At 52.2% G+C, this 115343-nt stretch carries 90 protein-coding genes and 1 tRNA gene (2 of these 91 cut by a window edge); 40 read left to right on the forward strand and 51 right to left on the reverse strand.

What is annotated here, in order from left to right:
- From FW415_RS14660 to FW415_RS14685, 6 genes are all read left to right on the forward strand, one after another.
- A protein-coding gene (locus FW415_RS14660; protein ID WP_148386327.1) for an FAD-dependent oxidoreductase crosses the window boundary here: on the forward strand, positions 1–178 show its 3' portion. Its footprint begins 1808 nt before the window's first position; the window shows 178 of its 1986 coding nt (coding positions 1809–1986); the start codon falls outside the window, past its left edge; its stop codon occupies positions 176–178.
- A 348-nt stretch (positions 179–526) separates the two neighbouring features.
- Positions 527–916, forward strand: a complete 390-nt coding sequence (gene rnk, locus FW415_RS14665) for a nucleoside diphosphate kinase regulator (protein WP_148386329.1) — start codon at positions 527–529, stop codon at positions 914–916.
- A gap of 136 nt (positions 917–1052) precedes the next feature.
- A complete protein-coding gene (locus FW415_RS14670; RefSeq protein WP_148386332.1) occupies positions 1053–1913 on the forward strand; it encodes a helix-turn-helix transcriptional regulator in 861 nt (286 codons plus the stop codon).
- Positions 1914–2043: 130 nt separating this feature from the next.
- A complete protein-coding gene (locus tag FW415_RS14675) occupies positions 2044–2349 on the forward strand; it encodes a DUF983 domain-containing protein (RefSeq protein ID WP_371417063.1) in 306 nt (101 codons plus the stop codon).
- Between the two features lie 50 nt (positions 2350–2399).
- Positions 2400–2834, forward strand: coding sequence for an SRPBCC domain-containing protein (locus tag FW415_RS14680; RefSeq protein WP_168208828.1), 435 nt, complete (start codon positions 2400–2402; stop codon positions 2832–2834).
- A gap of 56 nt (positions 2835–2890) precedes the next feature.
- Positions 2891–3991 carry a Gfo/Idh/MocA family protein gene (locus FW415_RS14685; protein ID WP_148386339.1) on the forward strand — a complete coding sequence of 367 codons (1101 nt, stop codon included), beginning with the start codon at positions 2891–2893 and terminating at the stop codon, positions 3989–3991.
- Positions 3992–3993: 2 nt separating this feature from the next.
- Here the strand turns inward: FW415_RS14685 and FW415_RS14690 are convergent, their stop codons facing one another.
- Complete coding sequence (locus FW415_RS14690; protein ID WP_246858748.1) at positions 3994–5082, reverse strand: metallophosphoesterase; 1089 nt, start codon at positions 5080–5082, stop codon at positions 3994–3996.
- A gap of 4 nt (positions 5083–5086) precedes the next feature.
- Entirely contained in the window at positions 5087–5479 is a 393-nt protein-coding gene (locus FW415_RS14695; protein WP_148386342.1) for an energy transducer TonB, read from the reverse strand.
- Between the two features lie 94 nt (positions 5480–5573).
- Here FW415_RS14695 and FW415_RS14700 point away from each other — a divergent pair, with 94 nt between their 5' ends.
- Complete coding sequence (locus FW415_RS14700; RefSeq protein ID WP_148386345.1) at positions 5574–6392, forward strand: N-acetylmuramoyl-L-alanine amidase; 819 nt, start codon at positions 5574–5576, stop codon at positions 6390–6392.
- A 104-nt stretch (positions 6393–6496) separates the two neighbouring features.
- On the opposite strand, the gene FW415_RS14705 is transcribed toward FW415_RS14700, so the two are convergent.
- Positions 6497–8080 carry a RagB/SusD family nutrient uptake outer membrane protein gene (locus FW415_RS14705; RefSeq protein WP_168208829.1) on the reverse strand — a complete coding sequence of 528 codons (1584 nt, stop codon included), beginning with the start codon at positions 8078–8080 and terminating at the stop codon, positions 6497–6499.
- A gap of 17 nt (positions 8081–8097) precedes the next feature.
- On the reverse strand, positions 8098–11142 hold the full coding sequence (locus FW415_RS14710; RefSeq protein ID WP_148386349.1) for a TonB-dependent receptor: 3045 nt from the start codon (positions 11140–11142) through the stop codon (positions 8098–8100).
- A 607-nt stretch (positions 11143–11749) separates the two neighbouring features.
- Between FW415_RS14710 and FW415_RS14715 the strand changes: the two genes are divergently transcribed.
- Entirely contained in the window at positions 11750–12520 is a 771-nt protein-coding gene (locus FW415_RS14715; protein WP_371416985.1) for a DeoR/GlpR family DNA-binding transcription regulator, read from the forward strand.
- A gap of 17 nt (positions 12521–12537) precedes the next feature.
- On the opposite strand, the gene FW415_RS14720 is transcribed toward FW415_RS14715, so the two are convergent.
- From FW415_RS14720 to FW415_RS14745, 6 genes are all read right to left on the reverse strand, one after another.
- Entirely contained in the window at positions 12538–12882 is a 345-nt protein-coding gene (locus tag FW415_RS14720) for a helix-turn-helix transcriptional regulator (protein WP_148386352.1), read from the reverse strand.
- 7 nt (positions 12883–12889) lie between these two features.
- Positions 12890–13435, reverse strand: coding sequence for a hypothetical protein (locus tag FW415_RS14725; protein ID WP_148386355.1), 546 nt, complete (start codon positions 13433–13435; stop codon positions 12890–12892).
- A gap of 144 nt (positions 13436–13579) precedes the next feature.
- Positions 13580–14626, reverse strand: a complete 1047-nt coding sequence (locus FW415_RS14730) for an exo-alpha-sialidase (protein ID WP_148386358.1) — start codon at positions 14624–14626, stop codon at positions 13580–13582.
- A 98-nt stretch (positions 14627–14724) separates the two neighbouring features.
- Positions 14725–16281, reverse strand: a complete 1557-nt coding sequence (locus FW415_RS14735) for a flotillin family protein (RefSeq protein ID WP_148386361.1) — start codon at positions 16279–16281, stop codon at positions 14725–14727.
- 4 nt (positions 16282–16285) lie between these two features.
- Positions 16286–16882, reverse strand: coding sequence for a hypothetical protein (locus tag FW415_RS14740; protein WP_148386363.1), 597 nt, complete (start codon positions 16880–16882; stop codon positions 16286–16288).
- A 135-nt stretch (positions 16883–17017) separates the two neighbouring features.
- Positions 17018–17539, reverse strand: a complete 522-nt coding sequence (locus FW415_RS14745; RefSeq protein ID WP_148386365.1) for a hypothetical protein — start codon at positions 17537–17539, stop codon at positions 17018–17020.
- Between the two features lie 175 nt (positions 17540–17714).
- Between FW415_RS14745 and FW415_RS14750 the strand changes: the two genes are divergently transcribed.
- Positions 17715–19016, forward strand: coding sequence for an O-acetylhomoserine aminocarboxypropyltransferase/cysteine synthase family protein (locus FW415_RS14750; protein ID WP_148386368.1), 1302 nt, complete (start codon positions 17715–17717; stop codon positions 19014–19016).
- Between the two features lie 146 nt (positions 19017–19162).
- On the opposite strand, the gene FW415_RS14755 is transcribed toward FW415_RS14750, so the two are convergent.
- Entirely contained in the window at positions 19163–20836 is a 1674-nt protein-coding gene (locus FW415_RS14755) for an amidohydrolase family protein (protein ID WP_148386370.1), read from the reverse strand.
- 319 nt (positions 20837–21155) lie between these two features.
- On the opposite strand from FW415_RS14755, the gene FW415_RS14760 reads away from it, so the two are divergent.
- The 3 genes from FW415_RS14760 to FW415_RS14770 all read left to right on the forward strand — a co-directional run bounded on the left by FW415_RS14760 (position 21156) and on the right by FW415_RS14770 (position 22299).
- Positions 21156–21590 (forward strand): nuclear transport factor 2 family protein, encoded by a 435-nt coding sequence (locus tag FW415_RS14760; protein WP_148386372.1) that lies wholly within the window; start codon positions 21156–21158, stop codon positions 21588–21590.
- A 99-nt stretch (positions 21591–21689) separates the two neighbouring features.
- Positions 21690–21896, forward strand: a complete 207-nt coding sequence (locus FW415_RS14765) for a hypothetical protein (RefSeq protein WP_148386375.1) — start codon at positions 21690–21692, stop codon at positions 21894–21896.
- 1 nt (position 21897) lies between these two features.
- A complete protein-coding gene (locus FW415_RS14770) occupies positions 21898–22299 on the forward strand; it encodes a hypothetical protein (RefSeq protein WP_148386378.1) in 402 nt (133 codons plus the stop codon).
- Positions 22300–22459: 160 nt separating this feature from the next.
- Here the strand turns inward: FW415_RS14770 and FW415_RS14775 are convergent, their stop codons facing one another.
- From FW415_RS14775 to FW415_RS14795, 5 genes are all read right to left on the reverse strand, one after another.
- Positions 22460–24640, reverse strand: coding sequence for an ATP-binding protein (locus FW415_RS14775; RefSeq protein ID WP_168208830.1), 2181 nt, complete (start codon positions 24638–24640; stop codon positions 22460–22462).
- Positions 24641–24813: 173 nt separating this feature from the next.
- Positions 24814–25335, reverse strand: a complete 522-nt coding sequence (locus FW415_RS14780; RefSeq protein ID WP_148386384.1) for a ferritin — start codon at positions 25333–25335, stop codon at positions 24814–24816.
- A gap of 33 nt (positions 25336–25368) precedes the next feature.
- Positions 25369–26196 (reverse strand): glutamate racemase, encoded by an 828-nt coding sequence (gene murI, locus FW415_RS14785; RefSeq protein ID WP_148386386.1) that lies wholly within the window; start codon positions 26194–26196, stop codon positions 25369–25371.
- Between the two features lie 41 nt (positions 26197–26237).
- On the reverse strand, positions 26238–29159 hold the full coding sequence (locus tag FW415_RS14790) for an FAD-binding and (Fe-S)-binding domain-containing protein (protein WP_148386389.1): 2922 nt from the start codon (positions 29157–29159) through the stop codon (positions 26238–26240).
- 29 nt (positions 29160–29188) lie between these two features.
- The gene (locus FW415_RS14795; protein ID WP_148386391.1) at positions 29189–30094 is read right to left on the reverse strand and encodes a DUF72 domain-containing protein; all 906 of its coding nucleotides are present in this window, start codon (positions 30092–30094) and stop codon (positions 29189–29191) included.
- Positions 30095–30277: 183 nt separating this feature from the next.
- On the opposite strand from FW415_RS14795, the gene FW415_RS14800 reads away from it, so the two are divergent.
- From FW415_RS14800 to FW415_RS14810, 3 genes are read left to right on the forward strand one after another with little or no spacing between them, the layout of a single operon-like run.
- Positions 30278–31693, forward strand: a complete 1416-nt coding sequence (locus FW415_RS14800; protein ID WP_148386394.1) for a glycogen synthase — start codon at positions 30278–30280, stop codon at positions 31691–31693.
- A gap of 10 nt (positions 31694–31703) precedes the next feature.
- Positions 31704–32981, forward strand: a complete 1278-nt coding sequence (locus FW415_RS14805; RefSeq protein WP_148386396.1) for a glucose-1-phosphate adenylyltransferase — start codon at positions 31704–31706, stop codon at positions 32979–32981.
- Positions 32982–33036: 55 nt separating this feature from the next.
- The gene (locus FW415_RS14810; RefSeq protein ID WP_148386398.1) at positions 33037–34500 is read left to right on the forward strand and encodes a glycoside hydrolase family 130 protein; all 1464 of its coding nucleotides are present in this window, start codon (positions 33037–33039) and stop codon (positions 34498–34500) included.
- 24 nt (positions 34501–34524) lie between these two features.
- On the opposite strand, the gene FW415_RS14815 is transcribed toward FW415_RS14810, so the two are convergent.
- The gene (locus FW415_RS14815; RefSeq protein ID WP_148386401.1) at positions 34525–35538 is read right to left on the reverse strand and encodes a glycosyltransferase family 4 protein; all 1014 of its coding nucleotides are present in this window, start codon (positions 35536–35538) and stop codon (positions 34525–34527) included.
- A 195-nt stretch (positions 35539–35733) separates the two neighbouring features.
- Complete coding sequence (locus FW415_RS14820) at positions 35734–38016, reverse strand: glycosyltransferase family 4 protein (RefSeq protein ID WP_148386404.1); 2283 nt, start codon at positions 38014–38016, stop codon at positions 35734–35736.
- Between the two features lie 243 nt (positions 38017–38259).
- Here FW415_RS14820 and bshC point away from each other — a divergent pair, with 243 nt between their 5' ends.
- A complete protein-coding gene (gene bshC / locus FW415_RS14825) occupies positions 38260–39873 on the forward strand; it encodes a bacillithiol biosynthesis cysteine-adding enzyme BshC (RefSeq protein ID WP_168208831.1) in 1614 nt (537 codons plus the stop codon).
- Between the two features lie 39 nt (positions 39874–39912).
- Here bshC and FW415_RS14830 read toward each other — a convergent pair whose 3' ends face one another.
- Positions 39913–42147 carry an FUSC family membrane protein gene (locus tag FW415_RS14830; protein WP_148386409.1) on the reverse strand — a complete coding sequence of 745 codons (2235 nt, stop codon included), beginning with the start codon at positions 42145–42147 and terminating at the stop codon, positions 39913–39915.
- 325 nt (positions 42148–42472) lie between these two features.
- Here FW415_RS14830 and smc point away from each other — a divergent pair, with 325 nt between their 5' ends.
- The 4 genes from smc (at position 42473) to FW415_RS14850 (ending at position 51979) form a co-directional block, all read left to right on the forward strand.
- A complete protein-coding gene (gene smc, locus FW415_RS14835; RefSeq protein ID WP_148386411.1) occupies positions 42473–46006 on the forward strand; it encodes a chromosome segregation protein SMC in 3534 nt (1177 codons plus the stop codon).
- A gap of 112 nt (positions 46007–46118) precedes the next feature.
- The gene (locus tag FW415_RS14840) at positions 46119–47582 is read left to right on the forward strand and encodes an MFS transporter (RefSeq protein ID WP_148386413.1); all 1464 of its coding nucleotides are present in this window, start codon (positions 46119–46121) and stop codon (positions 47580–47582) included.
- Positions 47583–47876: 294 nt separating this feature from the next.
- The gene (locus tag FW415_RS14845) at positions 47877–50150 is read left to right on the forward strand and encodes a c-type cytochrome (RefSeq protein WP_246858749.1); all 2274 of its coding nucleotides are present in this window, start codon (positions 47877–47879) and stop codon (positions 50148–50150) included.
- Positions 50151–50263: 113 nt separating this feature from the next.
- Positions 50264–51979, forward strand: a complete 1716-nt coding sequence (locus FW415_RS14850) for a hybrid sensor histidine kinase/response regulator (RefSeq protein WP_148386417.1) — start codon at positions 50264–50266, stop codon at positions 51977–51979.
- A 26-nt stretch (positions 51980–52005) separates the two neighbouring features.
- Here the strand turns inward: FW415_RS14850 and FW415_RS14855 are convergent, their stop codons facing one another.
- The 13 genes from FW415_RS14855 to FW415_RS25410 all read right to left on the reverse strand — a co-directional run bounded on the left by FW415_RS14855 (position 52006) and on the right by FW415_RS25410 (position 71545).
- Entirely contained in the window at positions 52006–52980 is a 975-nt protein-coding gene (locus tag FW415_RS14855) for a hypothetical protein (RefSeq protein WP_148386420.1), read from the reverse strand.
- 186 nt (positions 52981–53166) lie between these two features.
- The gene (locus FW415_RS14860; protein ID WP_168208832.1) at positions 53167–54009 is read right to left on the reverse strand and encodes an endonuclease/exonuclease/phosphatase family protein; all 843 of its coding nucleotides are present in this window, start codon (positions 54007–54009) and stop codon (positions 53167–53169) included.
- Positions 54010–54074: 65 nt separating this feature from the next.
- Positions 54075–55808, reverse strand: coding sequence for a RagB/SusD family nutrient uptake outer membrane protein (locus tag FW415_RS14865; RefSeq protein ID WP_148386425.1), 1734 nt, complete (start codon positions 55806–55808; stop codon positions 54075–54077).
- A gap of 7 nt (positions 55809–55815) precedes the next feature.
- Positions 55816–59184, reverse strand: a complete 3369-nt coding sequence (locus FW415_RS14870; RefSeq protein WP_210420697.1) for a TonB-dependent receptor — start codon at positions 59182–59184, stop codon at positions 55816–55818.
- A 262-nt stretch (positions 59185–59446) separates the two neighbouring features.
- Positions 59447–60595: a FecR domain-containing protein gene (locus FW415_RS14875; RefSeq protein ID WP_148386427.1), complete on the reverse strand. Its 1149-nt coding sequence runs from the start codon at positions 60593–60595 to the stop codon at positions 59447–59449.
- A gap of 277 nt (positions 60596–60872) precedes the next feature.
- On the reverse strand, positions 60873–61454 hold the full coding sequence (locus FW415_RS14880) for an RNA polymerase sigma-70 factor (protein ID WP_148386429.1): 582 nt from the start codon (positions 61452–61454) through the stop codon (positions 60873–60875).
- Between the two features lie 205 nt (positions 61455–61659).
- Positions 61660–62181 (reverse strand): DUF192 domain-containing protein, encoded by a 522-nt coding sequence (locus tag FW415_RS14885; RefSeq protein ID WP_148386432.1) that lies wholly within the window; start codon positions 62179–62181, stop codon positions 61660–61662.
- Positions 62182–62243: 62 nt separating this feature from the next.
- Positions 62244–63425 carry an aminofutalosine synthase MqnE gene (gene mqnE / locus FW415_RS14890; RefSeq protein ID WP_148386435.1) on the reverse strand — a complete coding sequence of 394 codons (1182 nt, stop codon included), beginning with the start codon at positions 63423–63425 and terminating at the stop codon, positions 62244–62246.
- Positions 63422–65548 carry a M43 family zinc metalloprotease gene (locus FW415_RS14895; RefSeq protein WP_148386437.1) on the reverse strand — a complete coding sequence of 709 codons (2127 nt, stop codon included), beginning with the start codon at positions 65546–65548 and terminating at the stop codon, positions 63422–63424. Before FW415_RS14895 ends, mqnE begins: the two co-directional genes overlap by 4 nt.
- A 102-nt stretch (positions 65549–65650) precedes the next feature.
- Positions 65651–67285 carry a NupC/NupG family nucleoside CNT transporter gene (locus FW415_RS14900; protein ID WP_148386440.1) on the reverse strand — a complete coding sequence of 545 codons (1635 nt, stop codon included), beginning with the start codon at positions 67283–67285 and terminating at the stop codon, positions 65651–65653.
- Between the two features lie 169 nt (positions 67286–67454).
- The gene (gene trxA, locus FW415_RS14905; protein WP_148386442.1) at positions 67455–67772 is read right to left on the reverse strand and encodes a thioredoxin; all 318 of its coding nucleotides are present in this window, start codon (positions 67770–67772) and stop codon (positions 67455–67457) included.
- A 135-nt stretch (positions 67773–67907) separates the two neighbouring features.
- The gene (locus FW415_RS25405; RefSeq protein ID WP_246858750.1) at positions 67908–69452 is read right to left on the reverse strand and encodes an OB-fold nucleic acid binding domain-containing protein; all 1545 of its coding nucleotides are present in this window, start codon (positions 69450–69452) and stop codon (positions 67908–67910) included.
- Positions 69449–71545, reverse strand: coding sequence for a DNA polymerase III subunit alpha (locus tag FW415_RS25410; protein WP_246858751.1), 2097 nt, complete (start codon positions 71543–71545; stop codon positions 69449–69451). The genes FW415_RS25405 and FW415_RS25410 overlap by 4 nt, the downstream gene beginning before the upstream one ends.
- Before the next feature lie 99 nt (positions 71546–71644).
- On the opposite strand from FW415_RS25410, the gene FW415_RS14915 reads away from it, so the two are divergent.
- On the forward strand, positions 71645–72310 hold the full coding sequence (locus FW415_RS14915; RefSeq protein WP_148386445.1) for a C40 family peptidase: 666 nt from the start codon (positions 71645–71647) through the stop codon (positions 72308–72310).
- Between the two features lie 187 nt (positions 72311–72497).
- On the forward strand, positions 72498–73229 hold the full coding sequence (locus FW415_RS14920; RefSeq protein ID WP_148386447.1) for a TylF/MycF/NovP-related O-methyltransferase: 732 nt from the start codon (positions 72498–72500) through the stop codon (positions 73227–73229).
- A gap of 139 nt (positions 73230–73368) precedes the next feature.
- Here FW415_RS14920 and FW415_RS14925 read toward each other — a convergent pair whose 3' ends face one another.
- Positions 73369–74859 carry a polysaccharide biosynthesis C-terminal domain-containing protein gene (locus FW415_RS14925; RefSeq protein ID WP_148386450.1) on the reverse strand — a complete coding sequence of 497 codons (1491 nt, stop codon included), beginning with the start codon at positions 74857–74859 and terminating at the stop codon, positions 73369–73371.
- Positions 74860–75044: 185 nt separating this feature from the next.
- On the opposite strand from FW415_RS14925, the gene FW415_RS14930 reads away from it, so the two are divergent.
- The 4 genes from FW415_RS14930 to FW415_RS14945 are packed head-to-tail and all read left to right on the forward strand — an operon-like array spanning position 75045 to position 78818.
- Positions 75045–75899 carry an alpha-1,2-fucosyltransferase gene (locus FW415_RS14930; RefSeq protein ID WP_148386452.1) on the forward strand — a complete coding sequence of 285 codons (855 nt, stop codon included), beginning with the start codon at positions 75045–75047 and terminating at the stop codon, positions 75897–75899.
- Positions 75900–75911: 12 nt separating this feature from the next.
- A complete protein-coding gene (locus tag FW415_RS14935) occupies positions 75912–76736 on the forward strand; it encodes a glycosyltransferase (protein WP_148386454.1) in 825 nt (274 codons plus the stop codon).
- Entirely contained in the window at positions 76737–77903 is a 1167-nt protein-coding gene (locus tag FW415_RS14940; RefSeq protein WP_148386457.1) for a glycosyltransferase, read from the forward strand.
- Between the two features lie 3 nt (positions 77904–77906).
- Complete coding sequence (locus FW415_RS14945; RefSeq protein ID WP_148386460.1) at positions 77907–78818, forward strand: glycosyltransferase family 2 protein; 912 nt, start codon at positions 77907–77909, stop codon at positions 78816–78818.
- 46 nt (positions 78819–78864) lie between these two features.
- Here the strand turns inward: FW415_RS14945 and FW415_RS14950 are convergent, their stop codons facing one another.
- Genes FW415_RS14950 through FW415_RS14960 form a run of 3 tightly spaced genes read right to left on the reverse strand, consistent with a single transcriptional unit; the run spans position 78865 to position 82655 of the window.
- Positions 78865–79560, reverse strand: a complete 696-nt coding sequence (locus FW415_RS14950) for a bifunctional 2-polyprenyl-6-hydroxyphenol methylase/3-demethylubiquinol 3-O-methyltransferase UbiG (protein ID WP_210420698.1) — start codon at positions 79558–79560, stop codon at positions 78865–78867.
- Positions 79561–79570: 10 nt separating this feature from the next.
- Complete coding sequence (locus FW415_RS14955; protein WP_148386465.1) at positions 79571–80323, reverse strand: DUF268 domain-containing protein; 753 nt, start codon at positions 80321–80323, stop codon at positions 79571–79573.
- Between the two features lies 1 nt (position 80324).
- The gene (locus tag FW415_RS14960) at positions 80325–82655 is read right to left on the reverse strand and encodes a YfhO family protein (RefSeq protein WP_168208833.1); all 2331 of its coding nucleotides are present in this window, start codon (positions 82653–82655) and stop codon (positions 80325–80327) included.
- A gap of 201 nt (positions 82656–82856) precedes the next feature.
- Between FW415_RS14960 and FW415_RS14965 the strand changes: the two genes are divergently transcribed.
- From FW415_RS14965 to FW415_RS14975, 3 genes are all read left to right on the forward strand, one after another.
- Entirely contained in the window at positions 82857–83138 is a 282-nt protein-coding gene (locus FW415_RS14965; RefSeq protein WP_148386469.1) for a hypothetical protein, read from the forward strand.
- Positions 83135–83932, forward strand: a complete 798-nt coding sequence (locus tag FW415_RS14970; RefSeq protein ID WP_148386472.1) for a queuosine precursor transporter — start codon at positions 83135–83137, stop codon at positions 83930–83932. Before FW415_RS14965 ends, FW415_RS14970 begins: the two co-directional genes overlap by 4 nt.
- A 62-nt stretch (positions 83933–83994) precedes the next feature.
- Complete coding sequence (locus FW415_RS14975; protein WP_148386474.1) at positions 83995–84444, forward strand: NUDIX domain-containing protein; 450 nt, start codon at positions 83995–83997, stop codon at positions 84442–84444.
- Here the strand turns inward: FW415_RS14975 and FW415_RS14980 are convergent.
- From FW415_RS14980 to FW415_RS14990, 3 genes are all read right to left on the reverse strand, one after another.
- Positions 84441–85379, reverse strand: coding sequence for a magnesium transporter CorA family protein (locus tag FW415_RS14980; protein ID WP_148386476.1), 939 nt, complete (start codon positions 85377–85379; stop codon positions 84441–84443). The genes FW415_RS14975 and FW415_RS14980 overlap by 4 nt on opposite strands.
- A 57-nt stretch (positions 85380–85436) precedes the next feature.
- Entirely contained in the window at positions 85437–86216 is a 780-nt protein-coding gene (gene dapF, locus FW415_RS14985) for a diaminopimelate epimerase (RefSeq protein WP_148386478.1), read from the reverse strand.
- Between the two features lie 243 nt (positions 86217–86459).
- A complete protein-coding gene (locus FW415_RS14990; protein WP_148386480.1) occupies positions 86460–87341 on the reverse strand; it encodes a nucleoside phosphorylase in 882 nt (293 codons plus the stop codon).
- Positions 87342–87435: 94 nt separating this feature from the next.
- Here FW415_RS14990 and FW415_RS14995 point away from each other — a divergent pair.
- A tRNA-Cys gene (locus FW415_RS14995) sits at positions 87436–87506 on the forward strand.
- A gap of 14 nt (positions 87507–87520) precedes the next feature.
- On the opposite strand, the gene FW415_RS15000 is transcribed toward FW415_RS14995, so the two are convergent.
- Positions 87521–87724, reverse strand: a complete 204-nt coding sequence (locus FW415_RS15000; RefSeq protein WP_148386483.1) for a hypothetical protein — start codon at positions 87722–87724, stop codon at positions 87521–87523.
- 97 nt (positions 87725–87821) lie between these two features.
- Between FW415_RS15000 and FW415_RS15005 the strand changes: the two genes are divergently transcribed.
- The 6 genes from FW415_RS15005 (at position 87822) to FW415_RS15025 (ending at position 96263) form a co-directional block, all read left to right on the forward strand.
- Complete coding sequence (locus tag FW415_RS15005) at positions 87822–88382, forward strand: RNA polymerase sigma factor (RefSeq protein ID WP_148386485.1); 561 nt, start codon at positions 87822–87824, stop codon at positions 88380–88382.
- Between the two features lie 184 nt (positions 88383–88566).
- A complete protein-coding gene (locus FW415_RS15010; RefSeq protein WP_148386487.1) occupies positions 88567–89640 on the forward strand; it encodes a FecR family protein in 1074 nt (357 codons plus the stop codon).
- Positions 89641–89821: 181 nt separating this feature from the next.
- A complete protein-coding gene (locus FW415_RS15015) occupies positions 89822–92980 on the forward strand; it encodes a SusC/RagA family TonB-linked outer membrane protein (RefSeq protein ID WP_210420699.1) in 3159 nt (1052 codons plus the stop codon).
- A 44-nt stretch (positions 92981–93024) separates the two neighbouring features.
- Positions 93025–94707 carry a RagB/SusD family nutrient uptake outer membrane protein gene (locus tag FW415_RS15020; protein ID WP_148386490.1) on the forward strand — a complete coding sequence of 561 codons (1683 nt, stop codon included), beginning with the start codon at positions 93025–93027 and terminating at the stop codon, positions 94705–94707.
- Between the two features lie 149 nt (positions 94708–94856).
- Positions 94857–94985, forward strand: a complete 129-nt coding sequence (locus FW415_RS25540) for a hypothetical protein (RefSeq protein ID WP_256378866.1) — start codon at positions 94857–94859, stop codon at positions 94983–94985.
- Positions 94986–95111: 126 nt separating this feature from the next.
- On the forward strand, positions 95112–96263 hold the full coding sequence (locus FW415_RS15025) for a hypothetical protein (protein ID WP_148386493.1): 1152 nt from the start codon (positions 95112–95114) through the stop codon (positions 96261–96263).
- A 130-nt stretch (positions 96264–96393) separates the two neighbouring features.
- Here the strand turns inward: FW415_RS15025 and FW415_RS15030 are convergent, their stop codons facing one another.
- Genes FW415_RS15030 through FW415_RS15045 form a run of 4 tightly spaced genes read right to left on the reverse strand, consistent with a single transcriptional unit; the run spans position 96394 to position 101098 of the window.
- The gene (locus tag FW415_RS15030) at positions 96394–97131 is read right to left on the reverse strand and encodes a DUF1080 domain-containing protein (RefSeq protein WP_148386495.1); all 738 of its coding nucleotides are present in this window, start codon (positions 97129–97131) and stop codon (positions 96394–96396) included.
- An 8-nt stretch (positions 97132–97139) separates the two neighbouring features.
- Positions 97140–98423 (reverse strand): Gfo/Idh/MocA family protein, encoded by a 1284-nt coding sequence (locus FW415_RS15035; RefSeq protein ID WP_148386497.1) that lies wholly within the window; start codon positions 98421–98423, stop codon positions 97140–97142.
- Between the two features lie 60 nt (positions 98424–98483).
- Positions 98484–99986 (reverse strand): sigma 54-interacting transcriptional regulator, encoded by a 1503-nt coding sequence (locus FW415_RS15040; protein ID WP_246858752.1) that lies wholly within the window; start codon positions 99984–99986, stop codon positions 98484–98486.
- A 17-nt stretch (positions 99987–100003) separates the two neighbouring features.
- Positions 100004–101098 carry a VWA domain-containing protein gene (locus tag FW415_RS15045; RefSeq protein WP_148386501.1) on the reverse strand — a complete coding sequence of 365 codons (1095 nt, stop codon included), beginning with the start codon at positions 101096–101098 and terminating at the stop codon, positions 100004–100006.
- A 227-nt stretch (positions 101099–101325) separates the two neighbouring features.
- Between FW415_RS15045 and FW415_RS15050 the strand changes: the two genes are divergently transcribed.
- The 4 genes from FW415_RS15050 to FW415_RS15065 all read left to right on the forward strand — a co-directional run bounded on the left by FW415_RS15050 (position 101326) and on the right by FW415_RS15065 (position 103870).
- Entirely contained in the window at positions 101326–102168 is an 843-nt protein-coding gene (locus tag FW415_RS15050) for a sugar phosphate isomerase/epimerase (RefSeq protein WP_148386504.1), read from the forward strand.
- 16 nt (positions 102169–102184) lie between these two features.
- Positions 102185–102898, forward strand: coding sequence for a porin family protein (locus FW415_RS15055; protein WP_148386506.1), 714 nt, complete (start codon positions 102185–102187; stop codon positions 102896–102898).
- A 304-nt stretch (positions 102899–103202) separates the two neighbouring features.
- Positions 103203–103481 (forward strand): type II toxin-antitoxin system RelE/ParE family toxin, encoded by a 279-nt coding sequence (locus FW415_RS15060; RefSeq protein ID WP_148386508.1) that lies wholly within the window; start codon positions 103203–103205, stop codon positions 103479–103481.
- Between the two features lie 11 nt (positions 103482–103492).
- A complete protein-coding gene (locus FW415_RS15065) occupies positions 103493–103870 on the forward strand; it encodes a HigA family addiction module antitoxin (protein WP_210420700.1) in 378 nt (125 codons plus the stop codon).
- Between the two features lie 104 nt (positions 103871–103974).
- Here the strand turns inward: FW415_RS15065 and FW415_RS15070 are convergent, their stop codons facing one another.
- The 7 genes from FW415_RS15070 to FW415_RS15100 form a co-directional block, all read right to left on the reverse strand.
- Positions 103975–107112, reverse strand: coding sequence for a DUF2723 domain-containing protein (locus tag FW415_RS15070; protein WP_246858753.1), 3138 nt, complete (start codon positions 107110–107112; stop codon positions 103975–103977).
- A gap of 169 nt (positions 107113–107281) precedes the next feature.
- Entirely contained in the window at positions 107282–107575 is a 294-nt protein-coding gene (locus FW415_RS15075) for a putative quinol monooxygenase (RefSeq protein ID WP_148386513.1), read from the reverse strand.
- Positions 107575–108399, reverse strand: coding sequence for an S-adenosyl-l-methionine hydroxide adenosyltransferase family protein (locus tag FW415_RS15080; protein WP_148386515.1), 825 nt, complete (start codon positions 108397–108399; stop codon positions 107575–107577). Before FW415_RS15080 ends, FW415_RS15075 begins: the two co-directional genes overlap by 1 nt.
- Positions 108400–108485: 86 nt before the next feature.
- On the reverse strand, positions 108486–109298 hold the full coding sequence (locus FW415_RS15085; RefSeq protein WP_148386518.1) for an SDR family oxidoreductase: 813 nt from the start codon (positions 109296–109298) through the stop codon (positions 108486–108488).
- Positions 109299–109404: 106 nt separating this feature from the next.
- Positions 109405–110598 carry an efflux RND transporter periplasmic adaptor subunit gene (locus FW415_RS15090; protein ID WP_210420701.1) on the reverse strand — a complete coding sequence of 398 codons (1194 nt, stop codon included), beginning with the start codon at positions 110596–110598 and terminating at the stop codon, positions 109405–109407.
- Positions 110599–110647: 49 nt separating this feature from the next.
- The gene (locus FW415_RS15095) at positions 110648–115000 is read right to left on the reverse strand and encodes a CusA/CzcA family heavy metal efflux RND transporter (RefSeq protein ID WP_148386520.1); all 4353 of its coding nucleotides are present in this window, start codon (positions 114998–115000) and stop codon (positions 110648–110650) included.
- Positions 115001–115088: 88 nt separating this feature from the next.
- Positions 115089–115343, reverse strand: partial view of a DUF6660 family protein gene (locus FW415_RS15100; RefSeq protein WP_148386522.1) — the 3' portion only. 51 nt of this gene lie beyond the right edge of the window; only the last 255 of its 306 coding nucleotides appear in the window; its start codon lies beyond the right edge, outside the window; its stop codon occupies positions 115089–115091.

A 115343-nucleotide genomic window follows, 5' to 3' on the forward strand; every position in this document is an offset into this window, starting at 1 on the left:
GGTGCCGGTGAAGGCCGAAGATGTAAAGGTGGTGGGCCAGACCTCCGGGGAATGGGTGAAACTCGGCACTTTCAAGCTTAAAAAAGGCACTGGCTCCTATGTGGAGATCTCCGCCGGAGAAACCGGCGAAGGCCTCGTGGTGGCCGATGCGCTGCTCTGGGTGCCTGAAAAAAGATAAAGCAGCAGTTTTAACGATATTTTCTTATGTTTGCAGTATGTCAGGCATTGTACATACTGCAAACATTTTTACTTTCCGGCGCGTCCTGCCGGATGGTTTGCATTTCTATGCCTGTATCAAACAGCATTTCCGCGTTTTCTGCAACAAGCTGTACTATTTTTCAAACTTTAAGGACTTCAATACTTCCACCCTGGCCTGCTAGTTAACTCCCGCGGCACAGGGTTACATCTTGTATTTATATTATTTGCTATTACCCGGACCAGAAAAGGGGCCGGTGTATGGCATCTTTTCGTTTTATAACTTTTAATAGCAAAAGACAATCAACATTCATTCATAAATCAAAAAACTATGAAAAAAGCAGAACAAACACTTGTACTCAGACATGATGATCATGAAACACTGACATCCTACCTGAGCACCCAGGAACTGTCCGGCAATCATAGCATCGAGGCGCTGCAAACGGAATTGAAGAAAGCGAAGCTCGTCAGCAAGGAGGAATTTCCGGAGGATGCTATCCGCCTGAACTCAAAAGTAAAGATCAAGGACGCTAATAACGGCAAGGAAATGGAAGTGGTGCTGGTGATGCCCGATGATGCCGATATCAAACAACGGAAAATATCCGTAACAGCCCCTGTAGGCATCGCCCTCATCGGCTTCCGCAAAGGTCAGAAAGTAGGCTGGCAGGTACCCGCCGGCATGAAAACTTTCACCATTCTGGACGTGGTGAACCAGGAATAATTTGTTGCAAAATCCTGGTATGGCCGCATGCGATACCAGGATTTGAACAATTTTTACCGCCCAACGGTAAAAAGTACCATAAACCCCATAAACTGCCATTTGCCGCTTCTCCGTCCCGCCGTACCTTTGTACCGTCATGAAAACGGTGATCCCGGTATATAACATCTGCAGCATCAGTAAAGGGCATCATCAGCAGGATCTGCTGGTGGAGCGGCTGGACCATTACCTGGAAAAGAACTATCAAAAGGTACATACCCAGCACGGACACGATTTTTATCACCTGGTGCTGTTCACCCGGGGCAGCGGTTCCCATATTATCGATTTTACTTCTTTTACCGTACAACCTTACCAGCTCTATTTCATGGCGCCGGGTCAGGTGCACAGCTGGCATTTCAAGCCCGGCGTGGACGGGTACATCGTTCATTTCTCCGCGGCGTTTTTTCACGCGTTCCTGCTTGATCACGATTATCTCGATCGTTTCCCGTTCTTCAGTGGGGAAAGCAGAGACCAGATCATCGATATACCCCCGGACAGCAGAAAGCAGATCACGGAAATATTCGAGTATATGCTGGCGGATGTGATCCGGCATGATATGGTGAGAACGCTGTTGTTGCAGTTATTCCTGCTGACGGAAAAGATTGCCGCGCCGCGGGCATTGCAGCAGGTGCCGCAGCAGAAGCAACTCGTGCTGCGGAACTTCCGGCAACTGATCAATAAGCATTTCCGTTCCATCAAATTACCAAAGCAATACGCGGAGCTGTTGTACATCACGCCAAACCATCTGAATGCGCTCTGCCAGGAGCTGCTCGGCAGAACCGCCGGGGAACTGATCCGGCAGCGGATATTGCTGGAGGCAAAACGGATGCTCACCAATGCCGATATGACCGTCACCCAGATCGCGTATGACCTCAATTTCCAGGACAACTCCTACTTTAACCGCTTCTTCAAAAAATACCAGGGCGTCACCCCGGATGATTTCAGAAAGAGCTTAAAATGATCAATATATGTGCGCTGCTCAACAACAACATAAGCCCAGCCTGCTCTTGAGCATATTGGGTAACAGATGCCCCCGCTGCCGCAGAGGCAGGCTGTTCGAGGAATCAAACCCCTACCGCCTTCGCCGCTTTATGCGGATGAATAAGCATTGCCCCGTTTGCGGGCAGGCCACAGAACCGGAAACAGGCTTTTACTTCGGCACAGGCTATGTCAGCTACGCCCTTTCCATTGCCCTCAGTGTGGCCACATTTGTAGCATGGTGGGTGCTGATCGGTTTTTCGCTGGATGATAACCGCCTGTTCTGGTGGCTGGGACTGAACGGCGTATTGCTTGTGCTGATGCAGCCGTTGCTGATGCGCATCTCGCGGACGATCTGGCTGGCCTTTTTTGTGTATTACGATCCGGAATGGCCGCAGCTCACCGCACCGCAGCAATAGGACCGGCTTTTTGGTACAATTACTGTGATATGTGCAGAAAACGACAGGCTATGCGACAATTGTTCATCGAAAAGGCGATTATTATAGACGCCCATGTGTCAGATGTCTGGAAAGTGCTGACCGACCCACAGTTGAGCAAACAATGGATACAGGAATGGTGGCCGGAGGTGGAAGCGCTGGAGTCGGACTGGCGGCCCGGAAGCCCCGTTGTGTGGAAATTAAAGGACGGTCAGACCGGAGCGGATGGGAAAGTGGCCATTGCGGACCCTTACACCTTGCTCAGCTTCACCTTCCGGATCAATGAGCCGGATACTTCGAAGCAGGAGACCATCACCTACAAACTGGAGGAGCGGGACGGCCATACCTACCTGCTCGTACGCGTGGGTGATTACGGTGATACCGATGAGCATGAGCAGTGCTACCCCGGTGCCGTGGAAAGCTGGGATATTTCCCTGCCGAAGATCAAGGCGCTTTCCGAAAAATGAGTATTGGAGGTATGCCATTTTAACCGTATTTTATCCATCCATAAAAACCCTTTCCCATGTTCCATTCCCGTAGAAAATTCCTTCAGTATTCTGCCTATATGGGCGCAGGAGCGCTGGCAATGCCGCTGGCCGGGCTGGCCGTTCCCTCACAGCAAAAGAAACTTGGTGTTGCCTTGGTAGGGCTGGGCAGTTATTCCACTCACCAGCTGGCGCCGGCATTACAACAAACAAACCACATCGAACTGCGCGGCATCGTTACCGGCACACCATCAAAGATCCCCGTATGGCTGGAGAAATACCGGATACCGGAGCAGAATGTGTACAACTACGATAATTTCGACAAGATCGCGGACAATAAAGATATTGACATCGTGTACATCGTGCTGCCAAATTCCATGCATGCGGAGTTTACCATCCGCGGTGCAAAGGCCGGCAAACATGTGATCTGCGAAAAGCCTATGTCCGTCAGCGTAAAAGAGGGGCAGGAGATGATCGATGCCTGCAAAAAAGCCAATAAGCAGCTGGCCATAGGTTACCGTTTGCATTACGATCCCTTTCACCTGGAATTTATACGGCACAGTCGCGATCAGGTGTTCGGTAAGGTGCTGGCGGTGGAGGCGAGTGATGGCTTCCGCGCGGGAGACCCCAATCAGTGGCGGTTGAAGAAGGCTTTGTCCGGCGGCGGGCCATTGATGGATGTGGGGATATACGCTATCCAGGGCGCGAGGTACACCATAGGAGAGGAGCCCATCGCGGTAACGGCACAGGAGTTCCCCAAAACGATGCCGGAGAAATTCAGGGATGTGGAAGAATCGCTTGCATGGCAGCTTTATTTCCCCGGCGGCGCTATTGCCAATTCATATTCCACTTACACCACCAATGTGAACCGCCTGTTTGCCGGCGCAGAGAAAGGATGGTTCGAGATCAATAATGCTTTCGGCTACAGCGGCCAAAAGATGCGCACCAATAAAGGCCCGCTGGATATCGCGCCCATCAACCAGCAGGCTGCGCATATGGACGGTGTGGCCTTGTCCATCCTGGAGAATAAACCCGCCAACAACGTATCCGGAGAGGAAGGGCTGCGGGACATGATCGTGATCGAAGGGATCTATGAGGCGATCGCCAGCGGAAAGAAAGTGGACCTGAAAATAGGGTAGCGTCAAGCAGGCAACTGCTCGAATACATAATACAAGGGCGATTCTTCCAGCACCCGGCGCTGGCCTTCTTCCCATTTTATCAGGCGGATAAATCCCTCCGATATTTCTATTCCGGTGATATCCCCGTCATCGAAGCAACAGCAGCCGGTGTTGAAATAGGTAGGTTGGGCCATGGTTTTCACGAATTGTTTTCCGGCGTATTCGGCCTCCCGTTTGGCCAGGTCGTTCTTTAAACGGATGGCGAGTGCGGTGTCTCCTGCCTGCTGCGCCCGTTCCAGTTGCTTCGTCAACCTGTCAATATGGTCCAGCGAAGCGAAAACCGGTTTATGCGTATGCCCGGAGATCAGAAAAGTGTTTTTGTATTGAAGGGTCCATTCATACATCACCACATTATGGCGGTCTACCAGGTCGAATGAATCGGAAACAGTGTTCATGCGGATGTCCAATAAACGCTGTATGGGCGTCCAGATAGCCGCCACGAACCATTTTGAGAAAGCATTGCCGTCGCTCCGCTGATCCCCCTGATGGCCGTGGGTCAGCAGGATGGAGTATGTCTCCCCGTCATAGGGGAATTGCAGGATCAACCCTTCATGAACTTTCAGTTTTGCGCCGAAGAGCGGCTTCAGGAACTGCATCCGCGGCACGGCGTAGTTCCATTCCAGGTCGTGATTCCCGAAAATGCGGTAGTACTTGTCCTGTTGCAGGAACTTCGCTTCCTCAAGCAGGGACAGCCTGTTCTTTTCAATGACGACGCCGGGAGTATTTTCCCATAATTCTTCGCAGTCGCCTAGGTTAACGAGCGTATAATCCTGTGCATAATACCAGTCCAGCGCGCACATGTAGTTGTCCGCCGCCGGCATAAAATCATCTGCCGCATCTCTGGCGCCCTTGTGCTGGTCAGAAAAAATGATGAAGCGTGCTTTTTCCGGTTGAACAGAAAGGAGGAAGCCTTTCTCCTGTTTGCCTTTCAGGATGTCTTCCCGTAGCTGGGAGAGCGAACTGAACACCAGCCGGCTGTCGGGTTTCGAAGATATCCTGTCTGCCAGCCAGATCACGGGTTTGCGGAATATTTTCTGCAGGAGTTTTTTCAAAAGATCAATCTTGCGTGTAACAAATATGTATGGGAAGAAAATATTGAACGGCCACCGGCTCCCCTTTGTGCCTTCCCGGTTTCCATTTTGGCATAGCTTTCATCGCGCGGATGACTTCTTTTTCCAGTGAATTGGGTTGGCGGTCACCCGCGGGTTTTATATCGCAAATGCTTCCTTTTTTATCGATCACAAATTGTATGCGCACTGATCCCCGGATATCCTCATCTTTCGCCGGACGGTAACGTGTATAGCGCGTGATATAACGAAGCAGCGAATCCTGGCCTCCGGGATATTCCGGCATTTCATCCACAATCGTGTACACCTGCTCCTTTGCAGACTGAGCGAGACATTCATACAGGAAAAATGAAGCAAACAGGAACAGGATGATCTTTTTCATATACCGGTTAAAGATAAAATATATCTTTTACTTTGAAGATAGTCAAAGTGCGGCCAACGGCCGGAACTTTACGGATTTAGTCGTAGTTTTAGATATGAACAGACTTTTGATACTGGCACTGGTAATCATCTGCTGCGGATGTTCACCGCAGCCCTACAAAGCCACCAACAAGATCTACCGGAAACAGGCAAAGCAGTGGGCTGCCGTATTGCGTCAGGAGCCTGCCGCCGTGGCGATAGATTCTGTGGCAAACGCCCCCTGGTGGGCAGGTACCATTAATTTCAATCTGCGCAAGCCCAACTTCGTCATCATTCATCATACCGCTCAAAACTCCTGTGAGCAGACGCTTCGCACTTTTACGCTGGAGCGCACACAGGTCAGCGCGCATTATGTGATCTGCAGGAATGGCACTGTCCATCATATGCTTAACGACTATTTGCGTGCATGGCATGGCGGAGTGGCCCGCTGGGGCACAATGACCGATATCAATTCGGCTTCTATTGGCATTGAGCTGGACAATAACGGGTTTGAGCCTTTCGAGCCGGCACAGGTACGCAGCCTGATGATACTGCTCGATACCCTGCAGCATCGGTACAACATCCCCGCTTCCAACTTCATCGGTCATGGGGACATAGCGCCCCGCCGCAAGAATGACCCAAGTGTGCTGTTCCCCTGGGACCAGCTGGCAGAAAAGGGCTTCGGCCTCTGGTACGGGGATACCTCGCTGGTACAGGTGCCGGAAAACTTTTCCACCCTGCAGGCGCTCCGTACCGTGGGATATGATCTGACAGACACCACTGCCGCTATCCTGGCGTTCAAAAGACACTTCATCCCCTCGGATTCCACCGGCATGCCCGGTGTACTGGACGAAAAGGGAAAAAAGATACTCATCAGCGTACTGGAGAAGAACTGATAAAGTCAATTTTTAATTCTATATCGACATTACTGCATACAAATAAAACGCGGGAAGAGAACTCCCCGCGTTGTTTTTTTAATTCCACTTATGAATGAATGTAATCAGTAAAAATCGTTCTGTTCCAATGCCGGGTTGAGGTCTCTTTCGCCCAGCGGTATGGGCCACCAGTAATCCCTGGCGGCATTGAATTTTCTTGTTTCAAGACGGTCGCCATTGTATTTGAACACATCGCCGTTCAATTCCGTTTCAGCTGTTTTCCAACGGCGGATGTCGTTGTAATACTGCCCTTCGCCGGCCAGCTCGATGCGCCTTTCATGGCGGATGATACTGCGCAGCTGCTCCTGTGTTTTATTGCGGGCGATCCTGGGCATGCCCACGCGTCCTCGGAGTGTATCCAGGGCATCATAAACATCGGCGTTCGGTCCGCCGAACTCGTTTTGCGCTTCCGCGAACATCAGCAGTACATCGGCATACCGGAGTACGATGAAGTTAGTTTCAGACTGCCCGTTCACGAGCGAAGCCTTGTCCGCCGGCGGCGCTTCGCGGTCGTAAATGCTGAATTTCTTCATGCCGAAACCGGTGATGGCAAAACGGGTATTGGTCACCACTTCACCCATGTACATATCACCGGGGAAGGTCATGGTGCCATACAGGCGGGGGTCGCGGTTGAGGTAAGGGTTCGCGGGATCGTAGCGCGGAGATTGTGCTGCGGGCAGGCCATCATCCATCAGGTAGGCCTCTGCCAGCCCAAGTAAAGGCTGGTTGGTACCATACTGGCGGCAGATCAGGTCAAAGGAGCTGCCCTGGTTCGGGAACACGTACTGCACATCAAAGATCACTTCCTTGTTGTTCTCATTGGCCGGCATGAACAGCTGGCGGTAGTCTTCAAACAAGCCGTAGCCGGTCTGCCCGGAGAGGTCCATGAGATTTTTGGCAGCATCCGCGGCGTCTTTCCATTTCTGCGTATTGTTGGTACCGGCAAAAAGCGGGCTGGCCTCATACAGCAGCAATTTTGTCCTGAGTGCCATGGCTGCGCCGCGGGTAGCGCGGCCTTTGTCGCCGGCTGCGGTGTATTTGTAGGGCAGCTTGAGTTCCGCACTGTCCAGGTCCCGGAAGATCTGTGCCACCACATCTGCACGCGGCGCACGCGGGATATCGCTTTGCGTTTCCTTGTTGGGTGGGTCCAGTATCACGGGCACACCGCCATAATAGTTTTGCAGCAGAAAGTAATAGAGGGAGCGCAGGAAATAAGCTTCTCCTTTCATCCTGTCTTTTTCCGCGGCCGGGAGGCTGGTCACCTCATCCACTTTGGCGAGGAAGGTGTTGCAACGGCCTATGCCGCCGTAACAATCAGCCCAGCGGGCAGAGATCACTCCACCGCTGGCTGATTGCTGCAGACCGCTGGCAATGGCGTTGTAGCTCATGCTGTTGCTGTAATTGTAGGCATTGGGGGAAGCTGTTTCTTCCCATAACGCCGTTGCATTGTTGGAGCCTTTTCCGCCATAAATGCCGGTGTTGCGCAATATAGAGTAGCATCCGGTAAGGCCGGCCCGGGCCGCCTCCGGAGTGGTCCAGTACGTGCTTTCCACGTACCGGTCGGTAGGAGCAGTGTTCAGTAAATCCGTATTACAGCCCGTTGCCATAAAAAGGCAGGCAACACCTGCTGTGAATAATATCTTTTGCATATGCATGTTTTGTCGCATTATAAAGTAACGTTAATACCTCCGCTGAAAGTTTTCAGCATGGGATAGGTGTACATCTCATTCCTGTTGAGCAGGGATTCCGGGTCAAAGTCCTTATACTTCGAAAAGGTTACCAGGTTCTCTGCATTCACGTATACAGATACCCTGTTGATCTTTACTTTGCTGAGCCAGGCCTGCGGCAGCGCATAGGCCAGCTGTATGTTCTTCAGGCGGAGATACGATCCGTCGCGCAGCCAGAAAGTGGAGCGTTGTGTAAAGTTCCAGGTGGCGGCGGTGGTCAGCAGGGGAAGGCGTGCATTCGGGTTTTCAGGCGTCCAGCTGTCCGTTGCCCATTCCTTGGTGGCATTGGCGCCGTTGTTGAAAGGGTAGGCGAGGTTTGCCGTAGGATATACTTTAACACCGGATACGCCCTGGAATGCGCTGGAGAGGGAAATGCCCCTGTAGTCCACGTTCAGGCCGAAAGCAAAAGTATATTTCGGCATGATGGAAGAGGCGCTCACTACAACACGGTCGTCACCATTGATAAGGCCATCTTCCTTCACATCCTTGTACCTGATGTATCCTGGCCTGGTATCGTTACTTTGAACAGGTCCTTTAGCCACATCATCGGGTGTCTGGAAATACCCGTCCGCCTCAAGAATGTAGTAGGAACTGATGGGATAGCCTTTTTGTGTAATGGTGCCGGTACCGTAAATGATCTCGCCTTTCAGATCCACCACTTCGTTCTTGTTGTAAGCGATGTTGCCGAAAACGGAATAGTTCAGATCGCGGAAGCTGTTCTTGTACTGCAGCGTGATCTCGTAACCGGTATTGTCAACCGTACCTACGTTCTGTTTCGGACCGGCAAGATTTCCCACCTGTGAGGGTAGTGCCACTTCCCGGAGAATGCCATCCGTTCTTTTTTTATACACATCAACGGTAAGGGCTACACGATTTTTCAGCAGGTTCACATCCACACCACCGTTGTAGGTGGTGGTGGTTTCCCAGGAAATGCTCGGGTCTGCATAAGCCGTGGCGGCAGCGCCGGAAGAGAGCGTTCCGCCGAAGCTGTAGTCCTGCCCCAGGTTCACGGCCTGTTCGTAGCTGTAGAGGGCAACAGCCTGGTTGCCCAGCTGACCCGCGGAAACACGCAGTTTCAACTGATCGATGAAGCTGGCATTGAAGAAAGATTCCCTGTCAATGCGCCAGCCTGCGGACACAGCGGGGAAATAGCCCCAACGGTTGCCTGCGGCAAAACGGCTTGAGCCGTCCGCCCGGAAAGTAGCTTCCAGGAGGTATTTGCCGTCAAATTCGTAGTTCACGCGCCCGAAGTATGACATGATCACATCACGGGTACTGTTGCCGCCCGTGGCATTCCAGATCGTTCCCGCATCCAGTGCCGGGAGGGATGCATCCAGGTAACCGGTCATGCTGGCATTGAACTGGTCGGTATCGAAATTATCATAGCTGGAGCCGACCATTGCGGAAAGGTTGTGCTTTCCGAAGGCTTTGTTCCAGTCCAGCGTATTGTAGAAATGTATGTTGATGTCGTTCTCGTCTGTTTTGGCGAATCTTGGTGCCGTAGCGGGACTGTTCCAGTTGGTGGCTGCGCCCGTCTTGGGATTGAAGGTCTGCAGCCTCGGGTAGTTCTGACTGAGCAGTCCATCGTATTTATCCACTCCGAATTTGATATTGTAGGTAATATCAAAAGGGAGCTTGTATTCGGAGAACACCGTTGCCAGAAAACGCTGCACCACTTTTTTGCTGATGGCGCCGTAGGCGATCATGCGCGGATGTTCCCAGTTGTTCCGCCCTGGCGTGCGCAGCCAGGAATTGCCATATCGGCCGTCAGCCAGGGTATCGGTCATAATGGGCAGCGTACGGGAAAGGTATTGCCAGAAGCTGGTATAAGAAGGAGTGGTGTAGTTCCGGTAGTAGCCATCCAGGGTAATGCCCGCTTTCAGTTTTTTGGTGACATTCATGGAGGCGTTCAGGCCCAGGGAATAGTTCTTGGCGTGGTTGCCGGGGCCGAACATGATGCCGTCCCTGTCAAGATAACCGAGTGAGAGCCGGTACTGGTACTCCTCGGTGCTGCCGGAAATGCTAAGGTCGTGTTTCTGGATGGTGCCGTTCTTGAGGGCGATATTGTACCAGTTGTTGGCGGGGTACACGATCGGGTCTGTTTTCATTCCCTGTTCGTATTCAGCGATCTCGGCATCAGAGTAGTCCACCGCTTTATTTTCATTGATAAGCGCCTGGTTCTTCAGCCGCATGTACTGGATCGGGTCTTCGATAACGTCCGGCAGGTAGGTGGCTTTTTGAATACCGCGGTAGAAGCTGTAGTTCACGCGGGCCTTGCCCCGTCCTTTTTTGGTGGTCACCAGGATAACGCCATTGGCGCCACGGGAACCGTAGATGGCGGCCGCCGCGTCTTTCAGCACGGAAATGGACTCGATATCGTTCGGGTTCAGCTCGTCCATGGAATATTCAATACCGTCTACCAGTACCAGCGGATTGTTGTTGCTGAGCGTGCCTACACCGCGGATACGGATCGTGGAACGGTCAACGCCGGGCTGGCTGTTGCTCAGGTTCACGAAAAGACCGGGGGTACCGTGTAATGCATTCGAAACGTTGGTGATCGGCTGCCCCTCTTTTTCCGTCATGTCTACCATGGCAATGGCGCCGGTAAGGGTCGCCTTTTTCTGCGTGCCGTAACCCACCACAACGGTTTCATTCAGCTTCTGTACATCTTCCTGGAGTTTTACTTCTATCAGCCCGGCTTTGGCCACTTTTACCTCCTGGGGCAGATAGCCGATAAACGTGAATTTCAGGATAGCGCCTGCGGGTGCGCTGATGCTGAAAGCACCGTTCACATCTGTGGCAACGCCTTTGGACGTGCCCTGTACCTGAATGCTGACACCCATTAACGGCGTGTTGTCAGCAGCCGATATCACCTTGCCGGTGACTGCCAGGTCCTGCGCCTGGAGAGAGAGCGTGGAAAAACAAAGGATCCCGAAGCAGGCCGATATGCATCGAAAGCGCAGGAATCGTTGAAGTAGCTTCATAAATATGTAGATTTAGCGTTGATGAAAGTCTGATAGTGTGGAGAGTGTGGTGTGGTGCCTTCTTTTTATACAATCAATAATGCCGGTTCCTGACAACCGGGTCCCTTACCTGCATAAGCGCGAATTTTTCGATAGTTTCCTGTTAGTAGATAATGAAAGCAGTTAAAAGCAGCTGAACGGGCCGATGTTGCCAGTCGTATAATCATTGCCATACTGATCTTAATGATTTGCCGGACCGGCCTGGTCCGTGATTTTTCAAACGTGGCTGTTGATTTTGGATTTTAAGTTGTTTCGTTTCGTGACAAAACTAGTAAAAATAAAACAAAAACAAACAATCCGTAACTAAATAATTTAATGATCCGTAATGCCGGAGGACGGACTTCCTGTTTTTACGGATTCCTCCTGAAAGCAGCTAGTTCACTGAATCTGACATCTTTATTAATGTTAACTAATTAATAATTCTATTTTTGTCCAGTCCCGGTTACCTGTTTTTACCAAAAACCTCCGTAATTTAAGGGTTCAGAAGAAATTGCAGTGTTTCGTAATGAGATGATTTCCAATATGCATGACAAGGTTCCACCGTTAATCTGAATAAATAATATTCTCTATGTCAATGATCAATATCGCAGAGCGGCACAAGTTTATTTTAAGCCGTTTGTATGAAAAGGGGTATGTAAATGTGGTAGAATTATGTAAAGAATTGGATGTTTCAGGTGTAACAATCCGAAAGGATCTGAAGTTATTGGAAGACAAGTCCCTCTTGTACCGTTCTCATGGAGGGGCTACCGTGCAGAATCCCTATACGAATGACAAACCGGTAAATGAAAAGGAAAAGATCCGGCGGGAAGAGAAGAATAACATCGGCAAGATGGCGGCTTCGCTGATCGTCCCGGGCGACGCCATCATTATTGCTTCCGGTACCACGGTATTGGCGCTGGCGAAACATATACAGCCGCGGGGTCCATTGATGATCATTACTTCTGCCCTGAATGTGGCGCTTGAGCTGAACCGGTATCATGAAATAGAAGTGATGCAGCTCGGTGGTCTGATCCGGAATAACTCTTCTTCTGTCACCGGGCCTTATGCGGAAAAGATACTGGGAGATTTCTCTTGCAGCAAGTTATTCCTTGGTGTGGATGGTATAGATGCGGAATTCGGGTTGACGACAACAAATATTATGGAGGCTCATCTCAATCAGCAGATGATCGCCGCTGCACAAAAAACGATCGTGCTGGCGGATTCATCCAAGTTCGGAAAGCGTGGCTTCGGAAAGATCTGCCGGTTGGAAGAAGTGGATCAGATCATTACGGACAAAGGTATTTCAGAACATATGGTGAAGCTGCTGGAGGATATGGGCATTGAAGTGGTGATCGTATAACGCCCCGCGGGAGCAGCTTATTTTTTTGCCGAATTGGGTGTTTTTGCTGTCGGCGACTGTCCCACCGGAATATCAACCCGGATGAGCGTAATACCCAGCGCGTTCTCCAGTTTGTCTACGGTTTCGAAGGTCAGGTTTTCTTTTCCCCCCACGATCTTGCTGATCTGTTGCTGAGAAACGCCCATCTGCGCGGCAAGTGCGGATTGGTTCATTTTTCTTTCCTGTAATACGCTCAGTACGCGAAGCGCTACGGCGCGGGAGTTTCTCTTCCAGCCTTGTGCCGCGATCCTTTCCGCTGCTTCCTGCTTCCATTCGGAAGGCCTGTTGCTGGTCAGGCGATTGATTTTTTCCTGTAAATTCATGATCAGTTCAGTTTAAAGCATCCGGGATATCCAGGTTGTTTTCTTTCAGCCATGTTCTTGCCCGTTCCAGTTTTGCCAGCTCTTCCATCAAATGCGGCCGCTCCTGCATGGTAGCCGTAAGCTTGATGGCGCCACCCGTAATGATAAATAAATCAGGCGCGAGGCGAATAGCGTAAATTCTGATCTTCGGGCGCCTGTACATATTTGATATTACACAAGCTTTGGATTGCTGCAAAGGGTACAGCACATACTCATGGTTGCGAAGCGGCTTGAATATTTGCTGCAATTCCGTTGTTGCACAAAATTCATATAACTGGCTTTCCATCTGTTCGGCTTCATCCATGATCTCCTGCACACATTCCTCAAGGGAATGGGGCCATTTGAAAGATGATTGCAGATCGTCGAAATGGGCGATGCAAAATTCCCTTACGTATTGCAGGTCGTCCCATAGCCGGAACATACGGGTGAATTCATCGGGACTGCTTTTTGCATACCGCATTGCATACAACCCGCCCTCTCCATTTCTCCCCTCAAAAATACGTACAATTTCCATAACTACAACTTTTAAGTTTATTTTTCTTAAAAAAAACACCTTCCCCTTTCCGGGCGCCGGGTATTATGAAATTTTGGGTGGGTGAAAGGGGTAACCTGTTGCGCGGGGGTAGATCGCGCTTGTCAGGCAATATAGTATTTTTTTTCAGTTCTCCTTCTTCGCAATATGTAATATTACGTGACGGATATTTTTTCGTTCCGCCGTGTACGTTATATGCACAAGGCCCTTCTCTGCCTGTATGATGGCGGGATAGCTGTACTCGCCATCCGGTTGGTTCTCCAGTGAAAAAATATGCTGCCAGTTCCGGCCGTCTTCCGATGCTGCCACGTATAACCTGCTTCTTCCTTCCCACCATTCACGCCCCTGGTACAGGGGATTGTACACGATAAGCTGCAGCCCGTTCTTCAGCGTCACAGCGTCAGTACCGGAATTGGGATTAGGAAGATTTGTGGGGCTTAAAGGCCCCCAGCTGGCGCCATTGTCGGCTGACCACGATTGTACCACATAGTTCTGGCGGCTTCTGCATAACAGTTGCAGGGAGTCATGCCCATACCGGAGAATACTGGGCTGTATCACTCCGAAAGTATCATTATCGATCGCAATGCGCGACCAGTTGCGCCCGTCGCGGTCAGATCTTTCAAGATGGATATGCCATGCTTTTTCATCCGCGCTTTCCGTACTGGAAGGGTAGAGGATATCGCCGTTCTCCAGTTGCATGGGCTTGTTCTTGATCGGCCCGAGCATTCCATCGGGTAGCCTTTCCGGCGCACTCCAGCGCTTGCCGTTGTTGGTGGAGGTCATCATCATGCCCCACCAGTCACGGGGAGATTTTCCCACTTTGTAAAAGAGCAAGAGTTTGCCGGCGCGGGTCCTGAATAATACGGGATTCCAGCAGGGATAACGCAGCGTATCATTGACAATGCCGTTGGCCACTTCAACGGGACTGCCCCATTTCCCATTCTCATATACCGCAGTCCATATACCTACATCGCTGCTGCCCTCATGTTTACCGGCAAACCAGGCGGCCATCAGCTTGTCGCCTTTAAGCGGTGTGATGGTGGAAGCATGGCAGCTTTCAAACGGCGGATTGTCCAGTATGAACACCCGTTTGTACAACTGCGCGGAGATCGCCTGCGCACCGGCATTTGAGCACTGGCAGAGCAACAGGAAGGAGAGCAGGCAACGGAACATCACATTATCTTTTTATTGTGTTGCAATATAGTAAAATGACAATGAAAACGGCTGCTGTATCCGCAGACACAGCAGCCGTCCGTATAAAACAAGTATGGCTATACTTCCGTTGTTTCCGCAGGAAGCACCGTATCATTGGATTGCTGTTTGCCCAGGAAACCGGGCAGGTCCATTCCGGCCATGTTGAACATATCCTGCAACGGCGGCACAGATTTATAGAGGCCTGAAATGAAGTTGGCCGTGGAGGACTGACCGTTCTGTCCATTGCTGCCATCCCATACCGTCACCTTGTCGATCTTGATGTTCTTGATCGCTTCGGTTTGCATTTTCACCAGTTCCGGCAGTTTATCCGCTATCAGCAACAGCACGGCATCCTTGGAATTGTTGCCGGCTGCCTGCACAATGCGGTCAAGGCCTTCGGCCTGCTTGGTGAGTATCTCGTACATACCTTTCGCCTCTGCTTCCATACGGGCAAAGATCGCATCCGCCTCGCCTTTTGCTTTCTCACGGATCTTTTCTGCCTCCGCCTGTGCTTCGATGATGGCTCTTTGTTTCTGTATCTCGGCGCTTACCACAACGTTCGCGTTCTGGGATGCTCTTTCCCTTTCCGCACGCGCGTCTTCCGCTTTTCTTTCTGCAACATAGGCTTCTTCCAGCGCCTTGGCGGACTGTATCTTTTCCGCTGCTATGGCGCGTTTTTCGGCTTCAGCTTCCCTTTCCCTTCTTTCCGCTTCCGATTGTGCGATCTTGATACGGGCGAGGTTTTCTCCTTCCACCGCTATCGCGTTCGCTTCGGATTCCTTGATACGGGTATCCCTTTCCGCTTCCGCTTTACCGATCGCTTCGTCCCTGTTGGCGGCGGCGATCAGAATGGATTTGTCCTTATTCGCTTCCGCGATCTGCGTATCACGGTCCCGCTGCGTTTCCGCAATGCTCACGTCCCTGTTCTTGAGCGTGGTCTGGATCGTGATATCTTTTTCCCTGTCTGCTTCGGCCTTGCCGATCTCTCCGAATTTTTCCTGCTCCGCTACGCTCTTTTTCGCTTCATTGATCGCTTTGGCCGCAGCTTCTTTACCCAGCGCCTCAATGTAGCCGGATTCGTCCTTGATATCCGTTACGTTCACGTTGATCAGCTTCATGCCGATCTTCTTGATCTCGGCTTCCACGTTGGAGGCTACATTGGCCAGGAACTTGTCCCGGTTGTTGTTGATCTCTTCAATGTCCATTGTGGCAACCACCAGGCGCAACTGACCGAAGATAATGTCTTTGGCGAGGTCGTGGATAGCGGGGCGCTGCAGGCCCAGCAACCTTTCGGCCGCATTGGTCATCACACCGGGCTCGGTGGAAATAGCTACGGTAAAACGGGAAGGCACGTCCACCCGGATGTTCTGACGGCTCAGGGCATTGGTCAGGTTCACTTCAATGGAGATCGGGGTGAGGTCCATAAAAGAATAGTCCTGGATCACCGGCCAGATGAAGGCCGCGCCGCCGTGAATGCATCTGGCGCTGTGGGAACCGTCCGGACCTTTACCTACCTTGCCGTACACCACCAGTATCTGGTCCGAGGGGCAACGCTTGTACCTTTTGAACAATGAGTACAGTATTGTGAACACAAAAACGACTGCGATCACAATAGCGATCAATACATAATCCATGGATCTATAAGTTTTGTTTGGTGACTAAAAGGAGCTGGTTGTTCAAAACCTGGGTAACTTTAACGAGGGCGCCTGTACGCAGTTCTTCCGCATCATCAGTGACGGCATCCAGTTCGCGGAACGCACCCTGTACTTTGAGATTTACTTTGCCGACGCCGGCACGGGAAGCCGGTACGGGCAGGTACACCGTGGCTATTGAAGCAATGGCATTTTCCATTTTCAATGTGCCGTTGTAGGCCAGCTTGCCGGTATAGTAGAACAAGGCAGCCATCAGCATCATCATGGCAAGGCCCGCTATCGTGGAAATAGCGACTACCACCAGGTTGGATTGCCCGGCATGGATAGCAGCGAGGCCCACCCATCCGAAAATCGTAAAAAATCCGAACAGGTTGCGGATCGTGAAAAACTGAAACCCGATGCCGTCATCCGCATCCAGCATTTCATCCACATCACCCGTAGCGCCGTCATGCTCTCCTCCGAAAAGGCTCATGGCATTCTGCACAAGAAATAATAACGTAAAAAAGATGGCAATGGACCAATACACCTTTTCGAAAACGGGCAGTTGTCCAAACCAGTCAGTTATGCTTAACAAACTCATCATAATAAGTATAGGTGAATGAGTTGTCAAGATAGGAAAAATTCCTGAAGATAAGGAGTGAGCTTGGCAGGTGACAGGCGCTGGTTTTTAAGGGAAAACCGGAAACCGCGGGGATGCAGTTTCCGGCCCCGTTTGCCTTTAAATCAGACCCACCGGGGGATGATCCCAGCCGGAGAGCATCGCCTTCACGATCCATCCGGAAGCAGAGGGCAGCCAGCCCGTCCTCTTATCGGCCATCACCAGCGCGGCCAGCGCCATTCCCTTCGGCAACTGTTGAGCGGAATATACGAATTGAAGGCCTTCCTGCTTCAATTCCAGCAATTCCTTTACCGGTATCTCCATACCGGATTGCCTGCCCCTGGCATCTGCAAATTTCCACTCGCGTACGAGCTTTCCCCTGGCATCCCTGACGGCTATTTTCCGGCTTTTGCCGATCTCGCCGCAGTGACTGTAATGAAAGGTCAGCTTGTCGTTGACATTGGCTTTGTCCAGTTGCAGCTGCTGTATGGTAAATGTGCCAAGAATGGACTGCTCAATGATGAGCTTGTTATTCAGATAGACCTTGAAATGATCCCCGCCGGCCCTGGCGGCTGAGGTAAAAGCGGAAAGAGAGACAACTGCAAGAACAGTGATGGTGTGAAAAAAATTACGGTGTAACATATATTTCGTTTTTGGTGTTCATCACAAAGCAAGGCAAATACAGTGTACCTGCATCATTGCTTTGACGAGCTGCAGGGTTTTCTTGATGTGCTGTCACCATTCCCGCAAGTTTTATTTTGTGATGTTATTTACTCTACTTATTTTGTAGACTAATTCCCGTTTAAAACAATCATTTATGTCAAACACACCATTACGATTTGAGACCTTGCAGGTCCATGCCGGTTACCAACCAGAGGCCACCACGAAAGCAGCAGCTGTGCCTATTTACCAGACAACTTCCTATACTTTCGATGATGCGGCGCATGCTGCCGATCTGTTTCAGCTAAAACAGTTCGGCAATATCTACACCCGCATTATGAACCCCACAACGGATGTGTTCGAGAAAAGGGTGGCGGCCCTGGAAGGAGGGGTAGGAGGTCTGGCCGTGGCATCCGGACAGGCTGCGCAGTTTATCGCTTTGCATAATATCCTGCTGCCGGGTGACAATTTCGTCACCTCATCCTATCTCTACGGCGGCACTTATAACCAGTTTAAAGTAAGTTTCAAGCGGATAGGGGTGGAAGCCCGCTTTGCGGATCTGGATGATCCGGCCAGTTTTGAGGCCCAGATCGATGACCGTACAAAAGCGATCTATGTGGAAACGATCGGCAACCCGGGTTTTGCGATCCCGGACTTTGAAAAGATCGCGGCACTGGCAAAGAAGCATGACCTGCCGCTGGTGGTGGACAATACCTTCGGGGCGGCCGGCTACCTCTTCCGGCCTATCGAACACGGTGCTAATATTGTTGTACAGGCGGCTACCAAATGGATCGGCGGACATGGCAACAGCATCGGTGGTATAATTGTAGATGGCGGAAACTACAACTGGGGCAACGGCAAGTTCAAACAATTCACCGATCCGGATGATGCTTATCACGGCATGAAGTTCTGGGAGGTTTTCGGAGTGGAAAGCCCCTTTGGCAATATCGCCTACATCATTCGTGCCCGGGTGACCGGCCTGCGCAGCTGGGGGCCGTCGCTGGCGCCGCAGAATGCCTTCCTGTTCCTGCAGGGACTGGAAACCCTGTCCCTCCGTGTACAACGAACTGTTGAAAATGCCCTCAGCCTGGCAACATGGCTGCAGCAGCATCCCTCCGTTGAATCCGTTAATTATCCGGGGCTGCCGGGCAATAAATACCATGAGCTGGGCAAGAAATACCTGAAGCATGGCTTTGGTGGAGTACTGTCTTTCAAGATCAAAGGAGGCAAAGACGCGGCCGATAAATTCGTACAATCGTTACAGTTGATATACCATCTGGCGAATGTCGGTGATTCCAAAACACTGATCATCCATCCTGCTACCACTACGCATCAGCAACTGAGTGAGGAAGAACAGCGGGCTGCCGGAGTGGAACCCGGACTGCTGCGTATTTCCCTTGGCATTGAGCATATTGATGACATCAAAGCCGATATGGAGCAGGCCTTCGGAAAGGTATAATATTCAATTGCGGGACAGGTACGCTGTCCCAACAGTGCAAGCGTTTAAGAACATCATAACCATGGCTGCGAGAGGTGTGATCCCGGATCACCATTCTTCTCTCAGCCATGGTTTTTTTTATCGAAAAAATGCAAAAACGGGATTGTTTACGCCTGATCCACCTCCCCATGTATCCTGTTAAAGAGGAAACGCCGTGGATTGAGCACTGCCATTTGCGTCAGTTCTTCCGGTGAAAGGGCGGCTACCATATTCGTCCATATCTGTTTGTCCGACAACTGGTTCCTCACCACATAGAAATCCGTTCCGAACAGCACCCGGTCCGCTATGCCGCTTTGCGGTAACAAAGTGGTCTTCAGCAGGGGATGGGTGCGGGCATCATGCAGAATGTAACTGATATCTGCGTACACATTCGGATATTGGAGCATGAGGCTGTAAATGATACTGAACCAGCTGGCATAACGCCAGATCCCTTCCAGCGCAGAATCCTCTGAAAAGTTCAACCCCCTGTCCGGGTGAAACTGCAGGTTATTGTTCCGCAGATCGCGGTCGCTTTCCAGGTACCGCAGCCATTCATCTTCTCCGCCAAAATGCCCGAAACAGATCTTCAACCGGGAAAGGTCCTTCTCCAGCGGTGTTCCGGCATCCCGGAAACCGAACAGGGAAAAGAGCGCCGGGTCGTTGTAGTGGATCAGCAACTGCCGCAGCCGTTTCTCGTCCAGCAGGCAGAGATAATTGAGCGGATGCGTGAAGTTCGTGGAGAAGTCCACGTTCTTTTTCTGGAACAGTTGCAGTTTTTCATCATCGGTAGCCTGCGAGAAAACGGGATGGTAGTTCCATTCTTTTTTCTTTTCACCGCGATAGAAGATCACCCCGCGGATGCAATGGTTCAGCACAGGAATATCGTGTTCACAGGCGTATAGCATCAGCGGCAGCAGGTCTTTGTCGAATGGATAATAACCCAGTGCCGGGTAGGTCTTGATGCCCCTGAAATGCTCTTTTTCCATACATTCCCTGATCGTTTGCATATATCCCGGATCTGCGGCGATGCGCCTCGGATCGGCGAACACGAAAGGCAGGGCGGTATCCGGGTTGTTGCGGCGGAGTTTTTTCAGCTCTGCCAGTTGCTGCATGTAGTTGCTGCGTGGCCGGCCGGCATCCATATGGTCCATATCCATGGGCAGGATCACGAAGCGGGTGCGCAGGGGATATTGCCGGGTGAGGGTATGAAAGATATTGTGCTGCTTCCGGTAGAAAGCGAACCGGCCGATGCTCATGTACCGGATGAGGTACTGGCGCGTCTTGGGTCCGGGCAGCACCTTCAGCAGCCGCAGGGTCCGGGAAGCCACGAACCACACGAGGTTGCGGCCGGATGGTATGATCAGCAGCACCAGGATGATAATGCCGTATTGGAGAAGGGGTGAGGATGGAAGCAAATGCCATCGGTAGAAGAACGCCGTTACCTCCCTGAATTGCGTTTCGTAGGAAAGGAACTCGCCTCCCCAGGCTATGATGATCAGCAGCGCATCAATAGTAAGTATGATCCCCGCGAGCGTCAGCAACAGGCTGATGGCTTTGTACCGGTGCAGCCAGAGGCCGGCCTCATAGTACCGCTTCCTTAAACGCCGGGCCGTACGCCCGAAATAAAGCGGCTTGACCCGGTAATACCACCAGCGGAAAAAGTTGACGACCAGCGGAATGGTGAGGATATAACCAATGGGGCCGGGCAGCATCTTCTTGCCAAGATGGGGCGGAACATGGTCACCCGTGAATACGTGGGTGTGACAGTTGATGAAGGCCTGCGTAACGCTTTGCTGTTTCATCCGTTCATTTTTAATTTTACGGGCCGGATGGAGCCTCGGATGTTTAAAATAATCATTCCCCTGTGTGTTTAATGATTATTTTGAACATGCCGGCTTCATCATGGATAGTGGTTTTACAGGATTTTTACACAACTTAAAGAAAATCTACTGATACTTCGCTTATGCCGGGCAACAGAGACGGAACAGTTTCCTCCTGCGAAGCTAACTTTTTCCTGAAAAGTGAATAAACATTTTGTATTTTGAAAGGGTTCCACCAAACCCGTATGAAAATTGTTAAACTGAACGGATCCCATCCGGCTGATAAAACAAATATTAACTGATGAAATACTTATTATCCATTATCATGTTGAGTTCCTTCTTCAATTTTGCCGCTGCACAGACCAAAGATGAAGCTGCCGTGGCCAGTGCTGTGGAAGCATTGCGAAAAGCCATGGTGGACGCGGATCAGGCGGAGCTGGACCGGTTGACGGCCACGAAGCTGAGCTACGGCCATTCTTCCGGCAAGATTGAAGACAAGGCCGCTTTTATCGGGAGCCTGCTCAGCGGGCAGTCGGATTTTGTGAGCATTGACCTCAGCGATCAGACTATTGCCGTAACCGGACAAACGGCCGTCGTACGGCATACACTGAACGCCAAAAGCAATGATGGCGGCAAACCAGGTTCCGTGCACCTCCACATCATGCTGGTATGGGGCCGGGATGGCGGAAAATGGAAGCTCGTCGGCAGGCAGGCCGTAAAGGTTCCCCAACAGTAAAATTATTTTGACAATCAACAGCATGGGGAGGCAGCAATGCTCCCCATTTTTGTTATCCCTCAGGCACGGTCTTTGAAACATCTAACCCCAAAAACAGCTATGAAGGATAACCAGGGAGTGGATTTTATCGGCATGATCAAAGACCGTTTTAACATGCTGATCAACTGGATGAAGCCTTCCCCCCGGGACCCCGCAGTATTGGCTATATTGAAGCTGATCCTGAAAATTCCCGTTTTTGTCCTGTTGCTGGCATTATCCCCGGTGATCATGATCATCCTGTTCTTTGTTTTCCTCGCCGCATTCTGATATGAAACCATTCTTCTCCATTCCTTTCCTCCTGATGCTGCTGGTCTTTCTATTGCACCAGCTGTCGCAAAAAGTGCTCGGCATACGCATTCCGTTTGCAGACAACTACCTTGATCCCTTTCTGTTCGTACCCATAATGCTGCATTGCCATGCTGCGGAACGCCGGCTGATAAACCGGTTGCGTTACGGCGCGGGTCCTGCCTGCCGGCTGTCACGGGAACGGATCGTTGCCGGTACTTTGCTGGCGATAGCGGTTGGTGAATGGCTCTTCCCTGCGCTGGACAGCCGGTTTACGGCGGACTGGCTCGATGTGCCAGCGTATGTTGCCGGTGCGCTCAGTTTTGCAATGCTGATGAACAAAGGGTGTCCGTATGCGAACATCACTGTACAGAATCGCACATGACAGCAATACCAATACTTTTGATAATGAGGTGATTATGAAAGGAATAGTGCATGGCACTATCCTTGCCATGCTTGCTGCAGTTTACGTTTAGCAAAGAAATCCTGGCGACAAGATTGCTACAGCCAGGTATCTAATGACCTTAACCACGCTTCGCGCGTGGTTATTTTTTTGCGCCGGATTCAACGACCGGCGGGCTTTCCTTGCCGCTGAAAGACGTGATCTTTTCCAGTACATCCTGTTCGCGGAAGGGTTTGAGAATATAGCCATTCATGCCTGCGGCCATATACTTGTCCAGGTCTTCTTTCACTACATTGCCGGTGATGGCGAGTATGGGCAGGGATGCTTTTTTCGGGTCTTTCAGGAGGCGGATCTGATGTGTGAGTGTAAGGCCGTCCATCACGGGCATCTGTATGTCGGTAAGCACAATATCGAAATCATGTTCTTCCAGCAGCTTCAGCGCTTCTTTCCCGTTTTCTGCGGACCGGTAATTTACTTTCAGCTTTTTCAGGATCAGTTCCAGCAGCCTGCGGTTAAGCGTATTGTCGTCCGCCAGCAGTACATGCGATACCCTGGGCATGGTAACTGCAGCGGGTTCCTGGGGCCTCTTGGTGATCAGTACCATCTGCGCATCCGAAGGTTTGTAGGGAATGGAGAACCGGAAGGCAGAACCTTTGCCTGGCGTACTGGTGACTTGTATCTCCCCTCCGTGCAGGTCTATGATCTTCTTCACGATGGTCAGCCCCAGCCCGGTGCCTTCCGCCCTGGCACTGCCAGCCCCTGCCTGTGTGAATTCTTCGAAAATATGCGAAAGATTTTTTTTGTCAATGCCCACACCAGTGTCGGTCACCGTTACTTCCAGCAACATTTTGCCCTGTATCTGGCGCAGGGTGGCGGTAATGGTTACTTCGCCGCGGCTGGTGAACTTGATGGCATTTCCTACAAGATTGAACAGGATCTGTTTAAGCCGGAATGCATCGCCGTTCACGGTCACTTCTCTGGGAAAATTGCAGGCGGCCTGTAGTCCGATGCCTTTTTCCGTTGCTTTGATATGGAGCCCCCGGGCAATATCGTCGATGACTTTTCCGGGAGAGAAAGGAGCGCTTTCCAGGGTGAGCTTGTTCTCTTCCAGCTTGGAAAAATCCAGTACGTTGTTGACAACGGAAAGCAGCATATTGGCGGATAAATTAATAGCGCCAACGTATTCGGACTGCTCGGTATTCAACCTGGTTTTTCCCAGTTGTTCGGAAAAGCCTATCACGGAACTGAGCGGTGTTCTGATCTCATGGCTCATGCTGGCCACAAAATCACTTTTCAGCTTCGAAAATCGCATGGCCTGATGCCGGGCGCTGTTAAGGGATATGCCGGTGCGATAATTCCGCCATAACAAGGTAAGGATCGCCAGGCCGAGACCTCCGATCAGCAGGATAATATACAGGGTTTCCGTATTCAGCTCGTTCAGCTTTGCACCGATGTCGTTCCGGAGCGCCAGCTGCCGTTGGCGGGCGGCTTCCATTTCATCCTCCTTCAGCAGTTGAAGGTTGCTGAGCAATGTTTTCAGCAACCGGTCATTGGAAACGACCATATCGTATTCTTTCCGGTTCAGCTGCGCATGCCCCTGTGATATTTGCCGGAAGGCCCGGTTATAATAGTCGTGTATCTTCTGCATCTGTTGCTGGCTATACTGCAGGCCATCCCCGGTGGTATCCAGCGACACGCTGGTTTTGACGATCTGCCTGCCGGCAACCGTATCCGTTTTGGCGGATTTATTGGAAATAGCATCCGCCAGCCGGCCGAACAGTTTTTTTCGTTTCACGGGTACAACGGGGGTACGGGAAATGATAGAATCTACCCTGACCTTTTCCCGGGCGATGGGGATGACCGGTGCACGGAAAACTTCGGTCCGCTGTGAAGTATCCCACCCGGTGTTCAGCGCCAGCAGAGAATCCATCATGGAACGGACTTCCAGGTATATGCCCGTTTTATAGGCCTTATCCACCAGCAGGCCTTTCAGATTGCCTTCCCGGCGGTTCTGCGCTTCCACAGAATCCAGCCTTTCCGTGATGCCCCGCAGCGCCGTGATATAATTGACAAGATGTTCATGCTGATAAGTGAGGGTAAAGAGACGGAAGTTATTTTCCGCAGCATACATGTTCTGAATGGCATGATCTATCTGTTCTACCTGGCTGCGCACATCCGTCAGCTCTGTAACGGCGGCATGAAGCTGCCTGAACCGCTGTTGTTTGTAATAACCGATGAGCACAATGCTGATCAGCAGGAGTATCAGCACGGCCAGCAGAATATACCTGTATAAAAGCCGTCTGTTCCCGGGTGGTGTACGCATGTGGGATGGTATCGGTGTAAGGTCCATTATGGTATAAGTAGGTGTATTAATGTTTCATATGCTGGTTACCGGGTTGGGTCTGTCGCGGATGGGAAATGCTGGACGGGAACAGCAGAATGGAAGCGGAAAATACAGCAGCACTGTATCAACAGCGCTGCTGTAACGGGCGTATATCAATGTCCTTTGCCTCCGCCGCTGATCTGCATGCGAATGTTCTGGATATCACGGTCAAACAGGTAAAGACCACTCTTGTCTCCCCCGATCAGCTCAAGCTTTTCATTGAGCGTGCGGGCGAGCCTTTCTTCTTCTATCTGTTCGGAAACATACCATTGCAGGAAATTATGGGTCGCATAATCCTTTTCCTGCAGCGCCATATGCACAAGATCATTGATGCTTTCCGATACCTTGATCTCGTGTGCAAGGAATTCTTCAAATACTCTCTTGAGTGACTGGAAGGTGATGATGGGCTGCCCCAGGTGCGGCACAATACCAAATCCGCCGCGTTCATTCACGAACTTGATCAGTTTAAGCATGTGCACTCTTTCCTCATCGGACTGGTTATAGAAGAAGTCGGAAACGCCTGGCAGGCCAGGCTGAATGTCTGCCCAGGAGGCCATAGCGAGGTAGGCCTGCGATGAGGCGGCTTCCAGCGCAACCTGGGCGTTCAGTGCTTCTTGGATCGTTTTACTAAGCATATGATAAAGGTCTGTTTAAACTAAATATACGAATTATAAGGACAGGTGCCTGCTTTTGACAGGCGCCTCAAAAAAGATGCCTGCCTGCCGGTCGAAGGTCTCGGTATCGTCCGTGGTAAAGAATTCTCTTGTTCCGCCGGTGCTGCATTTTTCCGCCATTTCCGGATGTCTTTGCAGATAGTCTTTCAAACCGGCTGCTGCAATGCTTCCCTGTGAAAGCAACTGCACACCCGGCGGCAGATGTTGCTGCAGCTTACCGATGAGCAGGGGATAATGCGTGCATCCCAATACGATCGTATCGATATCAGCCGATTGTACCATCAGCTGGCGGACGTATTTCCGGATGAAAAAATCGGCGCCATCGCTGTTATACTCATCGTTTTCCACCAGCGGCACCCACATCGGGCAGGCCTGCTGGTACACGGTGACATCCGGAAAGAATTTTTCTATCTCGATAGGATAACTCTGCGAATTAACTGTTCCTGTGGTGCCGAAAATGCCCACCTGCCGGCTGCGGGTGTATTTGCCGACGATCTCCGTAGTTGGCCGGATAATTCCCAGCACCCTGCGTTCCGGATCGATCTTCGGCAGGTCGTTTTGCTGGATGGTGCGTAAGGCTTTGGCAGAAGCCGTATTACAGGCCAGCACCACCAGGTGGCAACCCATATTGAACAAATGCTGCACGCATTCCAGTGTATAATGGTACACAGTTTCAAAAGAGCGGATCCCGTAAGGCGCCCGGCTGTTGTCTCCCAGGTAGATATAATCATACTGCGGCAGCGTTTTTACGATTTCCTTCAGTACCGTCAATCCGCCATAACCGGAATCGAACACGCCTATCGGGCCTTGCTTTTTATTCATACCTGCCAAAATTAAGTCATTTTACCTGTCCGGGAGGCCATTCAGGCCAGCGCATCGTGCAATATTTCCACCGGATGCAGGGCATGCGCTCCTGTTCCGTCTTTGATCTGGTGCCTGCAACTGGTGCCGGGCGCAGCGATCAGTGTTCCTTCGGCAGCGTTGCGCACGGCGGGGAATAACACCAGTTCACCGATCTTCATCGATACATCATAGTGTTCTTTTTCATATCCGAAAGAACCGGCCATGCCGCAGCATCCGGAAGGGATGATCTCCACCTCGTAGCCTTCGGGGAGGCTCAGTATCTTTTTGCTGTGCAATACGCCGGACAGGGCTTTCTGCTGGCAATGCCCGTGCAGCCTGATCTTTTGCTGCGCCGGCCGGAACATGCCGCTGTGGATATGCCCGAGGTCCGCCTCGATGGACAGGAACTCGTCTATCATATATACATGTTTGGCCAGCTGCTTCGCGTCTTCCCGCAGGGTTTCGCCCACGAGGTCCGGGTACTCGTCCCGGAAACCCAGGATGGCCGAAGGCTCAATGCCCACCAGCGGGATTTTCTCCGAGATGAGCCGGCTGAACAGGCGCACGTTCTTTTCGGCGATGACCTTTGCTTTCCGCAGAAAACCTTTGGAGAGCAGCGCGCGGGCGCTTTCCGGATGATCGACGGGTATTACCTCGTAGCCCAACCTGCGCAGCAGCTGTACGGCTTTAATGCCTACATGGGTATCGTTATAATTGGTGAACTCGTCGCAGAACAGGTAAACTTTTCTTTGCTGCTTGCCGGTCTGCGGGTGCTGTTGCAGCCATTTGCGCAGTGTTTTCTTTTCCAGCGTTGGCATGGAGCGTTCCAATGCAAAGCCGGATATCTTTTTGATCAGCCGGGAAGGCGCGGCTGTTTTCACCAGCCAGTTGTACATGCCCGGGGCGATGGCGGCCAGGCTGGTCAGCATCCTGAAATTGCCGATCATCCAGGTACGGAGGGATACGCCGTTGGCATCGTAATAATGCTGGAGGAATTCCATCTTCATCTTCGCTACATCCACATTGGAGGGGCATTCGGACTTACATCCCTTGCAGGCCAGGCAGAGGTCCAGCACATCATATATCTCCTGATGGTCGAACCTGTTCTCTTTTGTGGATTGGGTCAGGAACTCCCGCAGGATGTTGGCGCGGGCGCGGGTGGTATCCTTTTCGTTGCGGGTAGCCATATAACTGGGGCACATGGTGCCGCCGCTCAGGTGCGTCTTGCGGCAGTCTCCGGAGCCATTGCACTGTTCCGCATGCTGCAGGATGGTCTGCTGCGGGAAGTGGAATACGGTTTTCAGGTCCGGCGCTTTCTGGCCCGGTTCATACCGCAGCATGCTGTTCATGGATGGCGTATCCACGATCTTGTGCGGATTGAAGATATTTTCCGGGTCCCAGGCGTATTTGACCTCCTTCAGCAAAGCGTAGTTCTTCGGACCGATCATCTGCTCGATGAACTCGCCCCGCAAACGCCCGTCACCATGCTCGCCGCTGAGGGAACCGTTATATTTTTTTACGAGGGCGGCGATCTCCTGTGCAATGATGCGGAAGAGCTCATTCCCTTCTTTGGTCTTCAGGTTGAGGATCGGCCGGAGGTGTATCTCACCGCTGCCGGCATGGGCATAGTGTACGGAGAAAAGATCGTATCGCTGCAGGATCTGGTTGAATTCCGCAATATAAGCGGGAAGATCTTCCACGGCCACAGCGGTATCTTCTATCACCGGCACGGCCTTTTCATCGCCGGGCAGGTTGCTGAGCAGGCCCAGTCCGGCTTTCCGGAGAGTCCATATCTTTTTGGTGTCCTCACCGAAAAGGAGGGGAAAATGATATCCCAGTCCCGCCGCCTGCATTTCCGCCTGCATTTGTGCGGCGATGGCCGTGATCTCCTCCCGGGTGTCGCGGCAGAACTCCACTACCAGGATGGCGCCGGGGTCGCCCTGTACAAAGAAGCGGTTCTTGCGCTGTTCGATATTGTCTTTTGTGCATTCCAGGATGAAATGGTCGATCAGTTCACTGGCGCTTGGTTTATAGCGCATGGCGATGATATTGGCGCGCAGCGATTCATCGATCGTATTGAAATGCACGCACATCAGACCGGTTTCTTTCGGTGGAAGGGGGGATATGTTCAGCCGTATCTCGGTGAGAAAGGCCAGTGTGCCTTCAGAGCCGGCGATCAGTTTGCAGAAATTGAAATCTTCCCGGCCATAGGTGAACGGCGCTGTTTCCAGCAGCATGTCAATGGCATAGCCGGTATTGCGGCGGAGGATCTCCGGTTTTGGGAACTGTTTCCGGATCTCCTGCTGATTGTCCGCGTTGCCTAGCAGGGTGCGGATTTGTTTGTACAGCGCTGTTTCCAGTTTTCCGTCATTGGCTTCGCATTTGGCATGAAAGGCTTCCGGGCTGAGGGCTTCGAATACCGCATCGGAGCCGTCGCTCAGGATGGCTTTTACGGAGAGCAGGTGCTCCCGGGTACTGCCGTACACCACGGAATTGGAGCCGCAGGAGTTGTTGCCCACCATTCCGCCGATCATGGCGCGGTTGGCGGTAGAGGTCTCCGGCCCGAAATAGAAGCCGTAGGGCTTCAGAAAAAGGTTCAGCTCATCGCGGATCACACCGGGCTGCACCCGTACCCACTTTTCAGCGGTATTGATCTCCAGGATGCGGGTGAACGTCCGTGAAACATCCACAATAATGCCTTTGCCCACCACTTGCCCGGCCAGCGAAGTGCCGGCGGTGCGGGGAATGAGGGAGGTTTTATGCTCACGGGCGAAACGGATCAGGGTCCTGATATCTTCTTCGTCTTCCGGAATAGCCACTGCCAGGGGCATCTCCCGGTAGGCGGAGGCATCCGTGGCATAGAGGGTACGCATGGTATCATCGAAATACAACACGCCTTTGAGAGCCTGGCCGAGTTGTATCAGCTTTTCACGCTTGATCATGGCGCGAAATTAATACTTAACCGGGATTGTTAAAAGAGGGTATTATCAGAATGGGTCTGCGGATAAGGCACTTTTAACCCGCAAATGGCTTCCAGCCTGCCTGCGAGGTAGGCGCTCAGTTCAGGGACGGCCGTTTCATCGGGCATATGCATGAAGAACCAGGTATTTTCCAGCCCATGGTCCATCCAGTACCTGATCCGGTTCAGCCAGTCGTCCACACGGCTGTAATCCGTAGGATGGAGGTGGTTGCCTACGTAACGGATAAAAGTGTGGGCGATGGGGAGGTGCATATGCACCATATCCCGCCGCCCTGCTGTATCCGTGATCACGGCGCCCATATTGAGGTTGCGCAGGGTGCTGAAAAGCTCCTGGCTGTGCCGGGGATCGCTGAACCAGTCCGGGTGGCGGACCTCCACAAAGAACTCCAGGTCCACCGGCAGGGAGGCCAGGTAGTTGAACAGGTTGCTTTTCCGCGATGGGCCGAAACTTTCGCTCAACTGCAGGAAGATGGGCCCCAGGTGTTCCCCGAACTCCACAACCCCTTCCAGGAAGGCGCTGGTCTGGTCCATGGCATTTACCAGGTTGCTGTAATGGCTGATGCCCTGCGGCACCTTCGGGCAAAAGAGGAAGTCCTGCCCGGCCACCTTTTCCTTCCATTTCCGGATCGTGTCCGGCGGATATATGCGGTAATGTGTGGCATTCAGCTCAATGCTGTTGTAGACTTTTGCGTACCGGGTAAGGAAATCCTTTTCCTTTGTACCTTTTGGAAATACGTTGCCTACCCATTCTTTCCGGTTCCAGCTGGTGCAGCCAAGCCGGAAATCCGGCCGGCCGGAGGGTTTGCCCCTGAGCGCGGCTTTGTTGAAAACCGGTTCTGCAGGCAGTTTGAAGTCGATATCATTCAGTGTGGCCGGGTTGACGCGTCCGAATTGCATAAATAAAAATAAGGAACCCGCCTCACAAAACCATCGGTTCCGGACAACAGCGGCAGCATAACATTTAAAACGGGCTAACGTTGCCGGTTACTTTTTTAGGTACTTTTGATTTTAACGTTTAATTTTTCCCTACTCCTTTGATTTCTAAGTTTTCCGAGTTAATTTATAAGCAATTACATCAGCATGGAGATTTTACACGTCAGCGCGGAGTGTTACCCGGTAGCAAAAGTGGGCGGTTTGGGAGATGTGGTGGGTGCTTTGCCTAAATATCAACAGTCGGCCGGAACGATCGCCAAGGTGGTGATGCCGGCCTACAACACTGCTTTCAGGGAAAAGCATTCCTACGAGATCGTGCATCAGGGCGGATTATGGCTGGGACACGACTGGTACCACTTTAATGTCTGGAAGGAAAGTACCAATGCACTGGGATTCGACCTTTACCAGGTGGATATCCCCGGCTTGCTGGACACGCCGGGCGTGTACGGCTATATGAACGATACCGAGCGGTTCCTGGGCTTCCAGGTGGCGGTGCTGGACTGGCTGAACGAATGGCAGCATCAGCCGGATGTGGTCCATTGTCATGATCATCATACCGGCCTGATACCTTTCCTGCTGCGTTTCGGCTATAAGTACAGCCGGCTGAAGCATATCGCTACGGTCATGACCATCCATAATGCCCAATACCAGGGACAGTTTGGATGGGACAAGCTATACCTCATCCCGTCTTTCGACCTCTGGAAAAGCGGGATGCTGGACTGGCAGGGAGCGATCAACCCGCTGGCTTCCGCTATCAAATGCGCCTGGAAGGTGAACACGGTATCGCCGAATTATATGGAAGAGCTGTTCTATTCCGCCAACGGGCTGGAAGGCCTGCTAAACGCCGAGCGAAGCAAGGCTACCGGCATCCTCAACGGTATCGATGACAAGGTGTGGGACCCGGCTACGGACGAGATGATCGCCACCAGGTACGGCCTTGCGGACGTGACCAAAGGCAAAAAGGCCAACAAGCAGCATCTGTGCAAGACCTTTGAGCTGGACCCTTCGCTGCCGTTGTTCGTTTTCATCGGCAGGCTGGTGGGAGAGAAGGGGGCGGACCTCCTGCCCGAGATCATCGGCCGGTCGCTATACGAGCATCCGGGTGAGCTGAATTTCCTCATCCTGGGTAGCGGGGACGCACATACGGAATGGATGCTGCAACAGGCCCGGCAGTATGCCGGTACGCACTTCAACGTCTTTATCGGTTATAATGAAGCGCTTTCGCATCAGCTGTATGCCGGTGCGGATTTTCTGCTGATGCCTTCCAGGGTGGAACCCTGTGGCCTGAACCAGCTGTATGCCATGCGCTACGGGACTGTGCCGGTCGTGCGGACCACCGGCGGGCTGAAAGATACGGTTGTGGATTTCGGTGATCCGGGAGGTTTCGGTATCCGTTTTTTCCACGCATCCACAGGTGATGTGTGCCATGCCATCGGGAGGGCATTGGAATTGTACAGGAGTAAAGTGAAATTTTCAAACATCAAAAAAACAATCATGCAGCTGGATCATTCCTGGGATAAAGCAGCGCAATCATATATTGATCTTTATACCAGCCTAAAGTAAATCTTACGTTATGTCTAATGCCGTTATCTCAATCATCCTTGGAGGAGGGGCCGGAACCCGGCTTTATCCGTTGACCCGGAGCCGTTCGAAGCCCGCAGTGCCCGTAGCCGGAAAATACCGCCTGGTGGACATCCCCATTTCCAATTGCCTGAATGCGGATCTGCACCGCATATTCGTGCTGACCCAGTTCAACTCCGCTTCGCTGAACAAACATATCAAGAATACCTACCATTTTTCGCATTTCAGCAAAGCCTTTGTAGACATTCTTGCGGCGGAACAGACGCCGGATAACCCCACCTGGTTCCAGGGTACAGCGGATGCCGTAAGGCAGATCCTGCGCCACCTGGAGAACTTCGAGTTTGACTATGCCCTGATCCTTTCGGGTGACCAGCTGTACCAGATGGATTTTCGCGAGATGATCGATCATCATATCGCCAAAGGCGCAGATATTTCCATCGCTACCATTCCCGTGCATGCCCGGGAAGCAACGGATTTCGGCATCCTGAAAACGAACGAGGAGAGCTTCATCACGGCATTCATCGAGAAACCCAAAAAAGAACTGTTGCCGGAATGGACCTCAGAGGTAAGCGCGGACATGCACCGGGATGGGCGGGAATACCTGGCGTCCATGGGTATCTACATCTTCAATAAACAGCTCCTGTTCGATCTGCTGGCCGGCCAGCCGGAAGCAACGGATTTCGGGAAGGAGCTCATACCCAATGCCATCAACCAGCATAAGGTGCTCAGCTTTCAGTACGAAGGGTACTGGACGGATATCGGGAATATTTCATCGTTCTTTGAAGCCAATCTCGGCCTGACGGATGAGATACCGCAGTTCAACCTTTTCGATGACAGCAAGACCATCTTCTCCCGTGCCCGCATGCTGCCCCCGGCCAAGATCTCCGGGACCACGCTGGAAAAGACCGTCATCGCGGACGGCTGCATCATCAACGCCAGCAGGCTGGAAAGATGCGTGGTGGGTATTCGTACCCGGATCGGCAAAGGCACTACTATCAGTAACAGCTACCTGATGGGGAACGACATCTATCAGACGCTGGACGAGATCAATAATGCCCGCAGCAAAGGCCGTCCGCCTATTGGTATCGGCGACCGCTGCTATATCAATAACGCCATTATCGACAAGAATGCCTGCATCGGCAACGATGTGCGGATCAACGGGGGCAAGCATATGGAAGACGGCGATTTTGAGAAATATACCATAAAAGATGGCATCGTAGTTGTGAAGAAAGGGGCAGTGCTGCCTGACGGGTTCCAGTGCCTGGCCTAGACCGGCGCCGTTCGGGAGCATCATCATTTAAAGCTTAAAATAAACAAACAGATCTATGAGATTGTCCATTGAACGGCAGACGACAAAAGTTACACCCGACCTTAAACGGGTGGTGGCCCGGTTTTTCTTTAACGGGGATGCCCGTGCAAAGGGCATTATCCTGAAAGTAATGGAAATGACGGATGTAGAGGTGGATATAACGATCACGCCCATACTCCGTGAATTCTCCAAGCGCCACCGGAACATTACCCGGGTTTTCGAAAGGCATGCGGACAAACTGAAGAACCTCTTCCTGGCACTGAAGATCGATCCGGAATCCATTGAGATGAAGCGCAGGTTGCTGATCGGTTCTTTTTTTACGAATGAATTTTCCATCGAGTCTGCCGCGTTCTTCAATCCTTCCATTGTGGAGGATGTGGACCAGAGCGGGCTGGAAGAAGGGGAAAAACGCATCATCCTCAGCTTCCGGGCAGTAGGGGAAGGGCACGTATCCTCCATTGTATTCCGCCGCGCTACCATCAACCGGAACAATGATATTACCATCATCCCGGCCGGTAATTATGTAGATGAACCGGATATTATCCGCAACGCAGAATATCACAAGCATATCTTTTTTCAGAACGCCTCCTCCATCAAACTGCCCGATTCCGTGATCCGTGAGGTCAGCAACGGCCTGCCGGATACTTTTGTGTATGTGGAACTGAAACGGGTGATCCGGGAAATGCAGCAACGCTACCAGGTGGACCATCTGTTGAAACGCAACCTGGAACGGTTGCTCTGGCTGGCAGATTCCTATTATGAGATCAATTTTTCGCTGGATACGGATATTTCCGACCGGGTGATCTTTCCATATTCCGATGCCGAAAGCCGCGGGATTGAGGATGCCCGTTTCGTGAAATATACCGGCGACAAAAGCGGGGTGACCTATTATGCCACCTACACCGCTTTTGACGGAGTGACCATTCAGCCGAAATTGCTGGAGACGCGGGACTTTTACCACTTCAAGATCATGCCCCTCTATGGAGAGGGTGCACAGAACAAGAACCTGGCGCTGTTTCCCCGCAAGATCAACGGCAAATATGCCATGATGTCCCGCATAGACGGCATCAATAATTACATCATGTATTCGGACAAGATCAATATCTGGGAGAATCCTGTGATACTGCAAACGCCGAAATATCCCTGGGAATTCGTGCAGATCGGTAACTGCGGCTCACCGATCGAAACGCCGGAAGGATGGCTGGTGATCACCCATGGCGTAGGGCCAATGCGTACTTATTGCCTGGGCGTTACCTTGCTGGACCTGGAAGATCCGACCAAGGAGATCGGCAGGCTGAAGGAGCCGCTGCTGATACCGAACAAGGATGAACGGGAGGGATATGTGCCGAATGTGCTGTATTCCTGCGGTGCGCTGATCCATAATGACGAGCTGGTCATTCCCTATGGTCTTTCTGATTACGCTTCTACCTTCGCTACGGTGAACCTGGCGAAACTGCTGGAAAAGATCAAAGCCGGATAGGCTTCCGGCAGGTGCTTCGCGGTGTTATGACCGGTGAAGCACCTGCTCATATACCTTCACATAATCACCGACCATTTTTTGCATGCTGAATTGAGACATGGCCCATTCGCGGCAGGTCTTCCGGCTGATGTCATGCAGCTGATCCACCCGTTCTATCGCATCTTTCAGCCCGCTCGCCAGAAATCCTGTTTCACAATCCCTGACAAGTTCCGGCATGGAGCCTCTGCGGTAGGCGATCACCGGGGTGCCGCACATCATGGCTTCCGCCACGCTCAGGCCGAAAGGTTCATCGAAATGAACAGGATGCAGCAGGGCTTTCGCTTTGCCAAGGAGCGTGTTCCGTTCCACCGGCCCGGCCGGGCCAATGTACTGTATCTGTTCCCCGTCGATCAGGGGCTGCACTTTCTCATGGTAATAACTTTCATCCTGGATGATGCCGGCCATGATGAGGCGCATCTTGTTCGCTTTCGCGATCTCGATGGCATCACAGGGACCTTTGTCCGGATGCATACGGCCGAAGAAAAGGAGGTAGTCCTCCGGGGTTTCACAGAAATCGAAGCTGTCCGGATCAATGCCGTTGTACACAGTTGCCGTGTAACGTAAGTGCGGGCTCCGGTCCGAATTGCTGATGGATACATAATGCCCGATATCATTGTAACGCTCGTACACCGGAATGATCTTCTGCGAGGAAAACCCGTGGATCGTGGTTACCACCGGCGTTTTCACCAATCTGGAGTAGGTCAGCGGCAGGAAGTCGAAATGATTATGGATAATATCATAGTCCCCGGCCTGTTCCATGAGGTAACTGATATGCATACACTCCATGACCTTTGCATCCTGGTTTTTGTCTTCTTCATACCCGTCTGCATACAGGGATTTAAGTGTTCCATGCGTGTGTGAGTTGGAAGTAGCGTAGAGTGTTACTTCGTGGCCGTGACTTTCCAGGCCTTCGGCTACGTTCGAGGCCATTTGCTCCCAGGGGCCGTAGTGCAGCGGTGGTGTCCGCCACGCTACGGGGGAGAGGATCGCTATTTTCATCCAGGTAATATTTGTCTTTTCAATGGTTGGATGGAACTTCGTTTCATCCGGATAATAATTTGTCTATTCAGTGGTCGGATGGAACTTCGTTTCATCCGGGTAATATTTGTCTTTTCAATGGTTGGATGGAACTTCGTTTCATCCGGGTAATATTTGTCTTTCAGTGGTCGGATGGAACTTCGTTTCAATCCCGGATCAAATGATCTTGCTTACCATATTGGCGGTGATGAGGGTTGTGGTCTGGGCTGCTTTTTCCTGGCGGGGCACGGCCATTTCACTGCTTTTCAGCACGGCAAGATGGGAAATGAAATACGCCAGAGTGCTTTCGGCGCCCTGGTTACGGTTCAGTCCGTCTTTTTCCAGCCCGTCGCAGCACCCGTGTGTCTCTGCATCATACAGGGAGATACGGAGCGTATTCTCGCCGAGGAACCATTTATAGCAAGTGAACATTCTCTGGAGATAGCCGCGGTTGCCGGTGAGGGCATGCGCCTGCTGATAGAGCAGCACCATAGCCATGGTCTCAATGGCCTGTTGGTCAAATACCGGGCATTCGCCGCCTTCGGTGTGCCAGCCGTCATTGCCAACGGGACTGAAATAGCCCTGGCTCATGGTGACCTTTTCGAGGAAGGCCAGGCTCTCCAATCCGATCGTTTTCCAGGTCTCGTTACCGGTCACTTCCGCTGCATGCAGCAACGCGAGCGGCAGGATGCCGTTATCGTAGGTCATGGTTTTCTCGAACCACTTCCAGTCTGCATGACTATTTTGCTCCCAGGCGTTGACGATTGGTTTGATCAGCGTGTTCAGCGCGGCGAATTTCCCTTCATCAGAGGGGTGATAGTTCAGGTAGTGGCAAACGCCGATGATGGCATTGGCTCGGCCCCGGAGGTGTTCCAGCGCAGCAAAATGCTGGAAAGAGCGATGGAACAGCTCCGAAGCAAACTCGCGGTAAGAATTGTTGGGGGCATACCGGATGAGGTAGCCTAATGCCCATATGGTTCGGCCGAAGGAATCTTCGGACCCGACTTCATCCAGGTACTGGCGGCTGAAGCTGAGGAAATTCCGGAAATTGCCGTCCGGTGTTTGCATGTAATGGATATAACTCAGGTAGATAGGCAGCAGGTCCTGTGCTTCCTTGGTCTTGCGCATCTGGTGGGCCATGATCATCAGCATCAGCGCGCGGGCGTTATCATCAAGGCAATACCCCTCCTTCAGGTTGGGAATGCCGTATTTGGCGTGTTGCACAATACCGGTGTCGTCTGTCAGCCTTTTGATATGTGAAAGGTTGAGCGGCGGCATCTGCGAAGCATCCGGCATGAGGCGGGTATTGTTTACCGCGGAACGTGGCGTGCTGTGTATCCTGCGCATCAGGTTACGGTATCGGGCGCCAACCCGGCTCCACTGCAATTCGGCGCCGTAATCCGCCGCTTTGCTGCGCAATCCTTCCAGCGCCAGTTCATCGTCCAGCAGGTTATTGATAATTTGCCCCAGCTCATTGTGCTGAGAGAAGCCGAACAGTTTGCCCCGGCCTTCATCCAGCAATTCCTGCGCATACCAGTAAGGAGTGGAAAGTACGGCTGCACCGGCGCCGAGCGCATAAGTGAGCGTGCCGCTGGTGATCTGTGTCTCGCTCAGATAAGGAGTGATATAGATGTCGCTGTGACGGAGGTAAGCAAAAAGATCATCTTCAGAAAGGAATTTATCCACGAACAGGATATGGTCCTCCAGCTTCAGTTCCGAAATGAGTGAGCTCAGGCTGTTCCGGTATTCTTCGCCGGCATGGCGCAGCACCGCAGGATGGGTTTTTCCTGCCACGATGTAAAGGGTATCAGGATGCTTGGAGATCACAGCGGGCAATGCCTTGATCACGGTCTCTATGCCCTTGTTGCGGCTTAGTAACCCGAAAGTGAAGAGCACCTTGCGGTAACGCATGATTTCGGGGAGCTTTTTTTCATCGATGCGAAGATTGCCGAAATCCGGTACGCCATGCGGGATGAGCATCATCTTGTCCTCATTCACCTCATACAGATTGGTCAGGAAGCTGATAGCGAGTTTGCTCATAACGATCACTTTCTGCGCATGCCTGGCGATCTCGCGCACGATGAGCTGTTGTGTGAACGAAGGTTCACGCAATATGGTATGGAAAGTGACGATATAAGGTACTTTAAGCCGGTTCAGGAAGGGCAGGATATAAATGCCGCTTTCTCCTCCGAAAATGCCAAATTCATGCTGCAGCACCACTACGTCCACGCCGCTGTTATTCACATGATCCGCCGCAGCCAGGTAATCCTGCATATGATGCTGACGGACGGTGAAGGTCACTTCCGGAGGGTACTCATACGTTTGCCCGTCATCGTTCATCGCGATCACGGATACCTCCGGGGCTTCTTTATCCTGAGATACGGCACGGATAAGGTTTTCGGTAAATGTTGCAATTCCACATTCCCGGGGAAAATACGAGGCTATATACGCAATCTTCATACTGAAACAGTTTTTTAGCATTCAACAATCAATCAAGGGTTACAGGGTGTGAAAATCATTCACGGAATGTTTAATATTTACAAATTGGCTGCCAGAAAAATCAGCTATCATTTTGGCACGGTCCGGTTTTGACGCCGGAAATATGATAAGTGGCAACATTGTGAAAAATGAAATATGTAATTTCAAACTTCAAATTTGGTAATACGCAATTGCCTTATCTTCGTGCATTCAAATTTCGAGGAAGTGATCAATCATATACAGCCAGTCGTTAGTCATCATTATTTACCATTTATTGATACAGGTTATTGTAGTCCGATCATTGCGGATTTTCTGACGGCCAGGCCGCCGCTGCGTCCCTTCTATGAACACACGGCCGTAGACCCCGATTTCGGAAAGGCCATTGCGGTGAAGGCGATGCAGCCCATGCGCAGAGACCTCCTGGCGGAAGCTTTGTATCAGCAATACGGTGGAATAACGTTAAAAGAGGAAGTAAGGGCGAATATCGGCCTGTTGCAGGCCACGAATACTTTTACCGTGTGTACGGCACATCAGCCGAACATTTTTACGGGATATCTCTATTTCGTGTACAAGATACTACAAACTATCGGACTTTCCCGGGAACTACAGCTGAAATATCCGCAACACCACTTTGTGCCGGTGTATTACATGGGCAGTGAAGATGCGGACCTGGAGGAGCTGGGCTCCATTAACCTGGAAGGGAAGAAGCTGACCTGGAATACAAAGCAGACCGGCGCAGTGGGGAGGATGGAAACGACGGGGCTGGAAGCCCTCATTCAGCAGGTGGAAGACAGTATCGGCTACGGCCCGTTCGCGGTTGAGCTGCTGGGTATGCTGCGTAAAGCTTACCTGGAACATTCCACCATACAGGAAGCCACGCTGAGCCTGGTAAATGACCTGTTCGGGCAATATGGGCTGGTGGTGCTGATCCCCGATAATCCGCTCTTCAAGCAGCAACTGATCCCCGTGATGGAAGAGGAGTTGTGGCAGCAAAGCTCCGCGGGGATCGTGGGGAAAACGATAGAGAAACTTGCGGAAAATTATAAAGTTCAGGCAAATCCCCGGGAGATAAATCTTTTCTATCTGAAGGATGACAAGCGGGAGCGGATCGTCAGGGATGGGGAACTGTGGAAAATCCTTCACACTTCGTTGTCATTCACCGGGGACGAATTGAAGAAAGAATTATATGAACATCCGGAGCGTTTCAGTCCTAATGTGATCCTGCGCGGGCTTCTTCAGGAAACCATCCTGCCGAATGTGGCCTTCATCGGCGGTGGCGGGGAGGTGGCTTACTGGCTGGAACTGAAGGAGCTTTTCCTTCGCCATAATGTGCCTTATCCCGTTGTATTGCTGCGCAATTCCTTTCTCTGGGTAAAGCGGGAACAGGATGAACGGCTCAAAAAGCTGAACATCTCAATAGAGGCGCTGTTCGGGGATACAGAGCTGCTGGTCAACCGTTTTGTATTTGAGCGCACCAATGCGGCGCTCGTGCTGCGCGACGAATATGCCGCTGTGGAAAAGCTGTACAATGAGATGGAGGCCAAGGCCCGGTCTATCGATATCACCCTGGTGGCTTCGGTGAATGCGGAGCGCAGCCGGGCGGTAAAATCCGTAGGCAAACTGGAGCACAAATTCCTGCGTGCGGAGAAGAAAAAGTTTGCCTGGCAGACGGACCAGATACGGGTTTTAAAGGAACAACTGTTCCCGGCCGGTTCGCTGCAGGAAAGAAAGGAGAACTTCATGCCTTATTATGCGCAATACGGGCCGCTGTTCTTCGAATATATCCTCAAAGGGCTGAAGCCGGTGACGGATCAGTTCTGTGTGATACGGGAGTGCTGAGTGAGATCAGTGCTTCCAGCATAGTAACCTTGCCATAACCTACCCCTCTGCGATCACTGCCCCGTGCACGGCGGCTTTCTTCATATCTTTCAACACGGAATACAGGGCGTTGAACTGGTCCCGTACATGCTTGATCTCCAGCATTTCCTCTCGCTCGGGGGTATTGCCCTGCCCTTCGTTGATCTGTTGCTGCCGTACCTGCAACAGCTGCTCCAGGTGGTCTTCCAGTTGCTGAAAGGCCGGTGTGGGCTGCAGCTCCGGAAAGATCACGCCTTCCCGTACATATTGTTCGATCTGGTCCATGACGGTGAGCAGGAACAGGAGGATGTCCTTATACTCCTGGCGTTTGTGCCGCATGCCATGTTGCAGCGCAAATGCGGAGAGCTGCGCGATGTGTGAGGACAGGGTATGGCTCAGTACCACGAAATGATACAGCTCTGATGCATGCTTCTGTTTGCTCTTTGGTTCGGACAGCATCCGCTGGAAAGCTGCGGTAAGATTGGCGGTGTTCACATGCACATCTTTGCGCGCCAGCTTGTAGGCGATCAGGCTGAATGGCTTGTTCGTGTACAGGTTGATCACCTGCGTCAGGTACTGTTTGTTGGACGCGATGGTCTTGACCATATAATCCGGCAGGAAGCGGTATTCCCAGCTTGGCCAGAAAAAATAGTTGAAGGAAAACGCGATGCCGCAGCCGATAAGGGTATCTATCACCCGATGGGTAAGGTTCTGGAAGTCCGCCGGCTGCAGGAAATGCAGCAGGAACACGATGAACGGGGTCATGAATACCACGCTCACCACATAGTTATAGGTATTGAAGCTGTACGCGCCGAGAATGCATATGAGCATCACGGAAAAGATGATCGTATCGTCTTTGGTCAGCCACAGGATGCCTGCGGCGAAGAACGCTCCGATCAGCGTACCGATCACGCGCTGGAAACTGCGGGTTTTCGTAAGGCTGAAGCCGGGTTTCATGATCACCATAATGGTGAGCAGTATCCAGTAGGTCTTGCTGAGATCGAGCGCCAGCCCCAGCAGCAGGCCGCATACCATCGCCAGCCCGGTGCGGATCGCATGGCGGAAGATATGCGAATTGAAGGTGAGGTTATTGCGGAAGGTAGCCAGATCGTACTGATGGCGGGTAGTGAACCTGGACAGTTCCAGCTGATGATCGAAAGTTGTTTCCTTTACCCGCTCCAGGCGGGTGAGGCGGTGGAGGTTATAGATGCGCTGCGCGATGTGCTGCATGTTATCGATCACGGTCTCAAAGGGAAGGAGGGCGGCCCTTTCCTTCAGGGTGGGCAGCCCGGCCTGGTAGGCTTTGAATTCCCGGCGCGCCTTTTCCAGCTCGAATTTCAGATTGACCTTCGGCAGGGAGCGCTGGCTGGCAGTAACGGCCACGCCTATATTATCCAGTTCCTCGGCAAACTGCAGGATGGCATGATGCAGCTGGGCTACCATCTGTGTTTTACCGAACTGCTTTTGCAGGGAGGTATAGTCCATCTGGGAGGCCATGATCTGTTCATGCATATCCACCAGGTCCAGGAAAATGAGTACCATGCTTTTGCTGATGCTGGTTGTGCCTTGTTGGGCAGAGCGCATCTTCAGCAAGAGTTCCCGCACGGCTTCCTGTTTTTCATTCACGACCACCTGCTGGGCGAATACTTCCCGGTAAGTGGCGGTAAGGTCTTTGTCCGGCAGGTAAAAGTCGGCCCGCATGCGGAGGTACCGGGCGGTGGACTGGATGCAGTCCCCAAGTGTCTGCTGAACGGTAAGGTAGGGGCGGATCTGCCATAGCAGGAGGGCCAGGAGGGAGTACCAGATGCTTCCGCTGAGGGTAAGCACAGCCATCTGTACGGCTCCCCGGGCCGTGTAGTTTTCCGCCAGCACACTCACCATCACCAGCAGCCCGCCGATGCCGATGTTGCCGCCCCGGTTGCCGTAGATCAGCAACATGCTGTAAAATACGCTGCAGAGGCCTATCCAGATGGTGAGCAGGGGAATGTAAGGTTGCAGCAGCCCGGTGCCAAGCGCCGTCAGGAAGATCAGGACGGTGCTGATCAGCAGGCCGTTCCGCTTGTGAAGGATCGTGCCGGGAACGTCAGCCAGCGCCGTACACAGGGCGCCCATCGAAATGGAGATGCCCATGTCCAGCCGCCCGATCTGGGCAAAGATCACGGAGGGGACCACAACGCTCAGGGTCGTGCGGAGTCCGGTGCTGAAATGATAACTGAATATAAAGGCTTTCGCTTCTTTGAACCAACGATCTTGCATTAGCCGCAAAATTACAATATAAGCATCATCTTTTCGATCGATATTAATAATCAATCAATTATTGAAATGAATATAACATATATTTCATTATCAATTATTTAAATCATCAAAATCGACCCATCCTGACAAAAATTATCCCCATGTGTGTATAAATAAATAGTAAATATTATGTGTTCTCTTTTAATTTACCAATTGTTTCAGGATCACCTCTAAAGAGAACATTGTGTTGCCATATCTGTCTGACCGCCCGACCGGAGCAGCAACCCCATGATACTGAAATCAACTTTATTCGATTATCTTTGGCGGCTCATAAAAAGGAGGTGTTGTGCGTTTAAAAACACTAGAGATCAAAGGGTTTAAAAGTTTTGCGGACAAGACCGTGTTGCACTTCGATGAAGGGGTAACCGGGGTAATTGGTCCCAATGGCTGCGGAAAGAGTAATATTATCGACTCTATCCGCTGGGTGATCGGGGAACACAAGATCAGCAACCTGCGTTCGGAGAACCAGGCGGGGCTTGTATTCAACGGCTCCCGTACCCGCTCCGCCAGTGGTATGGCGGAAGTAAGCCTGACGTTCGAGAATACCAAGAATGTACTGCCAACGGAATTTACCACGGTGACCATCACCCGCAAGTTCTACAAGAACGGGGACAGTGAATACCGGCTGAATGATGTGGCCTGCCGCCTGAAGGATATCCATAATCTATTCATGGATACCGGTGTCAGCACCGATTCCTACGCCATCATCGAGCTGGGCATGGTAGACGATATCATCAAGGACAAGGAGAACAGCCGCCGCCGCATGCTGGAACAGGCGGCCGGCATTTCCATCTATAAAACACGGAAAAAGGAAGCCAAATCCAAGCTGGACGCCACAGAAGGTGATCTGAACAGGATAGAGGACCTGCTTTTCGAGATCAACAACAACCTCAAGACGCTCGAAAGCCAGGCAAAGAAGGCCGAACGCTACTACGAGATCAAAAAGGAATATAAAGAAGCCAGCATCGAACTGGCCAAAGCTGCGCTGGAAGGGTTCAATATCACGTTCAAAGACCTGACGGAGCAGCAGCAACAGGAAACCGACCGCAAATTGGCCCTGGAAGCGGAAATATCCACCGATGAGGCTGCGGTTGAACAGGATAAGCTCCATTTTGTGGCCAAGGAAAGAGAGTTGCAGGTGCTCCAACGCTCCTTCAATGAACTGGTATCCAGCATCCGCACCAAGGAAAACGACAAGAACCTGGCCACCCAGCAGCTTACCTACCTGAAAGAACGGGAAAAGAACCTGACCGACTTTCTCGGCAATGCGGAAGGCCAGCTGAACGGGCTGACGGAATCCATTGCCTTTACCGAAACACAGGTAACGGAAGAGCAGGAAGTCTTCGAGTCCATGCAGGATGAACTGGAAGGGTTGCAGGATATGGTGGATGAAAAGAAACAGCATTTCGCCGAAAAGAAGCAGCAACTGGAAAAACTCCGGCAGGATCAGCAGCAGTGGCAGCGCCAGCAGTTCGAAGCGGAAAAGAAAGTAGCCGTAGCCGATACTTCCGTGCAGAACCTGCAACGGGGTATCCAGCAGTTGCAGGAAGAGAAGGTCGGCCGCGAAACGCAGATAAAAACACTGGAAGACGAAAAGGCCGGCCTCCAGGAAGTGCTGGCCGGCAGCAAGGATGAACTGGAAGAGATGATCCGCTTCCAGGAAGAGACCAAAAGCAAAATACTCACCACACAAAGCGAAATAGAAGGGCTGCGGGACCGGCTGGTGGACGAGAACAGGACACTTGATTCCAAAAAGAATGAATACGACCTGCTCAAATCCCTGGTGGACAGCCTCGAAGGCTATCCCGAAAGTATCAAGTTCCTGAAAAAGAACAGCGACTGGAACAACAAGGCCCCCATCCTCAGTGATATCTTTTTCTGCAGGGAAGATTACCGTACTTGTATAGAGAACCTGCTGGAGCCTTACCTGAACTATTATGTAGTCAACAACACCGAAGAGGCCATCCAGGCCATTCAGCTGCTGGACCTGCATAAAAAGGGCAAGGCCAATTTCTTCATTCTGGACCAGTTCAATCACCAGGCCGGCAGCCTGTTCGCGCCTCCCGGCACCACGGCGGCGCTGGACGTAGTGGAGATCGACGAGAAGTACAAAGGGCTGGGCAATTACCTGCTCGGGAAAGTATTCATCGCGGAAGGTGACCTTACACAGATCAGTTTTGCTGAACTGCCGGACCAGGATGTGCTGATCACCGAGAAAGGCGGACGGGTACACCGGGGCAAATACAGCATGAATGGCGGCTCCGTAGGGCTCTTCGAAGGCAAGAAACTCGGCCGCGCCAAGAACCTTGAAAAACTGGATGCAGAGATCCGCGATCTGGAAGGTGTTTGCGGCACCCTCAAAGCACAGCTGCAGGCCAAGCATGATGAAGTGCTGGGCTATAACAGCCAGCTCAATGAAAACAAGATCAACGCACTCCGCGAAAAGGTGAACCAGCTGAATAACCAGCTGTTCGGCCTGCAGAACAGGATAGAGAACTTCCATCATCTTATTGAGACCGGCAACAAGCGGCTTCTGGAGATGGAGCAGTCCCTCGCCGCCAACGAACAAAGCATTTCGAGCGTGCGTGATGAACTGGAAACATTGAACGACCGCGTACATACGCTGCACGACAGCATCGTGGCGGCGGACCGCGCTTCCCAGGAAGCGGAGCAGCAGTTCAACCAGGCCAGCACGCAATTCAATAACCAGAACCTTCAGCACACCCGCCAGCACAGTAAAGTGCAGGGACTGAAACAGGAGCTGGATTTCAAGCGCAAGCAGCTGAGCGATCTCCATCAGCAGATCACCAGCAATAAAGCACAGCTGGAAGATACCGCCGGCAACATCGCGGCGGCGGAAGACCGGCTGCTGCGGTCGGAAGACGGGCTGGTAGACCTGTTCCGCAAACGGGAGGAAGAAGAGAAAGCGCTCAACGAAAAGGACCAGGAATACTACAACTTCCGCAATCAGCTGCAGGAGCTGGAAAGCGCTTTACGTTCCAAGCAGAAAACGCGGGATATGCTGGACCAGCATCTCAACCAGATCAAGGACAAAGTGAATGAGCTGAAACTGCAACTGGCCTCCATGAAAGAAAGGCTGAGCGTAGAGTTCAAAGTGAACCTGGACGAGATACTGGATGAAGACCGCACCGGTACGCAGCCTGTGGAAGACCTGCAGGCCAATGCGGAACGCCTCAAGAAACGGCTGGAGAACATGGGCGAGATCAACCCCACTGCCATTGAGGCTTATACCGAAATGAAGAAAAGGTACGAGTTCATCCTCGAACAGAAGAACGATCTCGTGAATGCGAAGGAATCCCTGCTGGCTACCATCCAGGAAGTGGAATCTACCGCTAACCAGAAGTTCCTCGATACATTTAACCAGGTGAAGGAGAATTTCATCCGGGTGTTCAAGGCGCTGTTCACGGAAGAGGACCAGTGCGATATGATCCTCAACGATCCTTCCAACCTGGCGGATACCGGTATCGAGATCATTGCAAAACCGAAAGGTAAACGCCCGGCAGCCATTACACAGCTGTCCGGCGGGGAGAAGACCCTCACGGCCACGGCGCTGCTGTTCGCGATCTACCTGATCAAACCGGCCCCCTTCTGTATCCTCGATGAGGTGGACGCTCCGCTGGATGATGCCAATGTGGGGAAATTCACCAATATGATCCGAAAGTTCTCCGACAACTCCCAGTTCATCATCGTAACGCACAACAAACAAACGATGGCAGCTGTTGATGTGATCTACGGGGTAACCATGCAGGAGCCGGGGGTGAGCAAACTGGTTCCGGTAGATTTCAGGAGCCTTAATTAAAAAATAATATCTTGTAACGCATAGCGGGCCAGCCGGCTAAAACACGGCCGGCCCGTTTTTTCAGGTACCTTGTTTGGTACAATCATTGTCCACTTCTTCAAAACTCCGATAAATGGATTTGAAGCCACGGCAGACACTTACGGAACAGGAAGTCAGGCACGGATTAAAGATGGTTATCTGGGATGGATTGGCTTCAGAGACAATGACCACGCTGACGGGCGGGGCGTTCATCATAGCCATGGCTATCCTGCTGGGGGCCAGCAACCTGCAGCTGGGTTTGATCGCGGCATTGCCTACGCTGGTCAACCTGTTCCAGCTGATCTCCATCTGGCTGGTCAGGCGGTACAACAACCGCCGCGTGGTGACCGTTGTGGGCTCCCTGCTGGCCAGGTTCCCGTTAGTGATCATTGGCCTGCTCCCCCTGTTGTTGCCGCAATACGCGACCATTGAGCTGATCATACCCATCCTTTTCTTTTACTATTTTTCCGGGGCTATCGCCGGTGCGGCCTGGAACTCCTGGATGAAGGACCTGGTGCCGGAAAGGAAGCTGGGCGGCTATTTTGCCAAACGCAGCAGCTATATGCAGACGATGAACGTGGTGTTGAGCCTGGTACTGGCGCTGGGGCTGGACTATCTGCGGGACAATTATCCCGTCCTGGAGATGGACGCTTACGGCTGGATGTTCATTGTGGCCGGGATAGTGGGCATCATCGGAACGCTGTACCTTTCCAAAACCCCCGAGCCGCAATCCTTCCTGACGCGCGAGAACATATTTTCGATGCTTCGCCGGCCGCTGAAAGACAGCAATTTCAGAAGGCTGCTGATCTTCAATTCCGCCTGGGTCTTTGCCGTGAACATCGCTTCGCCCTTTTTTACGGTATTCATGATGAAGAGCATGGGCCTCAATCTTTCCTATATTATCGGCCTCACCATCCTCAGCCAGTTATCCAGCATTCTCACCATCCGGATATGGGGGCATTTCGCGGACCGCTACAGTAATAAAACGATCATCGCCATCGGTGCACCGATCTATATCCTGTGCCTGGTGGCCTGGTGTTTTGTCGGCATTTACTCGCAGCTGTGGGCCAACCTTACCTTGCTGGCATTGATTCACATCCTGATGGGATTTTCCAATGCGGGGATCAACCTGTCGCTGACCAATATCGGCCTGAAGCTTGCGCCCAGTGCTGATGCCATCGTTTATCTCTCCACCCGGAACGTGGTCACGGCGGTGTTCTCCGCTATAGCGCCGCTGCTGGGAGGCTCCCTGGCGGATTATTTCACCGGCCGCCACCTGAAGATCGATGCGGAGTGGGGTGGGCCTAACTGGACCAAAGCCTTTCACCTTGTGGAGCTGCATGAGTGGAACTTCCTCTTTGCCTTCGGGGCCATCATTGCCCTCGTTGCCGTGAACCGCCTGGCGAGGGTGAAGGAGACAGGGGAGGTGGAGAAAGACACGGTTGTGCGCATCATGCGCAGTACACTGCGGAACAACCTGAAGGAGAATTTCATTGTCGGTAATCTGATGAACGGGTATTCCCATCTGCGGAGCGCGTTCCGCAAGCGGTTCTTTTGATACATGAGCCAACAGCCTCATCCGCCCGCAATACATTCCATCTGCCACACGGCTCTGCCAACTGCCCCGCCAGGCACTTGCGATCTCATCCGCCGACAATCCCATGAAACATGCTGCCGGCCTCATAAGCCCATGCTCCGCAAATTTCCCCATCCGCCTGCAAACCGCCCTTTTGAACCGCTGATAAAATAATTCCAGCCTGCCCATCGATCAAATTTGAAATTCCGCCCCCGCTGAAGTATTTTAAAGTCGAATTTCAATCGGTTTCAATTTATGCATCCTGGTATTAAAACGATGGGTAGGATTTGGATCACCGGCCTGATAGCCGGGTTTTTAATGGCCTCCTGCAACAACACGGAAAAGAGCGCCGAATCAGATTCCCTGGCCATGCGGCAGCGCTTTGCAGCATCACCCGTACTCACCGGAGAACAATCGTTGAAACAGCTGGAAACGGAAGACGGTTTTTCCGTACAGCTGGTAGCGGCCGAACCCCAGGTGATCGTACCCGTGGCGATGGTCTTTGACGAAAAAGGCCGGATGTGGGTGGCGGAAATGACCGGTTACATGCCGGATACCGCAGGCACCGGGGAAGAAGCGCCCAATGGCAGGATCGTTATACTGGAAGATACAACCGGGGATGGTGCGGTGGACAAACGTACCGTTTTCCTGGATTCCCTCGTACTTCCCCGCGCGCTTTGCTTCGTGGAAGGCGGTCTGCTGGTGGCGGAGCCGCCCCGGTTATGGTATGTTGAAGTGAAAGGGGACAAACCGGGCAGTAAGATCCTCGTGGACGAAAAATATGCGGAGGGCGGTAATGTGGAGCACCAGCCGAACGGCCTGCTCCGCGCTATGGACAACTGGATATATAATGCCAAATCCTCAAAACGATACCGCAAGGCTGGTGACCGCTGGCTGAAGGAAACCACACATTTCCGGGGGCAGTGGGGCATCTCGCAGGATAATTACGGCAGGCTTTTTTATAATAACAACTCTGAAAATGTACTGGGCGATTATTTCAGCCCCGGCCTGGGCGCCACCAATCCCAACCAGCGGACGGTGGACGGTTTCAACCGCAATATCGTACCGGATAACCGGGTATATCCCATCCGCGCTACGCCGGGTGTGAACAGAGGGTATATGAAAGGTGTGCTGGACGATAGCCTGCGCCTGGTGAACTTCACCGCAGCCTGCGGCCCCCTCGTGTACCGCGGCGGCGCCTATGGCAACGATTTTGAAGGCAATATTTTCGTTGCGGAGCCTTCCGCCAACCTCATCAAACGCAACATCCTGCGGGACAGCGGCTATCATGCGCTGGGCCGGCAGGCCTACCAGGGGAAGGAATTCATCGCCAGCACGGACGAACGTTTTCGCCCCGTTAACCTGCACCTCGGTCCCGATGGCACAATGTACATCCTGGATATGTACCGTGGCATCATTCAGCATAAGACCTATCTCACGCCTTACCTGAAGAACGAGATCGGTATGCGCAGCCTTTCACAGCCGCTGAACTGCGGCCGCATCTACCGCGTGCTGCCCGAAGGCGTGAAAGGCCCGCAACCGGTGCAACTGACGGCTGATCCCGGAAAACTGCTCGCGCAGCTGGACGACAGGAACGGCTGGGTGCGGGACAAAGCCCAGCAAATGCTGGTAGACGGGCGGTACCGGCAAATCATTCCGGCACTCCGCGCGCGCCTGCAACAAACAGATCGCCCGTTGGGCCTGATCCATGCTATGTGGACGCTGGAAGGCCTGCAGGCACTCACGATCAACGATATCATCGCACTGCTGCAGCTGCCGGATGAAAACATCCGGACACAGGCCCTGGCCGCCCTGCCTTCCTTGCTGAATACCTCCAACAGCGCCATTGCAGTGCCGCTACTGGAGCAACTGGCCGCCAGTCCCCGTCAGGCCCCTGCGGTGGCTTACGTGCTGCCGGCCCTGCAAAAAGCAAATGCCGCCGCTGCCGGGCGGCTCTTAAGATCCATCTGGCAGCGATTCCCGGACAACCGGTTTGTGGCGGATGCCGTGATCAGCAATGTGCGCGACAGGGAAGAAGCATTGTTCGAAGAGATCACCGCATGGAGCGCGGATACCAACCTCGTGATCCGCCGTCACCTGCAAAAGGTCATTACGGATATCGCCAATCGCCGTAAAGCGAAGCTGGATGAAACCCTGGTGAAAGAATTTCCCCGCGGCAACCTCATCTACAAAACCATCTGCCAGACCTGCCACGGCGCGGACGGAGACGGCATCCAGTCGCTTGCGCCTCCGCTTAATCATTCAGACCTGGTCACCGGCAAAAAAGAAAGGCTGATCTCCATTGTACTGTACGGCCTTACCGGACCCGTTGAAGTGAACGGCAAGATCTACAAAGCGCCCGAGATCAGCGGGGATATGCCCGGCATCATCAATAACGACGAATTTTCGGATGCTGACCTGGCACAGCTCATGAGCTTCATTCGCAACGCCTGGGGCAACAAGGCCGGACGGGTAACTGAGCAGGACATCCTGAAAGTAAAGCAGCAGCACAAAGGCCGCGAAAAACCGTTCACGATGGAAGAGCTGTAACAGTAATACATATATATCTTTTCGAAATATTTCCCAACGATTTATTCGGTATATTACAGACCGATGGTTGACCCGGTTAAGGCAAAAATGCTGGTACTGCCGGACAAACGCGTATGAAGCTGAACACCTACATCAAACGACTGTTACCTTTGAACATGGTCCGTGCTATTGTGCACGCAGGCACGGAAGGCCTGGAAGAAAGCGCTGCCAAGAAGGCCCGGATCATCAACGGGCTTAGCCTGGTCACTGCATTCCTCGCTTTTGTGGTCGGGCATCTCTTTTATTTTTATACCGGTCTGCTGGAGATATACATTCCCGCCATGATCGAAGGCGCCCTGTTTTCGCTCATCATTGTGATGAACGCGTTCCGGCGTTACAACATGGCCAGCATAAGTGTGCTCATCGTACATTGCGCAGGGGCTTTCTATTTCGGCGCCATGCTGGGGCAGCTGATCAATATTTCCCTGATGGTCGCATTCCTGTTCGGCGTCTGCTTCCTGGTATATTCAAAACCGAAACACCAGCTGATCGGTATCGGCGCTACGCTGCTGACGCTGGGTTTGCTCGAATGGAACTATTACGTACAGGTGTTTCCCCCGATGGAAATGCCGGTTTATAAACAGTACATCTTCCGCTGGGTGGCCCTGCCATCCTTTCTGCTGTTCGATGTACTGGTGATGCTGTATTATGTGCGGGAGAACAAAACGCTTTACAGCCGTATCAAGACCTTCGTATATAAAGTTACGCACGAGCTGCGCAACCAGCTGAACGCCACTTTTCTTACCGCGCAACTGATCAAACGGGAGATCAGGCTGGATGACGGACTGAAAAAGATAGCGCCGTATGTTGACCTGCTGCTTGCCGCCAATCATAACATGCGCAACATCATCAACAATGTGCTGGATATGGCGGAGATTGAAGCGGGGAAAGTGGATACACCGGAAATGGAAACCTTTGCCATCGGCCCATTTTTTCACAAGCTGATCAGTCTCAATAAGGTAAGGGCAGGAACGCGGGGTATCCGGCTGGAGCTTTCCATTTCGAAAGAGATGCCGGAGATCATCCTCAGCGACACGCTCAAGCTGAACCTTATTGTCACCAACCTGCTGGCCAACGCCATCAAGTATGCCAATAAGGAAAGCAAGGTGCGCATGCGTGTGGAGAAGTCCGGAGAAGGGAAGTTCCGGGTGGCGGTGACCAATGAATGCCCTGATATACCGCCGGCCAAACAGGCGGTGCTGTTCGATATGTTCGTGAGGGACAGGCGCAACAAACATACGGAAGGCACCGGCCTGGGATTGTATATCGCCAAAAGCAAAGCGGATTCCCTGCAAGGTTCCCTGCAGCTGACCAGCCGTAACGGCCTTACTACTTTTACGCTGGAACTGCCGCTCCTGGAAGGCAGGCAGGAAGATATTGCGGAAGACATCATGGAAACGGATATCGACCTCAGCAATATTCATGTGATGGTAGCGGATGACAGCGATATGAACAATATGCTGCTCTCCCGGTTCCTGAGCCTCTACGGATGTGTGGTAACTTCCGTCACCAGCGGCATGCAGCTGATCAGCAAGCTGAAAACCATGCAGAATCTGCCGGAGATCATTATCCTGGACTATCATATGCCGGGTATGAACGGGGAAGAGACTTTGCGTCACCTGAAGCAGGCGCCTTATGTTCGCAACATCCCCGTAGTCATCTGTACCGGCAGCCTGGAGCATGAACAGGAACTGATGGATGCGGGAGCAGCCTCCATCATCCTGAAACCTGTGGAGCCAAAGGACCTGTTCGACGTGATTTGCCGGCATTTACCCCGGCTCAGCGGGTAAATGCCGGCAAAGGGGAAGGGATAAACCTATGCGCTTACCGCCTGTGCATGTTTCAGTTCCCGTGAGGGATGACCACCTTTCTTGTACCGTTCGGTCAACTGAAGCGTCCAGTGCATGTAGCCACTGATCATCAGCTCCAGGTTCTCCACAAATTCAATGACCGCCTCCGCATATACGCCGAAATCCGGAAGGGAAGCCCTCAGCGCGGCGAACTCCGCCACATCCCGGTCGTGGATACGAATGGCTTCCGCATATGCTTCCCCCATGGAATATTGGCGATGATGTTCCAGCATGAGCACAAGGTTCAGCACATCGCTGCCTTTTTCCAGGTGCGCGGAAAAATAGTCGTTGGCCCAGGAAAGAATATGGCAGGTCAGCTGGGAGAGCCGCCGGATGGAAGGATGCTGCCGGATCTCTTCCGGCAGCACAAAGCCGGTGATCACTTCGGCGAAGTCAACAAGCGGATACACGTTCACAGCTTTCTCGCGGATGTTCACAAACTCACCGAATGAAGGGAACTGCAACGATTTGCGGTAAGGTATCTCCGCTTTCAGCCCGTCGAAATACACATTCAGGCTATGACAGAAGCGCTCCAGCCATAGGTCCGAACCCATGCTCACCAGTTCCTGCCGCAGCACCGGCAATTGTTCATACAGTTCATCGCGCTGCACCATCATGCTGCCCCTGAGAATGGCCATGGCTTTCCCCCGGATCACTTCTATCTCTTCTACCGTAGCAAATTCAAAAGTGTCATCTATCGTAAAGGCCCAGATATAGAAACGGCAGATCGCGGTAAGCTGGGCCTTGTTGGCCCGGGGGAACATACATCCGCCGGCATGGCCCATCCCGGTCTGTGTATATTTTTTCTTTACTTTTTCAGGAAGGAAAGCATAGTAACGGTTTACCCAGCCGGATATCTTTTCTTCCATGTACAGCGCATGGCGATTGGTGGCAGGCTCGAACGGATACTGCAAGCCCGCAGCATTGAATTCTCGTGTCATAATAAAACTGTTTTTGATGAAGGAATACCTGTTAATGGTTACGTGCTCCTCAATAAAGGCTGGTTAAAGTTTCAGTTACAGTTATAGTAAGATATGAAAAATTGGGACTGGAAGGGAGGAGGGGAGGAAATCTGTGCCGGGGGGTAACGGCACAGGAAAGCAGGGGGGCTGCACGCGAAGCGGGTATTATTTCATTTCCAGCACGGTTACTACCGGTAAATGATCAGATGCGGTTACGCCACCAATGACCTGATGGGAGACAACCTTGAATTTGCCGGCCGGGCGGATAGTGATGTAATCCAGCTGCCTGTCGGGTCCGGTTGAGGGGATCGTAAAACAGTTCGTTTTACAGGTATTTTCAAAAGCCGCGGCATCCAGCAGGTCAATTGTTTCGGAGCCGGGAACGGCATTAAGATCCCCGCCGAAAATAACGGGGTAAGATGACCGGGAAAGAATGCTGTCAATGACCGGTACCTGCGCCAGCCTGTTTTCTACAGTGAGGTCCAGGTGGGTAGTCGCGACGGTGTAGGTATGCCCTCCCGGGAAGGTGATCCGGGTTTCGCACAATGCTCTTTGCTCTACGTACCGGCCCGGTACTTCCAGTTTCGGCAGCAAATGTGTTTTAGAAAATTCAATTTTATGTTTTGACAATATAGCGATGCCAAAATCACCGCCCTGATAGGTGCTGGCCTTTGAGAAATAAGTGTACTGCATGCCGGTATATCCGGCCAGCGCGGCAAGCTGGTCTGTATTATAGGAACGGGTGGTTTTGATGTCCAGTTCCTGTATCAGCACCACATCGGGGCTTATGCTTCTGATCACATCTGCCGTTGCGCTGACATCCGGTGTTGTGTTGCCCGCCGGAACATAAGGTATGCAGGAGCGGACATTATAGCTCATGACGGTAATTACCTTCTGAGTGGAGGTATCGGCAACGGGAGGTTCATATTCCGAAGAGACGGCTTTATCGCTTTTGGAACAGGATAGGGAGAGGCCAGCATAAAAGGTCAGCAACATCAATTTTTTCATGGCGGTCTTTATGGATTTGAAGAAGGAACGTGGATGAAGCAACATCCACGTTCCGGTATATCTGACTACAGGTCCCAATTGGGATTCTGGCCCAGGTTTGGATTTTTTATTCTTTCGCCGTTAGGAACGGGCCACAGGTAGTGTTTGGCCGGGTCAAAGTTCCGGCCGCCCCCTTCATTCACGGATTTTTCATAAATGATATCGCCATTGGCATCCAGTCCGTTGGCGGCATAAGGATTCTGACCGAGTTCCTGGATCACAATGGAAGCCCTGGGGCCGGTAACCGGCAGGCCCATACGCTCGCCTTCTTTCCAGCGATAGATATCAAAGAGGCGCATACCTTCGAAAGCCAGCTCTATGCGGCGTTCGCGGCGAAGCTCTGTTTCAATGTCCATTCCCCAGGCTGCCAGCTCCGTCAATATCATATGGTGCATGCCCACGCGTGTACGCAACTGGTTGACGGTTTGATCCAGGATCACCTGCGTCAGCTGACCCTGTTTGAATTTGGCTTCCGCGTAGATAAGCAGTATTTCCGCATAGCGGAGCACCTGGATGTCATTGTAATCGCCATTGGTTTGCAAGGCAACGGAAGGATCGCAATACTTGATGAAGTAGAAGCCTGTCATGGAATTGGCGCCATTCCTGTTATTGGCTTTCAGACCGGCGAAACGGGGCAGGTGAAAGATGGGAGTAGGCGTTGTATTGCTGCCGGGGGTGCCGTCGTTACCACCTGTCCAGGCAGCGCCGGGCTTCAATATGGTAAGGCCCATGCGGGGATCGCGGTTCTCCCAGTAATTGGCATAGGTAGGCTCCGTGCGGTCATATAAGGGTGACAGCTCTACGGTGTTGTTGTCCCGGTATTCATATCCTTTGACAGCAGGTTTGCCATCAGTACAGAGATAAGCGTCCACCAGCGTTTTACCGGGATTGAAACGCACATAATCAATAGGCTTGCAGACCTCGCCGCTCAGGTTATGCATACGCAGGTCCTTCGCATAAAGGCCGCAGATAATGGACTCCCTGTTGGCGGGGTTGGTGGTGATATTTGATGCGATCGTGAATAACGCCGTATAATCTGCATATAACGAGAACTGGTTGGACTGCATTACCTGCCATGCGGCGTCAGCGGCTACTTCCCAGCGTTCGTTCTGCAACGCTACGCGGGCTTTGACAGCGAGGGCGCCCCATTTGTTGATCCTGCCTATGTCTTTGCCAACAGGCCGTTCTCCGCTTAGTTTTTCTGCCGCCCAATCCATATCCTCCAACATCCAGTCCACTACCTGGGCTTTGGGAGTGCGGGGCCCGTATGTTACCGGATCTTCGGCGGTGAGCACCTTGTCTACCAGCGGTACATCACCATAAAGGCCGGTAAGGATAAAATAGTTAAATGCACGGATCACCTTTACTTCTGCTGCATACCGGTCCTTTACCTCTTGCGGGATGTCCGCACGGTTATAATTTTCCAGGAAGTTATTGCAGCGGAATATGTTTGCATAGGAGGTATTCCACCAACTGGATACCGGGAAGCCGTCATTGCCATGCTGGCCGCCGGAAACCTTGTTGAGGCCGCCAGTGATCTGTCCCCAGTAGGCTGACTCGGCGCAACCCTCTCCAAGGTTGATCAGGTCTTTGGAAAAAGAGGAATAACATACCAATGTTGCAGCGCTCAACTGCGCTTCTGTTTGCCAGAAGGTTTCATTGGTAACGGAATCCAGGGGGAACTTGTCGAGAAAATCTTTTTTACAGCCTGCTGCAATAAGCAACAGGATACCGGTGAATAATTTTATAGCTGGTTTCATTGCTTGATTATTTAAAGGTGATGGTCATGCCCAGAATAATTGTTTTAACCTGCGGATACGCATCTCCGGAAGTGGAACGTACTTCCGGGTCATAGGCATAGAAGTAATCGGAGCGGGTGAACAGGTTGTCTGCGGAAGCATATACGCGCATCCTGTCTATATTCGCCCTGCGCGTAAGATGCACCGGCAGCGTATAGCCAAGCTGGATGTTCTTTACCCGCAGGTAGGATGCATCCTGTATCCAGTAATCAGCAAATTCCCGGTTGTGCGTCTGTCCATAAAAAAGCCGGGGGTAAGCAGCATTCGTATTATCCGGAGTCCAGCGGTCGGTGTGTATCTTTTGCGGAACGGAATAATCGTTGATGAAAGCATGGATCGCTTCCTCTTTCAGATAGCCGTCTACCTGGCCAACACCTTGCAGGAAGAAGCTGAAATCAAACCCTTTCCAGGCCAGATCTCCCCTGAGGGCGTAGGTGTAACGGGGGTATGGATTGCCTATTATCGTTCTGTCATGGCTGTCGATGATGCCGTCTGGCTTTCCATCAGGCCCACTGATATCCCTGTATTTCAGATCCCCCGGTTGTGTAATGGCGGTGTAGCTGCTGATGGTCGGGAACCCGGGATCTGTGTATCTCCCGGTATTCTGATCATAACCGCCGAAATCGCTTATCTGTGCCAGCCCGTCCGTCTGGTAACCAAAAAAGGCATTCAGCGGGTCGCCTTCCCTGATCAGCTCTTCTCCGAGCGAAGCCGCGCTTTTTCCGAGGGTGACTACTTTATTGGTAACATCTGAAAGGTTGAAATTCACACCGTATTGCAGGCCGCCTGCCTGATCTCTCCAGCCGGCGCTCAGTTCCCATCCCTTGCTTTGCACTTTGCCCATATTCACCAGCGGCAGGGCTGCAGCGCTGGTAAAGCCGATGAGCGAAGGATAGACCGGTTTCAGCAACGCATTTTTATTGTTCTTCACAAACCAGTCGGCAGTGAACGACAGCCGGTTGCGCAGCAATTGCAGGTCTAGCCCGATGTTGGTCATCTCTATGCTTTCCCATACCAGTTCCTCATTGCCTAATGAACCCTGGGAAAAACCTACCGTTTCCAGGCCGCCCATGGGATATGGGTTCAGCACTCGGGTAATGCCGGTAAGATAGGGGTACAGATCTCCGGCGCCCACGTTCTGGTTGCCGAGCTCGCCATAAGAGACCCTTATTTTTGCCAGGTCTACCACAGGCTTTATGAAATGGAGGAAAGGTTCTTCACTGAGTTTCCAGCCTGCGGAAAATGAAGGGAAAGTGCCCCAGCGGTTTCTGGGCGAAAAGCGGGAAGTACCGTCACGGCGAAGGTTCGCTTCAAAAAGATACCTTTCCTTGTAATCATAGTTGAGCCGCCCGAAGTAGGAGCGTAGTGCCCAGTGGGATTCTGTGCCGCTGTTGGAGATGTCTTCCGTTCCCAGGTCTATCTGCTCCACGCCATCCATCAGGATGTTCCTGCGGGCCGCTCCAAGCCATGCGGTAAATCCCCATTCCTGGGAGTAACCTGCGAGTGCCCGGAGGTGATGCCCTCCGAAGTCCTTTTCATATGTCAGCAGGCTGATGAAAGTCTGAGTCAGGTCATCCCTGTTATTACGGGAGATACTGTTGCGCAAGGAAGCATTGACTGGATCGTCCGAGCCGTCCGGCGTGTAACGCAGCATGGCGTTATTGAACTCTTTCGTTTGGTCCATAACGCTGGTAAAAGCATATTGACCGGAGATGTTCAGCCCTTCAACAAGTTTCAGCGTTGCGGAAAAGTTACCTGCGGGATTCCGGGAATGGAACCGGTTGTACCCGGAATTATAGCCAACATTCACCGGATTGGTAACAGATCCGTACGCATAATACGGCGTTTCTTCCCATCCGCCGCCACTTGCCGGCGTCAGCCACTTCACCGGAACGAGGGGGCTGATGCGCTGCGCGAGCCGGAAGACGCCGGCGGTACCGGAGGACGCATTGTCCAGCCTTTTAAAATCCATATAGCTGATATTGGCATCCAGCTTGAGCCTGTCGAATACTTCCGTATTCACCCGTATCCGCAGGTTGTTCCGGGCTGCATTATAGCTTTCTCCAACAATAAGCCCGTCCTGATCGAGGCGGCCATAAGACAGGTAATATCCTGTTTTCCCGCTGCTGCCGCTGAGATTGAGCGTATGGCTGTGCTGGAATGCGGAAGATTTGTAGATTTCATTGATCCAGTCCGTATTGGAATAATTGTTCGGATCATTGCCTGCATCGTATGCAGCAAAGGCATCATTCAGATATACTGCGGCGAGGCCTGCATTTTCCCTGGCTTCATTGTGCAGTTCCATAAACTCGCGTCCGTTCACCAGCTCCGGTAAACGGGTCGGTTGCTGGAAGCCTGCATAACCGGCATAGTTGAGGGAGAGCTGATCGCCGATCCTGCCTTTTTTGGTCGTGATCAGTATCACGCCATTCGCTGCGCGCGCGCCGTAGATGGCGGCGGAGGCCGCATCCTTCAGCACGGAAATGCTTTCAATATCATCCGGGTTCAGCATCTCGTGATTGCCGCCCATCACACCATCTATCAGTATCAGCGGACTGTTGGAACTGTTCAGCGTATTCACTCCCCGGATAGCAATGGATAACCCTGGTTGTCCGGGCTGCCCTGATGCGGACTGGATCGTAACGCCGGGCAATGCTCCCTGCAGCCCCGCAGAAGTGGAGGTTACGGGCCGCCCCTCAAATACGTCCCCGTTCACAGTAGCTACCGCACCGGTGAGGTTTACTTTTCGCTGGGTACCGAAACCAACTACCGCCAGCTCATCCAGTTTCCTGGCCGATTCCTTCAGTACGACCTGTATGTTCGTTTGTTTCCCGGCGCTGACGGTTTGCGATTCGTAACCGATGAACCTGAATTCCAGTATCGTGTTCTCCGGATCGTCTACAGTCAGCCGGAACCGTCCATTTTCATCCGTAATGGTACCCTGGTTGGTATTGGCGATAAATACGGATACGCCGATCATCACTTCGCCTCTTTCATTCAATACCTTGCCGGTTATCTCCCCCGGCGGCTTTACCGTGGCGGCCTCTGCCGCCTTTACCACAATGATCTTGTCTATCATCGTGTACGTAAATGGCTGTCCGGCAAAACAGCGGTCCAACACTTCCGCGAGCGGCGCATTCTTTACACGGATACTGATCCTGTTTGCTTTTTCCAGCAAGGATTCCTTGTAGAAGAACTGGTAACCGGTCTGTTGTTCTATCTCCCGCAAGATGCTGGCTAATCCTGCATTTTTGCTGGAAAGTGTAACCTGCTGGCTGAAGCTTTTGGCGCTGACATGCAGTGCGGCAACAAATAATAGAACAGCGGTGAGTTTCATAACAAGCATTATTTTATGCGGCATGCGGCGATTCCCCGGCCTTTCCGGCATGCACTTGAAAAGAATGTTATCTTTCATACATTTGTGATGGTTTGGATTTACAATGAGCAATTGAGTACAGATTGTTTGTAGTTGATGGTCCAGGCTATTCGCCGGGAGTGGTCGCACACTTCCGGTTTTTTTATTCACCTGGACGAGAGGGATGAAGGTGGTAGCTGTTATTTCATATCTACAGGTTTTTTAGGTGAGTGCAATGATGTTTTTATCGGTTCACGATCAGTTTGTTCCCTTCTATATTGAAATGCAGGCCGCTGGTTTCCAATACGCTCAGCAGTTTTGATAATTTTACATCCCTGGATATTTTCCCTGAGAAGGCGTCCTTCGGCATTTCAGCGGGGAGTTGTACGGATATGTCATACCACCGGGCCACCTGGCGCAGAATGCCGGCCATATCCTGTTTGTTGAATAAAAAATATCCGTGCTTCCAGGCCACTGCTTCTTCCACATTAACGGCTGCCAGCCTGATCTTTTGCGTAGCGCTGTTCAGTTGCGCCTGCTGCCCGGGTTCCATCAGGATGGTTTCTTTGCCTGCTGCCAGCCGGATGCTGCCTTCCAGCAGGGTGGCGCTGATGGTTTGCTCATCCGCATACGCCATGATATTAAAATGTGTTCCCAGCACTTCCACTTCGATCTCGTTCGTTTTCACTTTAAATGGCTTCGCTGCATGCTTCGCTACTTCAAAATATCCTTCGCCGGTGAGCTCCACTTTCCTTTCCGGGCCGGTAAAGGCGGTGGGATACGTAAGGGAGGATGCGGCGTTCAGCCATACCCTTGTGCCATCCGGAAGGAGAACCTGGTATTGTCCCCCGCGTGGCGTGGCAAGTGTGTTATAACTGATGCCGGATGATGCGGTACCTGGCTGGTAAACCAGTTTGCCTTCCTGCGGCTGCTGTACACTGGCGCCGGCTTGCTGCGCAATGGTGCCGTTGGCGGTGCTGTCCAGCGTAATCGTGCTGCCATCCGCCAGGGTAAGCGTGGCTTTATTGCCTCCGGGCATTGCATCGTTACGGAAGACCGTATCTTTTGTGGCGGTCACCGGCAATGGCGCTGAAACGGGCCTCATCATCCAGATCGCTGCTCCCGCAAGCAATAGCACCACTGCTGCTGCCGCCCAGCGCAGTGGGGACAGCCTGTAGATCCTGCCGCTGCGTTTTTCCTGCTTTATTTCCTGCTGCAGGCGATGCAACATTTGTTGACGCACCTGCTCTTTCTCGTACTCATCTTCCGCGGGCCAGTGCACTTCTTCCATATCCATTGCACGGTACCAGCTGTGCAGCTCCGTTATTTCTTCCGGACTGGCTGTTCCATTGGCGTACCTGGTAATAAGATCTTGTAAATGTTCTCTTGTCATTTTATATGGTATATGCGTTGGCGTTACTCGTTGATCAGGCCGGCCGGCTTGCTGTTGGTCCTATGGCGACAGGCAGGGCCGCTTTCCGGATACTTTCCGGTTTCCCCCGACGGAGCAGGAAACTGCGGCGTATCGCCGGGCAAGTTGATGATGGATAATGATAACGGCAGTAAACAGGAATATAATTTCATATCAGGGAATATCTGACAGGCAAAAGCCTGTTTCCCTATTAGTACCCATAACTTCACCGGAACCCTAGCCGGAAAGCTCTGTTTTTTTAGAAAATTATTGTGAAGGCCGCCGGCAGGAGGAAAATATAGAATCTGCGCAGGGAGGAGCGGAGGCTTTTCAGCGCCCGGGTGATGTGGTATTCAACAGTTTTGAGGGATATATCGAGTTTGTCGGCTACTTCAACCATGGAGAGATGCTCTTCCCGGCTGTATTTGAAGACCAGCCTGGTTTTCTCCGGCAGTTTTTCCACCTCTCCGGCCAGGAAGTCTTTCAGGAACTTGGCGTCGAGTTTTTCTTCTTCTTCCGCCACTGTTTCCAGGGTGGTATTATTCGCGGCCAGCAATTCCTGCTGCCTTTTTTCCCTGGTAATGGCTTTCAGTACGGAGAATTTGACGGCAGTGCCCAGGTAGGCAGGGAGGGACTGGATCACGAGCGTCTCCCTGCGCAGCCAGAGGCTGAGCAGCACATCATGCACGATCTCTTTAGCCGCTTCTTTATTTTTCATGTGGTAATAGCCAACAGCCAACAGCCTTTCCCAATACCGGCGGTATATCTCGGAAAAGGCCCATTCTTTGCCCGTTTGCATCAGGCAAAGCAATTCGCTGTCGTCCAATGAAGAATGATCCATATGCACAAAACTTGCAGGAAAAGTACTCAAATAGGTACGAATTGGTTGATCCGGGAGTTTAAATCTAAATTAATTTTAAGAAAAGTTATACCCGGCCGTCAATAAAGGCCGGTCTGGTTTTGCCTGAGCCAGTCTCCGGCCGCCAAATAGAAGAGGGGCTGCCCGGATTTTTACGGACAACCCCTCTTGCTGTATTCACGGCAGTTTATTGCCTGGTGAAGGCGATCCTGTCGCCGAATTTTATTTTATTCCGGTCGGTGAAACCGGCATTCACTTCTACCACATACTGGGCTTTTTTGAAGGATGGCAGGCTTTCTTCGGACAGGGGCGTGGCATATTTCTGGATGGATACGATCTCCATTTTTTCATCTACATACATGATATCCAGCGAAATGTAGGTGTTCTTCATCCAGAAAGACTGTTCTTCCGGCGCAGCGAAGATGAACAACATGCCCTGGCTCTCCGCCATCGCTTTGCGGTCCATCAGGCCCTGCGCTCTTTCTTCGTCCGTTTCTGCGATCTCTATATCGATGGTCTTGATGGTATCGCCTTTTTCCTTGCTGATGAAGGACAATACGCCTTCTTTCTTAAAGGCCGGGCCGTTATTTTCCGTTACTGTTGTTGTAGTGGACGTTTCGTTGCCGCTGCCTTGCTTCGAAGCCGGATTGTTGTTACAGGCCCCGATATACAGGCAGCTCATGGCGGCCAGTATGATCGAATATTTCATGCGTGTTGATTTTTGAGCCCTGAAGATAGTAAAAGGGCCGTATTATGCCAATGCGGTTCCGGTCAGTTCATGAGTTCCTCGTCTGAAAAGACCACATCGGAATAATCTTTCACTTCGTTATATACCGTATCTCTTTCCACCGGCACCCGTCCGGCCTGTTTAATGAGCATTGCCAGCTGTGCGGTGTTCATGGAGGGGTTCTGTTCTTCAGAGCCTGCCATGGAATAGATCTTCGTGGTATCGTCAATGGTGCCATCGAGATCATTTACGCCGAAGGAGAGGGTGAGCTGTGCGGTATTCCGGCCCAGCATCGGCCAGTAGGCCTTGATGTGGGGAAAGTTGTCCATATACAGGCGGGCGATGGCGTACACTTTGAGGTCTTCCACCACGGTGGATTCCGGTATGTGCGCCATTTCATTGTCTTTATTGCGGAATTTGAGCGGGATGAAGGTGTTGAAACCTTTTGTTTCGTCCTGCAGGTCGCGCAGGCGGGTCATATGGTCAACGCGGTGCCAGTAAGCTTCTATATGTCCGTAGAGCATGGTGGCATTGGTGACCATGCCCATGTGATGTGCGGTCTTGTGAATATTCAGCCATCCATCTGCATCCACTTTATCATGGCAGATCTGCTGCCGGATATCCGGGTGGAAGATCTCTGCGCCGCCGCCGGGCAGGGATTGCAGGCCGGCTTCTTTCATGATGCGCATGCCTTCTTCCACGCTCACTTTTGCTTTACGGAACATATAATCCAGCTCCACGGGCGTAAAGCCTTTGATATGCAGCTCCGGGCGGTGCGCTTTTATTTTTTGCATCAGTTCTGCAAAGAAATCGAGATTCATTTTCGGGTGTACGCCGCCAACGATGTGCACTTCAGTAACCGGCTGGTTATCATATTTCTTCACGATGTCCAGCATTTCGTCTATGCTGAGTTCCCAGCCTTCTTCGCGGTTTTTGTACAATCGGGAGTAGGAGCAGAATTTGCAGGTGAACACGCAAACGTTGGTGGGCTCGATGTGAAAATTGCGGTTGAAATAGGTTTTGTTACCGTGTTTTCGTTCGCGTACGTGGTTGGCCAGCGCGCCGAGATAACCGATGTCTCCTTTTTCAAACAGCGTTACGCCGTCTTCCTGCGAGAGCCTTTCCTGTTGCAAAACCTTTTCTGCTATCCTGCGCAGATCTTTGTCCAGTGCGGATGCGGTAAGTATTGTCTCAAGTCCGGGCTGTCTAGCGATGGTCGTCGTCATTTTACTTTCACTATTTTATATGTCCTCACCTGTTGCCTGTAGAACAACTTTACAAAGTAAACACCATTTGCCTCATTTACCAAATCAATTGTCATCCTGTTACCGGCGCGGGTGACCGGTTGCCGCTGGTACACCAGCCTTCCGGAGGCATCATAGACGCAGAGGCCCTGCAGATCGTCCGGCCAGGTATCGAACTCTATATAAAAGTGGTTGCTGAAGGCATTGGGCCAGATGAGGATGCCGTTCTCCCGCAGATTGCGGTTCTTGTCTTTCTGAACGATATTGATATGATCGAGATAGATATTGTTCTCATAATTGGAAGTATTGCGGAAAACGACCCGGAATTGCTGATGATAGATGAAGGGTGTCAGGTCAATAGAATCGGTGCGCCATTCGTTCTGGCCGGGCACAAATTCTTCGATCACACGGGTGGCCCGGGTGATGAGGGATTTGCCCCATTTTTTGTAGCCGGTATGAATGAAGGTTTGCCCGCAATCTGTAGTCAGCAGCACTTCCAGGGTATCCCAGGGATTGCCTTGCATATCCGGGTCGGTAGCCACGGCCGCGGCGATATCGAAGAACAGGAATACGGAATCCGCACTGGTAGCGTCCACTACCGGCCCGGCCAGTTCGTCCACCTGGTCGTTCACCGCATAGCCGAGGTTGCGTATGACGGCGGAGCTGCTGCTGCCTCTGCTGCCTGTTCCGGCCCTTTCCCAGGTAAAGCTGCGGTCCGGATTAGTGATGCTGAAGCCCGCGGGCGGGAATATGCCGCCTTCGAAGGTTTCCAGGAAGGGGAAGTTCACCGGGGCATAATAGCTGAAGCTGATGGTACTGGTGTCATTTTCCGGTTTTTCGTCCGCATGGCCGTTCGGGAGATCGGTATAAACTTTCAGGGTGAAGCTGCCCGTATTGGCATTGAAGCCGGGCAAGGTTACACTGGTCTGTTCCTGTGAGGCCAGGCTGCCGGTCCAGCTCTGGCTGACGGGGGCGCCATCGTCAATGGCATAACGGATGGTTACGCTGGTGAGCACATCGGCGCCGCGGTTCTTCAGCGTGACTACGGGCGACTGGCCGGTGACGCAGATATAGCCCTGCGGCTGCTGTATTTCGGTAATGCCGGCATCACTGAGCTTCAGGTCTACCGGTACACAACCGTCCGAAGTCATGAGCGATGCGCGTTGTGCGTCCAGCGCATTGCGCATGCGGTCCGTCTGCCCGGTGGTGAACAGGTACATGCAGGCGTCATTCACATAATCCATATAATTCATGAACATGATGCCCGGCGTGAAGGGCTGGCAATTGTCCGTTACAGGAAAGGAGGGGCAGCCATAGGTCTGGTTGCCCTGTTTCGGGGTATCGTCTACGCCGTCATCATCAACGCATGCGCCGCCGTCATCTGCCCAGATATGCCGCAGGCCGAAGAAGTGGCCGATCTCATGGGTGAGGGTACGCCCGAGGTTGAAGGGGGAAGAAGCAGTGCCGGTATTGCCGAAGGCGCGGTAATGCACCACTACGCCGTCTTCCTCCGGCGGATAGATGTCTCCGGGCGGGGTGGCCACGCCGAGGTAATTATCCTGCAGGTTGCAGACCCATATGTTGAGATAGCGGGTATTGTCCCAGGCAGGACTGCCGCCGGTGCTGGCGTATTTCACGTCCCGGGCGGCGCCATTGATGGAAAAGGAGTTGCGGGAAGTGGCGGTACGGATGATGCCGGTGGTGGGGTCCCCGTCCGGAGAGCGCACGGCCAGGCAGAACTGCACTTCCGAATTGCCAACAAGACTTTGCCACATGGCCGGTACCTGGCTGATATCGGTGTTCTGCGCAATATAGTCGAGGTTCAGGCTTTCCAGCTGCCCCAATATCTGTGTATTGGTCACCTGTTCAGGGTCCGGGAGAACGATATGTACTACGACGGGGATGGTTACCCGGGGATTGATGCGGAAAAAACGGTTGTCCGGCCTTTGCCGGCTTAGCTGGCTTTCCACCAGCTGCAGTTTTTTGGCCAGTTTCGGCTGGAGCAGGAGCTTTTGGGACAATGCTTCTTCGGTACCACATTTACGCTGTGCTGTGGCGGATACGCAGCAGAAGATCATCAAGGCGATCAGGGCAAGATTACGCAAGTTTTGCTTTTATAGGTGATGGTAAATAGGCATCCGTATTGTAAATGTAAGCATGGCTGTTGAGATCTTTGTCATTTTTCGATCAATCCCCCTTTTTTCCGGTCAGCTCAGGGCCCCGGCTATGCAACCGCACATCAGGCAGGCGATGGTGCCGCCTATCAGTGCTTTAACACCCAGTTCGGTGAGGTTCTTCCGCTGGTTTGGGGCCAGCTGGCTGATCCCGCCGATCTGGATGCCGATAGAGGCAAAATTGGCGAATCCGCAAAGGGCATATGTGGCAATGAGCAGTGATCTGGGGTCCTGTATCACGCCGTCGGCTTTCATCTGCCCCAGGCTTTTGTAGGCCAGGAACTCGTTCAGCACGGTCTTTTCCCCGAGCAGCTGCCCGATGGCCACCATATCCTGCTTCGCTACACCGATCATCCAGGCTACGGGGGAGAAAATGTATCCCAGCAGCATTTCGAGGGACAGCGAGGTATATCGCCCTCCGCTCATGGCGGTGATCTGGGGATTCAGCCCGGTCTGACCGCCCGCCCATCCCAGCATGGCATTGACCACGTACATCATGGCGGTGAACACGATCAGCATGGCGCCTACGTTCACGGCCAGTTTCAGGCCGTCGGTGGTGCCGAGGGACAGCGCATCCAGGAAGTTGTCACCCAGTTTCTCCTTGGGTACATGGAGATCTTTGGAGATCAGGTGTTCCTGCGTTTCGGGGAACAGTATCTTGGCGCATACTATGGCGGCAGGGGCGCTCATGATGCTCTGGCTGAGCATATGCAGGGCAAAATAGTTCTGCTGGTCGATGTCCGCCCCGCCCAGCATGCCCACATAGGCGGCCAGCACACTACCGGCGGTATTGGCCATGCCGCCCACCATGATACACAGTATTTCCGAGCGCGTCATCTTTTCCAGGTAGGGCCGTATCATCAGCGGCGCCTCCGTTTGCCCCAGGAAAATATTGGCGGCGGTAGACAGGCTTTCTGCCCCGGAAATGCGCAGCTTGTTCAGCAGGTAGGCAAATACATATACGATCTTCTGCAGGATGCCGAGGTAGTAGAGGATAGACGACAGGGCGGCAAAGAAAATGATATTCGGCAGCACCTGCACGGCGAATATATAACCCCAGGAGCCGGTGAAATCCGCCAGCCCCTCGAACATGAATTCGGTGCCTTTGTGGCTGATATTGATCAGGTCTACAAAAGCGCCCGAGATGGAGGACAGTACGCTTCTGAATACTTCGGGATTGCAAAGCTTCAGGTAAACGGAGAGGGTAAGGATGAAACCCGCTGCCAGGATGGTCCATTTCAGCAGCTCCAGGCTGCGCCGCTGCAGTACCTTGATCATCGCCACCACCGGCAGGAGGCCGGCGAAGAAAGCCACAGCGGGGTAGGTATACTGATGGCTGCGCAGGATGCCAAAATAAAAACCGGCCAGGGCGGCAAGCGCCAATGCCCAGCTTGCGGCATCCCGGGGAAGCCCGAAGCCTTCCTTTTGCTTCCGGCGTAGCCGGTTGACCGTAAAAAGCAGGATGAGCACCCCGAAACAAAGCCAGAAGACGGGCTGCCCGCCGGCTTGCGTGTGCAACACCCCCATGGCGAACATGATCTGGGCAAAAATGCCTATGCCGACCAGTTTCCAGTTTACGGCTTTGCGGTTATTGCTTAACAGGTAACAAACAGCGATCAGAAAGATCATACCCAGGCCGCCCCGGGCAATATTTTCCCATGTTGCCATGCAGTGATTTTGTGTGAATGTTGAGGTTGATCTTGCAGCAAAATAAGCGATTCCCGTGAGATCACATAAAAATCTGCGGCAGAAGCGGTCAGGCAGGAACAGACGGCAAAAAAAAGAGGGCGCATCATTAGCTGATGCACCCTCTCCGGATCTTTATGGTTAGCCTCTTTTAGAGGTTAGCCTGAATTTTCTTTTCCAGAACAGATTTGGGCACTGCACCTACCTGTTTGTCAACTACCTGGCCGTTCTTGATGAACAGGATCGCAGGAATGCTGGTGATGCCATAGTTCATGGAGATCTGCGGATTGTTGTCCACATTCACCTTACCGACGTTAACCTTGCCATCGTAGTCTTTGGACAATTCCTCGATCACGGGGCCGATCGCGCGACAGGGGCCGCACCATTCCGCCCAAAAATCAACCACACTCAGTTTGTCCGAGCTTAATACGGTGGTCTGAAAGTTCGCATCTGTGAATTCTAAAGCCATTGTTATGAATTTAAAAGTTTGTAAAATCTTGTAAATGATTGGTTTTTAACGTTTTTGATATTTTACGACTATCAAATCGACATGCAATATATGCAAAAACTAAACCGGTGTAAAACTACTGCTTTTTTGACACGCCTACTTATTGATTGTGTCAATATAGATATCGATATCCGGCTGCTGCTCCAAAAAATGCGCCAACTCGTCATTCATCTCAATATGCCGGTTAAATGTATGCAGTTTAACGGTGAGGTCTTCCTGCGGATCTATCAGCTGCATGTACACTTCGCATTTCCCCGGATGTTTGGCGGCATTGTCTACCAGGAAGTCGATCACCTCCGTGGTAATATGCTGGGGCTGGGTGAACAGCCCTAATTTCCGGGTATGGGTGCGTTTTACCTCCTGCAGCAGTTGCATGCCCTGCACTTTGAACTCGTATTCATTGTCGTTGAAACGCCTGGGTTTGAAAGCGCCGTTCACATAGAGGCAAAGCCCTGATTTGAAGTGTGTGGTGAAACGGAGGAAATCCTCGCTCCACAGGGCAAATTCGAACTTGCCGGTATAATCCTCCAGCGTCATGATGCCGAACTGTTTGTTGTTGCGGGATATCCTTTCCACTGCGCCCGTGACGTAAACAGCCATGCGGAAAGACCGTTCCCGGCCTTTGTTATTGTCGGATGGCTGGCTGAGCTGGTGCTGATATTCCAGTACTTCGGCAATGGTGTTCATATTGTAATACTTCAGCTCAAACCTGTAATCGTCCAGCGGATGGCCGGAGATATAGATGCCGGTTACATCGCGTTCATTGTTCAGCTTGATGGTCAGCGGCCAGGGATCGCAGGGGGGGATCTTCGGTGATTGTATTTCGGGCATCAGTTCATCGCCGAAGAGGCCGCCGGAGGACTGGCTGCCGGCCTGTGCCTGTTGCCCGAACCTGATGATCTTTTCAAGGCCATTGGTATTGTCTCCGTCCGGTTTGTGGAAATATTGGGCGCGATGCAGTTCCGGGAAGCAGTCGAGTGCGCCGGACATGGCCAGGGCTTCCAGTGATTTTTTGTTCACGGCGCGCTGGTTCACCCGTTTGATCATATCAAATATGGTGGCATACGGGCCGTTCTTTTCCCGCTCTTCAATAATGCTCTCGATCGCGGCCTCGCCTACACCTTTCAGGCCGCCCAGCCCGAAGCGTACCTGACCTTTTTTGTTTACGGCGAAACCGTTGAAGGATTCGTTCACATCCGGCGGCAGTACGTCCAGCCCCATGCGCTTGCACTCTTCCATAAAGAAGGTGATCTTTTCCAGGTTGCTGGCGTTGTTCAGCACGGAGGCCATATATTCGGCTGGATAGTGGGCTTTGAGGTAGGCGGTCTGGTATGCCACGAAGGCGTAGCAGGTGGCGTGAGACTTGTTGAAGGCGTAGGACGCAAATGCTTCCCAGTCCGTCCACACCTTGTCGCACATCTTCAGGTCATGCCCGTTTTCCTTGCAGCCGGCGATGAACTGCGCCTTCATTTTGTCCAGCACGGCTTTCTGCTTCTTACCCATGGCTTTCCGGAGAATATCCGCATCTCCCTTGGAGAAGTTGGCCATTTTCTGGCTGAGCAGCATCACCTGTTCCTGATATACGTTGATGCCGTACGTTTCGGCCAGGTATTCCTCCATGACCGGCACATCGTAGGTCACCGGCTCCAGGCCTGTTTGCGGCGGATGAAGGTGGGGATGTACTCCAGCGGGCCCGGGCGGTAGAGGGCGTTCATGGCGATGAGGTCATCGAATTTATCCGGTTTCAGTTCCCGGAGGTACTTCTGCATACCCGGACTTTCAAACTGGAATGTGGCGTTGGTTTCGGCCTTCTGGTACAGTTCATATGTCTTGGCATCGTCCAGCGGAATGGAATCGATGTCGATATCGATGTTATGGTTCTTTTTGATCAGCTGCAGTGCGCCTTTGATAATGGTGAGGGTCTTCAGCCCCAGGAAGTCCATCTTGATCACGCCCGCACTTTCGATGATATTGCCTTCGAACTGGGTCACCAGCAGGTCGGAGTCCTTGGCAGTGGCCACGGGTATCAGCTCGGAGAGGTCTTTCGGGGCGATGATGATGCCGGCGGCGTGAATGCCGGTGTTGCGTACGGAGCCTTCCAGTACGCAGGCTTCGCGCAGCACTTCTCCCTGCACATCGTTGCCTTTGATGATCTCCCGCAGTTTCTTGACGTTCTCGATATCTTCTCCCATCAACCCTTCTTTTTCCGCCAGGCTCTTTTCGCCTTCCAGCGGAGCATTGAAGATGCGGGAGAGCTGAATGCCCGGCTTGTCCGGCACCAGCTTGGCGAGCATGTTGGATTCCATCAGCGGCAGGTCCATTACCCGCGCCACGTCCTTGATGCTCATTTTGGCGGCCATGGTACCGTAGGTGATGATCTGCGCTACCTGTTGCTTGCCGTATTTCTGTACCACGTAATCGATCACTTTCTGACGGCCCTCATCATCGAAGTCCGTATCGATATCGGGCATGCTCTTGCGTTCCGGGTTGAGGAACCGTTCGAACAGGAGATTATATTTTATCGGGTCGATATTGGTGATGCCAATGCAATAGGCTACAGCGGAGCCGGCAGCGGAACCGCGGCCTGGTCCGATGAATACGCCGAGGTCGCGTCCGGCTTTGATGAAATCGGATACGATCAGGAAGTACCCCGCGAAACCCATGTTCTCGATCACGTTCAGCTCAAAGTTGATGCGCTCCTCTATTTCTGCCGTCATCTCCGAATAACGCTTGTACGCACCTTCCATGGTGATGTGCCGGAGGTATTGGTCCTGCGTGAGAAAATTGGGCGGGATGGGGAAGTTGGGCAGCAGGATGTCCCGCTTGAGGTCCAGCAGCTGCACCTTGTCCACGATCTCGTTGGTATTGTCCAGCGCCTGCGGCAGATCAGGGAAGAGCTTGCTCATTTCTTCCGTGGTCTTGAAATAGAACTGGTCGTTATAGAAAGCGAAACGTTTGTTCTTCACCATCACATCATCGTCCGAAAACTCTTTCATCGTGGGCGTGCTCTTCTTTTCGCCGGTATTGATGCAGAGCAGGATGTCATGCGCGTTGGCATCCACCTGGTCCACATAATGCGAGTCGTTGGAAGCAATGATCTTCACGTTGTATTTTGCGGCGAACCGTACCAGCACCTCATTCACCTTGATCTGTTCGGGAATGCCGTGGCGCTGCATCTCCACATAGAAATCCTCCCCGAAGATATCCAGCCACCACTTGAATTCCTTTTCCCCGGCTTCTTCACCGTGTTTAAGGATGGTCTTGGGCACCGAGGCGCCGAGGCAGCAGGTAGTGGCAATAAGGCCTTTATGGTATTGGAGGATCAATTCCTTGTCGATCCGGGGATATTTGCCGTAGAGGCCTTCCATGAAGCCCAGGGAGCAGAGTTTGATGAGATTGCGGTACCCTTCATCGTCCTTTGCCAGCAATACCTGGTGGTAACGGATGTCCTTTTCCTCCCGGGTAAACTGGCGTTTATGGCGATTTTCCACCAGATAAAATTCACAGCCCACAATAGGCTTGACTTTCAGGCGTTTATCTTTAGGATCATCTGGATTCAGCTTGTGATTATAGGCTTCTGCAACAAACTGGAATGCGCCGAACATGTTGCCGTGGTCTGTGATGGCAAGGGCCGGCATGTTATCGGCCATTGATTTCTTATAGAGCTGCTTGATGTCCGCAGCTCCGTCCAGCAGCGAAAACTGCGTGTGTACGTGCAGGTGAGAAAACTTCATCGTCGTCGGTTCTTATACGCTGTTCTTGAAAAATGGAGCGGGTCAAAGAGCAAAAAAACGACATTTTTTTTATATTGCAACCATTTTAAACCGGTGTACATGATGAGAAGAACGGGAAAGACCTTTTTTATTCTGACAGTTTGCGCTGTATTCCTTGCCAGTTGTGCGGTTACCAAAAAGCAACAGCAGACCGCATCGAAGCCGGCAAAACCGCAGGAAGAAAAAATGGAGTTCATTGATGGCATCGCCATCTCCCCGGACGCCAAATCTTCCGTTCACCAGTACAAGGGCCGCAATACACAGACAAAAAACAATTCCACCGCAAACAGTCTCGAAGCCGCCGAAAGCTGGCAGTTCAAATACGCGCAACTGCTGGACGTGCCGGTGGAAAATGTCGGCAATGCCCGGCTCTTCACTTTTATTGAGGACTGGTGGGGCGCTCCCTACCGCCTTGGCGGCAACTCCAAAACCGGGATCGATTGCTCCAATTTCGTGAACACCCTGCTGGGCGCTGTCTTCCAGATGTCCATCGCCGGCAACTCCATTCAACTCTATAACAAGGTAAAACGTCTCCGGAACCGGAACGAGCTGCAGCTTGGGGACCTGGTGTTCTTCGCTATCAACCGCAGCAAACGCATCTCCCATGTAGGCATCTATCTTGAAAACGACCGTTTTGTGCATGCATCTTCCAGTTCCGGTGTGGTGATCAGCGATCTGAAAGAGCCATATTGGAAGAGGTATTATGCCGGAGCGGGGAGGTTATAAGCGATGCCGGCAGCACAAATTGCTGTAAGCCAGCCCTGACGAGAGCAAAAATACGCAACGCAATACCCATTTGCCCCGATAAATGGACCTGCCGCTGTCGTAAACTGTATCAGCCGAAAAAAAAAGTAAATATTAATACAAAATAATATTTATTTTTACCGCCGAGCTTAATCTGTCACACTGTTGTATGAACTATCTGAAGAAAATCTATCGCTCCGTTTTTCCTGAAACGGTTGCACTTCCTGCTGATTTTGACAATTTTCACCGCGAGATAACGGAAAAAGTAAAGCCCTACACAATGACCAGTGCTGAGCGGGTCTTCTCCCTGGTGGAGGCCGTCCGGTATGTCAACGAAAGCGGCATTACGGGAGATATTGTGGAATGCGGGGTATGGAAAGGCGGCAGTATGCTGGCTGTGGCGGAAACGCTGGTGTCTATGCAGGATACTGACAGAACGCTGTATATGTATGATACTTTTGGCGGCATGCCCGAACCGGAGGAGGTAGACAGGGATTTCAGGGGCGAGCAGGCTTCCGCGCAGCTCGAGCGCGATACTGACAAAGAGGCAAGCGTGGTCTGGGCATATGCGAACCTGGCTACCGTACAGGCTACCATGGGGCAGAGCAGTTATCCTGAAGACAAGATCAGGTATGTGGCCGGTAAAGTGGAGGAAACCATCCCGGAAACTTTGCCGGAAAGAATTGCGCTCCTTCGCCTGGATACGGACTGGTACAGTTCCACCAAGCATGAGCTGATCCATTTGTTTCCCCGGCTGGAGCCCGGCGGCATTCTCATTATCGATGACTATGGTCATTGGAAGGGCGCCCGTCAGGCGGTAGATGAATATTTCGCGGAAACGGGGATACGGATCTTCCTCGGACGTATCGATGAAACCGGCAGGATCGCCATCAAACAATAATCTTCCTGCTATACACTGCATGTACGGGGCTGACCAAAAAGTAATGGTCAGCCCTGATTTATCCGGGTACCTGATGGAGACCTGTCATTGTTTAAGCAATCCTCAAAGCCCTTATTTTTCTTTTTGATCAGCTGCTGTTTTACCGCTGTTTGCGCCGCAGCCGCCGCATGATCATCTCATACCCTTCGGTGACATCTTTCGATAACCCGAAATAAAGCACTGTTCCGGCAAAGATGCCGGTAAACAATACGCTCCGCACGATCACGCTGAGGTAAGGGTCATCTATCCGGATAAAATAGCAGATCAGGTAACCGGCCAGGCCGGCCAGCAGGATATACAGCGTCTTCAGCGTAAAGGGCTGCAGCCGGAATTTGAACCAGAGGAAGCTGAAGCGGACGAGGCTGAATACGGTCAGCGAAAGGAGGTTGGCCATCGCATTCCCCTGGATGCCGAACATCTTCAGAAAGGTCACATTCAGCGGAATGGCAATGCTGAATTGTATAAGGGTAGAGAAGAACTCGAAGCGCCAGTGGTTGGATGTGCCGATGATCTGTGAATTCACCCCGAAGCTCATTTCCAGCGTGCGCATGATGCCCAGGTAAAAGATCACGGGAATGCCCTCGTAATAGATCTCCGGGATGGCCAGGATGCGGAATACCTCATGCACATTCAGCCAGATCAGGATGAAGACCAGCATGGCGTAAGTGAACATGGTGGTGGAAGAGCGCGCGTAAATGCTTTGTATGGCCGGAAGATCGCGGTCCTTCCAGGCCTTGGCCAATACCGGCACCGCAATGGCGATCGTGCTCCTTTGCGGGATCAGGATCAGCGTGCTGATATAGGTGGAAAACTCGAAAACAAAGCCCTTGCTCAGGCCCTCCACACTGGAAATGGACAGGTTGTCGATATTACTGGCCACCACGCTCAGCACTGCGCCGCCGTACAGCAGGGCATTGAAAGAGATCATTCTGCGGGCCAGCTTGCGCGTTACGCGGCTGATGCGGAAAGAAAAGATCAGGTCGCGCTGCCGGTACAAATAAATGATCAGCACAACGAATAATACGGCGTAAATGCCGGTATAGCTCCATACGTACGCGGGAACGGAGAACAGGCCGGCGATCAGCAGTATGGCCATGATCAGGTTCAGCACACGAAGTCCTACTTCTTTCAGGAAGATGGGGTAGATGGATTTGTACTGGTTATAGGAATAGTTCTCGAAGACGGAAAAGAGCAGGTAAAAGAAGCTGAAGGGCATCAGCAGATAATAGTAGTCAACGACATAAATACTTTTGGTGCCGTATTTACGCACCACCAGGTCCTGCAGAAAATAAGCGCCGGCGAGGGAAAGCAGGAAGCCTATGCCGCAGAGTATCAGCACAATACCGAAGATATCCCTTTTGGCGGGCGGCAGCAGGTCGCGGTAGTAAGGGAAGAACTTGTTCATCATGGCTACGGAGCCCATGTTGGACACGGCGAAAACAATGGTGGCCACACTGATGAAGAACCGCGTCAGCCCGGCAATGTCCGGATCCACCAGCTTCGCCACCATGAGGGTATAGAGGCCGCCAATGCCAAATCCGATATAGGTGATGATAGATGATTTGATGCTTTGATTCCGGATGATGCCCATACGCGCAATGCTTGTTGCTATTGTATAGTGAACGGATGCCGCACTATATTTATAGCGGAAAATGCTGAATTTGGCACAAGTTTAAGGATTTAAACGGATAAATGCCTATTCGGCTGCGATGTACGCTATTGTCATTACCGGCAAGTGGAGATAAATAGATATTTTTGCGCCTAAATCAGCTGAATTTGATCCTTGTTCAATTAAAAGGCGGGCTGGGCAACCAGATGTTCCAATATGCGGCGGGCCGTTGCCTGTCATTGAAGCATAAGGTGCCGTTGCTGCTTGATCCCGCCAGCTATGAGCCGCGTCAGGCTGCCATGTATGCGCTGGACGGGCTGAAGATCAATGCGCAGATCGCGGAGGACAGGGTGTGGAAAGCATTTCAGCCATCCCTGCCGGCGAAGGTACTGAACCGCCTGTTGCCGGCCCGTCTGCGAAGGATATATAAAGAGCCGCTCTTTCATTTTGCCCCGGATTTTTTCCGGGTCAGTCCGCCGGTGTACCTGAAAGGGTACTGGCAGAGCTGGCGTTACTTCGAGCCGGTGAAGGATATTATCCGCGAAGATTTCCGTTTTCAAGTGGATTTTCCCGAAGCGGTGCAGGAGAAGGCGGCGGCGCTGGCGGAGAGCAATAGCGTGGCCATGCATTTCCGGCGCGGGGATTACACCAGCACCGATGCCGTACAATATCATGGCATCTGCGAACCGGCGTATTATCAGCAGGCTGCGCAATATATGCAGGAATGGCTGCCGGATGCGCGCTTTTATATCTTTACCAATGATCCGGAATGGGTGCGCAACAATCTGCCGCCCGGCATTCCCTGTGAGATATTAAGTGGTGCGCTGAGCCATACGCAGTATGAAGACCTCTTCCTGATGAGCCGTTGCCGCCACCAGGTGATCGCCAACAGCAGTTTCAGCTGGTGGGCCGCCTGGCTGAATACTTTTGAAAACAAACAAGTTGTGGCCCCGCAACGCTGGTTCGCTACCAGTGAAGCGGACGCGAAAGACCTGGTTCCGGGAGACTGGCACCGGATATAGAAAAACAGTTACATGCCCGCATCACCACGTATATCCGTACTTTTACCCGTTTATAATGGCGCCGCCTTCCTGGCGGCTACCATCCGGTCCGTACTGGAACAAACGGAGGGGGATTTTGAGCTGTTGATACTCAATGACGGTTCCACGGATGACAGCGAAGCGATAACGTTGTCATTTGCGGATAGCCGTATTCGTTATTTCCACCAGGAGAACCGGGGGCTGATCGCCACGCTGAACCGCGGTATTGCAGCAGCGAGAGGGCGCTACATCGCGCGGATCGACAGTGATGACATCTGTCTGCCGGAACGTTTTGCCAGGCAGGCAGACTGGCTGGATGCGCACCCGGACGCCGCCGTGGCGGGATGTTTCGTTACGTTTATTGATGAAACCGGGAGAGAAACGGGTACCTGGCCGGATGACCGCCGTTATGTATCTGAAGAGGAGATAAAGGGGGTATTGCCTTATCGCAATGTTATCGCGCATCCGGGGATCATGGCCGTCAGTGCAGTATTGCGGGAATATGGATATGATCCTCGTCAGCAGCATATGGAGGATTACGATCTCTGGCTGCGCCTGCTGGCAGATGGAAAACGTATCGGCAAAGTGCCGGAAACGCTGCTGTTGTACCGGGTACACCAGGCTTCGGTCACTGCGCAGCATATCAAAAAGGTCAACCTGTTCTTCCGGCAGTTCCATTGCAAACGCCGTTTTCTGGCCGGGCGCCTGGCGAAAGGGAAGTTTTCCGCTTTTGATGCCAGGGTGGTTTTGGGGATGATGAAAGACCTGTTGACGGGGATGGGCAAATGGGTGAAGGGTAAAAGCATAAAAGACAAGTAAATGTATCCATGGCTGATCCTGAAAAGACGCATAGAAGGGGTATTCATTTTTCCTTTCGCCCTGCTAGGCAGGCTGATCGCCCGTTTCCGGCCATTGAAAGCGGAGTATGATATCTTCTTCTTTTTCCCCTTCTATCATGTTGGCGGCGCGGAGAAAGTGCATAGCGAGATCGTGCAGCTTTTCCCGGAGAAGAAAGTAGTGATCTTTTTTACGAAGCGATCAATGAACGAAGCCATGCTGCCGAAGTTCCGGGGGGCAAACATCACTGTTTTTTCAATCTCCGCGTACACGGACAATAAGTGGCTGTATTTTCTGAACCTCATCTGGCGCGGAATAGCCGCCGCTTATATTCACCGGCAGCAGCACCGGCCACTGGTATTCAATGGGCAGTGCAATTTTGCGTACAAGCTGAGCCCGCATCTGCGGAAAGATATCCGGCAGATAGAGCTGATCCATTCCTTTTGTAGCTTTTCCTACATCCGCATACCCTTCATCCCTTTTTACGATACTACCGTGATGATCAGTCGCGATGCGATCAACAGCCATCTTGCGCTGTACCGGCAATACGCCATACCGGCGGCATATGCGGAAAGGATCAGGTTGATCATGAATGGCATTCCCCTTCCGGAAAATACTGCCAGCCAGGCGGAGGGGCCGCTGCGCATCCTTTATGTAGGGCGCGGCACAGCGGAGAAGCGCGCGCACCTTGTGGCGCGGATCGCGCAGGAAGCAGGCGTGCAGGCGGGGTTTGTGGGACCGGTGGAAGATGCCATACCGGCGGATCTACGGGCTGGCTGCATCTTTTACGGGGAGCAGACGGACGCGGAGGCGATAGACCGGCTCTACCGGCAGCACCAGGTGATCGTGATCACCTCTTCCCGGGAGGGTTTCCCGATGGTGATCATGGAAGGTATGGCTCGTGGATTGGCTGTGCTGGCCACGAATGTGGGAGATATTCCGTATCATGTACATTCTCCCGAAGCCGGTCATCTGCTGGATGCGAACCTGGCGGAGGATGCCCTGGTAGCGGATGCGGCGGCATGCCTGCGGGAGTGGGCGCAACGGCCGGAGCTGCTGCGCCGGATGAGTGAGCATAACATCCGTTACGCCCGGGAACATTTTGGAATGGACGCTTTTGCGACCGCATACCGCAGTCTTTTGTCTTGACTTATGAAGCAATTATCTATCATCATCATCACCTTCAACCGCCCGGAAGATCTCCTGGCACTGTTGCGTAACATCACGATGCAGCAGGAAGCGGCAACCCTGCTGGAAGAGGTGATCATTATCAATAATGCTTCCACGGCGGATTATGGTGTGGTGGAGGATTTTATTGCCGGCTACCCCTGTTTCAAATATCATTACTCCCCTGAAAATCTGGGTGTGGCGCGGGGGCGTAACCTCGGTATCTCCAAAGCCACGGCGCCCGTGCTCATTACGCTTGACGATGATGCCTGGTTCCGGGATACGGATGCTTTGCAGAAGATCGCCGGAGCGTTCGCTTCGCCGTTCATCACCGCCCATAATGTGGGCATACTGTGTTTCAAGGTACTGTACGCCAGCACGAATCAGCTCCAGGAAAATGCATTCCCGCACAAACGTTTCGAAAAATACCGGCATAAAACGCAGTTCCTGGCGCCGTATTTCATCGGTTGCGGGCATGCGGTGAGGAAGGAAGTATATGAGCAGGCGGGCCTTTATCCGGTGGATTTTTTCTACGGCATGGAGGAGTATGATCTTACCTACCGGGTGCTGGACAAAGGTTACGGCATCGCCTATACGGCGGAGGTGGTGGTATTGCACAACGAGTCGCCGCTGGGCCGTACCCCGCATATGCAAAAGATGCAAATGTTATGGGTCAATAAAAGCAAGGTGGCCTACCGTTATTTGTCATTGCTGTGCTTTATCACCACATCGGTGATGTGGTCCCTGGAGTTCCTCAAAAAAACCGGCTGGAACTGGAAAGGCTGGCTGGCCGGATGGGCGCAGGTATTCCGCATTCCCGGCCGGGAGCAGCGCACGCCGCTGCATGCCCCGGCAAAAGCTTATCTGAAGAAAGTGGAAGCCAGGCTGTGGTATTGAGTGGGAACAGGTATTCTCTCATGGCAGCAGTTCCGGCCCCGTTGGACTATTTCTTCCGTGCAAACACATGCACCCCATACCCCAGCAGCTCACTGGAACCTTTATCTTTTTTGGAAAGGCGTTGCAGCACCCATAACCCCGCATGCAGGATCACTTTGTCCAGCAGGCTGATCTTTGTACCGGCATATTCCCTTGCGGCCCATTTCACGCGGCGAACTTCCTGTGCGGTATATTCAAAATAGTTGCCGTTCATCTCCAGGTCGGTGATCTCAAAATCATTGGCCGGCAGGTGATGTTCATAGAAAAAGCGGTTGAAGCCGGAATAGAAATGATATGGGGCAAAGTGGGTGAGGCTGCAGAAGGGCGCGGTGATCAGCAGGTAGCCGCCGGGTTTCAGCAGCCGCCTGAACTCCCGGATGGCGCTGATGGGGTCCGGAATATGCTCGAACACCTCGGTGCACATAATGGCATCCACACTCTGGTCAGGCAAAGGAATAGCGGTAATATCGGAAACGATATCCAGTTTCGAGTTATCCCATTCACCGGTCTGCAAGCCAACGTCCCCTCCGCCGTCATATTGCGCAAAGTCCTGGGCGATATATTCCAGGTGGCCGCAGAAAGGTTTGAACTGGCATTCTCCGGCGCCGGCATCGAGTATTTTGCTTCCCGCGGGAATGCGGGCCAGTGTATTCTTGATCCATTCTTTACGGACGGACTCGTTGGTGGTTCCAACACGAAACATATGATCGCTTTTAATCAGATTTTTTAAACCAGAAACATCCGCATCCGAAGCGCTGCGCATCTGCCTGTTCTTTCGTGGCGGCATTGATCAGCCCGCCGGTATCGGGGACGAGTGAAAAGTCTTTCAGCTCCATCCCTTCAAAATATTCCATGATCTGCGCATAGCCGTACACCCGGTGGGCATTGAAATGAATGGCCGGCTTGCCTACGGGTGTTACAAAAAGCAGGTCGCCCCCCGGCGCTACCACACGCTTCAGTTCGCGGATGGCCTTCAGGTCGCCGTCCGGATCAAGCGGATCGCCATACCGGCCCAGGCCCACATGTTCTATGGTATGCATGCAAGAGATCGACTGCACGCTGTTGTCTCCAAAAGGCAATTGCAACAGGTCTGCTTTCCCGCAATGGAGGGCAGAGAGCTGCACATCGGCCGGGCGGTAATCGTAGAACTCCATCGGCACAAAGGCGGACACCGTTGTGCTGAAACTGAGGATGGATGAGATGTCGATATGCTTTTCCGGCCTGGTCTGCGCCAGTACGCGGGCAGCCCAGGCGGGATGATAGATGTAATGCTGGTCAAAGGGAGTGTTCACCGTCCGGTCTTCCAGGCAGGGATAAAGGTCCCGCAACCGTATGCTGAACCGCTCGCCCGAACGTTTCCTGAACCGGAGGTATTCCGCGAGGAATACGAAGAAGATGCCGATGTCCCTCCACAAGCCGTATACCAGGAACTTGATGCTTTTCTTGATGCGATACAGTATATACATGCTAGTTGCTTTTGAGGCTTTTCCTGATCTCCATGGCAATCACACCTGCAAACAGCAGCATCATCAGGATGGAAGACCACCTGGTAATGGTATTGCCGAGATAATAGGAGCGGGGCTCAAATTTCATTTCCACTTTATGTTCACCGGCGGGTATTTTAATACCGCGCAAAAGATAGTTCACCCGGATGATCTCCGTCTTTTTACCATCTACATACGCGTTCCAACCGGCGGGATAATAGATGTCGGAGAATACAGCGAAGCCGGCCTGGCTGTTTTGACTTTGATACTCCAGCTGGTTCAGCCCGTATCGGGTAAGCTGTATGCGGCTGGAGGAGTCTTTGCCCGGGGCATATCCTTCCAGCTGGGGCTTGAACCGCTGGTCGATCACAACGGCATGTTCTACGGGCAGGCTGTCCAGCGCTTTCATTTCCTGGTCTGCATTCGCGGCCCATACAATACTGTCCACGAACCAGGCATTGCCCAGCGCGTCCGGATTGCGCTGGTAATTCAATTGTTGCTGCTGGTCTGCATAGATCACATACTTGGTGTTCAGCATGTTCAGCACGCGCGGATTGTTTTTGGACAGCTGATGATCGATCAGGTCCTGGTAGAGCGCCAGCTTAACGGGACTGTACCCGCCTACGGCCTTGTGGTGATAGGAGCTGAGGGCGTCCTGGAAATTCACGACGTTGAGCACGCGGTAATACGGGTCCGGATCTTTTTTGATGGCTTCATCTACCGGGGAGGCGGCAAAGGTGCTGCGGTAATCGGTAGGGGTAACGTAGTTTTCTTTATTCAGGTAGCGGAAATCCACGGGTATCTGGTCTATAGCCACCACTGCCGCCAGCAGGATAAAGAATACCGTGGGTTTCAGCTTTTGCTGTATCACGGCCCAGAGCAATGCCGCGGCTATCAGCACAAAGGCCAGGCTACGGAAAGCATCGGTCCGCAGCAGGGCGCTCCGGTCTTCTATCAGGGCGTTCATCAGCTGGTCCGTTATCTGTTGGTTGTTGCCGCTGAATTGCTGGTACATGGCTCTGGCCCTGTCTGTAGCGCTGGTAAAATCCAGCATGCCGTAAGAGGCGATGATCAGCAGGAGGCAGAGGCCGCCGGTAACGTACAGGGCTTTTTTCAGTTGTTTGAGCAGCAGCTGTTTGTCGATCTGGCCGCTCAGGGCATCATTCAAGGCCCAGCAGGCCAGGAAAGGCACGAGCAGTTGCGGTATGATCAGCGCCTGCGCCGGTGCCCTGAACTTGTTGTAGAGCGGAAGATGATCGAATATGAAATAGTTGAAGAAAGCAAAATGGTCGCCCCAGGCGAGGAATACACCCAGCACACAGGCTGCGAGCACCCACCATTTATGATGGCTTTTGATGATGAAGAGCGCCAGCACAAACAGGAAGACGATCACCGCGCCCCAGTAAACACCGCCGTCCGTCATGGGTTGCGGGCCCCAGTAAAGCGGTACGCTGCCGTTGATGAACTGCTCCGCCTGCGCCGCGGGCATGCCCAGTTGCGAAAGTGTTTTATAGGTTTCGCTGGAAGTGGAGAGCTTGCCCATGGTAGATCCGCCGTAAAGGTTGGGCGCCAGGATGGTCAGTGTTTCAAAAGGCCCCTGGCTCCACTGGAAGGCATAATCCTTATCCAGCCCGCCGGCTGATTTATTCCCTTCTTTCCCTGCTTCCGGCGTCAGTTCGGAAAGGCCGCCGCGCATGGTGTATTTGCTGTACTCCGCAGTGGTCCACAGGCTTACGGTGGACGGCAGTACGGAAAGGATGCCGAAGCCGAGCAGTACAACCGTGGCTTTAATGAACTGCGGCACCTGTTTCTCTCTGAGCGCATATACCAGGTGGCCTATGCCCACGCAGCCGCAGATCAGCAGCATATAATATAATATCTGGTAGTGGCCGGAGGTGATCATCAGGCAGAGCGTAAGGCCCGTAATGATGCCGCCCAGCCAGAATTTGCCGCGGTAGGCCAGCAATATGCCGGCCAGCATGGGCGCCATGTACGCGATGGTGAACATCTTGGTATCATGCCCGGCGGAAATGATCATGGCGTTGTAGGAGGTAAACCCGAAGGCCACCGCCCCGATAATGGCGATCCAGTTCCGGAAGCGCATCACACAAAGCAGCAGATAGAAACCCGCCATCGCCAGAAAGTAGAAATTCACGGGTTTGGGCAGCCCAAGCGTGAGTATCTGATGAATGATATAGGTATAATTATCCTGCGCCATGTAGATCTGGTAGGTAGGCATCCCGCCGAACATCGCATTCGTCCAGATAGGCTCAATGCCGGTGCTTTCATGGTATGCCCGCGCTTCCTGGGACATGGCCTGCCATTGTACGGTATCGTTCTGCCTCAGCTCTAACCCCTGTAATACCGGGCTGCAAAAAATAAACGAGAGCCCCAGAAAAATGAGGACAGCGTAAACATGCGGTAGAACGGCTTTTTGCCAGCTTTGCTTCATCGGGTATTTCAGGTTTGGTTTTTAAAGAATCCAAAATAACTGTATTTTATCGGAAATTTCAATATGAGCTGGCTCAGGTTTCTGGTAAAATTCAGCTTTATCTGCAATTGCTGCTATCTGCTGGGTTTTGTCATCAGGATGACGGATTATCAGGATAATTTCGAAGGTATCGTCAAACATATACTGGTACTGGGTTACCTCGTTTCCCCCTTTCTCAATATCATCACCATTCTGTTGGCGGTGATATTGCTGCTTGCCAAAAGAACTACCTGGGCGAACGTCCATCCCTATATTTTTATTTTGAATGTCATTATTTTCCTGATCCAACTGGAACTGTTCATATGATCACCAATATCCTGAAAGATAAACCGACCCGGCTTTTCCTCATTCTCAGCGGTTTTTTTGTGGCCAATGCGCTCATCGCGGAGATCATCGGCGTAAAGCTCTTTTCCCTGGAGGCCACATTAGGACTGCCTGCCATCAACCTGAAGCTCATGGGGGAAGTGTATAACTTCAATATGACCGCCGGGGTACTGCTGTGGCCGGTGGTGTTCATCATGACGGACATTATCAATGAATACTACGGTACCAAAGGCGTCCGTTTCCTGTCTTTTATGACAGCGGGACTGATCCTTTTTGCTTTCATCATCTTTTTCCTGGCCATCCGCCTGACGCCCACGGAGTTCTTTATCAGCAGCAAGGTCAATTCCGGTGTACCGGATATGGACAAGGCCTATAACCAGATACTGGGGCAAAGCTCGCTGATCATCGTGGCTTCGCTGATCGCCTTCCTGATCGGGCAGCTGGTGGATGTATTCACTTTTCATCGCATTAAAAAAGTGACCGGCGAGAAGAAGATATGGCTGCGCGCCACGGGCTCCACGCTGGTATCGCAGCTGGTGGACAGCTTTGTGGTGCTCTTCATAGCGTTCAATCTCGGTCCCCGTATTTACAATCCTGACGGCAACCCCATCTGGTCCATGAACCTGGTGCTGAGCGTCTGCATCGTCAACTATATTTATAAATTTATTGTAGCCATTGTGCTGACGCCGGTGATCTACTGGATACACGGGGTCATAGAGCGTTACCTTGGGCACGACATGGCGGCGGACATGAAACGCGCCGCGATGAACAGATAATAACAGGTATAGGAAACCGGGCATGAGGTCCCATCTGACCCGTAAAAATCAAATATTAACAGATGAAAGTCTTTACCGTCCGTGTGTACGGCATCATGATCAATGAACAAAAACAAGTACTGGTGAGCGACGAGTACATCCGCGGCGGATATTACACCAAATTCCCCGGCGGCGGGCTGGAATTCGGCGAAGGCACGCTGGAATGCATTATCCGCGAGTGGAAAGAGGAGCTGGACCAGGATGTGGAGGTGGTGGAACATATTTATACTACCGACTTCTTCCAGATATCGGCGTTCGACAACAGCTCGCAGATCATTTCCATCTATTATCTCGTAAAGCCCGTATCACCGTTTACCAAACCTGTTCTGGCCAATCCGTTCGACTTCGAGATACCCGAAGGCGTAACGCAGGTGGAAGGTGTCCGGTGGATCGACTGGGACAGTTTTTCCGCGGAAACCGTAACGCTCCCGATCGATAAGGTATTGGCCGCATTGGTGAAGGAACGGTATTAGAACCACTTTTTCTTCATAAAATACCAGCTCATGATCACCGCGGTAACAATGGCGATGGTCACCGGTATGTAGAAGGCGTACTGGGAGTGGGCGTAGGGGATCTCCACGTTCATGCCGTAAATGCTGGCTACCAGTACGGGGAGGGTCAGCACGATGGTGATGGAGGTGAGGCGCTTCATCACAAAGTTCAGGTTATTGGAAATGATGCTGGCAAAGGCATCCATGGTGCTGCTGAGGATGTTGGTATAGATGTTCGCCATTTCAAGCGCCTGGGAAGTATCTACGATCAGGTCATTCAGGAATTCCTTCTCGTCTTCATTCAGGCCCAGGAAGTTGGTGCGTTCCAGCTTCATGAGCAGCAGTTCATTGCTGCGCAGGGCCGTTACAAAATACACCAGGCTTTTCTGGATGCGCATCAGGTAGAGCAGTTCTTCGTTCCGGTTGGAATCGTAGAGTTTCTGTTCCAGCAGGTTGCGGCGGTGATTGATCTCTTTCAGGTAGTCCAGGAAGTTCATCACCACTTTCTCGAAGATCTTCAGCACCATCATGTTCCGCTTTTCAGGATGGCGGTTATGAAAGGTGTTCAGGAATTTCTTGATGGCGGCGTTATCGAATGAGTTGACGGTAACGATCTGGTGGTGGGTGAGGATGATCACGATGGGAATGGTGATGTAATGGGCATCGCTTTCGTTGATGGAGTTGTTCTCCGTGGGGGTTTTGATAACGATGAGCTTTACGTTGTCCTCCAGTTCGAAACGGCTTTTCTCGTCAATGTCCAGCGAATCCGTGAGGAAGTCCAGCGGAATATCCAGGGATTCGGACAGCTGTTCGAACTCCGCCTGTTTGAGGGGAGGGGTAATATTCACCCAGGAGTCGTTTTCCGGCTCCTCAATGGCAACAGTGCGGGCATCGATAATTTTAAAGTACTGGATCATCCGGGCGCAAAGGTAGTGGAAATTAGTTCACCAAAATATCCCCGGCGGGCCGGGGCATCAAATTTTAATATTTCCTTCAAATACCAGCGTGGCAGGACCGCAGAGCCAGATGTCGCTGTAGCTGCGCTCGCCGGTACGGGTAAAACGTACTTCCAGGTGCCCGCCGAGGGTTTCCACGGGGATGATGTATGCCCCCGGTTCCTCCGGCGCTGAGGTCAGTGCCGCGGCGGTAACGCCCGTGCCGCAGGAGAAGGTCTCATCTTCCACGCCACGTTCGTAGGTGCGTACAAAAATGCCGTTGTCCACTTCCTGTACAAAGTTCACATTGGTGCCTTCGGCGGCAAAACGGTCGTTATACCGGATGCTGCGCCCTTCTTCGTACACATCCACTTCCTGCACATCGGTCACGAATTTCACGAAGTGCGGGGAGCCGGTATTGAGATAAAAATAAAGGTTGCCGGCTTCCACCTGCTGCACATCCTGCATTTTGAGGTCTACCCAGCCGTTTTCGCGGAGGCGGGCCTCATGCGGACCGTCCACTGCGATGAACCGCAGTTCGGGTTTGCTGATCCCCATCTGGCGGGCGAACGCGGTAAGGCAGCGGCCGCCATTGCCGCACATGCTGCCTTCGCGGCCATCCGCGTTATAATATTTCATCTTGAAATCGTAATCCGCTTCCGTTTCCAGCATCATCAGCCCGTCCGCCCCGATACCGAAGCGCCGGTCGCACAGGTGTGCGATCTGTTCCGTGGTCAGGGCGCTGTATTCCCCGTTCCGGTTGTCTACGATCACAAAATCGTTGCCCGTGCCCTGGTATTTATAGAAATGAATGTTCATGTTATGGCAAAGGTAGAAATTGTTTTTGATGATTAGGCCGCCGGCAGCGGATCACGGATGGGGCCGCCGTTGTGTCACTCCCTTCAGCGGCAGGATGCAGGTGGGCGGTACCGTTGATGGCGCTGCAGGGGCACCGGTTTTTTATCCGGCCGGTGCGGGCGGCTGACCGGTACGGCGCCACCGTTTCATGGCCGCGCAAAAGCCTTTTTGCGCCAACATGCTGCGAACCCGCCGCATATGCCGTCAGGCGATCCCGGCAATGATCTCCAGCGCCTTTGTGATCATCCGCTCCACCGCAGCATTGCCATCACTGCTGAATTGTTTGCTCATGCGGTTGGCCACGATGGCGCTGACGGACAGGCATTGATGCCCCAGTACGCGCCCCAGGCCGTAAATGCCCGCTGTTTCCATCTCAAAGTTGGTGATATGGCGGTTCTCGAAGTTGAAACGGGTCAGCTGATCTATCAGTTCCGGATGGGAGAGCGCGCCGCGCAGCACCCTGCCCTGCGGGGCGTAGAAACCCGGACAGGTAACGGTGATGCCCGTGTGAAAGCCTTCGGTGAAATGCCCCAGCAGTTCGGCCGATGCTTCTATCAGGTAAGGCCTTACCGCGCTGGGTTGCATCCTGGTCTGTCCCCGGAAGGCTTCCAGCAGCTGCAGCTCCCCGGGCGTGTTCTGATAGGTGTAGAAGGGCAGGAGGTTGTCCAGCCCCAGGCCGTGGGACGATACCACAAAACTGTCTACCGGGATGCTCTCCTGCAGGGAGCCGGCAGTGCCGAGGCGGATGATCTGCAGGGAAACAGGCGTTTCCTTCACCGTACGGGTGCTCAGATCGATGTTGGCGAGGGCGTCCAGTTCGTTGAGGACAATGTCTATATTATCGGTACCAATGCCGGTGGATACCACGGAAATGCGTTTTTCCCCGATATATCCGGTATGTGTGACAAATTCGCGGTGCTGATACGTACCTTCGGTACGGTCGAAATGCTTTGAAACGGCTTTTACCCGGTCGGGGTCACCTACGGTGATGATGGTGGGCGCCAGTTCTTCGGGGCGGAGGTCCAGGTGGTACACGGCACCGCGGGAGTTGAGTATCAGTTCGGATTCGGCTATGGTTGTGGTCATACTTTGCGTTTTTTTTGATCCGTAATCGAATATATGCTAATCATATTTGGCAAATATCCAAAATTTACTACTTTTGCAGTCCATCAAAATTCATGGTTCCGTGGCCGAGTGGCTAGGCAGAGGTCTGCAAAACCTCGTACAGCGGTTCGAATCCGCTCGGAACCTCAAAAAAGGTCGTTTCAAAAGAAGAGGCGGCCTTTTTCGTTATATGGCAATGTACAGACCGTTATTGTTTGACTAACCTTTTCGCTGTCTGTTTCATCAAAGCCCGATGGGTCATGGTCATCATCCAGTTCTGCGGCTACTACTTTCCGGGCGTACCGCCACAGTGGATTTAATTGCTGCTTCATCTTCTCCCTGTTGGTCTTTATGGATTTACCCATACAAACATATAGCTGTTGGTGATGCGGTCAACTGAAAGGAAATTTTGGTTGGATTGGATTTAATTTCTTACTTTTTCGCCACAAGAGCAAGCAAGTTATGCGTTCAAGTCTCTCACAACACGTTGATAACTGGTATGCGCTGTTCCACGTTCACCTGATCCATGTCGCCACCCGCTGGGGATATGGGGAGGACGAAAGCCGGGACCTGGTGCAACAATTTTTCCTGGAGTTGCTGCAGAAGAATATGGAGGCTGCCGCCGTAATGGAACCCAAAGCATATCTTACCCGTGCATTCACCCGCAAACTGATAGATCATTACCGGCATACGAAGCATATGCAGCAGAAGGCTGGTTTCATCGATACTACGGCCTATGAACCCTCTGTGCTGGAAAGCCTTGTGCGCACCCAGGCGGACGAAGAGTTGCTGGCTTCCATCAGGACGGCTTACAAGCGCCTTCCTGCGCGCTGCCAAAAAGTGATCCGCCTGAAATATTACGAGGGGCTTACCACGGAGCAGATCGCGGAGCGTACAGGTCTCAATACCAGGACGGTTTACAATAACCTCTATGAAGGCATCAAAGCGCTCCGGATAGAGCTGAAGCGGGCTCATCCGCGCCTGAAGTTTGCCGCGGTGTTTTCATTCCTGCCGCTGCTTTAAGGGTTTGATCGCGGAGCGGTCATCCAGCTTTCTGAAAAAAAAGTGATCATCCCTCCATCCTCCAACCGCCCATCCGTCTCCTGCAAGCCGCCGCCACTCCATTTCAAAAGAAATTTTCAAAAAAGATCAGGAAAAGTTGGTAAATCCTGCAAAGACATCCGTCTATACAGGAAACAGGTATGGTATGCCCGATCGTTTAGAGATAGAACAACTGGTGATAGATGATACTTTCATCAATTATTGTTACCGCAGGAGTCCCGCGGATACTGCTTACTGGGAAGATTACCTTTCCCGGCATCCGGAAGAGGCGGCAACGCTCACGGAAGCCCGTGAGCTGGTGCTGGGCCTTTCTCTCATGCTCCTTGAGTCAACAGAAGAAACACCTGTAACGGAACCGGAGGTAATGCCAATGTATGACGCCACCAGGAAACGGAATATCCGGAGAACCATGGCAGTAGCAGCTTCTGTGGCTGCGGTCACCGTAGTGGCTTTTTTCCTTTTCCGGAGCAAAAATATCGTTGAGCCTTCAGCAGCACAAAATTATCTCTTTACAACAGCCCTTGCGGAGAAACGTACCGTGAAGTTGCCGGACAGTTCTACCGTGATCCTGAATGCTGGTTCTGAGTTGCTGGTAGACAGGGCTTTTGGCCGCAGCAACCGTTCTGTGAGCCTGAAAGGGGAAGCGCTGTTCCATGTAGAGCATGATGCCGCTATGCCATTCATTGTTCAGGTAGATGGATATGACGTAAAGGTACTGGGTACTGTATTTAATGTGAAGGCTTATCCGGAGGAAAAGAAAAGCGAGACTTCCCTCATCAGCGGAAAGGTGGCCATCTATTTAAAACATACCGCATCTGCTTATAAAACATTATCGCCAAAGGAAAAATTCGTCATCAGCAAAGACATCCAAAAACTTCCGGCACCCGGCCCGGAACCCGCCGATGTGCAGCCGCCATCCACCGCCATTATGCCGCTTTCCTACAACCGCAACCAGGTGAACCTGGAAACCGCCTGGTCAGAGAACCAGCTGGTATTTGAAAATGAGACCTTTTGGGATATCCGGGATAAACTGGAACGCTGGTTTGATGTAAAGATCATATTTGAGGATAAGATATCCCGGCAATACAGCTTCACCGCCACATTTGAAAAGGAAAATATCTACCAGGTCATGAAAGCGCTGCAGGCTTCTTATGGATTCAAGTACAGCATCAACGGAAAAGAAATAAAGATCAGTCACCAAAATCGCGTCAATAAATAATATTCCCGTTTAAAAAAAGGAGGGGAGCACAGCTGGTACCTGTTCTCCCCCGGCTAAAAACATGGTCAGTGTATTGGAAACAATACCTGTGCCGCATTTCTAACATTTAAACCTCCTCTAAGGTATGAAAATCACCTGTATTAAACTGCCCTCCAAAAGGGCGTTTAAAAAGATTCTACTTATGAAACTGACAATGGCATTGTTGCTGCTTACCACATTGCAGGTTACGGCGTACGAAGGAAACTCACAGGACAGGGTCAGTGTGGATTTCCAGAATACCAAACTTACCCGTGCATTGAAGGAAGTGGAGCGTAAGTCCCAGTACCGGTTTGTGTTCAGTAACCTGGTGCTGAACGAACATCTAAAGATCACTGTGGATGCCAGAAATATGCCCGTGATGGACTTGCTGACGCAGATGTTGACGGGTACCGGTCTCATTTTTGACCGGTTGGAAAATAACCTCGTGGTGATCAAAAAAGATGAAAACTCGCTGGCGCAGATCACCGTGAAGGGAAAAGTGACGGATAGCAGGGGGATACCGCTTCCCGGCGTCAGCGTTGTGTCCGGCCCCCGCACCGGTACCGTAACGAATGAAACGGGAGAATACACCATCCGGATAGACGAAAGAGGCACACTTACTTTCAGTTATATCGGTTATGCTGCGCAGGCCATCCCTGTGAACAATCAGACCACCATCAACGTCATCTTACTGGAAAGCAAGGATACCGAGTTGAATGAAGTGGTAGTAGTGGGGTATGGTACCATGAACAAAAGGGACCTCACCGGCGCTGTTACCAATCTGGGGCAGCGTGACCTCATTGCCGGATCTGTATCGCCGCTGCTGGCTATCCAGGGAAAGGTACCCGGTCTCACCGTATTATCCACGAATGGAACAGATCCCAACGCCGGGTTATCCCTGCAACTTCGCGGGGTGAACTCCATTAATGCGGGCATGGGCCCTCTCGTGGTAATAGATGGTATCCCCGGTGGCAACATCAATACCGTCGTGAAAGAAGATATTGAATCCATCAGCGTGCTGCGCGATGCTTCCGCTGCCGCTATTTACGGCACCCGGGCTTCCGGTGGCGTGATCCTCATCACCACCAAAAAAGCAAAGGCCGGCACCGTGCGGGCGACCTTCACCAGCGAATTATTTATGGAATCCATCCGTAAAAGACCAGAATCCCTCACCCCGGAAGAATTTGTTGCCAACGATATGGGAACGGACCTGGGGCATAAAACGGACTGGTACGACGAAGTGACCAATCAATCCCCCTTCAGCCAGCGCTATGTGCTGAACCTGAATGGCGGCACGGAGAATGCACAGATCTATGCGTCTTTCATGGCCCGCGATGCGGTGGGTATGGCCATCGAATCCAGAAGAAAAGAAACTGGCGGGCGTGTGAATACCTATTTCCGCTTTTTTGACGGGGTGGCAGAGCTGACCACGAATATCAGCTACATACAGGCAAATGCTGATTTCAGCGATAACGGGATATTTAATATGGCGCTGACAATGAACCCAACGGAAACACCTTACGATGCGTCCGATGTAACCGGCTACAACATACTGTTGGGGGGGTATGATTATTTCAATCCGCTGGCGGAAGTAAAGCTGCGGAAAGACCAGGGGCAATTCAAATACCTGCTGGCAAGCTCTACGCTGAAGATCAATATTACAAAGGACTTGTATGCTTCCGGTATGATTGCGCTCAAGAATGATACCGAGCACAGGAATTTCTATCGCTCTGCGCAGCACCGCATTTCCCGTAACGATAATATTGACGGTAATGCCAGCCAGTCTTACAGCCGCTGGAATGACCGCACATTGGAGCTGACCCTGAACTATAATAAGTCCATCGGCCATCACAGCATAAATGCCGTAGGCGGATATACTTACCAGGATTTCAATGGCCAGGGCTTCAGCGCCAATAACTCGGACTTTCCGGTAGACGGCATTGCAGACAATGATATGGGCACCGGCACCTGGCTGGCTGACGGCCGCGCGGGTATTGGTTCCTGGAAGAGTGCCACCGTGAAGCTGATCGCTTTTTTCGGCAGGGTGAACTATACTTTCAAAGACCGTTATATACTCACTGCATCATTGCGGCATGAAGGATCTTCGAAGTTTGCCAAAGGCAACCAATGGGGTAATTTCCCCGGTATATCTGCAGCATGGCGTGTTTCAGAAGAAAGCTTCCTGAAAGGCTCATCCATCGTAAATAACCTGAAGATCCGTGGGGGATACGGCGCTACCGGTAATGAAGGATTCAATGCCAATGTTGCTACCCGCGTGTACGGTCCTGATACCTGGTGGCTTGTTGACGGTGAATGGCTGCGCACCTACGGTGTGTTGCATAACCAGAATCCCGACATCCGCTGGGAAGTAAAAAAGGAATTTAATATCGGGCTTGATTTTGCATTGTTTGATAATCGCCTTCATGGCCGTGTAGACTTCTACAAACGTAGGGTGGATGATATGATCTATGATGTGAGTGTTTCCCAGCCGCCTGCTATTCACGATAAAACCAGCATCAATGTGGGCAATATGGAAAACAAAGGGTATGAGTTTGAGCTGAACTGGAACGCGGTAAAAAACACGGACTGGAGCTATACTACAGGCATCGTGGCATCTGCCAACCGCAGTACGCTTACTACACTGGATGGCGGGCAGACGTTTTCAGACCGTAAATCCTTTCCCGCTCCGGGTAACCCCGGCAGTGCCGTGCGCCTCTATCCCGGGGAAGATATCGGCCGCTTTTTTATCTGGCGTTTTGCCGGTTTTACGGATGAAGGGGAGTGGATGCTGTACGATCGGTCAGGAAAAGCTTTTGATGTGACCGCACAGGCCAAGAAGATCGAAGACAAAGTGTTCATCGGTAATGCCATTCCAAAACTGATCCTGTCATGGAATCATTCCGTGACCTGGAAAAATTTTGATGCGGGTGTTTACATGCGCAGCTGGATCGGGCATGATGTGTACAACATGATCAACATGTATTACAGCCTTCCGAATGTACGCGGGCAAAACGTGCTGCGCGAAGCATTCGGCAAACACAAAGATATTCATGGGGAAAAAGAGTTGAGCGACTACTGGCTGGAGAAAGGCTCTTTCCTGAAAATGGATGCGCTCAACTTCGGCTATACTTTCCGGCCGCAAGCCGTGAAACCGCTGAAAGGACTGCGCCTGTACGTTACCGCGCGCGATCTGTTCGTGCTGACCAATTACAGCGGGCTTGATCCTGAAGTAAACATCAACGGGCTTGAACCCGGTTTTGAAGAGCGGAACGTGTACCCGAAAACACGTACGTTCATGTTTGGCCTGCAGGCAAATTTCTGATAAGGGAAACTTTGCCACATTGTTCATTTCCACAAGTAATTAGTATGAAAAAAATATTTGGCACCAGGATTATAGCAGCCATCGTGCTCTTATTGGGAGCATGTACAAACCTTGACCAGGAGTTTCACGACCGGGTAACACCCGGAACATTCTTTAAAAGCGAGAAGGATATCAAAGCCGCATTGTATCGCCCTTTTACCCACGCCCGCTGGTACCTTGGTGAGGACCGCTGGAACCTACAGGAATATACGGCGGACCAGTTTGCCATTACCACCAAAGGCCGCCACTGGTATAATGGCGGAGAGAATGAACGTTTTCATTATCACCGCTGGACGCCGGATGACGGATGGATCTGGGGCACCTGGCGCGGTACACTCATGGGTGTAGCGCTCGCGCTGGATGCGAAGCAGGATCTTGAGAAACTGGACTATACAAAATTCGCATTGACGCAGGAGGATAAAGATGATCATGTGAACCAGCTCAATACACTCATTGCATTCTTCTACCTGAGAGGGCTTGATTTCTTTGGCGGACTGCCGGTGTTTGAATCGCTGGAAGGAGAATCCCTTCCCCGTAGTACCGACAAAGAAACATTCGCGCATGTGGAAAAGCTGTTGAAGGAAGCGATCCTGAAATTGCCGAATAAAAAGGCCGGTGACAAGGAAGAAGGCGCTTTCCGGCAGGCCGGTGCGGCCGCATTGCTGGCAAGGCTCTATTTTAATGCGGAAGCCTATATCGGTCAGCCTATGTTTGCGGAATGCAAAAAGATTTGCCAGGATATCCTGGCCAAACAATATGGAGACTACAGCCTGGACCCGACATGGTACGGGCCCCATACGTTCAAAAATAACGAATCGCCGGAAATCATCTGGTCCATTCCCTCTGAATTCAACAAGCTCCAGTATAACTGGTTCTTCAGTGTTTTCTACCATTACAATACGGCAAAATATTTTGATGTGGATGGTGGGCTCAACAACGGCGCACATCTCACACCGTCCAGGAAGCCGACAGGAGAGCTGTACGCCGAATACAAGCTGGGTTCCCCCTATGAAAAATACAATGACCTCGATCTCCGGAAAAGATCTTACAAATACCTGGGCGGCGGAAATTATGAAGGTATGTTCATCGTAGGCCCGCACCTGACGCCTGCGGGAGATGTGATCGTTGGCGGGGAAGAGTATAAAAATCTGCCGATGGTATTCGTAGACCAGGTAGGCCGCTTTTCGGAAGTTGGTCCCGGTAAACGCTATGCATCCATCAGTGAGTTGCCATCCAAAATGTCAGAAGGAGAGGAAAATACCGGCGTCAGGATAGTGAAAGTGCCTATCCCGAACAATACGGACAAAAGTCTTCGCTGGGGGGCTGACAATCCCGCCATCCGGCTGACGGAAATTCAATACATGCTGGCGGAATGCCTGATGCGTGACAACGACAAAGGCGGCGCCGCACTATTGATCAATGAAGTGCGGAAACGCAATTTTGAGGGAGGTGTAGACCCGGACCCGGTTACCGCCGGCAACCTGGATGAATATCGTATGCTGGATGAATGGGGGATTGAGTTCCTGGCAGAAGGCCGTCGCAGAACAGACCTGATCCGCTGGAAGAAATTCACCACTGCTTCCTGGTGGGATCATGCACCTTCAGATGCGCATTTTAACAGGTTCCCGGTGCCTACACAGGCGATATCCGGTAATAATAACCTGGAGCAGAACGACGGTTACAACTGATCTTAGCGGGAGGATGTATCAAAACGGGTAGAAATCACTTTTGATACATCCTCTTTTTTATTGGTTCCCGGCTGTTGTTAACGAGGATCAGGCCCCTGATACCGTTATCACCTGAGATATGATCCGGTTCTTTTACTGCAGAAATAAAAGTGTCCTTCCTTGTGCTGAATGGTGACAAGGATGTGATGGCTCCGTTCCGGAAGAACTTCCCGCTCATCGACAGCTCGCTGAAAGCAAGTGGGAATAAGCAGGTAGTGACTAAAGTGCTGCCGGACTGAATCATCTTTTTCTGCATTGTGTTACCTGTAGGCGGGAGGAAATGGCGGCGTTGAACGAGCATTTTGCGCCTGAGGCCTGGCAGGAGTTGAGGGTGTGGCTGGGGAGGTTTCCTTAAAATCTGCTTGTTGGCCATTCTTGCAGTATTTTTTGATCAGACGATCAAATTTGCTATTTTAGATCGTCCTCATCTTTATAACTATGAAATTTTCACCATCATGCAAAAATTGACCCGTAAACCCGTTTTATTGTTTCTGCCCTTTTTATTGCTCACTCTTAACACCTTCGGTCAGACCCTCAACAATGCCATCAAGGATACCGGTTCCGTCGGTATCGGTACAGTCACTCCTGCGGAACGACTGGAAATCCGGACGGCAAATCCATCCAATATGCAACTAACGCATATGGGAGATGTCATGGGAAGCGTTGGCGCCATCAAGTTCAATATGGCCGGCACCCAGGTTGGGCAAATTGAGGTGGAAAGAACGGTTGCCTCCAACCGGTTAAGCGCCATGAAGTTCTTCGTTAATACCGGCAATCTGATGGAGATTATGCGATTGCACCATAACGGGTTTGTCGGAATAGGAACAAATGCCCCATTGGCGAAATTACATGTTAATTCACCTCCAGGTAGCAATATCGCCCGTTTTACTTTTAATAACATAACGGCTACAGACGCCTTTCTGTCGATATCTAACGCAACAAGCGCTACGGAGCAATATATACCGTTTATTACCGGGCGGTCGCATGCACCGGGCAGGGTATTCGGATTGTATCTTTCCGCAGAAGCCAATGATGTAGTCCCTGTTCCTGCGGAAATTTCTTATGCCGCAATGATACTGGATAGCCGGAGCAAGACCGGAACGCCGCTAGTCAATAATAATGTGCTGGCGGTGAATAGCGGAGGTCAAAATCTGATGATGGTGAAAGCCAATGGCAGTGTAGGTATCGGCACCACCGATACAAAGGGGTACAAACTGGCGGTGAATGGCAGCGGCATCTTTACGAAGGTAAAAGTCAAATCTTACAGTGCCTGGCCCGATTTTGTTTTCGAACCTGATTATCAGCTTCCGTCGCTGTACGAGGTAGAGAGATTCATTAAAGCACATCAACATCTGCCGGATATTCCCACGGCATCTGAAATCGCCGAGGAGGGGCAGGATCTTGGTGAGATGAATAGAAAGTTGCTGCAGAAAATAGAGGAACTGACGCTGCATATGATCGCGTTGAAGAAGGAGGTTGATGATCTGAAGGCTTCGCAGGCAGCGATCCAAAAGTAATCCGGAACCTCACTGTCAGTTGCAAAAAGGGAGTATCAACCGAATGATACTCCCTTTTTTCAGGCCTGTAGAGTGCATCTTTATTTATCCATGCACAGGCTATGCATTTGCTTTTGATGCTTCGTGCTATTTACAATTTCCTCACCCAGATATTCCGGAAACTCACCAGGTCCCCATGGTCCTGCAGCGCTATCGATTTTGCGCCGTGTTTCTCGTAGAAGGGTTTGCCGATATACAGGGTTTTGCCGAGCAACTCAAAATTGTTCTGCACCAGCACATTGTTCAGCAATGCGGTGACGCGGGCGGGTGATTTCAGGCTGCCGTCCTCATTGAAGCGGGGGGCCGTCCAGATCACATCGTAGGTTTGCCATTCGCCGGGTTTCCTGCTGGGATTGGCGAGGGGGATGGCCTGCTTGTATATGCTGCCCACCTGCCCGTTTGAATAGGTCTTGTTATTATAGTTATCCAGCACCTGCAGCTCATAAAATTCCTGCAGGAAAATACCGCTGTTGCCGCGGCCCTGGCCTTCGCCTTTTACCACTTCAGGGGTGCGGAACTCGATATGCAGCTGAAAGTCCTCGAACGTTTCTTTGGTTTTGATACCGCCTTTGCCTTTGGCTACGGTCATGGCCCCGTCCTTGATGGTCCAGGGAGCGGCGCCGCCTTTGTCAGATACCCAGCTGTCCAGGTTCCTGCCATCAAACAGCACGATAGCGTCTGAGGGGGCGGATGCGGCGGTTCCGAGCGTTACAATGGCGGGAACGGGCTCCCATACTTCCGTGTCCTGCGGCTTGGCCTCCTGGGCAACGGCATGGAAAACCGGGAACAGGATGGCGCTTGATACCAGTAAAGATTTGATACGATGCATTTTCTCTATTATTTAGGCAGTTTATAGTTGTTATGATATTGTGGTGTGATCAGTTTGTTGGCGTCTTTGCTGGTGAATTGCTGTTTGCCGGCATCCCAGTATACCTTTTGCCCGGTTTTGAAGGCGATGTTGCCCATCTGGGCATTTACGGCTACGTTGGCGCCAGTCTGAATATCGCAGTGGAGATCTTCCAGCTTGCGGGATTTGATCACGTCGAGGAAGTTGCGGGTATGTTTCACCAGGCCGTTGTCTGATGCTTTCCGGTAGGGGATGGCTTCCATCCTGTCTTTTTCCGCAATCACTTCCCATCCGCCGCGGTCCAGCACCAGGGTGCCGTTGTTGCCGATGAAGGCAATGCCGTGCGTACGGCCATATGGACCGCCGTCTATGCCGGTGGCGTGTTCCCATTGCATGTTGAAGCCGTCGAACTCATAAATGGCGGTGAGGGTATCCGGTGTTTCGGCGGCATCATCGGGATAGGCGAACTTTCCGCCGGAGGCCACTACGGATTTGGGATTGGAGGCTTTCATGCCGTAGAGGGCGTAGTCGACAAGGTGCACGCCCCAATCGGTCATCAGCCCGCCGGCATAATCCCAGTACCAGCGGAAGTTGAAATGAAAGCGGTTCGGGTCGAAAGGCCGCTGCTGCGCGGGTCCCAGCCAGGCCTTGTAATCCACTCCGGCAGGTGGTTGTGTAATGTCTTTTTTGGGGATGGACTTCATCCAGCCCATATATGCCCATGCTTTGACCAGCCTCACGTTTCCGAGCTTGCCGGAATGCACGAAGGCGATGGCGTCTGCAAAATGCTGCATGCTGCGCTGCCACTGGCCTACCTGCACTACCCGGTTATGCCGCTGCTGTGCGTTCACCATGGCTCGGCATTCCGCAATGGAATTGCCGATGGGCTTTTCTACATAAATGTCTTTCCCGGCAGAGCAGGCATCCGCCATCTGGAGGCAGTGCCAGTGATCCGGTGTGCCGATGATCACGGCATCGATATCCTTATTGTCCAGCATTTGCCGGTAATCGGCATACAGCTGCACTTTGATGTCTTTCTTCGCCAGTTCGCCGGCCCGTTTGTCCAGTACGTTGCGGTCAACATCGCAGAGCGCTAGGCAGCGGGCTTCGGGGTGGCCGAGCATGGCGCTGAGATCGCTCCAGCCCATGCCGTTGACGCCGATCACGCCAAAATTGATGGTGTCGCTTGGGGCTACGGCCCGTAATGCGGAGGGTAACAACGCGGAACCTGCAAGAATAGCAGAGGTGTTGTATAAGAAATGCCTTCTGTTCATGGTTTTCACTGTTTTTTAACGTGGGTAATACACAACAAAATAGAAAAAAATAGCATTTCTTTATAATTCTTCATCCTCTTCCGGGTCTTCTGAAGTGCTGAAATTCATCATGGTGCCCAGGAGGTCCGAGAACCGCGTTTCGTTTTCCAGTGTTTTCTTGCTCAGCAGGGAATAGGCGGAGAGGCCGTGCAGCACCATTTCCATCATCAGCAGCCGTTCCTGCTTATTGGCATGGGGGAAAAGCTGTTTTACCAGTTCCTGCAGGCCGGAAACCTGTGTCAGTGCGGCTTCGTATTGCTTGTCCGTAGCATCCTGCAGCATTTGCAGGGAATTACCCTGGTCAAACCAGGTGATAATGGGACGATAAGGGTTCATATCGGCTGTGCTGCCTGCTTTCCGTTTCTTGAACGCGTCAGGGTTAGGGAAGTAGGTGGCGAACATGGTGCGGATGCTTTTTTCGAGCAGGTTCACGGCTACCTGCAAAGGGCCTTCCTGTTCCCCTTCGTACACCAGTTCTATTTTGCCGGTGATGCCGGGAATGATGCCCTGTAGGTCGTTGATGCGGACGTAGGTGGATTTTTCCCTGTTGATGATGGCCCGTCTCTCCGCGGCGCTGACGGCATTTTCGAATGCTGCAATGGTGAGGCGGGCGGAAACCCCGCTTTTCTTGTCCACATACTCACTGCCCCTCGCTTCAAAAGCTACCTGTTCAATGATGCGTTTGATCATATCCGGCATTTGCACGGCCTGTTGTTCCGCATGCACATCGGCTTCCTGTTCGGTAATGAGCAGGGAGTTTTCGAGTGTTTTCGGGTAGTGGGTGATGATCTGGCTTTCGATGCGGTCTTTCAGCGGTGTGACGATGGAGCCGCGGTTGGTATAATCTTCCGGGTTGGCGGTGAATACAAAGAGGATATCCAGCGGCATGCGCACTTTGAATCCGCGTATCTGTATATCGCCTTCCTGGAGGATGTTGAAAAGCGCCACCTGGATGCGGGCCTGCAGGTCCGGCAGCTCATTGATCACGAAGATGCCGCGGTTGGAACGGGGGATGATGCCGAAGTGGATCACGCGTTCATCCGCATAGCTCAGCTTTTCATTGGCCGCTTTGATGGGGTCTACGTCCCCGATCAGGTCGGCCACGCTAACATCCGGCGTGGCGAGTTTTTCCCCGTAACGGGCTTCGCGGGGCAGCCAGGCAATGGGTGTTTTATCGCCGAGGGTGGCCACCTGGTCCCGCGCAAAGCGGGAGAGGGGCGCAAAAGGGCTGTCATTCACTTCTGAACCGGCCACGATGGGGATGTATTCATCCAGCAGGTCCACCATTTGCCTCGCCATTCTCGTTTTCGCCTGTCCCCGCAACCCCAGGAAGAGGATGTTGTGGCGGGAGAGCAGGGCTCTTTCGGTATCGGGGATCACCGTATCATCATACCCGATGATGCCGGGGAATGTGCTTTCTTTTCTTTTCAGCTTTGCGACCAGGTTTTGCCTGATCTCTTCTTTTACAGACCTGTACACATATCCGCTCTTTTTGAGCTCGCCCAGGGTTTTGATCTTTTCCATGCCCATTGTTTCTTTATTTAGAATGTTTTCCTTTTCCCGCTTTCAAAATCATAGAACAGGAACTGTCCAAGCTTGTCTGTACCGGAGAAGAAGGCTTTACCGTTATTGGTTTCCGTAAATTCTTTCACGAATTGCTGGAGCCAGGGATCGCTGGCTACCATGAAGGTGGTGATGGGTATTTTGAGCTTTTTGCATTGCGCGGCCAGGTTGAGCGTTCTGTTGAGTATCTTCCTGTCCAGCCCGAAGCTGTTCTTGTAGTATTGCTTGCCCTGTTTGAGGCAGGTGGGCTTGCCGTCCGTGATCATGAAGATCTGCTTGTTGGGATTGCGCCTGCGCCGCAGGAGGTCCATGGCCAGTTCCAGTCCCGCTACGGTATTGGTATGGTAAGGCCCCACCTGCAAATAGGGGAGGTCTTTGATCTCGATCTGCCAGGCATCATTGCCGAATACGATGATGTCCAGCGTATCTTTCGGGTAGCGGGTGGTGATCAGTTCACTGAGGGCCATAGCCACTTTCTTGGCGGGCGTGATGCGGTCTTCCCCGTAAAGGATCATGGAATGCGAGATATCGATCATCAGGGCGGTGGAGGTCTGCGTCTTGAAGTCGGTTTCCTGGATCTCCAGGTCGTCCTGCTGCATGGAGAACGCATCAATACCGTGATTGATCTGCGCATTGCGGATAGATGCCGTCATATCGATCTGCTCCAGCGGGTCCCCGAACTCATATGGACGGGTTTCCGCGTTCAGTTCATCCCCCATACCCGATTTACGGATATTATGATCGCCGGCAGTGGATTTCTTCAGTTTGCCGAATATCTCTTCCAGTGCACGTTTGCGTATGGTCTGTTCTGTTTTTGCCGTGATGGAGATATTGCCGCTATCCGGGTTATCCTGTATATATCCTTTATTACGAAGATCTTCTATGAAATCACCGATGCCATAGTCGTTATCGGATAGCTGGTATTCTTTATCCAGTTCCGTGAGCCATTGCAGGGCTTCCGCAACGTCACCGCTGGTATAGGTAAGCAATTGCGTGAAAATGTCCAGCATTTTCCCGAACGGCGACTGATTTTTATCAGCCGGCTCGTACTTTGAGAACACAAATCCTTTCATCCGTTTATTTTTATTGTCTTACGGGCCGGATGGAGCCTTGGATGTTTCCGGCGTCATATGTTCATCTAAATTACGTAAAAACTCTTTAACGCAATTTTTCAGTGCCGCTGGTCACTCCGTTCTTGCATTACTGGGAAAAGGCAGTTAATTTTCGGATATTATTCATCATCCGTCAGCAGGAGCCACCTTTAGTCGGCTTCCGGACGATCCAAATTAAATGCGCGTTTATGAATTTTTTGCGAAAAGGCCTGCTGCTGGCAGGTATGGCTGTCATGATGTACGCTTCACCGGCTGCTGCACAGCAGAAAGAGGCGAAACTGGGCTGGAAGCTCGGCGCCCAGTCGTATTCATTCCGACTTTTTACCCTGGCGGAAGCGCTGGACAAGCTGGACTCCTGCGGATTGCAGTATGTGGAGTGCTATAACGGTCAGCGGCTTGGCGGCGGTATCGAAGGTAATATGGATTTCAAGATGGATGCCGCCAAGCGGGAGCAGGTGCTGGCATTGCTGAAATCCAAAAAGAAGAAACTGGTGGCTTTCGGCGTGGTATCTCCCCGCGGAGAAGAAGAATGGAAACAGATGTTCGATTTTGCAAAGGCCATGGGCATACAGATCATTACCTCCGAGCCGCGTACGCAGGATCTGGATGTACTGTCCCGCCTGGCGGACGAATACAAGATCAAAGTAGCGATCCACGATCACCCCAAACCCAGCCATTACTGGCATCCGGACAGTGTACTGACCGCCATTGAGGGCCGCAGCAAGTATATCGGCGCCTGCGCAGATATCGGTCACTGGGTACGTTCCGGACTGGACCCCGTGGAATGCCTGCAAAAACTGAAAGGGCATATCTTCAGTCTTCATTTTAAGGACCTGAACGTGAAAGCACCTAAAGCACACGATGTGGTGTGGGGTACCGGCGTTTGCAATATTGAAGGCGTGGTGAAAGAACTGAAAGCACAACGATTCAAAGGGGTGTTCTCCGCGGAATACGAGCATAACTGGGATAACAGTGTGCCGGATATTACAGCCAGTGTGAAGAATCTGAGAGAAATGATCGCCAAACAGTAAAATACAACACTATACTATGAAATTCTTATTGCCCGCCATGCTTTCACTGTCGTTGTTGCTTCCGGCCCGGCACCTGCATGCACAGAACAATCATTTTACATTCGGATTGCATGCCGGTTTTAACCTGTCAAATGCCATCGAAGAAGTGAGTTATATCATTGCGGATAAAAAGAGCAAGCCCGGTTTCCAGGTTGGGTTATTGACGAATTATCATTTTTCAAAATCCCTCTACCTGCAATCCGGTCTGTCCCTCACTACTAAAGGCACCAGGCATGAAGGCGCTGAAGTGTGGATCGGAAGCACCAATCCACCGGTGACCTATTACGAAACGACTACCCGCCAAACCTATCTTCAGGTACCTTTAAAAGTGGGGTATCAGTTGCATCTGAATGCACAGTCTGCGCTTTTCGTACATGCAGGGCCATATGCAGCTTATGGCATTGGAGGAAAAGAGATTATTAAAAGCAGGACCGTCAGCTCTTCCGAAAACATACCACATGAGAAGATCACCGCTGAAACTTTCGGAGACAGAACAACGGCAACGAACGGTTTTACGAGGTGGGACTATGGCCTGAGCTTTGGTTTGGGTACAAGTTACCGGAAGCTGAGCCTGGCGGTAGCGTATGAGCCGGGATTGGCCAATATCGGCGAAAATAAAGATAGTGATGCGTCTCTTGACCGTACATACAAGAACAGGAATCTGTCATTGACGGTGGGGTATAATTTTTAGGACAACCCAGGACTATCATTGGCAGCGTGAAGAATCGGGGCGGGATGGCCGCGGAGTTGTTGTACACATAAAAATGTTTGAAAGGGGACAGGCTATAGTAGTCTGTCCTTTTTTTATTTTCTGCGATGAGCAATTCACCCTTTTAGTTCTCTTTTGTTATCTATCCTGTGCATACTGTCAGATGTGAAGGATGACAAGGCAGCGGTACCTTCCCCGGTAAACGCGTACTGATGATGTGAACACTATGCAATCAGTGTTTTAAAATAAATTTGTAACCCATAACGTAACATGTTATATTTGTATTATGATCGTCAGTATTCAGCATAAAGGGCTAAAGCGCTTTTGGATAAAAAACGATGCATCGAAGCTGCCACGCGATCAGGTTGAAAGGATAAGAGATATCCTGACTTTGCTGGATGGCGCAGAAAAAGTGAGCGATATGAACTTTCCCGGTTCTGCCCTCCATAAGCTAAAAGGGGATTTGGAGAATTACTGGGCGGTAACCGTAAAAGCTAACTGGCGTATCATCTTTCAGTTTGAAGACGGGAAAGCGCATCTTGTCGATTATTTGGATTATCATTAAAGGAATGTATTATGCTTAAAAGAGGGATGAAGCCCACACACCCGGGTCGTATTTTGAAGAATCTGTATATGGAGCCACTTGGTTTAAGCGGCGGTGATGCTGCGGATAACCTGGGTATTACCCGTAAAACGTTGTCCATGCTTTTAAATGAGCATCAGGGTATCAGTGCGGAAATGGCGTGGCGTTTGGCAAAGGCCTTTGATACCACGCCGGAGTTATGGATGAACATGCAGCGTAATTACGATTTGTGGAATGCCGCACAAAAAGTACCTCTTTCCAAAATCAAACTTTTTCGAAAGGCGAAAGCGCTTCCTGCCGAAACGGTTACCCTGAAAGGCAAACCGGTCAAACCAGCCACTTCAATCAACGTGGTTAAGGCATCCCGGTAATTGAACAGGATATTCACTCCTTAACGTCAGTTTACCAACAAGCCATTCACTAAAAAAAGCCTCCCGCTTTAAACAGGAGGCTTTTCTCATATTAAGACATTCAATTATTTACTGCTATCCGGCACCGTATTGAACTGCTGGCCGGTTTCGGCCTGCTGCGCGGAGTCGCTTGCGGTAAAGTCGATCTTCCATTGCTTCAGCATCAGCGTGAACTGTTCGGCGCGGCGGGCATCGTCCTGCAGATCATTAGTCAGCAGGCGTGGCGGGAGGCTGCGGTAGTAGCGCATCTGTTGCTCCAGATCCCGGATCAGCTGCAGGGAGATCTCGTCGGCTTTCTTTGGATCGCCGGCCAGGTAGTAGGCGTACACGATCTCCATGCTCCAGAGGTTATGCATGTTGCCGGGGGTGGTCATGGCATAAGGCATGTTTTCCGGGAGGAAAACGGAATCCTGCCTGTTCAGCACTTCCAGCGCTTTATCTTTTTTGTTTTCTTTTGCCAGCGCTACGCCCAGCTTGGTGTATGCGTTGCGGAGGCTATGCAGCATGCGGCGGTTGGGCTCATCGAAATACACGCCTGGCACATCCACGCTGCCGTACACGAACTTGTTCATCAGGTTATCGTACATCTTGCGGGTATGCACCTGATCATTCAGGCCGGGAAGCATTTCATCCGAAGGTGCGCGGCGTACCGGCACAAGACGGTAGGTGAGGCCTTCTACCTGCAGGTACTCGTTGAAGCCGAGGTCTATCGGGCTGGTAAAATATATCGGGCGCTTCCAGTTATTGGTAGCGATGATATCGTATATGGCCAGATCGCCTTTGTAGATCACATTCTTGTTGATGGTGAACTGTACGTTCGGTACAATACGGCCGCTGTCCTGAACATCCACGGTGCCGTTTTTCACTACTTCGGCGGCATCTACAGGGATGAAAAGGTGTTTGGTGGGCAGGTAGTTCACTTTATCACCACTGGTCAGCGGTACTTTGGCGGCATCCCTGTCATCTCCAACAAAGGCGATCACTTCGTTGATATTGAAATACCGGTCCTGCGGCAGCTTGCCGTTATCATAATGCATCACATAGCTGCGGGCGTCCCCACGGTATTTTTCGGGACTGAGCGTCATGGGAATGGCCGGGCTTTCGTTGACGGCTTTCCGCTGCTGCTCTATGTACCATTCTGCGCTTAACAGGCTCTGGTTGATCACGCGGATATCCGGGCGGATGCCTTCTACTTCCTGCGCATACCACAGGGGGTAGGTATCGTTATCGCCCACGGTGAACAGGATGGCATTCGGTGCGCAGGATTCGAGGTAGTCGCGCGCTACATCGCGGGCGATCACTTTTTTGGAACGGTCGTGATCGTCCCATCCCTGCTGTGCCATCAGCACCGGTACGGCTACGAGGCAAAGCACAATAGCCAGCGGAGCGGCTACGCGCAGTTTTTTCTGAAGGAAGAAGTTGTACACGCTCAGCACACCCAATCCTATCCATACCGCAAAGGCATAGAAAGAGCCTACATAGGCATAGTCACGTTCCCTGGGCTGGTTGCCGGCCTGGTTCAGGTACAGCACAATGGCGAATCCGGTAAAGAAGAAGAGCAGGCCTACGATGAATGCATCTTTCCGGTGACGGTTATAGTGGAAGAAGAAGCCTATCAATCCCAATATCAGTGGAAGGAAGAAGAAAGTATTCCTTGCTTTATTGTTCAGCAGGCTGTCCGGCATTTCCGACTGGTCGCCATACAGTAGATTGTCTAACGGACCGATGCCGGATATCCAGTTGCCATCGCGCGGGTTGCCGAATCCCTGGGTATCGTTCTGTTTGCCGGCGAAGTTCCACAGGAAATACCGGATATACATGAAGTTCACCTGGTAGCCGACGAAAAACTTGATATTATCGAAGAAAGTGGGCTTTTCGCCATCTTTCAGGTTCAGGAATGCTTTGTAGTAATCGGCATGCCCCTGGTCGTTAGAAGCATCCCAAACGCGCGGGAACAGCATTTTGTCGGCGCTGTTGTACACCGGCGCCTGTTTCTGGCCTACCACTACATATTTGTCTTTAACACGGGCGTACACGTTGCCGGTGGATTCGTATTTCTCCGGGCGGGCAGTGAATACCTGTCCATATAACAGCGGGAAATCACCATACTGCTCACGGCCGAGGTAGCCTACGAGGGAAACGGGATTATCCACATTGTACATATCCACAGACGGGTCTGCGGAAGAGCGGATCATGGTGGTCACATAGGTAGAGTAGCCCATCAGCAGGAAGAAGATGCAGGCATTGATGAGCCGGGTAGCATGTTTGAGTTTCTCTGCATTGAGGGTGATACCGAAGGTTTTAATGAAATAGGGGATGAACAGCACACCTGCGGCCAGAATGAACCGGAAGATGTGCACGCCGGCGCTGTCGCCGTCGGCAAATGCGGGGATCAGGATCACGGAGGCGATCACGATCAGCGGAACATAGAACCCGAATTTGGGTTTCATATAGCCATATACCAGCAGGCCGATCAGCGCTACGAAGTAAAAGGTAAAACCGGAGAAGAAGGGGAGGCCGAGGCTGTTCACGAAGAACACGTCCATCATGCCGGATACTTTAATGGTATCCTGTATGATGAATTTCTGCACGAGGCCGGTGATCAGGCATCCCAGTACAAAGGCCCAGAAAGCGCCGGTAGTGGTGGGTTTGCTGCTGCGTTTGAAATAATAGATCAGCACCATGGCCGGGATGGTGAGCAGGTTCAGCAGATGGACGCCGATGGAGAGGCCCATGAGATAAGCGATCAGCACGATCCAGCGGTCACCGTACTTGCTGTCTGCCTCATGCTCCCATTTGAGCATGGCCCAGAACACAACGGCGGTGAAGAGGGAAGACATGGCGTACACCTCGCCTTCCACTGCGGAGAACCAGAAAGAGTCGGAAAAAGTATAGGCCAGGCCACCTACGATGCCGGCGCCCATTACTGCCAGCAGTTGCTGGTTGCTGAGCGGTTCTCCCTGGGGAGAGAGGATACGGCGCGCAAAGTGCGTGATGGTCCAGAACAGGAACAGGATCGTGAAACCGCTGGAGAGGGCGCTCATGATGTTCACACCAAGGGCAGCCTCGGAGGGGGCGAAGGGCAGCGTAAAAAGCCTGCCCATCAATACAAACAAGGGCGCACCGGGGGGGTGGGGCACCTGTACTTTATAGGCCGCGGAAATGAATTCGCCGCAATCCCACAGGCTTCCCGTGGCTTCCATGGTCATTAAATAAACAGCACAGGCAATTATGCACACTATCCAGCCCGTAATGTTATTGATCCGGTTAAAATTCATAAGGTTGTTTTAGATATTCCGACAAAAATAGAAAAAGTAACCAATTAAGCTAATGTGAACAATAGTTTTAACTTTTTATAAATACTTTAACATATTAACGTGTTGGGGTGATGTCATCCAGGCTCCAGGCTTCGGGTTTTGCCGTGAACCAGGGCTTTATGGCGGTCCAGATATCCGCAAACATCGCGGAATGCCGGTAGGCATCCAGCGCATCCTGGCCATCCCACAGGCTGTAGGTCATGAAAACGCCTGCCGGAAGATGGCTTTTCCAGAGCGCCAGGTGGCGGCAACCGGGAAAATTGCGGATAAGCAGCATCTTTTCCGAAAAAATGCGTTCAAATGCGGCGGCTTTCCCGGGATCGATGGTGAGTTTCACTATCCTGACCATTATTCGAAGATTATACGTACGGTTTGGTAAAATGAGAGCTGCTGGTAGGTGGCTTGCTGCAGTTGGTCCCGGCTGAAGCCCTGCAGCCCGAAGAGGCCGGCGGCATTGCCCTTGTTCACCGCTATCTCCAGGTAACCGGCGGAATTGAACAACGCCAGTTTCTGGCCTTCCGGCACATCTGCATAGGTTTCACTGATGCTGCGGATCATTTCATCCCGGCGGAAGAAAATGGCAAATTTGCGGCCATTACGGTGTTCATCGAACTGTTCGCGGGTGATGTTCACCACTACGTTCTCGAAATTATCGATGTGAATGATCTGACCCTCAATGTAATCCGCGCCGGTGAGCGGCTGAAGGTTATTTTTTACCACGATCTCCGAAACCAGCGTTCCAGCATCTTCCAAAGCGGCTCCGCCATTTACCTGCCGGATGGCCTGTGCCATGATATGTACCAGGTTGATGGTGGTTTTCGGCGCTCCGGGGTCAAGCGGAAGGCGTACGACGGCGGCGGGCATCTCCCCGGCGATCATCGTCATCAGGCCATTGTCCGCACAACAGATATATTGACCGTTATGCTTCGCCATCAGGAGGTAATCCGCCTTGCGGTCGAAAAGATTGTTGAGCACGAGGTGAAAAGTGCCTTCGGGGAAATGCCGGAAAGCGGCGCGGCAGATATAGGTTGCCTGCGGAAGATTAAAGGGGGAAATATGATGGGAAATATCTACCAGCCTGGCATCCGGACAGTTTTGCAGCAACAGGCCCTTGATGGCTCCCGTGAGGTAGTCCTGCAAGCCGATGTCGGATGTCAATGTGATAATGGGCATGTTGTAGCTCAGGGGCCGGTTTTTTCCAGTGCAAAGAAAGGCAAAAAGTAAAAAGGAAAAAATTAAAAATCATTTGTACAGGCTTGCTATTCCAGCGGGGAGCCCGGTTCTTTTTTGAAGTGGGAGAAAACCAGTTTATCCAGCAGGCGCGGAAATGTTCTGCTGAGCAAAACGGTGAACCGTCCCTGGGAGGTTAGCACCAGTGTGCGTTTCCGTTTGGCAATGGCTTTCAGGGTATGCTGCGCCACCTTTTCGGCGCTCATCAGCTGTTCTTCCTTCAGCGGGGTCTCCTGCTGGGAATGGCCGGTTTTGTCCAGCGCGGTGTTGCGGATATTGGAGGCGGTGAAACCCGGACAGATCCACATCACGTTAACGCCTGTATGCAGATTTTCCGTACGCAGCGCCTCCAGGAAGCCCTGCATGGCAAATTTGGAGGCGGAATACCCCGTTCTGCCCGGTAACCCGCGGTAACCGGCAATGGAAGAGACGCCCACAATCGTGCCCTTGTTGGCCAGGATGGAGGGCATTGCGTATTTCGTGCAATGTACCGTTCCCCAGAAGTTGATGTCCATCAGCGTTTTGAGCACTTCCACATCCGTATCCTTGAACAATGCCCGCATACTGATGCCGGCGTTGTTGATCAGTATATCTATCTTCCCGAACCTTTCCAACGCGCTATTGATGAATGCCTTGCAATCTGCCTCTTGGCTCACATCCGCCACAAAGGTGTGCAGACTGGCTGAATTGCATTCTTTTTGCATCTCGTCGAGGGCGGCCTGCCTGCGGCCGCAAACGGCTACAAAGGCGCCCGCCTGTAAAAACGCAACAGCGAGCGCCTTTCCGATGCCTGAAGTAGCACCGGTGATCACGACAGTTTTTTGCTGAAAAGAGATTTGCATTGCGCAAAAGTAATGGAGAAAATAAAAACAATGGCGGGTTGTTCCCGATTAGGGGCAATTATTTTTCCATAAACACGCTTTTCAGCCTTCTCAATGGAGATGGAGCTTAGTGCCCATGCCCTTCTTCGTCACCACTGTTCATCTTCGCCAGCAGGTCTGCCGCTCCGCTGATCACTACCCGGGCAGTATCCGCATCCACAGCAGAGGGGAGCATCACTTCCGTGTACCCCCCTTCGCTTACCCCGGTTTTCACTTCCACCCGGCTGAAGTGGTAGTGGTCGTCGTCTCCCGGCTCCTGCAGGAAAATATATTGTTTCCCGCCATCCATCACGATCGCGTTTTCGGGGAGGGAAGGCACTTCGGCGGCGCCGGTCTCTATCCAGGCCTTGAGATAGGTGCCGGGCATCATCTCCCTGTCTTCCCGGTCCAGATGACAATGCACCCGGATGGTACGGTCGCTGTCAATTTCGCGGCCTATCAGGTGGATGGTGGCCGTTCTTTCCTTTGTTTCGCTGGACAGGATGAAGCGTACTTTCCGGCCAATCTTCAGCCGCGGGATGTCCTTTTCGAACACGGTGATCTCCGCATGCAGGTGTTCTGTATCCACGATCTGGAACATGGCTTCGTTCGGACTGACGAATTTGCCGATGTTCGCATTCACCCGGGTGACATATCCGCTGATGGGTGTTACAACAGGAATGGAACGGAGGATGGTGCCTTTTTCCAGTTTCTGCACATTGATGTTCATCAGCTGGAGCTTTTGTTTGAGCGCTTCCAGTTTTATCTGCAGGCTGCGGTGGTCGGCCTCCGTTTTTTGAAAGGTTTTCCGGGAAGTGACGTTCTCTGCGCTCAGTTCCTGCTGGCGCGCAAACTCCAGGGAGAGGTATCCGAGCTGTGATTTTGCTTCCAGGTAGTCCTGCTGCAGCTGGATATAATCCGGATGCTCCATCCGCGCGATGATCTGCCCTTTCTTCACCCAATATCCTTCCAGCAGGGTGGTATTGCGGAGAATGCCGCCGTAAGGCATGGAAATGCTCACGGTTTGCTGCGGCGGCACATCCAGCATGCCGTTCACTTTGATGCTTCCGCTCAGTTCCCGGAGCGTCACCGTGCCGGTTTGTATGTTCACGGTCTGGTATTGCGCTTTTGTCAGTTCCACGATGTTCTCTTCGTGATGTTCCGCTGTTGCGGTGCTGTCTGCCGCCGGCGCTTTGCTTTTGTTGCCGCAGGAAATGAGCAGCAGTACAAGGGCGGGCAGGCAGATAGCCATTATCCTGTTATGATTGAAGGTCGTTTTCATCCGTTCATATTTAATTTTTACGATAATTTCCATCATGCCGGCTTCATGATCATTCAGATTTGTTGCCTGACAGATATTGCAACTGCAGCATGCTTTGATTGTAATTATTGAGGACAAGCAGATGATCGTTCTGTATTTCACTGGCTGTACGAAGACTTTGCAGGTATTCCACGTACCCGATCTCTCCGCTGCGGTATGCTTTGGTGGCCTGCGTGATCATCAGGTCCGCCTGCGGGATCAGGGAATTGCGGTACTGTTGCAGTGATTCACGGAATTTGGCAATTTGCTGCAACTGCTCGTTATACCTTCCTTCGTAATTTTTCTGTTGCAGCTGGTAGCGATATTCCGCCGCCTGCCGATGGAGCCTCGCAGCTTTGATCTTTGCGGATTGCGGTTTGAACCAAAGTGGAATGGCAAGCCCTGCTTCCAGGCCGTTGAAGCGGTTACCAGCTCCGGCGGCAGGGGCATTGCCTGCATGCAGCGGTGCGCCTGTCAGCGTCTGGGTAAAAAAGCCGACCGTGATATCCGGCAGCAAACGGTTCTTTTCCACTTTCTGTTGCTGGCCGGCGATGAGGGCCTGTTGCCGGTACCATTGGAGGCCCGGGTTGCCCGAGGTATTTCCCGTGGTGAATGGCAATTCCTCCAGCGGGGCTTCCGTTATCTGCACCGGTGCTTCCGCATGCATCAGCGTTTGCAGCCTGGCCTGGTAAAGCCTGATATCTGCTTTTACCTGCTGGAGCTGTGTGCGCAGTTGTTGCAGCTGGCTTTCGGCGGTGGTCTTTTCCAGCAGTGTACTTTCACCCGTACGCAGTTTTACGGCCGCCGCGCTGGCAAACCGGGAGAAGATGGAATCCTGGTCCTGCAGTTTCTGTTCCAGCGCATGCAGGTACAGCAGCTGGTGCCAGGCCGCTTTCACCTGGTAGATCAGCTCGTTTTTGCCTGCTGCCATCTGCAGCTCGCTTCCTTTTACCCCGGCGTCCGCAAGCCTGGCCTGTGCGCCAAAAAGAGTGGGGAAGGGAATGCTTTGCATGATGGAAATATTGTTGTCTGTTTTTACATAGCTGTTATACTGGCCGTATTGCAGCATCACATTTGTTTTGCCGATATCCGTTGCCGTTGCCCGCATCTGGCGGGAGGCATCCACGTCCGCCTGCGCGGCCATCATCTGCCTGTTCTGCCGCAGCGCGATATGTATGCAGGAGTCCAGCGAATAACGTTCTTCCTGTGCGGAAGCAGGCAAGCTGCACATCAGCATCAGCAACGACGCTATTACTGCGGGCCGGACTTTGGGGCGGATCTTCTCAACATAGATGTACAGCACCGGCAGTACCAGCAGTGTGAGCAGGGTAGAGGTCAGCAGTCCGCCGATCACAACGGAGGCCAGCGGTTTCTGCACTTCCGCGCCTGCGGTGTTGGAGAGGGCCATGGGCAGGAAGCCCAGAGAGGCCACTGTAGCCGTCATCAGCACAGGACGCAGCCGTATTTTCGTGCCTTCCAGCACAATCGCTTCAAGATCGGTCATACCTTCTTTTTTTAGGCGGTTAAATTCCGCGATCAGCACAATGCCATTCAGCACCGCTACCCCGAAGAGGGCAATGAACCCTATGCCCGCGGAAATGCTGAAAGGCATGCCGCGCAGCAGCAGCGCCAGTACGCCGCCGATGGTTGCCATGGGAATGGCGGTGAAAATGAGCAGGGAATGTTTGATGGAGCGGAAAGTGAAGTAAAGCAATAAAAATATCAGGGCCAGGGCAATGGGTACGGCAATGGACAGGCGGGTCTCGGCTTCGCGCAGGTTTTCGAACTGTCCGCCGTAAGTAATGAAATACCCCGGGGGAAGTTTTATTCCCTGTCCGATCTTCTCCTGTACTTCTTCCACAACGCTTTCTATGTCCCGCCCGCGAACGTTGAACCCGGCGATAATGCGCCGTTTGGCGGCTTCGCGTTGTATCTGGGCCGGTCCCGGTTCATACCGGATATCCGCCAGCTGGTCAAGCGGCACCTGGTGACCGTCCGGCGCGCTGATATACACATTTTTGACATCCTCAATGCTTTGCCGGTTCACTTTAGAGAAACGCACGACCAGATCGTACCGCCGTTCGCCTTCATATACCAGTCCGGCGGACTGTCCGGCAAAGGCAGCGTTGATGGCCTGGTTAACGGTATTCACATCCATACCGTAGCGGGCCAGCATCTCCCGGTTGAGCCTGATAACGATCTGCGGAAGGCCGGTGATCTTTTCCAGGTAGAGATCTTCGGCGCCTTCGGTGGCAGTGATGATGCGCCCTACCTGTTCGCTCAGCCGGGTAAGCGTCCCGAGATCTTCCCCGAATATCTTCACGCCCACATCCTGCCGTACACCGGATATCAGTTCATTGAAACGCAGCTGTATCGGCTGTGAAAAGCCGAAGTTGACGCCGGGTATCGCTTCCAGGGTCTCCTGCATTTTGTTCACCAGTTCTTCGCGGCTGGATGCGGAGGTCCATTCCGATTTATCCTTCATGACGATCATCACGTCCACCGCTTCCATGGGCATGGGATCGGTGGGGATCTCCGCCGATCCTACCTTGCCCACCACTTCTTTGACCTCCGGGAAATTCTTCAGCAGCAGGTCGGATGCCAGGTTGATCTTGTCGATCGATTCCTGCAGGGAACGGCCGGTAGTGAGGCGCATTTCAATGGCCAGGTCCCCTTCCTCCAGGGTGGGAATGAACTCCCCGCCAAGCCGCAGGAAGGTGATGACAGCGGCGATGAACAGCAATACGGCCGTGAGCACAACGATCAGTTTGTGCCGTAATGCACCCTGTATAACGGGATGGTATAAACGTTGAAAGAAATGCATCATCCTGTCAGAGAACCCCGGTTTGCCGCTGGTCCGCTTGCTGAGGAACAGGGCGCTCATCATCGGCACATAGGTGAGGGAAAGGATGAAGGCGCCGAGAATGGCAAAGGAAACGGTCTGCGCCATCGGCCTGAACATTTTCCCTTCAATACCGGTCAATGCCAGGATGGGCAGATATACCACGAGAATGATGATCTCCCCGAATGCGGCGGAAGTACGGATGCGGGAGGCGGACAGGTACACTTCTTCGTTCATTTCCTGCTGGCTGAAGCGGTGCAGTTTGCGAAGCCCGAGGTGATGCATGGTGGCTTCCACAATGATCACCGCCCCATCTACGATAAGGCCGAAGTCGATAGCGCCGAGACTCATCAGGTTACCGGATACGCCAAAGAGGTTCATCATCGAAATGGCAAACAGCATGGCCAGCGGTATTACGGAAGCTACGATCAGCCCGGCGCGGAAGTTCCCGAGGAAAATGACCAGTACAAAGATCACGATGAGGGCGCCTTCGATCAGGTTTTTGCTGACGGTGCCGATGGCGCGGCCCACCAGGTCGCTGCGGTTCAGGTACACTTCCAGTTCCACGCCTTCCGGCAGCGATTGCCGTATCTGTTTCATCCGCTCTTCCACGCGGTTTACGACCTGGCCGGCATTCTGGCCCTTCAGCATCATCACCACGCCGCCGACGGCCTCTCCGCGGTTCTTTCCTTCGGCGCGGGTAAGCGCACCATACCGCACTGCTTGTCCGAAGCGCACTTCAGCAATATCGCGGATCAGCACCGGGAAACCCTGTGTTGTTTGTGTGACCGCTATCCTGCCGATATCGTCCAGCGACTGGATCAGCCCTTCGCTCCGGATAAACCAGGCATTGGGTTTTTTATCGATGTAAGCGCCGCCGGTATTCTGGTTATTTCTTTCCAGTGCGGTGAACACTTCATTGATGCCAAGCCGGAAGCTGCGCAGCTTGTCCGGGTCCAGCGCTATTTCATATTGTTTGAGCAGGCCGCCGAAGCTGTTCACTTCCGCTACGCCCGGTGTGCCGAGCAATTGCTGCCGGATGATCCAGTCCTGTATGGAACGGAGCTCCATGGCATCGTACTTTGCTTCGTAACCCGGTTGGGGATGGATCACATATTGATATATTTCACCGAGACCGGTGGATACGGGCGTCATTTCCGGCTTGCCTATCCCGGCAGGAATGCGGCTTTCCGCTTCACCGAGTTTTTCGTTCACCTGTTGGCGTGCCCAGTAAATATCCACATCGTCATGAAAGATGACCGTTACCACAGAGAGGCCGAACCGGGATGTTGAGCGTATTTCTTTCAGCTCCGGAATAATGGCCAGGGTTTGTTCCACCGGGAATGTAATGAACCGTTCCACTTCCTGCGGCGCCAGGGAAGGGCTTTGCGTGATCACCTGCACCTGGTTGTTGGTGATGTCCGGCACGGCATCAATGGGCAAACGGGAGAGGGAATACAGCCCCCAGGCCATCAATGCCAGGGTGAACAGCCCGATGATCAGTTTATTATAGATTGAAAATCTGATGATTTTGTCAAGCATCTGTTTCAGTTATATGAGGAATGCATGCAACACCGGCATACCGGCAAAAGACCGGATGCGGGAATGTTTACGGATAATGGGGGGGGAATCAGGCTTGCCGGGGTGGTTGCCAGCATGCATTGGCATAGTCGCTCACCGGGGGGCAGATGAATATCTCGGGAATGACCGGTAATACTGCCTGCCGGTGGAAAAAGCTGACCGCTTTCGGCAGGGCGGTGGTCACTGCACAGCAGGAGCAGATGCAGAAGGGGGAACAATGATCGAAATCCTCATGGTCCGCCAGGCCCGTGTGTATCTCCCCGCCTGCATTATCGCAGGCCGATTGCCGGTCTGTACAGGGAAC

The sequence above is a fragment of the Chitinophaga sp. XS-30 genome, from assembly GCF_008086345.1.
In the GTDB taxonomy this organism is placed as follows: domain Bacteria; phylum Bacteroidota; class Bacteroidia; order Chitinophagales; family Chitinophagaceae; genus Chitinophaga.

Excerpts from the sequence above, each read along its gene's own strand:
- FW415_RS14745 (WP_148386365.1), bottom strand. The coding sequence starts at position 17,539 with ATGTTACACCGTAATTTTTTTCACACCATCACTGTTCTTGCAGTTGTC.
- FW415_RS14750 (WP_148386368.1), top strand. The coding sequence starts at position 17,715 with ATGTCAAACACACCATTACGATTTGAGACCTTGCAGGTCCATGCCGGT.
- FW415_RS14940 (WP_148386457.1), top strand. The coding sequence starts at position 76,737 with ATGTATCCATGGCTGATCCTGAAAAGACGCATAGAAGGGGTATTCATT.
- FW415_RS15070 (WP_246858753.1), bottom strand. The coding sequence starts at position 107,112 with ATGGAAGCCACGGGAAGCCTGTGGGATTGCGGCGAATTCATTTCCGCG.
- FW415_RS14760 (WP_148386372.1), top strand. The coding sequence starts at position 21,156 with ATGAAATACTTATTATCCATTATCATGTTGAGTTCCTTCTTCAATTTT.
- FW415_RS14805 (WP_148386396.1), top strand. The coding sequence starts at position 31,704 with ATGTCTAATGCCGTTATCTCAATCATCCTTGGAGGAGGGGCCGGAACC.
- FW415_RS15015 (WP_210420699.1), top strand. The coding sequence starts at position 89,822 with ATGAAACTGACAATGGCATTGTTGCTGCTTACCACATTGCAGGTTACG.
- FW415_RS15095 (WP_148386520.1), bottom strand. The coding sequence starts at position 115,000 with ATGCTTGACAAAATCATCAGATTTTCAATCTATAATAAACTGATCATC.
- FW415_RS14675 (WP_371417063.1), top strand. The coding sequence starts at position 2,044 with ATGCGGATGAATAAGCATTGCCCCGTTTGCGGGCAGGCCACAGAACCG.
- FW415_RS14885 (WP_148386432.1), bottom strand. The coding sequence starts at position 62,181 with ATGAAATATTCGATCATACTGGCCGCCATGAGCTGCCTGTATATCGGG.
- FW415_RS14950 (WP_210420698.1), bottom strand. The coding sequence starts at position 79,560 with ATGTTTCGTGTTGGAACCACCAACGAGTCCGTCCGTAAAGAATGGATC.
- FW415_RS14990 (WP_148386480.1), bottom strand. The coding sequence starts at position 87,341 with ATGACCACAACCATAGCCGAATCCGAACTGATACTCAACTCCCGCGGT.
- FW415_RS14740 (WP_148386363.1), bottom strand. The coding sequence starts at position 16,882 with ATGATGAGTTTGTTAAGCATAACTGACTGGTTTGGACAACTGCCCGTT.
- FW415_RS15045 (WP_148386501.1), bottom strand. The coding sequence starts at position 101,098 with ATGAAAGGATTTGTGTTCTCAAAGTACGAGCCGGCTGATAAAAATCAG.
- FW415_RS14865 (WP_148386425.1), bottom strand. The coding sequence starts at position 55,808 with ATGAAACCAGCTATAAAATTATTCACCGGTATCCTGTTGCTTATTGCA.
- FW415_RS15075 (WP_148386513.1), bottom strand. The coding sequence starts at position 107,575 with ATGGTCAGGATAGTGAAACTCACCATCGATCCCGGGAAAGCCGCCGCA.
- FW415_RS14860 (WP_168208832.1), bottom strand. The coding sequence starts at position 54,009 with ATGAAAAAATTGATGTTGCTGACCTTTTATGCTGGCCTCTCCCTATCC.
- FW415_RS15080 (WP_148386515.1), bottom strand. The coding sequence starts at position 108,399 with ATGCCCATTATCACATTGACATCCGACATCGGCTTGCAGGACTACCTC.
- FW415_RS14880 (WP_148386429.1), bottom strand. The coding sequence starts at position 61,454 with ATGGATCATTCTTCATTGGACGACAGCGAATTGCTTTGCCTGATGCAA.
- FW415_RS15030 (WP_148386495.1), bottom strand. The coding sequence starts at position 97,131 with ATGCATCGTATCAAATCTTTACTGGTATCAAGCGCCATCCTGTTCCCG.
- FW415_RS15040 (WP_246858752.1), bottom strand. The coding sequence starts at position 99,986 with ATGGAAAAGATCAAAACCCTGGGCGAGCTCAAAAAGAGCGGATATGTG.
- FW415_RS14715 (WP_371416985.1), top strand. The coding sequence starts at position 11,750 with ATGTCAATGATCAATATCGCAGAGCGGCACAAGTTTATTTTAAGCCGT.
- rnk (WP_148386329.1), top strand. The coding sequence starts at position 527 with ATGAAAAAAGCAGAACAAACACTTGTACTCAGACATGATGATCATGAA.
- FW415_RS14980 (WP_148386476.1), bottom strand. The coding sequence starts at position 85,379 with ATGATCCAGTACTTTAAAATTATCGATGCCCGCACTGTTGCCATTGAG.
- FW415_RS14670 (WP_148386332.1), top strand. The coding sequence starts at position 1,053 with ATGAAAACGGTGATCCCGGTATATAACATCTGCAGCATCAGTAAAGGG.
- FW415_RS14700 (WP_148386345.1), top strand. The coding sequence starts at position 5,574 with ATGAACAGACTTTTGATACTGGCACTGGTAATCATCTGCTGCGGATGT.
- FW415_RS14775 (WP_168208830.1), bottom strand. The coding sequence starts at position 24,640 with ATGCGTACACCACCCGGGAACAGACGGCTTTTATACAGGTATATTCTG.
- FW415_RS14915 (WP_148386445.1), top strand. The coding sequence starts at position 71,645 with ATGATGAGAAGAACGGGAAAGACCTTTTTTATTCTGACAGTTTGCGCT.
- FW415_RS14705 (WP_168208829.1), bottom strand. The coding sequence starts at position 8,080 with ATGCAAAAGATATTATTCACAGCAGGTGTTGCCTGCCTTTTTATGGCA.
- FW415_RS14780 (WP_148386384.1), bottom strand. The coding sequence starts at position 25,335 with ATGCTTAGTAAAACGATCCAAGAAGCACTGAACGCCCAGGTTGCGCTG.
- FW415_RS14820 (WP_148386404.1), bottom strand. The coding sequence starts at position 38,016 with ATGAAGATTGCGTATATAGCCTCGTATTTTCCCCGGGAATGTGGAATT.
- FW415_RS14870 (WP_210420697.1), bottom strand. The coding sequence starts at position 59,184 with ATGAAACTCACCGCTGTTCTATTATTTGTTGCCGCACTGCATGTCAGC.
- FW415_RS14755 (WP_148386370.1), bottom strand. The coding sequence starts at position 20,836 with ATGAAACAGCAAAGCGTTACGCAGGCCTTCATCAACTGTCACACCCAC.
- FW415_RS15050 (WP_148386504.1), top strand. The coding sequence starts at position 101,326 with ATGAATTTTTTGCGAAAAGGCCTGCTGCTGGCAGGTATGGCTGTCATG.
- FW415_RS15010 (WP_148386487.1), top strand. The coding sequence starts at position 88,567 with ATGCCCGATCGTTTAGAGATAGAACAACTGGTGATAGATGATACTTTC.
- FW415_RS15005 (WP_148386485.1), top strand. The coding sequence starts at position 87,822 with ATGCGTTCAAGTCTCTCACAACACGTTGATAACTGGTATGCGCTGTTC.
- FW415_RS14680 (WP_168208828.1), top strand. The coding sequence starts at position 2,400 with ATGCGACAATTGTTCATCGAAAAGGCGATTATTATAGACGCCCATGTG.
- FW415_RS15090 (WP_210420701.1), bottom strand. The coding sequence starts at position 110,598 with ATGAAAACGACCTTCAATCATAACAGGATAATGGCTATCTGCCTGCCC.
- FW415_RS14710 (WP_148386349.1), bottom strand. The coding sequence starts at position 11,142 with ATGAAGCTACTTCAACGATTCCTGCGCTTTCGATGCATATCGGCCTGC.
- mqnE (WP_148386435.1), bottom strand. The coding sequence starts at position 63,425 with ATGACGACGACCATCGCTAGACAGCCCGGACTTGAGACAATACTTACC.
- FW415_RS14735 (WP_148386361.1), bottom strand. The coding sequence starts at position 16,281 with ATGGATTATGTATTGATCGCTATTGTGATCGCAGTCGTTTTTGTGTTC.
- FW415_RS15065 (WP_210420700.1), top strand. The coding sequence starts at position 103,493 with ATGCTTAAAAGAGGGATGAAGCCCACACACCCGGGTCGTATTTTGAAG.
- FW415_RS14935 (WP_148386454.1), top strand. The coding sequence starts at position 75,912 with ATGCCCGCATCACCACGTATATCCGTACTTTTACCCGTTTATAATGGC.
- FW415_RS14765 (WP_148386375.1), top strand. The coding sequence starts at position 21,690 with ATGAAGGATAACCAGGGAGTGGATTTTATCGGCATGATCAAAGACCGT.
- FW415_RS14975 (WP_148386474.1), top strand. The coding sequence starts at position 83,995 with ATGAAAGTCTTTACCGTCCGTGTGTACGGCATCATGATCAATGAACAA.
- FW415_RS14845 (WP_246858749.1), top strand. The coding sequence starts at position 47,877 with ATGGGTAGGATTTGGATCACCGGCCTGATAGCCGGGTTTTTAATGGCC.
- FW415_RS14790 (WP_148386389.1), bottom strand. The coding sequence starts at position 29,159 with ATGATCAAGCGTGAAAAGCTGATACAACTCGGCCAGGCTCTCAAAGGC.
- FW415_RS15035 (WP_148386497.1), bottom strand. The coding sequence starts at position 98,423 with ATGAACAGAAGGCATTTCTTATACAACACCTCTGCTATTCTTGCAGGT.
- murI (WP_148386386.1), bottom strand. The coding sequence starts at position 26,196 with ATGAATAAAAAGCAAGGCCCGATAGGCGTGTTCGATTCCGGTTATGGC.
- FW415_RS14800 (WP_148386394.1), top strand. The coding sequence starts at position 30,278 with ATGGAGATTTTACACGTCAGCGCGGAGTGTTACCCGGTAGCAAAAGTG.
- FW415_RS14685 (WP_148386339.1), top strand. The coding sequence starts at position 2,891 with ATGTTCCATTCCCGTAGAAAATTCCTTCAGTATTCTGCCTATATGGGC.
- FW415_RS15060 (WP_148386508.1), top strand. The coding sequence starts at position 103,203 with ATGATCGTCAGTATTCAGCATAAAGGGCTAAAGCGCTTTTGGATAAAA.
- FW415_RS14720 (WP_148386352.1), bottom strand. The coding sequence starts at position 12,882 with ATGAATTTACAGGAAAAAATCAATCGCCTGACCAGCAACAGGCCTTCC.
- FW415_RS14960 (WP_168208833.1), bottom strand. The coding sequence starts at position 82,655 with ATGTCCCAGGAAGCGCGGGCATACCATGAAAGCACCGGCATTGAGCCT.
- FW415_RS14855 (WP_148386420.1), bottom strand. The coding sequence starts at position 52,980 with ATGACACGAGAATTCAATGCTGCGGGCTTGCAGTATCCGTTCGAGCCT.
- FW415_RS14970 (WP_148386472.1), top strand. The coding sequence starts at position 83,135 with ATGATCACCAATATCCTGAAAGATAAACCGACCCGGCTTTTCCTCATT.
- FW415_RS14840 (WP_148386413.1), top strand. The coding sequence starts at position 46,119 with ATGGATTTGAAGCCACGGCAGACACTTACGGAACAGGAAGTCAGGCAC.
- FW415_RS14900 (WP_148386440.1), bottom strand. The coding sequence starts at position 67,285 with ATGGCAACATGGGAAAATATTGCCCGGGGCGGCCTGGGTATGATCTTT.
- FW415_RS14955 (WP_148386465.1), bottom strand. The coding sequence starts at position 80,323 with ATGTATATACTGTATCGCATCAAGAAAAGCATCAAGTTCCTGGTATAC.
- FW415_RS14945 (WP_148386460.1), top strand. The coding sequence starts at position 77,907 with ATGAAGCAATTATCTATCATCATCATCACCTTCAACCGCCCGGAAGAT.
- FW415_RS14725 (WP_148386355.1), bottom strand. The coding sequence starts at position 13,435 with ATGGAAATTGTACGTATTTTTGAGGGGAGAAATGGAGAGGGCGGGTTG.
- FW415_RS14795 (WP_148386391.1), bottom strand. The coding sequence starts at position 30,094 with ATGCAATTCGGACGCGTCAACCCGGCCACACTGAATGATATCGACTTC.
- dapF (WP_148386478.1), bottom strand. The coding sequence starts at position 86,216 with ATGAACATTCATTTCTATAAATACCAGGGCACGGGCAACGATTTTGTG.
- FW415_RS14830 (WP_148386409.1), bottom strand. The coding sequence starts at position 42,147 with ATGCAAGATCGTTGGTTCAAAGAAGCGAAAGCCTTTATATTCAGTTAT.
- FW415_RS14810 (WP_148386398.1), top strand. The coding sequence starts at position 33,037 with ATGAGATTGTCCATTGAACGGCAGACGACAAAAGTTACACCCGACCTT.
- FW415_RS15000 (WP_148386483.1), bottom strand. The coding sequence starts at position 87,724 with ATGGGTAAATCCATAAAGACCAACAGGGAGAAGATGAAGCAGCAATTA.
- FW415_RS14965 (WP_148386469.1), top strand. The coding sequence starts at position 82,857 with ATGAGCTGGCTCAGGTTTCTGGTAAAATTCAGCTTTATCTGCAATTGC.
- FW415_RS14920 (WP_148386447.1), top strand. The coding sequence starts at position 72,498 with ATGAACTATCTGAAGAAAATCTATCGCTCCGTTTTTCCTGAAACGGTT.
- FW415_RS15055 (WP_148386506.1), top strand. The coding sequence starts at position 102,185 with ATGAAATTCTTATTGCCCGCCATGCTTTCACTGTCGTTGTTGCTTCCG.
- FW415_RS15020 (WP_148386490.1), top strand. The coding sequence starts at position 93,025 with ATGAAAAAAATATTTGGCACCAGGATTATAGCAGCCATCGTGCTCTTA.
- FW415_RS14815 (WP_148386401.1), bottom strand. The coding sequence starts at position 35,538 with ATGAAAATAGCGATCCTCTCCCCCGTAGCGTGGCGGACACCACCGCTG.
- FW415_RS14695 (WP_148386342.1), bottom strand. The coding sequence starts at position 5,479 with ATGAAAAAGATCATCCTGTTCCTGTTTGCTTCATTTTTCCTGTATGAA.
- FW415_RS15085 (WP_148386518.1), bottom strand. The coding sequence starts at position 109,298 with ATGCAAATCTCTTTTCAGCAAAAAACTGTCGTGATCACCGGTGCTACT.
- FW415_RS14730 (WP_148386358.1), bottom strand. The coding sequence starts at position 14,626 with ATGTTCCGTTGCCTGCTCTCCTTCCTGTTGCTCTGCCAGTGCTCAAAT.
- FW415_RS14850 (WP_148386417.1), top strand. The coding sequence starts at position 50,264 with ATGAAGCTGAACACCTACATCAAACGACTGTTACCTTTGAACATGGTC.
- FW415_RS14925 (WP_148386450.1), bottom strand. The coding sequence starts at position 74,859 with ATGGGCATCATCCGGAATCAAAGCATCAAATCATCTATCATCACCTAT.
- FW415_RS14875 (WP_148386427.1), bottom strand. The coding sequence starts at position 60,595 with ATGACAAGAGAACATTTACAAGATCTTATTACCAGGTACGCCAATGGA.
- trxA (WP_148386442.1), bottom strand. The coding sequence starts at position 67,772 with ATGGCTTTAGAATTCACAGATGCGAACTTTCAGACCACCGTATTAAGC.
- FW415_RS25410 (WP_246858751.1), bottom strand. The coding sequence starts at position 71,545 with ATGAAGTTTTCTCACCTGCACGTACACACGCAGTTTTCGCTGCTGGAC.
- FW415_RS14770 (WP_148386378.1), top strand. The coding sequence starts at position 21,898 with ATGAAACCATTCTTCTCCATTCCTTTCCTCCTGATGCTGCTGGTCTTT.